Below are 107,783 nucleotides of genomic sequence, written 5' to 3'. Positions count from 1 at the left end.
GAAGTGCACAGTGGCCTTTGGCTGCGCCTGGCTCGGCCTTGGCGCCGGCGTTGCGCTGGCGCAGGATGAGGAGCCGAAGCGCGGCGGCACGCTGGTCGTACACATGGCCAGCGAACAGCGCACGCTGAACCCGGCGCTGCGCGCCTCGACCGGGGTGTACGAAATCAGCGGCAAGATCATCGAGCCGCTGATCGACCGCAGCTATGACGGCTATGTGCCGGTGCTGGCGACGGAATGGTCCTCGACCGAGGATGGCAAGCAGATCACGGTGAAGCTGCGCGAAGGCGTCAACTGGCATGACGGCGAAGCGTTTCAATGCGATGACGTGGCCTTTACCGCGATGAACATGTGGAAGGAATTGCTGAACTATTCCTCCTCGCTTCAGGCCAACCTCGAGTCGGTCGACTGCCCCGATCCGCATACAGCGGTGTTCAACTATTCCAAACCCATGCCGCTGGAGCTGTTCGTCGCGGCGATGCCCGATCTGGGTCACCCGGTGCCCAAGCATCTTTTCGAGGGCACGGACATCCTCAAGAACGAGTTCAACACCGCGCCGGTCGGCACCGGCCCGTTCAAGTTCGTCGAATACGAGCGGGGACAATATGTCATGGCCGAGCGGAACGACGACTACTGGCGCGGCGAGGAATATCCCTATCTCGACCGGATCGTCTGGCGGTTCATCCGTGACAAGTCCGCGGCGGGCGCGGCGCTCGAAGCCGGTGAAATCCACGAATCCGGCTTTATCGGTATCTCGATGGCCGATGTGGAGCGGCTGTCGAACGATGATCGTTTCGACGTCGGTACCAAGGGCTATGAAAACAACGTCGCCCACTCCACCATCGAGTTCAATCACCGCAACCCGATCCTGGCCGACGTGAACGTCCGCCGGGCGATCTATCACGGCCTCGACATCGACTTTGCGATCGAGAACATCATGCGCGGCTTTGCCAAGCCGGGCCGGGGGCCGGTGCCGTCGACGGGCGGCGAGAATTACACCGACGACGTGCCGACCTATCCCTACGACGTGGAGAAGGCCAAGCAGATGCTGGACGAGGCCGGTTATCCCGTGAAAGAGGATGGCTTCCGCTTCAAGCTGCGCCATCGTCCGGCGCCGTGGGGGGAATACACGCAGCTCTGGGGTGAGTACTTTGCCCAGGCGATGAAGGAGCTGGATATCGACGTCGAGCTGCTGAACAACGACGCGCCCGGCTTCCTCAACGGCGTCTACCGTGACCACGACTTCGACACGGCGAATGGCTGGCACCAGTTCCGGTCCGACCCGGCCGTCTCGACCATGGTGTGGCTGCGTTCCGGTCTGCCCGAGGGCAGCCCCTGGACCAACCAGTTCGGCTGGAAGGATGAGACTGTCGATACGCTGATCGACGACGCGGCATCGGAACTGGACCCGGAAAAGCGGGCCGAGTTGTATCACGAGATCCAGCGCCGTGCGATGGAAGAGCTGCCGGTGATCTTTGCCATCGAGCATCCGTTCATCTCGGTCACGAACAAGAAGCTGCAGAACCACCACAACACGCCGCGCTGGAATTCCAGCAGCTGGTATGACCTCTGGATCAAAGAGTAACCATCCAGACCCGGGGCAGGGCCATCAGTGGCCCGCCCCAATTTGCCTCTGTTTCTCCGGTCATATCGAACCCGAACCGCGGCGCCCTGCGCGGCGGTGCTCAGGAAAGCTCTGCTATGTCCTTGCCAATCCCTCCGATCCTTTCTTACGCGCTGAGGCGTCTGATACAGGCCGTGCCGGTGATCATCCTGATCATGATCGGCACCTTTCTGCTATTGAAGCTTGCCCCCGGAGATACGGTCGATGCGCTGGTCGGTGACATGGGCGGGGCCGACGCCGCCTTCATCGAGCGTCTGAGGGCCGAGTACGGTCTGGACCAGCCGGTCTGGGTGCAGCTCTGGCGCTACATGGCCAAGCTCGCGAGTTTCGATTTCGGATGGTCCTTCGTTTATGAACAGCCCGTCTCGACCGTCCTGATGGACCGGCTTGGCGTGACTCTGCTGCTGATGGCCACGTCCTTGGGTGTCGCCTTCATCGTGGGTATCACTTTGGGCGCGATCGCCGCGCGACGCGCCTATTCTGCGACCGACAATCTGATCTCGACGCTCGGGCTGATCTTCTACGCGACCCCCAGCTTCTTCCTGTCGCTCATGATGATCCTGCTGTTCTCGGTCAAGCTTGGCTGGCTGCCGGTGGGCGGCATCAAGACGATCACCGGGTTCTACACCGGCTGGGATCATGTCGTGGACGTGGCGCGCCACCTCGTCATGCCGACCCTCGCACTGTCGCTCATCTACCTGTCCTTCTACCTGCGGCTGATGCGCGCCTCGGTCCTGGAAGTGGCCGATCTGGACTACGTGCGCACCGCAAAGGCCAAAGGCGCGGGCGAAACCCGGCTGATGGTCCACCACATCATGCGCAACGCGCTTCTTCCGGTGGTGACGCTGCTGGGCCTGCAATTCTCGACCGTTCTCGGCGGGTCGGTCGTCGTCGAGACGATCTTCTCGTTGCCGGGCCTCGGGCAGCTCGCGTACCAGTCGGTGATCCAGCGCGACATGAACACGCTGATGGGGATCATCTTCCTGTGTTCGATCATCGTGGTCGTGGTGAACTTTGCCACCGACCTTCTCTATGCCCGTCTCGATAGCAGGATCCAGTTGAAATGAGCCTTGCCGCAACCGAACTCCCGCCCCCCGAGCCGTCCCGCGCCGTGGTCCTCTGGCGCCGGTTCCGTCGCAACCGCGCCGCCTTGCTGGGTCTGATCCTCTTTGCTGTCGTCGTCGCCATGGCGCTGCTGGCCGGGGTGATCGAACCCGACGATCCTCTGGCCCGCGCCGGTGCGCCGCTGACCCCGCCCTTCGTGGATGCGGCGGTGCCCCTCGGCACCGACCAGCTTGGCCGCGACATCCTGGCCATGCTGTTCTACGGCGCACGCATCTCGCTTCTGGTCGGCGTCGTGGCGACGCTGATCTCCATTGCCATCGGCATCCTGATCGGCGCCCTGTCGGGCTACTTCGGTGGCTGGGTCGATGACGTTCTGATGCGGATCACCGAGGCGTTCCAGACGGTCCCCAGCTTCGTGCTGCTGCTGACGCTGGTGGCGATCCTGGGTTCAAAGATCGAATGGATCGCGCTGGCCATCGGCATCGTGAGCTGGACCGCTCCCGCACGCATGGTCCGGGCCGAGTTCATGGCCCTGCGCGACCGGGAGTTCGTCGATGCGGCGCGCAATCTGGGCGTCTCGCACACGGCGATGATCTTCAAGGAGATCATGCCGAACGCGATCCCGCCCATCGTGGTCTACGCCTCTGTGGTCATGGCGCTGTCGATCCTCCTGGAAAGTGCCTTGGCCTTCCTCGCGCTCGGCGATCCCAACTACGCAAGCTGGGGCAACATGATCGGGCAGGGGCGGGCGGTTCTGCGCAGCGCCTGGTACTGCGCGGCCATCCCCGGCATCGCCATCATCCTGACCGTCTTGTCCTTCTCTCTGCTGGGCGAGGGGCTCAACGACGCACTGAACCCGAGGCAGAAGAAATGACGGACTCCGTACCCGCCCTGAAGATCGAGGATCTGCGCATCGCCCTGCCCAAAGGCTCCGACCGGCCCTATGCGCTCGACGGGCTGAGCCTCGAGGTGAAGCGGGGAGAGGTGGTCTGCCTGGTCGGCGAAAGCGGCTCTGGCAAGTCGCTCACAGCGGGCGCGATCATGCGTCTGCTGCCCGAACCGCACGTCCATGTCGCCGGCGGTGCGATCTCGGTCCAGGGGCAGGACATGCTGTCCAAAACCGAGGCCGAGATGCGCAAGATCCGCGGAGATCTGGTGTCCATGATCTTCCAGGAGCCCATGACAGCGCTCAATCCGCAGAAGACCGTGGGCTGGCAGATGGACGAGGTCCTGCGCCTGCACACGGACCTGTCGCGCAAGGCGCGGCGGGCGCGCGTGCTCGAACTGCTGGGGCGGGTGCATATCCCCGACCCGGAGTCGGCCTACAGTGCCTATCCGCATCAGGTGTCCGGCGGCCAGCGCCAGCGCGTGATGATCGCCATGGCGCTCTCGCTTTCACCGGGCCTCATCATCGCGGACGAACCGACCACCGCGCTGGACGTGACCACGCAGTTGCAGATCCTGAAACTGATCCGCGAATTGCAGGACGAAGAGGGCGCCGGCGTCCTTTTTATCACGCACGATTTCGGTGTGGTGGCCCAGATCGCCGATCATGTGGTTGTCCTTCAACAGGGCGAGATGGTCGAGTCCGGCCCGGCCAGCCAGGTGCTGAATGCGCCGAGCCATCCCTATACCAAAGCCCTGATCGGCTCGGTCCCGGCGCTGATCCCGCCGCCGCCGAAATCCTTCGAGGGTGCGCCGGTGGTGCTGAAGGGAACGCACCTGAAAAAGACCTTTGCCGCGCGCGGCGGGTTCTTCAGCGGCAAGCGCCGCTCGGTGACGGCTGTCAACGACCTGACCTTCGAGTTGCGCAAGGGCGAAACCCTTGGCGTGGTGGGGGAAAGCGGGTCGGGCAAAACGACGGTCTCGCGCATCGTGACCCGCCTGCTCGAGGCGGACTCCGGCGCCGTCGAACTGGACGGCACCGATCTGCTGGCCTGCACCCCGCGCGAGATGCGGGCGATGCGCAAGCACGTGCAGATGGTTTTCCAGGACCCCATGGCCTCGCTCAACCCGCGCAAGCGTGTGGTCGACCTGATCGCGCAGGGTCCCATCGTGCACGGCGCCGATCCCGCCAAAGCCCGCGCCGAGGCACGCGACCTGCTGGAACTGGTGGAGTTGTCGCCCGCCGCGGCCACGCGCTTTCCGCACGAGTTTTCGGGCGGGCAGCGGCAGCGCATCGGCATTGCCCGCGCCCTCGCGCTGCGCCCGAAGGTGATCGTCGCGGACGAGCCGGTTTCGGCGCTGGACGTCAGCGTGCAGGCGCAGGTGCTGCGCCTGCTGGCCGATCTGCGCGACCAGATGGATCTGTCTCTGCTGTTCGTCACGCATGACCTGCGGGTGGCGGCACAGCTCTGCGACCGGATCATCGTCATGCAGCGCGGCGAGATCGTCGAAGCGGGCGAGACCGCCGCCGTCTTCGCCGATCCGCAGCACGAATATACGCGCAACCTTCTGTCTTCCATTCCGGGGCGGGACTGGACGCCGCCCCGCATCGAAACAAACGCCGCCTGAGGTAACTTGTATGACTGTCGAGATCACAGACATTCGAAAATCGCTGATCGGGGAAGGCACTCCGATCCCCGGGCCCTTCGGTCCGCGGGGTCTGATCTACGCCGACTACGTCGCGTCCGGGCGTTCGCTCACCTTCATCGAGGATGCGATCCGGACCCATGTAATGCCGTTCTACGGCAACACCCACACCGAAACGTCCTTTACCGGGCGCCGCACCACCCAGCTGCGCGAGATGGCCCGCGCCGCAGTGCGCCGCGCGGTGGAGGCCGATGATGGTCACGCGGTGATCTTCACCGGGTCGGGCGCGACGGCGGCGGCGGACAAGCTGGTGCGCGCCTTGTTGCTGCGCGGACTAGACAAGCGGTCAGTCGTCTTTGTCGGCCCCTACGAGCACCATTCCAACGATCTGCCGTGGCGCGAATCCGGGGCCAGCATCGAGCGTATCCCGTTGAACACGGACGGCGCGATTTGCCTGGAAACGCTGGAAGCGCGGCTCGCGGCCTACCCGGACGCCCCCCTGAAGATCGGAGCCTTCGCCGCGGCTTCGAACGTCACCGGCGTGGTCAGCGACCTGCGCGGCATCGCGCGGCTGATGCATGCGCAGGGCGGCTGGTGCGTGGCCGATTTCGCCGCCGCCGGTCCCTACATGCAGATTTCGCTGGCCGAAAGCGCCCCCGGTGCGGCGGACCGGATCGACGCGGCCTTTGTGTCCCCGCACAAGTATGCGGGCGGGCCCGGCGCCTCGGGATTGCTGATTGCGGACCGGACCTTTCTCGACACCGGACGGCCGACAGTGACAGGCGGCGGGACCGTGTCCTACGTTACCGAAAACCACCATGAATACGTCACGAACCCCGAACGGCGCGAAGAAGGCGGGACACCCGCGATTATCGAGAACATACGCGCGGGCATGGTTCTTGCGCTCAAGCGCACGGTCGGCGAGGACAAGGTCGAGGAACGCGAACTGGCCATGACAGAGCGGATGGAATGCGCCCTGCGCGCCATTCCGGGGTTGGAACTGCTGGGGCCTGTCGGCGCTGCACGGGTGGGGATCTTCTCCTTCAACCTGCGGGTCGGCGGGCGGATGCTGCATCACAACTACGTCGTCGCCTTGCTTAACGATCTGTTCGGCATCCAGGCGCGCGGCGGGTGTTCCTGTGCGGGGCCTTATGGCCACCATCTCCTGGGCATCGACCGCGAGACCACGGAACGCCACGAACGCGAAGTGCAGCTTGGCTATTCCGCCTTCCGCCCCGGCTGGGCCCGGCTGGGGGTGAACTGGTTCTTCGAAGAGGCGGACGTGGATCGCATCGCGCGGGCGGTTGAATTCGTGGCGCGGCACGGGCTGGCGCTGCTGCCACTGTACAGGCTGGACCTGAAGGATGGTGTCTGGCGCGCCCGTGCCGGCGTTGCCGATACGCCGCCCGCACGGTTTTCGGACCTGTGGGACGGCGATGCGGCCCCGACCGGCGAGGCCCCCGATTTCGAGGTCGCGATGGCAGAGGCCAAGGCGCTCCTGTCAAAGGTTCCCACCGATCCGGAGCAGCTTCAGATGACAGCGGAACAAGAGGAGCTGCGCTGGTTCTGGTTGCCGCATGAGGTTGCGCGCCCGGTCGAGATGGAGCAGGCATGATGCGCGACGACGCCGCTTCGCATCGACATCCAACGGTGCAGTTTCCGCCCTCTCTCTGGGCGCAGACGGCGCCGCCTCGGGACGTCGCTCCTGCCGCGACCGGGACGATCGAGACCGACATCGCCATCATCGGTGCCGGGTTCACCGGCCTGTCGGCCGCCATCGAGGCGGCGCGGCGCGGTCACTCCGTCACCGTGCTAGAGGCGCAAGCCGTGGGTTGGGGTGCCTCGGGGCGCAACAACGGGCAGGTGATCCCGGTCCTGACGGCGGCAGAGCCGGACGCCTGGGTCGCACGATACGGCGATGCCGGGAAACGCGTGGTCGATCTGATCGGCAATTCTGCCGATACCCTGTTTGATCTCGTCCGAGAGTTCGGGATCGACGCCGAAGCAGAACAGACCGGGTGGTTCCAGCCGGCGCACAGCCCGGGTCGTGTGGCGCTGTCACGTAAGCGGGTCGAGGCCTGGCAACGCTACGGCTTTCCCGCGCAGCTGATGTCTGCAGAAGACTCCGCCGGGATGCTGGGGAGCGATTTCTGGTATGGCGGCATGTTCAATCCCACGGGCGGACACATCAATCCGCTGGCACTTGCGCGCGGCATGGCCCGCGCCGCCGAAGGCCTGGGCGTGACCATCCACGAGACCAGCCCGGTCGACAGTTACCGGCGCGAGGGCGCGGCCTGGGTGCTGCGCACCGACCGTGCGACGGTCAAGGCGCGGGCGATGATCCTGGCCACGAATGCCTACACCGGCGAGGTGAAACCGCGCCTTGCCCCGCGTATCGCGCGCTCGCTCATTCCGGTGCTGAGCTGGCAGATGTCCACCGAGCCGCTGGGAGACAACCTGCGCGGCCGTATTCTGCCGGGGCGGCAGGCCGTGTCCGACACGCGTGGCGATCTGCGGTTCTTCCGCTACGACGCGCGCAACCGGCTCATCACCGGCGGCGCGGTGATCGGACCGCACGACGTGGCGGGCCGGGTGCAGCGCAAGGCCGCGCGCAGCCTGGCCGAGGCCTTCCCCGAGCTGGGCACTCCGACAATGACCCACGTCTGGTCGGGCTACATCGGCATGAACTGGGACCGCTTCCCTCGCGTGCACCAGATCGGACCGGACGGCTGGGCCTGGGCCGCCTGCAACGGGCGGGGTGTCGCCTTCGGCACCGCCATGGGCCGAGAGCTGGCCCGCGCCGTAACCGGTACCGATCCGCGCGAACTGGCGCTTCCGGCGACCGATCCGCAACCCTTTCCGATACAGGGCGTGTTGCGTCACATCGCGCCGGCCTACCTTGCCTGGCTCAAGCGCAAGGATCTGAGCGAACCGAAATCATAGGACCAGAGGCAATGACTGACACAACCGACACATCCACCGCTCCGGACAGCACCTCGGCGACGGGCGTTCACGACATTCCGATCCTCCTGCGTCGACGGATCGAGGCGATGATCCTGAAGCACGTGCTGGACGTCATCACCGAACGCTCGGGCCGCAAGGAGGCCGAGGCGGTGATCGGAGAGACATGCTCGCGCTCCGCCATCGAGCAGGGCAAGCAACTGGCCGAGCAACTGGGCCACGCCCCCGACCTGACGGATTTCGCCGCGATCCAGCCGAACTGGACGCGCGAAGACGCGCTGCGGATCGACACGCTGGAAGCCACCGAGGAAAAGCTCGACTTCAACGTCACGCGCTGCCGCTATTCCGAGATGTACAAGGAAATGGGTCTCGGCGACATCGGCCACCTGCTGTCCTGCAACCGGGACGGCGATTTCTGCATCGGCTACAACCCGCAGATCGAACTGACCCGCACCCAGACCATCATGAAGGGCGCAAGCCACTGCGATTTCCGTTTCCGCATGAAGAAAGAGGACAGCTGAACCATGGCCATCGAGAACTGGGTCGGCAAGGAACTGGAAACCCTCACCGCCTTTCGCCGTGACCTGCACCAGAACCCCGAACTGCTCTACGACACCGTCCGCACCGCCGCCACCGTCGCCGAGGCCCTGCGCGCCGCCGGTGTCGACGAGGTGGTCGAAGGCATCGGTCGTACGGGCGTCGTGGGGGTGATCCACGGCCAGAGCAACAAGAGTGGCCGCATGATCGGGCTGCGCGCCGACATGGATGCGCTGCCGATCAACGAGGCCACAGGCAAGCCATGGGCTTCGAAGGTGCCCGGCAAGATGCACGCCTGCGGCCATGACGGCCATACCACGATGCTCTTGGGCGCGGCGAAACACCTGGCCCAAAGCCGCGCCTTCGACGGCACGGTGATCGTGATCTTCCAGCCGGCCGAGGAAGGCGGGGCAGGCGCCAGGGCAATGATCGAAGACGGTCTGTTCACCCGCTGGCCATGCAACGAGGTCTACGGGATGCACAACCGGCCAGGAATGCCGGTGGGCGAATTCACGATTGCGCCCGGCCCGATCATGGGCTCGGTCGACGAGGTCCGCATCACCATCGAAGGGCGCGGCGGTCACGCTGCCAAGCCGAACGAGACCATCGACCCTCTGCCGGTCGCGGCAACGATCATCCAGTCGGTGCAGACCATCGCCTCGCGCACAATCGACCCGATGGACAACGCCGTGGTGTCCCTGTGCACCATGCAGGCCGGAAACGCCTTCAACGTCATCCCGCAGACGGCAGAAATCACCGGCACGGTGCGCGCCTTGCGCGAGGAGGTCCGCGATCAGGTCGAGGCCCGGCTGAAGAGCTTGGTCGAGAATATCGCGTCGGGTTTCGGTGCGACCGGAAAGGTCGACTATATCCGCCACTACCCCGTGACAGTGAACCATGAGCGCGAAACGGACCTGGCCGCACAGGCAGCGCAGGAAGTGGCTGGTGTGGACCGCGTCGATCTCGAAATGGCGCCGGTGTTGGGCGGCGAGGATTTCTCTTTCATGCTGAACGAGGTTCCCGGTGCGATGATCAACATTGGCAACGGTCCCTCGGCGGGACTGCATCATCCGGAATACGATTTCGACGATGACGTGATCGGCTGGGGATGCTCGTACTGGACGACGCTGGTGCGTCAGCGTCTCCCGGCGGCTTGACGGCAGACGGGCTCGCAGTTGGGAAATCCAATTGCAGGCTACGCATGGGAGTTTCGCTGCATGCGCTTGGCCACGACATGAGACAAGACCCTGCGAGCCGGTGACATACTGACCGGTGACCCGACTCAGGATTGCCGGAAGCCGGATTTTTCCGGCTGGTTCACGATGCCGGGCGTTTTATCTGCGCGGCATCGAAGCCTCGGCCGGTCCGCATGAGGAACCTGCCGGGGCCAAATCTATCAAGCTCTTAACGGACGTTCCCGGATCGCCAACTACGATGGCCCCCAGCTCCAAGCCAGCTGCGAAGAGGGTCGCGTTCCTATGCGGCTCGAAGGCGGCAAAGCCGTCAACCGTGGGACCAATGACGCGGTCCGCGCGGTAGCGGGCCGTTCCGTTTAGGTGTTGACGGCGGAGAGGTGCAGGACAGGCAGGATTTCCGCGGCCAGAAGCAGGGCGAGGGGGGCGCGGTTAAACGATGCGCGCTTGGGGCGCGTTAAATTGCGCCTCCCAGAATAATCGATTATTCGTAGATTGATGAACTTTTGATGTTTACATGGGTTATCCTGACCTCATATGACTTCCGCTCAGGAGGACAGCCCATGGCCCATCCCGCAAACCAACCGTATCCTGCCGCCAAGCAGACGATTGCCGCCCGGATCGAGGCGCGGGTGCGTCAGGACATCCTGCACGGTCGGCTTGCACCCGGAGAAAAGCTGAATCTCGACCGTCTGCGCGATCAGCATGGCGTCGGGCTGTCGCCGCTGCGCGAGGCGATGAATCGGCTGGTCGCCACCGGACTGGTCGAGGCAGAGGCCATGAAGGGCTACACGGTTACCCCGATCTCCGTGGCGAATCTGGACGAGGTCGCCGCGCTGAGGATCGAGCTGGAGCCCTATGCCCTGCGCCGCGCCATCGCCAATGGCGGGCTGGAATGGGAAGGCGAGGTCATGGGCGCGCTGCACCGGCTCAACCGCACGCTGCGCGTGCCGGGGGATGCGGCGAGCCTTACGGCTTGGGAAGCCGCCAACAACGCTTTTCACGAGGCGCTGATCGCCCGCTGCGACATGCCGCTGCTGATGAAGATGTATCACCAGCTTGTCGCGCTGAACGACCGTTACCGGCTGATCTACCTCAAGGCCACGGCGATCCAGCGCGAAGTCATAGACGAGCACACCGCTATCGCACAGGCCGCTGTGGAGCGCCGCGCGGATGAAGCCTGCGCGCTGCTCACAGGACATATCACCCGCTCTACCGACAACCTGCGCCGGCTGATCGTGGCCTCCTTGCCGGAGACCCCGCAATGAATGCGCTGAACGGCATCGGCCTTGGGCACTTCACGTTTCTCGACCTTTCGCCGGTCGATCTGGTGCGGCTGGCGCGGCAGGCGGGCTTCGGCTTTGTAGGCCTTCGGTTCCACCCTGTTGCCACCGGACAATTGAACTGGCTGCCCGACGCGGCGGGCCTGCGCGAGCTGGCCCGCGTCATGGAAGGCGAAGGGATCGGCCTTTACGACATCGAAACCGTAGTGATCGACGCGGGGTTCGACGCCGAGGCGCTGATCCCCGCGCTGGATGCGGCGGCGCAACTGGGTGGGCAGCGAGTCAACACCTGCGCCGATGTCTTCCCCGCACTGGCAGAACGATTTGCGCGTGTCTGCGCGCTGGCGGGGGAACGCGGCCTGTCGGTGGACATCGAGTGCATGAAGTGGCGCGGCGTGAACCGACCCGGCGCCTGTCTCGGCCTGATCAAGGCAAGCGGGGCCACCAACGCCGGTTATCTCGTGGACACGTTGCACCATGCGCGCTGCGGCGGCACGACCGACGATCTGCGGCAGATCGCGCCCCGCCTGCTGCGCTCTGTCCAGATCTGCGACGCGCCCTTGCCCGTGCCCGAAACCACCGACGCGCTGCTGGCCGAGGCCCGTGGCGGGCGGCTGCTGCCCGGCGAGGGTGCGCTGCCTCTGGCAGAGTCCCTGCGCGCGCTGCCAGACGACGCGGTGATCTCGGTCGAGCTGCCCAATGCCTCAGACGAACGCGATCCGCTGACCCGCGCCCGTGCCATCCACGCCGCCACGACGGCCCTTCTGAAAGAACTGTGAAATGCCTGACATCCTGATCCTCAACGGCCCGAACCTGAACCTGCTGGGCAAACGCCAGCCCGAGATCTACGGGCGCGAGACGCTCGATGACGTGGCGCGCCTGTGCCAAGAGGCCTGCGCCGAGGGCTTCAACACCCGGCTGGAACAGTCCAACCACGAAGGCGACATCATCGACTGGATTCACCAAGCCCGCGAGACGACCTGCGGCATCGTGATCAATCCCGGCGCCTTCACTCATACGTCGATTGCCATTCTCGACGCGCTCAACACCTATGAGCCGCCGGTGATCGAGGTCCACATCAGCCAGGTCCACAAGCGCGAGGCCTTCCGCCATCATTCCTATGTGTCGCACCGGGCCGACGGTGTGATCGCGGGCCTTGGCCTGGAAGGCTACGTCGCCGGCATCCGCCGCATCTGCCAGCTTGCAGGAACCCGCTGAGATGAACACCAAGATTGCCGTTGTCGGCGCGGGCTTGATCGGCCGACGCCATGCCGCAGCGGTGCGGGCGGCAGAAAACGTCGAGCTCGCCTGCATCGTTGATCCGGCCCCTGATGCGCAGGCCTATGCCGCCAGTCTCGGCGTGCCCTGTTTGCCCGATCTTGGGTCGCTTTTTGCCTCGGAGAGCGCGGAGGGTGTCATTCTCTCTACACCCAACACCATGCATGCGGACGGTGCGCTGGCCTGCATCTCCGCGGGCTTGCCTGTTCTTATCGAGAAGCCCCTGACCACCGACCTCGCCTCCGCCCGCGTTGTGGTAGAGACCGCTGAGAACGCCGGAGTCGCCATTGCCACCGGCCATCACCGTCGCCACAACCCCCTGATCGCGCGGGCGAAGGCGCTGGTGGACGACGGAGTGCTGGGACAGATCGCCAGCGTCCATGGCACTACCTGGTTCATGAAGCCTGAAGAGTATTTCGAGGTCGACTGGCGGCGGCGCAAGGGGGCAGGGCCGGTCTACCTCAATCTCATCCATGACATCGACCTGCTGCAACATTTCTGCGGTCCGGTCGCTTCGGTCCATGCGGCGGAGTCGAATGTGATCCGCAGGAACGAAGTCGAGGAGACTGCCGTGATCCTGCTGCGCTTTGCCAGCGGACTTCTCGGAACAGTCAATGTCTGTGACAGCGCCGTTGCGCCGTGGAGCTGGGAGCTGACCGCCCGCGAGAACCCTGCCTATCCAGCAACTGCCGAGGATTGTTACTGGATCGGCGGCACCGAAGGCTCGCTCTCGCTGCCGAACCTGACGCTCTGGCAGAACCCGGGCAAGCGCTCGTGGTGGGAGCCCATCTCCGGTTCTAAGTTGCTCTTCGACTTTTCTGACCCGTTGATCCTTCAGGCCGAGCAATTCGGCCGCGTGATCCGGGGCGAAGAAGCGCCCCTCGTTTCTGGCCGCGACGGGTTCGCCGCATTGGCGGTGATCGAGGCGGTAAAGCTGTCCGCCGCAACCGGCCAAACTGTGGAGGTAGACCGATGACCATTCTTTCCGGCGTATCTGAGGTCACGCCAGCCGTGCAGGACGTCATGGCCCGGACCACCGATCCGCGCCTGCGCGAGATCATGACCTCGCTGATCACCCATCTGCACGGTTTCATCCGTGACGTCCGGCTGACCGAGGCCGAGTTCCAGCAGGCGACGAAGATCCTCAACACCATGGGGCAGCAGTCGAACGACAAGCACAACGAGTTCGTTCTGATGGCGGGGTCGCTCGGGGTGTCTTCGCTGGTCTGCCTGCTCAACAACGGCGACAATGGCACCACCGAAACGACGCAATCGCTGCTGGGGCCGTTCTGGCGGCTGAACCATCCGCTGACCGAAAACGGCGGCTCGATCCTCCGGTCGGAGACGCCGGGGCCGCGTCTGGACGGTTGCTTCCGCTTTGTCGACAAGGAGGGCCAGCCAATCAAAGGGCTTGAGGTGGACATCTGGCACGCCTCGCCCGTGGGGCTCTACGAGAACCAGGACGACAGCCAGGCAGAGTACAACTTGCGCGGCAAGTTCCTGACCGGCGCGGACGGCGTGGTGCGGTTTCGCTCGGTTCGGCCCGTGGGCTACCCGATCCCGACCACCACCACCGTGGGCCGGCTGCTGGAGGCGCAGAACCGTCACCCGTACCGTCCGGCGCATGTGCATGTGCTGGCGCATAAGCCGGGGCTGAAGACGTTGATCTCGCAGATTTACGTCGATGACACCGACTACCTGCACACGGATGTGCAGTTCGGCGTGACCCGTGCGCTGGTGGGCGAGCTGACCGCCCATGACGAACATCATCCCGTCGACGGCGACGTGGGCCAGTGGTTCAGTCTCGATCATACGCTGGTGCTGGAGCCCGGCGAATCCAAGCTTCCCATTCCTCCGATCAAGTGAGTTCCCATGCTGAGTGACACCGAACGCCAGGCCGCTGCCGATGCGATCCTGAAGGCAGAGCAGACCCGCGAAGTCTGCGTGCAGCCTTCGACACAATGGCCCGGCATGACGCTGGAGGACGCCTACGATGTGCAGCGCCGCTGGGCCGAAGCGCGGATTGCCGCCGGGGCGAAGATCGTCGGTCGCAAGATCGGCCTGACCTCCCGCGCGATGCAGCAGGCGTCCAAGATGACGGAACCGGACTACGGTGTGATCCTAGATGACGCGCTCTATCGGGACGGGGCGCGGATCAGCGCGGGGACCTTCATCAAGCCGCGGCTCGAGGTCGAGCTGGCCTTTGTCATGGGTGCGGACCTGGAAGGCGCGGGGTGCCAGGTGCACGATGTGCTGCGTGCCACGGAATACGTGACCCCGGCGCTGGAGATCATCGACTACCGCACGGAGGTGCCGCGCCAGATCGTCGACACTATCGCCGACAATGCCGCCTATGGCGCGATCGTGCTGGGCGGACGCCCCGTGCGGCCCTTCGACGTCGATCTGCGCTGGCTCGGCGCGACCCTCTCGCAGAACGGCAACATCGAGGAAACCGGCCTGTCGGCGGGGGTCATGGGGCATCCGGCCGCGGGGCTGGCATGGCTGGTGAGCAAGCTCGCGCCGCTCGGCAGCGGTCTGAAGAAGGGCGACATCGTGCTGGGCGGGTCCTTCACCCGGCCCGTGGACATCCGCTCCGGCGATGTGATCTTTGCCGATTACGGGCCTCTGGGCGCGATCGGAGTGTCCTTCGAATGATGCCGGCCAACAGCTTCAAATCCCGGCTGAAGGCTGGGGAGGTGCAGATCGGCCTTTGGTCTTCTCTGGCCGATCCCACGGTGTCCGAGATCCTCGCCGGGTGCGGGTATGACTGGATGATGCTCGATCTCGAGCATTCGACGGCCAGCCCGGCGGATGCGCTGGCCTGGCTGCGGACGCTGGCGGCTTACCCCGTCAGCCCAGTGGTACGCCCTGGCTGGAACAACCCGGTGGAGATCAAGAAACTCCTGGACGCGGGCGCGCAGACCCTTCTGATCCCCTATGTCCAGAATGCCGAGGAAGCGCGGCAGGCCGTGGCTGCAATCACCTATCCGCCCGAAGGCATTCGCGGCGTGTCCGGCATCACCCGAGCGACGCGGTTCGGCGCGGTACAGGGCTACGCCCAACGGGCCAACGAAGAGCTGTGCCTTCTGGTGCAGGTGGAAACCCGTACGGCGCTGGACAATCTCGAAGAGATCGCCACCACGCCCGGTGTCGACGGCGTTTTCCTCGGACCGGCAGACATCGCCGCCAGCTTTGGCCATGTGGGCCAGCCCTCGCATCCGGAGGTCAAGGCCGCCATCCTCGACGCCATGGCCCGGCTCAAGGTGCTCGGTGTGCCTTCTGGCATCCTGTCGCTGGATCAGGCTTTTCTGCAGGAGGCCAGGGGCGCGGGCGCGGCCTTTGTCGCCGTCGACGTGGACAGCGGCATGCTGCGGCGCGCGGCCTGCGCCCGCCGAGCGGAATGGGCATGACCTCTCTGCGCATCGCTTTCAATCTGAACAACCGCGCCGTGGTGCAACTGCACGACGGCGTCTTTACCGGCCCTGCCGCAGAGGTGGCGCGTCATATCGCCGAGGCGCTTGGCGACGTGACCCTGAAGGGATACCCCGACGCGCGCAGCATCTTGCAAGACATCGGCAGCGGCTGGGACATGGCCTTCCTCGCTGCCGATCCGAAACGTGCCCACTTGATGCGTTTCAGCACACCATACCTGCAGGTCCGTGCAACCCTGCTCCTCCGCGCAGACAATCCCGCAAGAACCTTTGCGGAGTTCGTTGCGACGGGGCAATCGATCCTTTCGGTGGCGGGTGCAGCCTACCACGGGAATCTTACGCGCCTCGTTCCCGAAAGCTGCCTGATCGCCGCAGAAAGCGCCGCAGACGCGAGACAACGCTTTGCCGATGGCGACGCTCCGGCACTCGCGGGGCTGCGCGCAACTTTTGCCGACAGACCTTTCCCGGAAACCCGGATGCTCCAGGACGATTTCGCCATAATCTCTCAGGCGGTGGCGCTCGCCCCGGAAGCGGCCCCCCTGTTGGACACTGTCGAGATCGCCATTCACAAGGCGCGCTTGTCCTGAGACCTGCCGTAAAGTGCACTATCCCGAATGCTCTTGGGACCCAACGTCACCTTGAGAAGATCCGCGCCACCACGGCGTGAAAAGCTTGATCAAAACCGCGTCCTTGCCATCACACTCCGCTTAGGGTCACCAAATGCTGCGGCGGGGGACATGGGGACCTGAACACTCGGCCGTGCGGAGCGTATTGCTGGCCGTCGGCGACTGCGAGCAGCATTGGTCAGCTTGCGAAAGTCCGCAGTACTGACAGACAGGGTTTTCTCCGTGCGTGTTCGAAGCGCCGCTTGATGCACGCAAGATGGACCCGAGCTCTGGCGCAGTATTGCGCTAGTCGCCTTCGAAGCCGAAGGTGCGGCCATGGCAACAGAAACAGACTTCTCCTTTGCTGCGCTGACCGGTCCGGCGAGACGGCACATCCGGGTGTTTCAGGTCCACCAGTTTCTTGATCGTTTTGCGATGGGTCTGACGGTTGCCGTCGTTGCACTGGCGTTGTCCGATCGGGGCATGGACCTCTTCCAGATCTCGCTCCTGTTTGGCGTCTACTCACTGACGACCATGGCGATGGAACTTCCGTTCGGCGGACTGGCCGACAACGTTGGACGCAAGCCGGTCTTCCTGGCCGCAGTCGTCGCCAGCCTGGTCTCTCTGGCACTCTTTCTCTCGACGCGCGATTTCTACGTTCTCGCGCTCTCATTTGCCTTCATCGGTTTCGGGCGAGCCCTGCGGTCGGGCACGCTCGACGCATGGTTCGTTGAGACCTTCCGAGCCGCTGCGCCGAACGTGGACGTTCAGCCCGCTCTCGCAAAAGCGCAGTGGGCGAATGCCATGGGCCTGGCGGTGGGAGCTGTCTTGGGGGGCGTGCTGCCCGATCTCTTTGGGCCGGTGGCAGAGAGTCTGGGTTTCAGCGTTTACGACGTCTCTTACGCCGCGAGCTTTGCCGTGATGCTTGGGGTGTTCACCTACACCTTGCTTGTCATCATGGAGGATCCGCGCCCGTTGAACCCTCAAGCCCTGAAACAGGGGTTTGCAACTGTACCGCAGGTGATCGGGGACGCAGGTCGTCTTGCCCTCAGACATCCGGCGTTGTCGGTGCTGTTGGCGGCTCTGGCGTTTTTCCTGATGGCGACCAACCCGGTCGAAGTGATCTGGCCGACCCATGCAAAACCGATGCTGGAGGAAGGTTATGCGAACACGGTCATCGGTGTCCTGACCGCCACCTATTTCTTTTCAATCGCATTCGGCGCGTCTCTGTCTCCGTACATCAGTCGGATTTTCAGACGACGGCACGCGATCACCCTTGCCGCGGCTTTCGCCTGCATGGCGGGCGTTCAGGTCGCGTTTGCCCTTCAGGACGGCATCGCGGGCTTTGCGACGGTTTTCATCCTGTATTCGGTTCTCCTTGGCGTATCCGAGACGCCCGCCAGCAGTATTCTTCATCGATGCGTAGAAGACCGCCAGCGATCCACGATGCTGTCTCTGAGGTCGCTGATACAGCAACTCGGAGCAGCTCTGGGTCTGGTCTTGGTGGGAGCGGTCGCCGAGGCCTACTCCACACCTGCGGCCTGGATCGTCGGCGCCGCGTTTCTTGTCGTTGCCGTGATCCTGCTCGGCATCCTCGCCAAACGGCTCGCCGCAGAGATTGAATAGCGATCATTTGAGCGACATGCATCGTCGGTAAGAAGTGGGCTTGCAGCGGACTCGCGGCGGTGCTGCAAGGGCAGGTGGAAGGTCACAGCGATCTCCGCATTGATCTGACCGAGGAAGTGCTTGGCTCCGTTGGGCAGCACTTCGGCGATGGAGGCCGCGTTTTGGCCGCGCTGCGCCGGCAGGTGGCGGGATGTGCAGCGCGCTCGGACTGGGACTGGCCGGTGACAGAGGCGATGAAGATGCCCTATCCGCTATAGGGCATGGGAGAAATGGAGGCGCGGCGATCCGTCGGGTGCCGCGTGGCGCACCGCCGCGACGCCGAATACATCGGCCAGCAGAGCCTCGTTGAGCACCTCGTGTGGACGGCCCATTGCCACCAGTCGGCCCCGGCTGAGCACCCCGATCCGGTCACAGGCCGCGGCCTGGTTGAGGTCGTGGAGCGCTATGACCCGGGTGATTGGCAGGGCCTGGACAAGAGCCATGAGTGAGAGTTGATGGCGTATGTCGAGATGGTTCGTGGGCTCGTCCAGCAGCAGCAGGTCCGGCGTCTGCGCCAGTGCGCGGGCGATATGGACGCGCTGACGTTCGCCGCCCGAGAGGGTGTGCCAGAGACGTTCGGCAAAGGCGGCCATTTCCACGGCTCTCAAGGCATCATCGACGGCAGCCTCATCTTCGCTCCCCCAGCCTCGCAGCGGCGAAAGATAGGGCGTGCGCCCCAGGTTCACCGCTTCCCGGACGGTCAGGCGGTCCGTCGTCTCGGCCTGCTGTTCGACGAAGGCGATGCGCCGGGCGCGCAAGCGGGCAGGCATCCGCCCTATCTCCTCGTTTTCCGCCAGGACGCGGCCCGTTGTGGGACGCCGAAGTCCCGCGAGGCAACGCATGAGCGTGGATTTTCCAGAGCCGTTAGGGCCGATGAAACCGACAAGTTCCCCGGGCTCTACGCAAACCGAGATGTCCTCAAGCAGGGGCGTGCGGTGCACGCGGGTCGACATGCGCTGCACCTCGATCCTCATCGCCGCGCTCCCCGGATGAGGATCAGCGCAAAGGCCGGAGCGCCGACCAGCGCGGTCACCACACCGATGGGCAGGACCTGCCCCGGGACGATGATGCGGCTGATGACGTCTGCCGCGACAAGGAACACCGCACCCGCCAGCGCCGAGGCGGGGACCAGCCGGTCGTGGCGTGTGCCGACGAGAAAGCGCATGGCATGCGGCACGACAAGGCCAACGAAGCCGATCGCGCCCACTTTGGAAACGAGCACCCCAACCATGATGGCGGTGACGGTGATGAGACTGCCGCGCAAGGCCGGCACGTTGATCCCGATGGATGCGGCTCCGTCCGCACCGAACGTAAAAGCATCAAGCCCACGCCGGTGCCAAAGACATAGCGCGACACCCCCGAGGGAGACGGCCGTGCAGGCCCCGACGTCATCCCAGCGGATGCCCGACAGATTGCCCATGAGCCAGAACATGATGCCGCGCGCCTGCTCGGCATTGGCGGAACGGGCGATGGTGAAGGCGGTCAGAGCGTTGAACATCTGCGAGCCGGCGATCCCGGCGAGGATGATTGCGGCCGCCGCCTGGGTCCCGCGCCCGCCACCCGCGCTTCCGTTCACTGCGTGGGCCAAAGCCACGACGCATCCGAAGGCAACAAGCGCTCCGGACAACGCACCGAGCGACATCGAGATTGCCCCGCCTCCGATGCCCGCGACCGACACGAGGACCGCCCCCGTCGAGGCACCTGCAGACAAGCCCATGAGGTAGGGATCGGCTAGCGGATTGCGCAGCAGCGCCTGAAGAACGACCCCGGTCAGGGCGAGGCCAGCCCCGCAGCAGGCGGCCACGATCGCCCGCGGGAGGCGGTAACTCCAGATGATGCCCGCCTCGATCCCGTCGACCGGATAGCCCGCGCCCCACAGATGGTTGGCCAGCGTCCGGCACACCACGGCAAAGGGCAGACTGGTCTCGCCGATTGCCGTACCTGCAAGGATGGTGGCCCCAAGCAGAAGAGGCGCGAGCCAGAGCCCGTGCCGTACCGTGATGCGCGCGGGTGTGGCCGCCATGGTCATTCGAAGGACATCTTCGAAAGGGCTTCGGAGAGCGTTTCCAGCCCGTAGATCGACCGCATCGTCGCGCTCATGGCGTGCGCATCCATCTGCACGATCCGGTCCTCGCGTACGGCCGTCATCTGGCTTGCGACAGGATCGGTGCGCAGGAACTCCAGCTTCTTCTCGATGTCGTCGGCGGGAAAGCGACGGCGGTCCATGTAGGCGATGACGATCACGTCCGGGTCGGCCCGGGCGATGCTCTCCCATCCCACTGTCGGCCATTCCTCGTCGGAGGCGATGACATTCTCGATCCCCAGCTTGGACATCATGTAACCCGGCGCCCCGAGGCGTCCGGCGACATAGGGATCCATTTCGACGTCGGCGGAGGAGAACCAGAACACGGCCGACAGGTTCTCGGGCAGGTCTAGGCCTTCCGCACGGGCAATGGCGCGTTCTTCGGTCGCCTGAAGGTCCGAGACAAGGGTTGCGCCCGCGGTGCGCACGTCGAATATCTCCGCCAGCTCCCGAATGCCCTTGTAGATCGAGGCCGTCTCAAAGGCGCCGACGCGTGTGCCATCGCCTCCGGTGGAATTGTCCTTGGTGTCGCAATCGGCGGGCAGGATGTAGGTCGGGATTCCGATGTCGTGGAACATCTCCCGTGTGCCGACGTTGCCGCTCTCGCCCACATGCCATTCGTATTGCACGGCGACCAGCCCGGGCTTCTTCGCGACCACGCTCTCGAAGCTGGGGTCGTTGTCGGCCAGCCGCTCGATCGCCTCGTTGACCTCCGCGAACTCCGGCAAGACAGGGTTGAACCAGACCGAGGTGCCCGAGACCTTCGGCGCGAGGCCGAGCGAATAGAGGATCTCTGTCGCGGACTGCCCTATCGTCACCACGGTGTCCGGTGCGGCGTCGAACGACACATCGAGCCCGCAGTTTGTCAGTGTCAGGGGGTAGTTCGTTTGCTGCGCGTTCAGCGCCGTCGCGGCGCTGGCCAACAGCGCGGCCGTCATCAAGGTCTGTCTCATCCGATCCGTCCCGTCAGAGAGGACCATCAGGGGAAAGACGCGAAACGGAATGCGACCCGGCGGCCACGTCATGTTTCCCGCCTCGGCACACCCCGTCCGGTCGTGGTTTCGTTCATGTCGGCAGGTCTCCTGACTGACGGGTCACAGCGCCTCTCGCCTTCCCGGGACGAACCCAGTGGCGCATCGAGAGGCACTCACCGCCTACAGTTGCGGGGGCAGTTCCGTTTGCCGGCCGAAGCCGGAACGGATTCCCTTTCAATTCCCGAAGGAAACCGACGCCGCAATCTCTGGCATAGTTCCCGATGCACGGCAAGTGCGGGGCGGCACGAACGCAATCGCCGAAGCCGAGGATGGCGAGTGCGTCTGAAAGGCGAAATTAGGCTCGGAGCGGATCTGCGGCGGTGCGGCAAGGGCAGGCCAAAGGTCACCTCTGGCGCGCCGTCGCTGCAGGCCCATTCCGGCAGTTCACGCGATCCGCCATTGCCGCCATCGCTTTCGCCGCTGCTGCCATCTAGTGGCTATGAGATGCCGTAACGGGGCCTGTCTCGCGACCCGCCCATTATCGTTGCAAGATCGAGGGCAAGCTGGCGCCATTCCCGTATCGGATCCACATGGAGGACTGCGGGATGAAGCTGTGAATTGGGCTGGATGTGTCGCTTGAGAAGACCGCAATTTGCGTGATCAGCGAGCATGGGAAGATCGTGAGGGAGGCGGAGGTGTCCAGCGAGCCCGAGGCGCTGTTGCTCTGGATCGGCGATCAGGACGGGGAAGCTGCGGCTATCGGGCTCGGAGCTGGCCCCCTGTCGCAATGGCTGCATCGCGGGTTGTCCGCGGCTGAACTCCCTGTCGTGCTGATGGAAACCCGGCAGGTGAAAGGCGCCTTGAAGGCCATGCCGATCAAGACGGACCGCCGGGATGCCGAAGGGATCGCACGCCTGCCGCACCTCGGCTGGTTCCGACCGGTTCACTGCAAATCAGTCTCCGCACAAGAGGTTCGCGCTGTGCTCACCGCTCGCAAGGCGGTGCAGCAAGGGTTCATCACGCTTGAAATGTCCCTGCGCGGGCTACTGCGGAACTTTGGCTTCAAGGTTGGCACTATATCCCGTGGCCTATTCGAACATCGTATACGCGAACTGGCGGCAGGTAATCCGATGCTGGTAGCGGCAACCGAACCCATGCTTCGCGCGCGGGCAGCGCTGCGACGAGAACTGGCAGGCCTTGAACGCCATGTCCGCCAACCTGCCCATGACGATCCGGTCTGTCTGCGCCTAATGTCGATGCCCGGGACTGGCGTGGTCGCGGCAAGAGATCCGTTGTGCTGGACGTCAAGGATGCAGATGACCTCGCAACGCTGCGCGCGCTGCAGGAGACCGCGGACGTCTTTGTCGAGAATTTCCGAGACGAGACCCTGGCGAAGATGGGGCTCGCGCCGGACCAGCTGCGGCAAAGCCATCCCGCGCTTGTCGTCGCCTCCTGCAAGGGCTTTCTGAAGGGTCGCTACGAACACCGCGCAGCCATGGACGAGGTGGTGCAGATGATGACCGGTATGGCGTACCTGACCGGGCCAAAGCGGCGTCCGTTGCGCATCGGGTCTTCTGCCAATGACATCATGGGCGGGCTGTTTGCCGCCTACGGCGTGCTCGGCGCGCTGATCCAGCGCGGCAAGACCGGGCAGGGGGCTGCGGTCCGTTCGGGCCTGTTCGAGAACTGCCTTCTGCTGGTGGCCCAGCACATGGTGCAGTTCGACATCGAAGGCGAGGAAAGCCCGCCGATGCCCGAGCGGGTGTTCTCCTGGCCGATCTACGACCTGTTCGAAACGGCGGACGGGCGGCAGATATTCGTGGGCGCGGCGACGGACGGGCAGTGGGAGAAACTGTGCATCGGGCTCGGGCTGGAGCACTTGCTCGCGGATGACCGTCTGAAGACCCGCCCCGACCAGATCAGAGCGCGTGACTGGACCCTGCCGCAGATTGCGGCGGTGATCGTTGCACGGCCCTTCGACGAGATGGTGCAGGTGATGGAGGCCAACGACCTGCTGTTCGCCCCGGTTTCCCGTCCTGCCGAGATGTATGACGATCCGCATGTGAACAGGCCCGGCGGGCTCTTCACCTCCGAGTACCGGGGCAAGAAGGCATTGCCGCTGCGCCGGGTGATCTCGAAGCGAAGGGCGTTCAGGTGCACGTTGCCACCGAGGCGGAAAACAAGGCGATGGAAGCGGTCATGCGTCCCGCCTTCGACGCGAAGTTCAACCGTGACGACCCGGACAGCCAACAGCTCCTCCAGCTGATCGGCCAGCTGTCGAGCGGCAGCTGATGTCTCCTGTTGAGCGGGGAGGGGCGCATGACGCCTCTCGCTCCTTCCCCTTCCGCGTGGCAGCGGCTCTGTCGCGCGCTTGCGCTGCGCTGTCGATCCTCCTGATCCTCGGCACCTTTGGGCTGACCGTCGTCGCGGTCTTCATGCGCTACGTCCTGCACAGCCCGCTTCTTTGGTCCGACGAGGTGACCGGCTGGATGTTGGTGGCGATGATTTCCTGCGGGGTGGCGGAAGCCTACCGGCGGGGCGATCACATCGCCATCGACCTGCTGACCGACCGCCTGCGCGGCCCGTCCCGCGCGGTACAACGGGTGTTTGCCGGCCTCGCCTTTCTGGTGCTGGCCGTCGTCCTGTTCCTGTCCACGTGGGAAGCGGTGGAATTCTCCCGCATGGTCGGCAGCTACACCACCGGACACCTCGAAATCCCGGGCTGGATCCCCCAGGCGCCGCTGATGCTTGCGGCGGCGATGCTGGTCCTCGTCGCGCTCACGCGCATCCTCGACACCCTCGCTGGGCGGAGCCAATGACCATCCTTTTAGTCTTCGGCGGGCTGATCCTGCTGCTCCTGACCGGAATGCCGATCTTTGCCGCGCTGGGGCTGACGGCCACGGCGATCCTGCTGATCTTCGAGGGCCATATCGGCCCGATCTCCGACACCGTCATGGCGCACCTGTCCAAACCTGTGCTGATGACCATCCCGCTCTTCGCCTTCATGGCGCAGATCATGATCAAACCGAAGGTCATCGACGATCTCTACGTCATGGCAAACACGGTGATCGGCCACATCCGGGGCGGCCTCGGGGTGGCGACGGTGGTGTCCTGCACGATCTTCGCCGCGATTTCCGGATCGTCAGTGGCCACGGCCCTGTCGATCGGTTCCAGCGCCATCCCGCAAATGAAGCGCTATGGCTATCCGGAACGCGAGGCGCGGGGGGGTGATCGCCGCGGGTGTAACCCTGGGCATTCTCATTCCCCCTTCGGCCCCGATGATCCTCTATGCCATCGTCTCGGACGCTTCCATCGGCGCGCTGTTCCTCGCCGGTATCCTGCCCGGCTTGATGCTGGCGATCATGTTCTCTATCTACTGCATGTGGAACGGCGGCACACGCGAACATACATCCTGGTCGGGATGGGGCGCCGTGATGCTGGCGCTGCGCAAGTCGATCTGGGCCGTGCTGACCCCGCCGATCATCATGGGCGGCATATACGCGGGTGTCTTCACCGCTTCCGAAGCCGCCGCCGCCGGGTGCCTCTACGCACTACTCGTTGCGGCGCTGGCCTATCGCACCCTCACACCACGCATGATCTGGGACTGCGCTTATGCCACGATGCGGACCTCGATGATGGTCTCCATGATCATCGTGGGGGCGGCGATGTTCGGCCATGCCATCAGCATCATCCGCCTGCCGGTCGGCGTGACGGAGGCTGTTGCCGCGCTCGGTCTGTCTCTGCTGGCCTCCTTCCTCGTGGTCATGGCGCTGATCTTCTTAATGGGTATGTTCTTTGAATCCATCGCGATCATTCTGATCACCACGCCAATCCTGCTGCCGACCATACACGCGCTGGACATCGACCTCGTCTGGTACGGCGTATTGCTGATGATCAACCTCGAACTGGCGATGATCACGCCTCCCGTCGGTTTGAACCTGTTCGTCATCAAGGGGATCACCGACGCGCCCCGGGTGCCACAGCCGCCGACCGGACTCGCGACGGATCTGCGGGCTTGCCGGACAGCACTGGCGAAGCCGCCCCGCGTCACCGGTTGTCTGGGCTGATTGGGCGGGCGGGCAGATGCCAGAGATCAGCTTGTCGGCCGTCGAGCGCCATCGCGCAAGAGGTTACGCGCCCATCCCCGCCTCGGAATCGGACGCCACACGCCCAAAGAAGGCGGGTCCGCAAATGCCTACTGGTCGAACTCCAGGTGAATCTTTTCCGAGACTTCGGAGCCCTCGGTAAAGCGGTCGATGCCGTAGCCCGAGATGTCGACCTTTGAGGCCTCGCCCCGCACCAGCGCGGCGAGGCATTCGCCGACAGCCGGAGCAATCTGAAACCCGCCGCCGCTGCCTCCGAATGCGTGGAACAGGCCCGGAGTGGTGGTGCTGGCGCCAATCACTGGGAGCATGTCGGGCAGATAACCCTCGACCCCGGACCACACGCGGATAATCTCTGCCCGCGCCAGCATGGGGATGCATTCGACCAGCGTGCGCATCCCTCGTAGTGTCTTGGCTGGCGGCACGTAGGTGAACTCGCCCGAAGGCAGAGAACGGGTGCGCGGGTAGCCCGAGAAGATGATGTTGCCGCGCGGGATCTGACGCACGATGACATCGCCCTCTACCATATGCACCGACGGGTGCAGTCGGTGCGGCAGGGGCTCGGTGACGAATTGCGGCGGGCCGGCGCTGAACATCGGCACGGGCTCTCCGGCCTGCTGGGCGAGCTTGCCGGCCCAGGCTCCCGCGGCGTTGACGAGCCTTGGCGCTTCGAAACACCTGCCATCCGCGCTGGTGACCGCGAACCCCGTAGCGGTGCTGTCAAAGCCCGCAACCTCGCAGCCCTCGATCACCGTGCCGCCCACCCGGGCCAGCGCCCGGGTCACGGGCGGCGTGCTGAGACGGGGATTGGCCACAGCGCTGCGCGGACTGAACGCGGCAAGGCGGATGTGGCGCGACAGGAAGCCGAACCGGGCGTGTAGGGTATCTCCCTCAAGCAGCAGCGACTCGACCCCGAACCGCGTCGCGGTCTCTACGTCCTTGCGCAGCTGGATCTCGCCGCGTTGGCCGTGGGCGAAATAGAGATGCCCGGTGCGCTCGATCTCGCAACCCTCGCCGGTGAGGGAGCCGTAAGCCTCCCAAAGCTGCTGTGCGCGGATCGAAAGCGGGTACTGGCGTGCGGATCGTCCGTGCAGCCGCAGGTTTCCGAAATTTGTGGCGGAGGCCTGCGCCCCGATCTGACCCTTCTCGAGCAGCGTGACACTCAGTCCCGCGCGCGCGAGGAAGAGCCCGGTGAAGGCGCCGAAGAGGCCGCCGCCAATCACGATCACGTCGCTTTTCAGGCGCAGGTTCATGCGTCTTCCCCCCGCGCGTTGGGGTCGAAGACCAGCGGGATGGGGCGGACCGGAGCCTGCGCGCGCAGCCGGCCGGGCGGGGCATTTGTAGCGGCCGCCACGATCTCGCCAAGGGCCTGTCCGCAGAACCGGCCCTGGCAGCGGCCCATCCCGCAGCGGGTCACGGATTTCACCCGGTTCACCTCGGTCGGGCAGGAGGGCTCGTTCAGGGCGGCTCGGATCTCGCCGGCGGTGACCCGTTCACACCGGCAGACCAGGACGTCATCGGCAAGCGCGGCGGCTTGCTCGGCAGGCCAGCGGAAGGCGCCTGTCATCGCGCGCTGGAATGCCTGCTGCGCGGCCATTCGGCGCCTGTCGCGCCTCATCACGACGCTCCGGACCGGATGGCCGAGACTTTCCAGAAGGCTCTGCGCCGCAAGGCTCCCGGCGGCATCCGCCGCTTCGGCGCCACCGGTACGGGCGCTGTCCCCCGCCAGCCAGAGCCGCTCGCCCGCGCGGCCCGCCGCGTCGGTGCAGGGGAACCATTGCCGGAAGTCCGGATCGAATGAGAAGGTTGCGCCGGCCAGCTCGGCGAGTTGGGTCTCTGCGCGCAGCCCGTGGCCCAGGGCTACTGCGTCCGCCTCGGCGGTCACGGCCCGGCCGCGGGCGGTCGTGTAGCGCAGCCGCGTGACGCGGGTGTCGCCCTCGATCGCCTCCAGCCGCACGCCCGAACGCATGGTGACACCGCCTCGCCACAGCTCGGCGATCAGGGAAAGCCCTTGCAGCGCATTGCGCGGCGCGTGGCGCAGCATGGCCGGGAAAGCCCGGGCCTTCCCCGCGATAGGCGTCGTGTCGAGAACGGTAAGATCGCGGTGCCCAAGCCGAAGGTACTGCGCTGCCGCGAGGTAGAGCAGCGGCGACGAGCCTGCGAAGATCACCTTCCGCCCGATGAAGCTGGCATGCCGTTTCAGCGCCACCTGTGCCCCACCGAGGGTGAAGACACCCGGCAGGGTCCAGCCGGGCAGGGGCATCAGCCGGTCGGTCGCGCCAACCGCGATGACGAGGTGGCTATAGGTAATACTGTCGAAACCGTCCGGGCCAAGCAGCTCCAGCCGGTTGTCATGGCAGGCCCATGCCAAAGTGCCGGTTCGGAAATCGCAATGCTGCAGCACCGCATCCTCGGCCTCTTCGCGGCGCGCGATGGTCTCGGCCGACTTTCCGAAGAGCGCGGCGCGGTGGCGCGAGGTCAGGGGCGACAGGCGGCGGGTGCCCTGCCCGCCGGGGTGGGCGCTTTCCTCCAGAACGATGGGCCGCAGACCGACCTCGACGAGCCGCCGCGCTGCCGCGAGCCCTGCCGGCCCGGCGCCGACGATGACGATCTTCGTCTCCGCCTGCATGTCAGTCGGCCTCTTCGTATGGGCGCGAGCGCAGGCGCAGGCCATCGCGGGCGACCGTCATGCAGCCGCGCAGGCGCCGGCCTTGATCGTCCCACATGGTGCATTCCTGGCAGCTGCCCATCAGGCAAAACCCGGCGCGGGCGCCCCCGTCGAATTCGTTGACGCCGCACTGCGGCTGCGCAGCCAGCACCGCAGCCAGCACGGTGTCGTCGAGCCGCGCGGTGATCTCGGCACCGTCGAATTCGAAACGCAGCGGACGCGGCGCGTCGGCGTCGATGGGATGAAGGAGCGAGTCCGCCATGAGTATTACCATGCAATATGTGCTATGGCAATATGAGAGGCCACAACTGGTCCGGCGTCAAGCCTCAACGTTTCCGGCCCTGCGTATCGGGCGGATTCTTCAAGACGGCTGGCTCGCCTAAGGATTGCTTGCCCTCTCCGCGGCCCAGATCGTCAGGAGAAGGAGATCGACCTCCCGGCCGCGAGGATCATCGCGGCGAAGGACGCTTCGAGCTGTTCCGGCGTGTAACGAAGGGTCGAGACCGCAAGCGAGACCGAGCCGATCACTTGGCCCTGAGCGCCGAGGATCGGTGCCGCGATCGAAGCATCGGCGTGGTAGACCTCTTCGAACGCGCAGGCATAGCCCTTCAGACGCGTCTCTTCGATGATCTCCTTGAGCCTGTCGACGTCCGTCACGGTGTTCCGGGTGTGAGCGCGTATGTCCGAGGCATCAAGAATCGCCGCCACCTTTTCGGGCGGCAGCCGTGAGAGCATCGCGCGCCCCGGTGCCATGCAATAGGCGGGCAAACGGGTGCCGATGGTCACATCCGTGTGAAGCACGTGACGGCTGAGAAAGCGCGAGATGAAGACGATCTCAGTCCCGTCCAGAACGGTAAGGTTCACCGTCTCCTCGGTTTCCTTGCTGAGGTATTGCAGGACCGGCATCGCCCGGTCCACGAGACGTGACGTGCGGGTGAAATGATGGGCCAGATCCAGCGTCTTGACCGAAAGCTGAAACTGCCGCGTGCGCGTGTCCTTCTCGAGATACCCCAGCGATTCCAGAGTGTGCGCAAAGCGTTGCGCCCCGCTGAGGTCAAGGCCGGTCTGTTCGGCAATGTCGGAGAGCGTCATCTGCGGATGCTGGCCGTCAAAGGCTTCGAGCACGCGAAAGGCCTTGGCAACCGACTGCACCATGAGGGGGTCTGCCCGCTTCGCCGGCTTCTTGTTTTGTTCTGACACCATCTTGTCCTTCGATCCCGCCTTGGTCGCATGCAGACACCCTGAGAATGCACCGCACTGTCTTCGGTAACACAGACAGGAATTTCAACCGAGAGCGACAAGACGATTGACAAACATGCCTGCTGTCATTTTTATCCAATAGTAACTATCACAATGCAATGGATGCTATGGACAACTTCATTCTTACCGAAAAAATCGCCAACGTTCTGACAATCACGTTGAACCGTCCCGAGAAGATGAATGCGTGGAACACGTCCATGCGTGACATGCTCATCGACGCCTTCGTGGCTGCAGAAGCGGATGACGAGGTGCGTGCCATCATCCTGACAGGGGCTGGCGACCGGGCGTTCGGCGCGGGGCAGGATCTGGGCGAGAGCAAGACCTTCGACGCAGACCGGGCCGAAAGCTGGATGGGCGAATGGAAGAAGCTCTATGCCTGCCTGCGCGACAGCTCCAAACCCATCGTCGCGGCGCTCAATGGCGTGGCGGCGGGCTCGGCCTTCCAGGTGGCGCTGCTGTGTGACCTTCGTGTCGCCCACCCCGGCGTGCGCATGGGCCAGCCAGAAATCCTGTCCGGCATCCCGACCGTCACGGGCAACTGGGTCATGCGGGACATGATCGGCATTGCCCGCACCATCGACCTGACCTTCACCGGCCGCATGCTCGACGCGAAGGAAGCCTATGACTGGGGCCTGATCAGCCGCCTTGTGGACCAGGACCAGGTGATGTCCGCGTCGATGGAGCTGGCAAAGGATCTTGCATCCAAGCCCCCCGTGGCGATGCGTCTGAACCGTCAGCGCGTCAAGGAAGTGACCCAAGCGGGCTACGAAGACGCCATGCAGGCCGGTATCCGCATCCAGCTGGAGGCTTATTCCACCGGCGAGCCTCAGCGGATGATGGAAGAGTTCTTCGCCAAGCGCGCAAAGGCCTGATCGGCCTCAAGAAAAACTCATCCGAAGACGACGGTTTCCGCCCTGCGGGCGGGCGCCGCCACACAAACAATAAAGCAAAAACCAAACCAACATCCCAACAGAGGTACACACCATGACCAAGAACGACAGATCGCGCCTGAGCCGTCGCAGCATGCTGGCCATCGGCACTGCCGCGCTGGCAGCCCCGATGCTGGGCCGCCGTGCCAATGCCCAGACCGCGTCACTGACCGTGGCCGATCCGGGCGGTCCGTTCAGTGCGGGCTTCAGCAAGGCCTTCTACGAGCCCTTCACCGCCGAGACCGGCATTGAGATCGTTTCCGTGGCGCGAGACGCGGAACCCACGGCGCAGTTCAAGTCCATCGTCGAGACCGGCAGCTACATCTGGGACGTTTGCACCCTGACCCTGTCGGCCCGGCTGATCCTTGAACAGGAAGACCTGCTCGACGACATCCAGCTCGACCCGGCGCTGGCCGAGACCATGATGCCGGGATCGGTGCATTCGAACTTCCTCGGCACCGATGTCTACGCGACGATCTCGGCGTTCAACACCGACAGGATGGAAGCCGGTCCGTCCAACTGGGCCGAGTTCTGGGATACGGAAACCTTCGCCGGGCGCCGCGCGCTGCGCCGCAATCCCATCGACACTCTGGAGCAGGCGCTGATGGCCGACGGTGTCGCGCCCGAGGATCTTTACCCGCTCGACGTGGACCGCGCCTTTGCCAAGCTTGACGAGATCAAGGACCACATCGACGTATGGTGGACCGGCGGTGCGCAATCTTCGCAGCTTCTGCAGAGTGGCGAGGTCGACATGGTGGCCGGCTGGAACGCCCGCCTGCAATCGGCCATCGACGCCGGGGCGCCGGCTGAACTGGTCTGGAACCAAGGTCTTTACTCGATCGAGGGCTGGGGCCTTCCCAAGGGCGGCCCGAACGTCGATGCCGCACGGCAGTTCCTCGCCTTCTGCGCCCGGCCCGAGCAGCAGGCGCTGTTCACCGATGATCTGTCCTATGGCCCGACCAACCTCGCGGCTTACGACCACATCTCGGAAGAGCGCGCGCCCGTTCTGACCACCGCACCGGCCAACCTGGACAAGATGGTGCTGGCGGATGAAAGCTGGTGGGAAGAGAACCGTGCCGAGATGACCGAACGGTTCAATCTCTGGCTCCTGATGTAATCACCCTTCTGCCAGCTGCCCCCTGCGGGTGCGGCTGGCAGGCTCTCTCTGCCCCCCGCGATCACTCCAGAGACGGCCGTTGCGCGCGGTCGCCGGGCGAAGCCCGTCGCCGCCACACGACCGGTGCCCGGCCCACTCCGACAGAGGCAATTCCTTCATGAACATCTCCACCGCTCCTGCCGCCAAAATCCGCATCGATGGGCTGTCAAAGAAATACGGCACGTTCACCGCTCTCGAACCCACGACGCTGGACGTCCAGCGCGGTGAGTTCCTCACGCTGCTGGGGCCGTCGGGGTCGGGCAAGACCACGCTGCTGCAGATGGTGTCGGGGCTGACTCCGGCCACATCGGGGCGGCTTTCGATTGACGGCGAGAACTGGACCAACCGTCCGGTTCACGAGCGCGGCATGGGGCTGGTGTTCCAGCACTACGCGCTTTTCCCGCACATGACCGTCGAGGATAACGTCGCGTTCCCGCTCAAGATGCGCAACCTGCCTGCCGCACAGATCCGGACGTCCGTGGCCGAGACGCTGGAAAAGGTGCAGCTCGACAAGTTCGCGCACCGTTTCCCGCGCGAGCTTTCGGGCGGGCAGCAACAGCGGGTGGCCCTTGCGCGCTGCTTTGTCTTCCGCCCCGAGATCATCCTGATGGACGAGCCGCTCGGCGCACTCGACAAGGCCCTGCGCGAGACCATGCAACTGGAGATCCGGCGCTTGCACAGGGAATTCGGCACCACGCTGATCTACGTCACCCATGACCAGGAAGAGGCGCTGGTGATGTCCGACCGCATCTGCGTGATGAACCATGCCAAGGTCGAGCAGCTGGGTACCCCCAGCGAGATCTACTCGGATCCTGAGACCATCTTCGCCGCCACATTCATCGGTCATTCGAACCTGCTGGAAGGCACGCTCGCGGGCACCGACGCACAGGGCAACACGCTGGTCAAGACCGCTGCGGGAACCTTTGCGGGGCGCATGGGCGCGCGCGATGTCAATGCCGGAATACACGCGCTGATCGTGCGGCCCGAGCGGGTATCGCTCGGCGCGGCCACCGGCCCCGGCATGAACGAGCTGCGCGCCACGTTGCGCGACGTGGTCTACATCGGTTCGGACAACCGGCTGATGCTGGTGTTGCCGGACGGCACGGAATTCACGCTGCGGCGCGACCCGGGCGTCGCCATAGGCGCCGATGTCGGCCAAGAGATCACCGTACATTGGCCCATCGAGGCCGGCCGGGTGGTGTCATGAGCAGTCTGGCCTCTGATATCTTCGCCCGTGGCAGCGCCCTCTCGCGGCTGAGGGTCGGCCCGATGTGGCTTGCCGCGCCCGCGCTGGCTTTCGTGGCCGTCTTCCTTCTGCTGCCCATGCTGCGCCTCATCGGCCTGAGCTTCACAGGCGGTGAGACCGGCGGCGCGACGCTTGAGCACTACCAGCACCTCGCCGACACCCCGGTCTACATGCGCATTCTGTGGATCACCTTCCGGATCTCGATGCTCACGGCCTTCTTCTCGGTGCTGCTGGGCTACCCGGTCGCCGCGTGGCTGGCCCGGCTTCCTGACAAGAGCCGCAACAAGTGGCTGTTCCTGGTGCTGTTGCCGTTCTGGACCTCGTACCTGGTCAAGACATTCGCATGGATGATCATGCTGGGTGACCGCGGCCTCTTCAATTCGATCCTGACCGGCTCGGGAGTGACCGAAAGCTCTCTGGATCTCATGTACAACGAGTTCGGCGTGCTGGTCGGCATGGTCCACGCAATGATGCCGCTGGCCATCCTGACCATGGTGCCGGTAATGACCGGCATCGACCAGCGCCTGCCGCTGGCCGCCGGCAGCCTCGGCGCGAAACGTTCTCAGCGGTTCTGGCTGATCGAATTTCCGCTGGCCTTGCCCGGGGTTGCCGCCGGGGGGCTCCTGACCTTCATCACGTCGCTCGGCTTCTTCATCGTACCGGCCTATCTTGGCGGCCGGAGCCAGACGATGCTGGCTCAGATCATCATCATGCAGGTGCAGGAGTTGGTGAACTGGGCCTTTGCCGCGGTGCTTTCGGTGATGCTGGTGGCGGCCGCCCTCGTGGCGATCTGGATCTACGACCAGTTCTTCGGGCTTTCGTCGCTGACGCAGGCCAGCTCCGAGGGAACCAAGGGCTCGAAGAAGGGCGTGCGGTGGCTGCGCCGTGCGGGCCAGGGAGTGCTGAACGGGCTTGCCTGGATCTGTTCGCCCTTCAACCATCTGGGTGATCGCGGCGACGAGGCCCCGAGGCCGCTGCGTGGCGTCTATCTCGGGGTGCTGTTCCTGTTCCTGCTGGCGCCCGCGATCATCGTGCTGCCGCTGGCCTTCACGGGCGAACAGACGCTGGCCTTCCCGCCGCCGTCCTATTCCACCCGCTGGTTCTCCGAGTATTTCGGTTCGCAGATCTGGATCTCGGCCACCCTGCGCAGCTTCGGCGTGGCCTTCGCCACCGCCATCCTGGCCACCCTTCTGGGCGGTACGGCCGCGCTGGCGCTGGCGCGTTCGGACAGCAAGTTCGGCAAGACGGTCTTCGGCCTGATGCTCGCACCGATGATCGTGCCGCGCATCGTCATCGCGGTGGGCCTGTTCTACCTGATGGCCCAGATCGGGCTCGTGGCCTCCAACATCGGACTGATCATCGGTCACACGCTGCTCGCGATCCCCTTCACCTTCATTGCCATCGGCGCGGTGCTCAAGGGCTACGACTGGCGGCTTGACCAGGCGGCGGCCACGCTGGGGGCTGGGCGGATCAAGGTCCTCAGACTGATCACGCTGCCGCTTCTGCGGGGTGGCATCATTTCGGCGGCGCTCTTCGCCTTCGTCACCAGCTTTGACGAGCTTACCATCGCGCTGTTCATCTCGGGCGGTCTGAAATCGACCCTGCCCAAGCAGATGTGGGACGACATGTACCTTCAGCTCAACCCGACGCTGGCCGCCGTGTCCGTCGTGGTGCTGGTCATCGTCACGCTGATCCTGCTTGTGGCCCAACGCGTCCAGAAGTCCTGAAGACACCCTGTACGCCGCGCCGCCTAAACCGTGGCGCGGCTCTCTGTTCCATTTCGAGGAAACACATGAACATCCAAGGCTTGGCAAAGTCCTTCATCCAACAGGCCGACAGGACCCCCGATCGCGTCTTTGCCCGTACTACCGAAGGCACCGAAATCAGCTTCCGGCAACTTTCAGATGCCGCCGACGCAATGATCGCCTGGCTTGCCGACCATGGCGTGCGCCCCGGTGACACGGTGGCCGTGATGACACGCAACAGTCCCGCCTCCCTTGCTCTCATCCATGGGCTTCTGCGCGCGGGCATGGTCTGGGTGCCGGTGAACCCGGCGCTCGTCGGCGACGGGCTGGTGCATGCCATTCGCCTGGTGGACGCCGCCATCGCGGTCTGCGATCCGGAGCTCGAGGCCACGCTAGCCGCCTGCGAGGCGCAGCCGCGCGAAGGCATTCTCGTGCTGCACAGTCGCGAACTTCCACGCACCCCCGCCGTCCGGCCCCGATATGAGGTGGCGGGGCCCATGGGCATTGCGGCGATCATGTTCACCTCCGGCACCACCGGGCCTGCCAAGGGCGTGCTCGTCACTCAGACCATGCTCGAGATCGCCGCGCGCGGTGTGGAGGAGGTGGGCAACCTGCAGGACGGCGACAATCTCTTCATGTGGGAACCGTTCTATCATGTCGGCGGCGCGCAGGTCCTGGTTCTGCCGATCCTGCGCAATGTCACCCTCACCATCGCCGAGAAATTCTCGGCCAGCCAGTTCTGGCAGCAGGTGTCTACTGCGCGCTGCACCCACATCCACCATCTCGGCGGTATCCCGCAGATCCTGCTCAAGCAGCCGCCCTTCGAGCTTGACCGCAGCCATGGCGTGCGCGTCGCATGGGGCGGCGGCTGCCCTGCCTCCGCATGGCGCGATTTCGAGGACCGTTTCGGCATCACCATCAAGGAGTGTTACGGCCAAACCGAGGCTTCGTCGATCAGCTGCGCCAATGTCGAAGGGGTCGTGGGGGCCATCGGTCGACCGCTGCCTTGGTTCGACATTCAGGTGAAGGATGACACAGGCCGCATCCTCGGACCGGGAGAGGGACGTGGCGAACTGGTCATCACCTCGACCATCGAGGGCGCAATCTTCGCAGGCTACCACAAGGCACCCGAGGCCACCGCCAAGGCGTTGCAGCCAGACGGGTTCCACACCGGTGACACCGGCTCTTGGGGCGAGGACGGTATGCTGCGGTTCCATGGCAGGGTGGGCGACAGCGTGCGCTGCATGGGCGAGAACGTCTCGGCACACGAAGTCGAAAGCGTTGCCAACCGGCACCCGCAGATCGAGGAATCCGCCATGGTCGGTGTGCCCGCCGAAATCGGCGAATATGACATCCAGCTTTTCGTGCGGCCAACCCCCGGTACCAAACCGGATGCCGAGGAGATCAGCCGCTGGTTGAGCGACAAGCTCGCCCCCTACCAGCAGCCGCGCTTCATCGCCTTCATCGACGAGTTCCCCAAGACGCCAAGCCAGCGGATCCGCAAGCATCTCTTGCCGAAGTCGCCCGAACGCTGGGAACGCAAGAACACCAGAAAGGCCCACACCGTATGACGACCGACGTTCTCATCACCGGCACCGGAATGTTCGCCGGCCGCATCGCTCTCGACATCGCGGCCACCGCAAAAGAGCCTGTCTCGGTGGTCATCGCCGGGCGCAACGTCGACCGGCTGCAATGGCTGCAGACCGCGGGCAATGCCCGGGCCGCCATGTTCGGCACGCCTGCCAGCTTCAGGGCGCACCGGGTCGACCTGCTTGAGGAGGGCGCGTCCGAGGCGCTCCTGTCGGAACTCAAGCCTCGCATCGTGGTGCAGGCGGCGTCGATCCAGACCTCCTCGGTGATCTCGGACAAGGGGTCGCGCTGGACAGAGCTGGTCGCCGAAGGCGGGCTCAGCGCCACCGCCGTCTTCCAGGCGCTGATGTCCGCGCGCATGGCGGCAGCGATCAGCAAGCTGTGCCCGGCGACACCGCTGATCAACTGCTCCTTCCCGGACGTGGTCAACGGCTTGATCACGTCTATGGGCCATGACGTGCTGTGCGGGACCGGCAATGTCGCGATCCTGTCGAACGTCTTCCGTGGCGCCAGCGCGCGTCCGGCGGGCACGCTTAGGGTGCTGTCACATTACCAGTGCCTCAAACCCTGGCGCCAGCCAGCGGCAGAGCGCACCGGCCCCGCGCCGCGCATTTTCGCCGATGACCGCGAGATCATCGACCCCTTCGCGACCTTCTCCGAGTGCAAGCTGACGCCGGAACCCGCCATCGAGATCTCGGGGGCCAGCGGCGTCACGTTGATCCTGGCCCTTGCAGCCGGAGCCGCCTGGACCGGGCATGTTCCGGGGCCGAATGGCCTGCCGGGTGGCTATCCCGTGAAACTGTCACAGACCGGGGTGCTGAGCCTTGATCTGCCCGGCAGTGTCACCGAGGCCGAAGCCATCGCCTGGAACGACGCGTTCGAACATGCGGGCGGGCTTACCGTCTCGGGCGGTCGGGCGACATATAACGGGCGGCTCGCCGAGTTGCTGCACGCCGAAGGATTTGCTTACGCGGACGGCTTCGACGTCGCGGACCTCGAAGATGTCTGCACGGACATGCTCGCGCTGCGGGACAGGCTGATGTCCGAACCGGCCTGAGGCCGCGCCTATGAAGCTAGACTATCGGCTGACGGGGGAAGTGATCGACCCGCGCGGTTCGGTGGCTGCTGCGCCGCAGCGTGCTTGAGGCCGCTCCCGATGGCACCGGCGCCTGTGGCCGTGATGCGTGCCCGGTCAGCGGGTCAGCAGGGTGCCGAGACCTTTTTCGGTGGCCTTCGTCATTGCAAGCCTTGCGACCGCCAGGTCGGCCAGCGGCATGCCGGGGAACAGGAACATCAGGCGCTGCGCATCGTCCACGCGGCCGGGATGCGTTCCGGTCAGGAGTGCGGCGAGGTCGCCATCGTAGCGGCCTTGATGCGCCAGAGCCGGATTGCCGCCGTTGCGTTCGAGCGCGGCAATATCGTCGGTGAAAAATCCGTCCAGATGGTCCGTGAGGCCATCGCGATGCCATGCCCGGCCAAGGTCGACCCCGATTGCCAGCGCTCCGGGTGGCAACACCTGCGGGCGTACGATGGGCGGGATGCTGTCGATGCTGGGCAGGCAACTAGCCACCACGTCGCTCGCGGCGGCGAGCGCCTCGGGGTCCTGCATGACCTCGGCTTCGAACCCCATTCCGCGCGCCCGCTGGGCAAGTGCCTCTGCTGAGTCGGTGCTGCGTGAAAACGCGCGGACCCTGCGCAGCGCGGGGAGCACGTCCGCCAGCGCCGCAAGGTTGCTGTGCGCCTGCACGCCGCACCCCAACACTCCGAGGTTGGACGCGCCCGGCTTGGCCAGCGCCTCGGCCGCGAGGGCTGACAGTGCAGCGGTGCGGTGTGTCGTGATCCAGCTGCCGTCCATGATCGCCACGGCGCGGCCAGTGACGGCATCGTTCACGATGATCTGCGCACTGATGGCAGGAAGGTCGCGCCGCGCGTTGTCGGCCGAGTACCCGATCCACTTGGTCACGCCCAGACCAAGCCCGTCATCCGCATCGGACATCGACATGAAGAAGCGGCCCTCATCCAGCTGCACCCGCGTCTTCATGCCGCCGCCACGGACGGGTCCGGACCGTTGCCGGATCGCTGCGGCAATGGCGCCGCGCAGTGCGGCGGGAGAGAGGTTCAGGCTCTCGATGTCGGCCGAGGACAGGTAAAGAAGACCGTCCCCGCGCGCCTGCGCGGACCGATCCGATGTGGTCCCTGAGGTTTCACTGTCAGGCATTGGCGGTCTCCATCCCAATCACGACGCGGGCACGCCGTCAGCCGATCCGTTTCACACGAACGTCCGGCGCCAGTCGTTGTGACGAAGATACGGCAGTGGCTCAAGTGTCCCGACTGTCTGCGCAGGGTGACTTGGCCCAGCCCTTGCAGGAGAGGACGCCGGGGGCCCGGCGTCCCGGATGTTTATTCAGGCCGGATCCGACAGGGTTGCACAGGCAGCCGCGATGCGGGCCATTGCGGTCTTCAGCGTTTCGGTGTCGGTGGCGTAGGACACGCGGAAATGCCCCGGCAGGCCGAAGGCGGTTCCCGGCACGACGGCAACATCCGCCGTTTCCATCAGCCAGGCGCAAAACGCGCGGTCGGTGTCCAGCCGCGTTCCGTCCGGCGTCTGGCGCCCCATCACACCACCGCATTCGGCGAAGGCATAAAAGGCGCCTTCGGGACTGCGACAGGCAAGGCCGGGGATGGCATTCAGCGCGTCGACCACAAGATCGCGGCGGGCGCGGAAGGCTTCGGCCCTTTCCGCCAGGAAATCCTGCGGCCCCTCCAGCGCGGCGATGGTCGCCGCCTGGCTGATCGTGTTCGCGGCCGAGGTCGACTGGCTCTGGATCACCGTCATGGCCTTGATCAGCGGCACGGGACCACCGGCATAGCCAAGGCGCCAGCCGGTCATCGCATAGGCCTTGGAGACGCCGTTTATGGTCAGTGTACGCTCTTTCAGCCTAGGCTCGATGGCCACGGGGGTGACATGGCGAAAACCGTCGTAGACGATGTGCTCGTACATATCGTCGACCATCAGCCAGACATGCGGTTCCTCCAGCAGCACATCCAGGAGCGGGCGCAGGTGTTCGGCCGCATAGGCCGCACCCGACGGGTTGGAGGGCGAGTTCAGCATCAGCCAGCGGGTGCGCGGCGTGATCGCCTCGCGCAGCTGCGTGGCGCTCAGTCGGAATCCCTGCTCGGCGGCACAGGGCACCAGCACCGGAATGCCACCGCAAAGCTCGACGATATCGGAATAGGTGACCCAGTAGGGGGTGGGGATGATGACTTCGTCGCCGGGATTCAGCGACGCCATCATGGCGTTGTAGATCACCTGCTTTGCGCCGGTACACGCGATGATTTCGGAAGGAGCGTAGGTCAGACCGTTCTCGCGAGCGAACTTGGCTGCAATCGCGGTCCTGAGCGCGGCGGTGCCGGTCAGCGCGGTATACTTGGTCTCCCCGCGCTGCATCGCGTCCCAGGCGGCCTGCTTGATGTGGTCGGGCGTGTCGAAATCAGGCTCGCCCGCCCCGAGACTGATGATGTCGCGACCCGAGGCGCGCAGCTCTGCAGCACGCGCCCCGATCGCGAGGATTTCGGACACGCCGAGCGACTCGATGCGCTCGGCGGGCCGGAAGTCTGATGCGACTGCGGTGTTCATGGTCAGTCGATATTGAAGACCACGCCCTGCGCCAGCGGCAACTCGCGCGAGTAGTTGATCGTGTTGGTGGCACGGCGCATGTAGGCGCGCCATGCGTCCGAACCGCTTTCGCGGCCGCCGCCGGTCTCCTTCTCTCCGCCGAAAGCGCCTCCGATCTCGGCGCCCGAAGTGCCGATGTTGACGTTGGCAATGCCGCAGTCAGATCCGCGTGCCGAAAGGAAGGTTTCCATCTCGCGCAAGTCCGTGGTGAAGATCGAAGAGGACAGCCCGCCGCCGACATCGTTGTGCAGCTCTAGCACCTCGTCGAAGTCGCTGTACTTCATCACGTACAGGATCGGGGCGAAGGTCTCCCGCAGCATCGGGCCTTCCTGCTTCGGCATCTCGACCAGCGCGGGCTTGACGTAATAGGCCGTCTCCAGACCGACCTCCTGGCGCTCGCCGCCGTGGACAGTGCCGCCCAGCCCGGCCGCTTCCTTCAGCGCCTCACCCATGGAGTCGAAGGCCGTCTTGTCGATCAGCGGGCCGACCAGCGCCTCGGTCTCCAGCGGATTGCCCACCGAAACGGAGGTGTAGGCCTTCTTCAGCGCGGGCACGATCTGATCATAGATGCTGTCATGCACGAAAAGCCGGCGCATTGTGGTGCAGCGCTGGCCCGCCGTGCCCATCGCGCCGAAGGCGATGGCGCGCAGGGCCATGTCCAGATCGGCAGAGGGGCAGACGATACCCGCGTTGTTGCCGCCGAGTTCGAGGATGCACTTGCCGAAGCGCGCCGCGACCTTGGGGCCGACGATCCGGCCCATGCGGGTGGACCCGGTGGCCGAGATCAGCGCGACCTTCGGGCTGTCCACCAGCGCCTCGCCAACGGCGGGGCCGCCGACCAGCACCTGGCTGAGGCCGTCGGGCGCGTCGTCACCGAAACGCGCCAGCGCGCGCTCGAACACCGCCTGGCAGGCCAGCGCGGTCAGCGGGGTCTTTTCGGACGGCTTCCAGATCACCGGATCGCCGCAGACCAGAGCGAGAGCCGCGTTCCAGCACCACGGCGCGCAGGGGAAGTTGAAGGCCGTGATGATGCCGACCACGCCAAGCGGATGCCAGGTTTCCATCATCCGGTGGCCCGGACGCTCGGTGGCGATGGTCAGGCCGTAAAGCTGGCGCGAGAGGCCGACCGCGAAGTCGCAGATGTCGATCATCTCCTGCACTTCGCCAAGGCCTTCGGACGGGGATTTGCCCGCCTCGATGGAGACCATGCGGCCCAGGTCTTCTTTCGCCTTGCGCAGCTCTTCGGCAAAGAGGCGCACCAGCTCACCGCGGCGCGGGGCAGGGACAAGCCGCCAGGTGCGGAAGGCGTCGTTTGCCTTGGCGATGGCGGCCTCGGTGTCGGCGACGGAATGCTCGGCAAGGCTGGCGACAGGCTCGCCGGTCACGGGAGAGATGACGGACATACCGCCCGCGACGGCAAGATCGGCGGTCGCGCCGCAGGCTGCCATCGTGTCGGCGGTGGTCTGCTTGAGAGGGGTGCTCATGAGAGGGTTCCTTGATTGGTCGGTCGTCTTTTCGGTGTGCGGGGTGTGGGCCTTCGGGCGGTCGTGCCGCTGCCCGGGTCAGGCCGTCTGGTGGCTCCGGCTCAGCTCGATACGGGCCTCGGCGAGCGATCGTGCCTCGGTCTCGGCATAGCGGAAGAACAGGTCATGCACGGGCGCGCCGAGGTCTTCCTCGAAGCGCGCACGGTTAGGGTTGGCGACGAAGGCCTGAGCGGCGCTGTCGCCGAGATTGGACTGGAAGATCCCGGCGGCCGAAACCGGCAGGAAATCCTCGTAGACAATGGGGTCGGCACGCAGACAGCCTTGCGCGATCAGCGCATCCAAACCGCAGGACGGATCCTTGCAGGGCTGGCCCGTTGCCGAGTAGCGGAAGTACCCCAGCCCGTCCTTGCGCAGCGTTTCCAGATCGTCCGGGAAGGCCGAGAACACTTCGGCCAGAGTGGCGCGGTAAGCGTCGGCGTTCGACCCGTCGGCGGCCGGGGTGATGAGGCTGCGCGTCTCGGCCAGCAGGCGGTCATAGAGGGCCTGGCCGCTCGGGGTCAGCGCGATGCCGCGCTGCTCGATCTCGCCGAAGCGGGCGGTGTGGTGGTCAGTCGTGGTACCGGCCTCGCCGCTATGATCAGCGGGGAAGTTCACCGGCTCTTCGAGCGCCTTGAACGAGGTCTGGCGCAGAAGGATCGGCACGTTGCGGGTCGGCGGACCCTCCACAACGGCTTTGGGCGAGATGCCCCGATCCGGCATCATCTCCTGCACGCGGTCGATGTCGAGCGTGCGCGGAGTGAGGTGATTGATGTGCGGACCCTTGAAGGCCACCACGTCGGCCACCAGCCGGTGCGCATCGTGCAGGCGGCGGTAAAGCGCGTGGGGAACGTTCGCCTTGGCATGCCAGCGGAAGGTCTCGACCGCCTCGGCCACGAAACGCTCGGCGTCGGCCTCGGAAAGACCGCCATCGGCTTCGGCCTTGTCGATCAGTTCGAGACAGCCCGGCGTAAAGATTTCGCGGCGGTCCAGTACCTCGGCGGCGGCGTCGCGCAGGTCGGCGTCGTCCAGCAGGTCGAGCCGGAGCAGCGAGGTGAAAACGCGGAACGGGTTGCGGCGCAGCGCAGCGTCGTCGAGAGGGCGGAATGCGGTGGAATGCACCGGCACGCCGGCCACGGACAGGTCATAGTAGCCCACCGGGTGCATGCCCATGACCGCAAAGAGACGGCGCATGGTGAACAGCTCGCGCGGGGTGCCGAGGCGGATCGCGCCATGGCGTTCCTCGTCGATACGCTCGAGCTCGCCCAGGCCTTCAAGACGCTCCCTTTCGGCCGGGCTGGCCGAGAGCACTTCGGCGTTCACGTCATGCACCAGCTCCATGAGCGTGCCGTAGGCCGGCACCTCTTCGCGGTACATGACGGACATGGCGCGGGAGAAGAGCGCGCGGATTTTATCGGGGTTTGCATGTTCGGCTGCCATAGGGCCGCTCCGTTCGTATTCATGATCTTTGGGCATTGTAGACCAAGGGGTGTCGCGGTTCCGAATGACCATTCCAGATAACCTCATTCCGAAAACACATGGCGTCCCAGTCTTGCCTCCAAATAGGAGCATGGTGACGCCAAAGACGTGATCTTCGGGTGCAGCCAAGAGCGGAGCAGTCGAACGATCCGGCAACGCTGATACCGGCCTGACATGCGGATGCTGCTGTCCTTCGAACGCGCTGCCCTGAACGCCATTTCACGCGTTCAGGCGAAGAGCTTGACCTGCCGCAGAGCGCTATTATCCAAAAGTACTTCGATCTCGAGACGCAGAACGACAAACCTCTGGCTGGACGCGCGCGCACGTGTGATCACCAGACAGTCCGAGCCCCGTTTCCTCGCAGAAGTGGAGGCATCGCTGGACATGGCGACCTGCACAAAGGGTCACGTCATCTCAGGGAGCCAAGGCGAGCGCCTCCTCGCGATCATCGCTCCGCTGGCCTTTGCCGCAAGCCATCCGGAGTGGTCCGGCGTGCCCCGCCTCCGCCAGCGCCGCGATGCAGGTCGACTGTGTGTCCTGCAACGTTTGCCAGATCAGCGAGTGAACTGTCGATTCCTGCTCCGACCAACGGGCCGAACAATGCCCTACGCGGCCTTTGCATCCGGCTGGACTGTGATAGAGACTTCGGGTCCGTCACCCAGAAGGCTCTGCTGTCCCATGAACACGCGCAACGCTCCACCGCAGGACGAGGTCGACACACGGCTCTACGTGGCGTTGGTCGAACGCACGATGCGGGTCATGGCGGCCTTCGACGGCGGGCTCGGCTCAAGGACCATCGCCGACATTGCCAAGCAGATCGACCTGGGGCGCAGCGCCGTGCAGCGGATCGTCTACACACTTGAGCAGCTCGGATACCTTGAAAGGGAGGAAGACCAGCGCCACTATCGACTGACGCTCAAGATCCTGGACCTGTCCGGAGGGCTGACCAGACCCGGAAACCTGATGCGGCTGGTCCAGCCCGTCCTGCAAGACCTGGCCGACGAGACAGGCGAAACCGCAAGCTGGGTCAAACTCGAAGGCGACGAGATCGTCATCCAGCAGACCGTGCGCAGCAGGCACCTCGGCCATGTGAGCTTTGCCCCCGGGCAGCGGTTCGCCGCGTTGCCTTCTTCGTCGGGACAGGCGATCCTTGCACACGGCGACCCTAAGTTCGCGGAGAGCCTGCTGGCTGCGGCCAGTCCTGCGCTGCGCAAGCGGATCGCCTTTGCCGACGCGGCAGAAATGGCTGCGCGCTTCGCGGAAGTCCGGTCGCAGGGCTTTGCCACCACCTCCAAGGAAGAAGACCTGTTCAGCGTCTCGATCTCGGCGCCGGTTCTGTCGTCATCCGGGGTGGTTCTGGGGGCGCTCAACGTCTCTGCGCTGGAGAGCAGGATTCCTCATACAGCCATCTCGGAACGTCTGGGGGCGCCGATCCGTGCGGCGGTGGTGCGGGTCGCAAGGATCCTCGAACACCAGGCAGAGACCGGGCTTAACGGCCTCTGAAAAGGTCCGCGTCGAGCGTCTGAACCAGCTCGTTCAAGGCCGGGACGATCTCTGACAGCAGCTTTTCCGGCCCGGTGCGCGCGCGCAGGACCGAAACGTTGATGGCAGCCACGACCTGGTTCTGCAGATCGCGCACCGGCACCGAGAGCGACATGGAACCGATGTCCATGTCTTTCTCGGTCAGCGCGTAACCTCGGGCGGCTTCGCTGCGGACAAGGTCGACGTAGTTGTCGGCATCGAGGTCTCCGAGCCGTGCCCGCACGGAAGGGCCGGCGTCCTCGAACATGCCGACCACGATCTCGCGTCGCATGTCCGCCAGGAACAGGTGTCCCGACGAAGAGGTCAGCGCATCGAAGCGGGCACCGATGGGCAGCACCACGGCCGCGCGGTGCGGGCTGGGTGCCGAACTCAGCACGACGACCTGCCCGGCGTCGTATTCCAGCCAGGACACGGTTTCACCGAAGGTCTCTGCAAGCCTGACCATGGACGGAAAGGCCCGTTCGATGGCCGCGTGAGACGTCAGGATACTGCGGGCAAAGAGCAATGCCCGGTTCGAGAGCCGGTATTCCAGCGTCCGTGCATCCCGCCGCAGGTAGCCCAGCGTCTCCAGTGTGTAGACGAAGCGCTGCGCGGCGCTGCGCCCAAGCCCAGTCTTGGCCGCGATCCGGGTCATAGACATCGCCGGCTCGGTTTCGTCGAAGGCTTCCATCACGGCCATCGCCTTGCGCACGGAGCCGACGAAGAGGCGTGTATCGACCGTGCTGGGCTCTTCCTTGGTCTCCGGCTGCTCCATGTCGGTCTCCCTCCGGTGGTGAGCTTTTCACGGGCGGACAGCCCACGCGATGGCGTGTGTGCCGGGAAAAACCGTTCGCGACAAGGGACCCGGTGCTCTACCGCCCCTTGAAGACCGGTGCGCGCTTGGCAGTGAAGGCGGCGACGCCTTCGACGTAGTCATCGCTGGCCTCCGCCTCGCGGGTGAGGGCGGCGATCTCGTCTGCCAGCCCCTCGGGCAACTGTGTGGCAAGGCGATTGAAGACCGTGCGCGCCGCCGCCACGGTCAGGGGCGACTTGTCCGCTATCCTGGCCGCAAGCGACAGTGCCGCCGCCAGCGGATCGTCCGCGACGTCCCCCCAGGCAAGACCCGTCGCCACCGCCTCCGCCGCGTCGAGCGATGCGGCGGTATAGATCATGTAGCGTGCGGCCTGTGGTCCCACGAGGGCCGCCAGACGCGCAGTGCTGTCGGCCGGATAGACCAGCCCCAGCCGCGCCGGCGGAACCGAGAAAACGGCGCGCCGCCCCACCAGCCGGAAATCGGCGCGCAACGCCAAGGTCATGCCGCCGCCCACGCAGGGTCCGTCGATGGCGGCGATGATCGGCACCGGCACATCGGACAGCGTGGCGTAGCAGCGCATGATCGTGTTCCAGTAACGGTCCCGCGTCACCGGATCCTTGCTGGCCTCCGCGAAGGCACCGATGTCGTCACCGGCGCAGAAGGCGCCGGGAACGCCGGTCAGCACGATCGTCCGCACCTCCCGGTCGTCGCCGAGTTCGCCCAAGCCACGCGCCAGCGCATCCCAGGCAGCCTCGTTCAGCGCGTTCCGCTTTTCGGGGCGATTGATGGTGATCACCCCGATGCCGGGTGCGGGGCGCGAGACGGTGATGATCTGGGTCATGGGTGCGTCCTTTCGCGGCGGCTCAGGCGGATTTGCGGCCCGGTTTGTAGCCGGTCGCGTCAAGATCCCAGGCGCCCTCGGTGCCGCGCGACAGTTCCTTCTTGCGGATGCGCTGGGTCGGGGTCTTGGGGAACTCTTCGATCACCGCAACATAGCGCGGGACCTGATAGTAGGGCATGCGCGTCTCGCAGAAGGTCACAAGCTCCATCGGATCGAACGCAGCGCCATCGACCAGTTTCACGAAGATCTTGAGCTCGTCTTCGCCGAGCTCGCTGGGCACGCCGACCAGGGCGCTTTCGGCAACCGCGGCGTGCTTGTTCACCACCTGCTCGACCTCCCAGGCCGAGATGTTGATGCCGCGGCGGCGCAGCATCTCCTTCTTCCGTCCGGCGTAGAAGATGTAGCCGTCCTCATCCATCCGCCCAAGATCGCCGGTCAGCAGCCAGCCGTCGCGCACGGTGTCCCGGGTGGTCTGCTCATTGCGGAAATAGCCGAGGAAGCCGAGCCCCTTCTGCGTGCCGCGGGCCACGATCTCGCCGGTTTCGCCGCGGGGCAGTTCGTTGCCCTCATCGTCGGCGATCATGATGTCGAAAAGCGACAGCGGACGCCCGCATGAACCGACGCGGCCGTCCTTGTTCAGCGTCACGAAGGTGATCAGCTCCGAAAGACCATAACCCTCGCGCAGCTCGACGCCAAAGCGATCCTCGACGTCCCTCCAGATCTCGGGCGGGCAGCCGCCGCCCCAGGCGATGCGCACATTGTGGTCGCGGTCGCGCTCGGAAGGTTTCTGCTTGAGGAGCAGCGGCAACACACCGCCGAGGTAATGGATGTGCGTGACGCCATGCCGGCGCACGTCGTCCCAGAAGCCCGAGGCGCTGAAGCGTTCCACCATGGCCAGGGTCACGCCGCCGATGACTGCCGAAATAATCACCGCGACGCCTGCGCCATGGTGAAGCGCTTCCCACAGCAGGAAGACGTCGCCCTGCTTTGCGTCGGTGATGTTCAGCACGGCCATCGGGCCACCGCGGAGGGTCCGGTCGGATTTCAGAACTCCCTTCGGCGCGCCGGTGGTCCCCGAACTGGGGGTCAGGGCGAGCACGTCGTCAGGGCCGAAGACAGCGTCCGGTTCCGCGTCGGAGGCGGCCGCGACCTGCGCCTCGTAGCTGTCTGGCGCCGGGGTCTGCTGGCCGCGCCAGAACATCGCGGGGCGGGGCGCGGTTTCGAAAGCGGCATCGAGCGCCTCTGCATAGGCTGTGTCCGCGATCAGCGCCGCCATATCGTAGGAGGTGAAGTAATGCTCGAGAGAGTCGCCCTTGGCGTGGATATTCACCGGGACGCGCACCAGGCCCGCCTTCATCGTCGCGAAAATGGCGATGATGTGGTCGGGGTGGCTGGGCAGCATCAGCCCCACGCGGTCGCCGGGTGCAAGCCCCGATGCGAGCAGCGCGTTTGCCACCTTGTTCGCGGCGCGGTTGATATCCGCGATCGTGTAGACGTCATCCTTGAACTTCAGAAAGATGCGATCCGGGTCGGTTGCGGCGCGCTGCGCCAGCAGGTCTTTGAACAGGACATCGTCGACCGGGTCCATCTCTACGCTTTGGGACATTGGAACTTTTTCCTCGGAGAAATTTTCCGGGCGGTGGGCCCGGCAGGGGGCGTCCTGACCGCAGCATCGGTGCAGTCAGGGCGCGCGTCGTTTGGGGTCACCGCCCCGCAAGGGCAGTGACCGATTGCAGATCAGTCGAAATCGACCGCGAGCACGCGCTCGGACCAGGTATCCACCTCGGCCTCGTAGATTTTGCCGGCGTCCTCGGGTTCATCCGTCGAGGGCACGATGCCGCGCTCGCCCATCTGGGTGACGAAGGCCTCGCTGCTCACCGTCTCCTGCAGTGCGGAGCGAAGCGCGGACATCGTCGCCTCGTCGATGTCCGACGGGGCCAGCAGGCCGTAGACAGAGGCCACGTTGAAGCTGTCGAGGCCCGCGTCAGTTGCGCTCGGCACGTCGGGAAGCATGTCGATGCGCTCCGGCATCGCGACGACCATCGGTTTGATCGCCCCGGCCTCGAGCTGCGGCAGAGCGGTGGAGACGGTTGCGACCATCAGCGACACCCGGCCCGCGACCAGATCGACCATCGCCGGGGCACCGCCGGTGTAGGGGATGTGCTCAAGCTCGATACCCGCGGCATCGGCGAACACAATCGCGCCCAGATGTTCGGTAGAGCCGATGCCGGAAGAGGCATAGGTCAGCGGAAGCTCTTCCGCCTTTGCGTATTCGATCAGCTCTTCGATCGTGTCGGCGGGGATGTTGTTCGCGGACACCAGCATCAGCGGCACGCGGCCCACGGCGCCCACCGGGGCGAAATCGTCCTTGAGCACATAGCCGGCGGTGTCGGGGTTGAGCGCGCTGGTGATGGCGTTGCTTGTCACCGAGGTCATCAACAACGTGTAGCCGTCGGCCTCAGCGTTGGCGACATACTGGTTGCCGATGCTGGCCGAGGCGCCGGGCCGGTTCTCGACGACAAAGTTCTCGCCCATCAACTTGCCCATCTCGGCGGCGGTGACGCGGCCGACGTAATCGACGGTTCCGCCGGCGTTGTAAGGCACGACGACGCGCACGGGCTGGGTCGGAAATTCCTGCGCCAGCGCAGGCGTGGCAAGAGCAACAGAGGCGGCGAGCACCCGAAGGACAGAATTGATCATGATGTTTCCCTGTATTGCATAGCAATTGTTGTAATTGTTTTTAAACGATGCGACCATCGTTCCATCTTGTCAAGCGCCGGTTCCCCAGCGCAGGACAAAAGCACCCAGCCACCCAAGAGCCGGGGCAGAAACCAAAAATAACAACCTAAACAGAGAGGTAGTCCAAAGATGACCGCCATTAGCCATCGCCTTGCGTCTTCGGACGTGCTCGCCGGAATCGGGATCGTTGCCCTGAGTCTGGGATTCGGAATCGGGGCGATATCCTACGACATCGGCAGTCTCGCCCGGATGCAGGCGGGTTTTTTCCCGCTCGTCCTGGGGGTGATCGGAACGATGCTCGGCGTCGCGCTGATCATCATGGGGCTTGCCCGGCAGGGCGAGATTCCGCGCCCGCCTGCGCTCCGGCCGTTGCTGTTCATTTCAGCGGCCTTCATCGCCTTCAGCCTGACCATCGACCGGCTGGGCCTTATCCCGGCGATCATGATCTGCGGCACTATCGCCGCAAAGGCCACCCCCTCGACCACTTGGCGCGAGGCACTGATGCTGTCGACCGGGCTTGCCGTCGCCATCTGGCTGCTCTTCATCGTGCTGTTGTCCATGCCGATCCGCGTCTGGGCAGGCTTCTGATCTATGGATATTCTCGCCAACCTGATCGGCGGTTTCGCCAGTGCGCTGTCTCCGGAAAACCTGCTTTTCTGCTTCATAGGTGTGACCGTGGGCACCTTCGTCGGTGTGCTGCCAGGCATCGGATCCATGATCGGCATCTCGATCCTGTTGCCGATGACCTTCTACCTGTCACCCGAGGCCGCGCTGGTTATGCTCGCCGGCATCTATTACGGCGGAGAATATGGCGGGTCGATCTCGTCGATCCTCATCAATCTGCCGGGCTCGGCCTCGAGTGCGGTGACCAGTATCGAGGGCTACCAGATGACGCGGCAGGGCAGGGCGCCTGTGGCGCTCTTCATCACTGCCATCGCATCCTTTCTGGGCGGCACCATCGGTATCGTGCTGCTGACGGCGTTCTCGCCGATTCTCGCGGATCTGTCGCTGCGCTTCGGTCCGGCCGATTACTTTTCGATCATGGTGCTTGGCCTGCTGGCATCGACCACGATGACCCAGGGCGCGGTGCTCAAAAGCTGTGCTTCGGTGGTCCTTGGGGTGATGTTCGGCACCATCGGCACCGACATCAACACCGGCGTGCAACGCTTCACCTTCGGCACGATGGAGCTGTTCGACGGCATCAGCATCATCATCATCGCAATGGGTGTGTTCGGCATCGCGGAGATCCTGGCCACGGTGATGAGTGGCGATCACATGTCGGTAAAGGCCAACGTGCGCCTGCGAGACATGCTGCCCACGCGGGATGACCGTAGGCGCAGTGCCATGCCGATCCTGCGCGGAGGGCTGCTCGGTTCGCTGCTGGGCGCACTGCCTGCCACCGGGCCGACCATCGCCTCCTTCCTGGCCTACACCCTTGAGAAGCGTGTGAGCCGACGGCCCGAGGCCTTTGGCACGGGAATCATCGAAGGTGTCACCGCGCCGGAGGCGGCCAACAGCGCCGCGGCGCAGACCGCTTTCGTCCCCACGCTGACACTGGGCATTCCGGGCAGTGCAACGATGGCGCTGATCCTCGGTGCCCTGCTGATCCATGGCATCCCCGCGGGGCCGCGGTTGATCACCGACCATGGAGACATGTTCTGGGCGTTGGTGGCGAGTTTCTGGATCGGCAACGTGCTTCTGCTGGTCCTGAACATACCCTTGGTAGGGATCTGGATCCGGTTCCTGTCGATACCCTATCGCTTGCTCTATCCGGGAATCATCTGCCTGATCTGCGTCGGCGTCTACAGCGTCAAGCTGACCAGTCTCGACATCCTGATCGTACTGGGCATCGGGCTTCTGGGCTACGCAATGCGCTTGGTGAACATGAGCGGAGCCCCATTGTTGATGGGCTTCATTCTGGGGCCGATGCTGGAAGAGAACATGCGCCGCGCCCTGTTGATGTCCCGGGGGGACCTGACCATCTTCGTCACCGAGCCGATCAGTGCCACCGTATTGGGCGCGACGGCGCTATTGATGCTGTGGTCGGGCGTCCGGGCGTTCCGGCAACGCCGCGTTTGAAGCATCCGGGCGAAGGGGGCGCTGCCGCTCCTCTTCGCCCGGGTACGCGATCGTTGCGGAAAGGGATTCGCGGTGATCTGGCTTTAGCCTGTCTCGTTAGCCGCATTCATCGCTTGACGGGAAAACACCCGATCAGGCTACTTCAACCGCCCGGGGCCCGAAGCGGTGGCAGCCTAACCAAGGCAGAAAACCACTTAGAAGACGACTGGAAATTGATCAGACCAACCGAGCCACCGCTACCAACCATAGCGGAACTTGGCTATCTCGATGCTGCTCGGCGACAAGGTTGGCTGGTTGTTCAGTTTTCGGTGACAACCCCAAATTTCCAGAAGCAACCCAGGCCCAACATCGACTTGAACGCGCCCTTCAGGTCACGCCAGCACGCAGCAGCACGCTCACGGCGCTGTCGAAATGTTCGGACATGGCGGCCTCGGCGCGGCTGGCATCCTGCGCCATGATCGCGGTTGCGATCCGTTCATGGCATTTGATGTTGTCGCGGCGGTTCTGGTGCGTTGCACGCGAACGCCATCCGATGGCCCAGGTCTGTCGCGTGATGATCCAGAAACTGTCGACGAGCATGGAATAGAGATGATTGCCAGAGGCCTTTGCAATCAGAGAATGAAAACGGATGTCCAGTTCCATGAGGTCCGTATGCCCCCCCTCGAGGGCGGCAAACATGCGGGTGGTGATGTCCAGCAGCTCTGTCGCCTCGGCGTCGCTGCGACGCATCGCAGCCAGGCCAACGGTGCGCATCTCCAGCGTCCTGCGCACATCCAGCACCTGCTGAATGCTCAATCCCCGGCTATAGGTCGCGTGGTCGAGAACGAGGCTCAGGGCCGAGGCATCGGGCAAGGCCACCCGCGCCTTGCGCGAGCCGCCGATATTGAGAATCCGCAGCGTGGCCAGTCCGCGCAGCGCTTCACGCGTCACGGGTCGGGACACGCCCAGATGTTCGGCAAGAGCGGCCTCTGACGGCAAAGCGTCGCCGGGGCGCAGGCCCTGCGCGCGGATCAGGTCGCGAATGCGCTTCATGGCCATTTCGGCCAGCCCGGGCTCGCCGGATATGGGATTTGTCATGCGGTGCCTCCCTTCGGCGTTGGTTGCGGTGATTCCCGCCAGTGAAGGGCGAAATCTGGTTTCTAAGTGGATTCTGCAACCGTATTGTCTGACAATCCATCGGAAATTGTCACCAAATGTAGCCACCTTCCAACTCGACAGATAGGCATTGCCGTGACGAACGCTACCGGCCTGACCGGACGCGCAGGGAGGACATCTGACGTGAAGATCACCGCCATTCGTACCTATCGTGCGGAGGAATTCGCCAACGTGCTTTGGGTCCACGTGGAAACCGATGCCGGGATTACCGGGCTTGGCGAAACCTTCTACGGGGCCGAAGCCTGCGAGGCGCACATCCACAACACGCTTGCCGTGCGGCTGTTGGGGCAGAACCCTATGAACATCGAGGCGCTGCACAAGGAAATGGTCAGCCTGCCCAACGCGCAGGCCAGTACGGGCGTCGAATATCGCGCCGCCTCGGCCGTCGACATCGCGCTGTGGGACATCTTTGGCAAGGTGGCAGGGCAGCCGGTGCATGTGATGCTCGGCGGACAGTCGTGGGACAAGATCCGCGTCTACAACACCTGCGCGGGCACCCGCTATGTGCGCACCAACAAGATCAAGCCGGTCGACACATGGAACCGGGACGAGGGCCAGTACGAGGACCTCGACGCCTTCATGACCGATGCGGGGGCGCTGGCCGAGGACCTGCTGGACAAGGGCATCACCGCGATGAAGATCTGGCCCTTCGATCCGCCCGCGATCGAGAACAAGGGCATGTTCATCACCGCGGACCAGATGAAGACGGCGGTGAAGCCCTTCGAGCAGATCCGCAAGGCTGTTGGCGACCGGATGGAGATCATGGTCGAGCTGCATTGCCTGTGGAACCTGCCCGTGGCCAAGGACATCGCGCGCGTGCTGGAGGACTACCAACCGCGCTGGTACGAGGACCCAATCCGCATGAACAACGCGCAGGCGCTGGCGGAATTCGCGGCCTCGACCTCGGTCTGGACCTGCGCGTCGGAAACGCTGGGCTCGCGCTTTGCCTACAAGGAGTTCCTCGACCGGGACGCTGCGCATGTGGTCATGGCGGACCTGTGCTGGACCGGGGGCCTGACCGAGGGGCGCAAGATCGCAGCCATGGCCGACACCTACCACCGCCCCTTTGCGCCGCATGACTGCATCGGCCCCGTGGGCTTTGCTGCCGCGATCCACATGTCCTTCAGCCAGCCCAACACGCTCATCCAGGAATCGGTTCGCGCCTTCTACAACGGCTGGTATCGCGAGCTGGTGACCGAGGTGCCGCGCATCGAGGGGGGCTACGTCTACCCGATGGACGGCCCCGGCCTGGGCACCGAGCTGCGCCCGGAATTCTTTGACCGCGGCGATCTGACAACACGCATTTCGGAGGTTTCATGAGCCATCCCCTGTTCGATCTGACCGGCAAGACCGCCCTCATCACCGGCTCTTCGCGTGGTCTGGGCCGGGCCTTTGCCGAAGGCCTCGCGCAAGCCGGGGCGCGCATTGTCCTGAATGGCGTCAACCAAGAACGGCTTGAGGCCGCCGCGCAGGAGATGCGCGACGAGGGCTACGACGTGCTGACAGCGGCCTTCGACGTGGCGGACGAGGCGGCGATCGTCGCGGCCTTCGAGACGCTGGATGCGGAGGGCATCGACGTCGACATCCTCGTCAACAACGCCGGCATCCAGTTCCGCAAGCCGATGCTGGAACTCGAGACCGCCGATTGGCGCCGCGTCCTCGACATCAATCTGACCGCTGCCTTCGTCGTCGGGCGCGAGGCCGCGAAACGCATGGCCAAGCGGGGCAGGGGCAAGGTGATCAACATCGGCTCGCTCACCTCGGAACTGGCCCGCGCGAAGGTGGCGCCCTACACGGTCGCCAAGGGCGGCATCAAGATGCTGACCAAGGCGATGGCGGCGGAGTGGGGCGAATTGGGCATCCAGTCCAACGCCATCGGACCGGGCTACATGGTCACTGACATGAACGAGGCGCTGCTGTCGAACCCCGACTTCGACGCCTGGGTCAAGGGACGCACCCCGATGCGCCGCTGGGGCCTGCCCGAGGAACTGGCGGGCACCTGCATCTACCTCGCCTCGGATGCGTCGAACTACGTGTCTGGCCAGATCATCTATGCCGATGGCGGCATGATTTCGGTGCTGTGACCATGATGAAAATCGTTTTTTACGGGGCCAACGCCGCGACGTTTGAACCCGGCCTGTCGGCGCAACTCGACATGCCGCACGAGATCACCGTGATTTCCGACGCGGTCGACGGCGCGGGTGAGGCAGAGGCGCTTGCCGGTGCCGACGTGGTCGTCGGTGTGCATTACAACGGCAAAGGCGTGCAGGCCGCCCGGCTGTTCCAACTGCCCGCCGCGGGCTACGACAAGGTCGACATGGACGCGCTGCCCGATGGCTGTGCTGTCTGTAACGCCTTTGGCCACGAAAATGCCATCGCGGAATACGTGATGACGGCGCTCCTGTCGCGGCATGTGCCGCTGGACGATGCGGACACACGGCTGCGGCGCGGCGACTGGCACTATTGGGCGGGCGGCCCGGACGGGCTGCGCACCGAACTGGGCCAGCAGAGCATCGGCATCGTCGGGCATGGCCATATCGGCAAGGCGGTCAAGGATCGCGCGCTGGCCTTCGGCATGACGGTGCATGTGGCGAACCGCTCGCCCGTAGCGGACAGCCGCGTGACGGCGCATAGTCTGGATAGCCTTGCAGAGATGATGGGGCAGGTCGACTTCGTCCTGAACACCCTGCCGCTGACCGACGCCACGGCCAGTCTGATCGGCACGACTGAACTGGCCGCGATGCGGGACGGTGCGGTCATCATGAATGTCGGGCGCGGGCCGGTGATCGACGAGGATGCGCTGTTCGCGGCCGTCAAGGACGGTCGTCTGGGTGCGATCCTCGACACCTGGTACGTCTACCCATCGGCAGAGACCCCAAACCCGATGCCGTCGAAACACCCGTTCCACACCCTGCCCAACGTGACGATCACGCCGCATATGTCCGGTTGGACCACCGGCACCATCGCGCGCCGCACCGCCACCGTGGCGGAGAACGTCAACCGGCTGGCGCGGGGCGAGAACCTGATCAACGTGATCAAGGCGCCGAAACCATGAAGGCGGTGGTCATTCATGCAGAGCGGGATCTGCGCGTCGAGTCCATGGCGCCCGCCCCGCAGCCCGGCGCGGGCGAGGTGCAGGTGCGCGTGGCGAACGGCGGGATTTGCGGATCCGACCTGCATTACTACCTGCATGGCGGCTTCGGCGCGATCCGCGTCCGCGAGCCTATGGCCCTTGGGCACGAAGTATCCGGTGTGATCTCTGCGCTGGGGGAAGGCGTCGAGGGGCTGGCCATCGGAGAGAAGGTGGCCGTGAACCCGTCTCGCCCCTGCACCCGGTGCGACTACTGCCTGCGCGGCCAGCCGAACCAGTGCCTCGACATGCGCTTCAACGGCTCGGCCATGCGAATGCCGCATGAACAGGGTCTCTTCCGCGAGGCGCTAACCCTGCCTGCGACGCTGGTGGAAAGATTCGCGCCCGAGGCGGACCTCGCCTTTGCGGCCATGACCGAGCCGCTGGCCGTCTGCCTGCACGCGGTGCGGCAAGCCGGGTCGCTGGTTGGCAAGACGGTTCTGGTATCGGGCTCCGGCCCCATCGGTTGCCTGACGATGGCCGCCGCACGGCTGGCCGGGGCGACGCGGATCATCGCGACCGACATTTCCGACACGCCGCTTGGGGTGGCCCGGGCCATGGGCGCAGATGAGACGATCAACCTTGTCACCACGCCGGACGGGCTGCAGCCGCTTCAGCGGGACAAGGGCCAGATCGACGTCGGATTTGAATGTTCTGGCGCGCCGCAGGCGCTTGGCGGGCTTTTGACCGCGACTAGCGCCGGCGGCACGGTGGTCCTGGTCGGCATGGGCGGCGAAGCCCCCCTGCCGCTGCAACTGACGGTCGCCAAGGAACTGACCCTGCGCGGCGCATTCCGCTTTCACGAGGAATTCGCCACCGCCGCCCGCTTCATTTCCGAGGGACGCATCGACCTCGCCCCGCTCTTGACCGGCGTCCACGACGCCGATGACGCCGTCGCGGCCTTTGACCTGGCCGCGGACAAGTCCCGCGCCATGAAGGTGCAAATTCGTTTCTCGGGCGCCTGACGCGCCCGGATCAACCCAGAGGGAGGAGACCCCAATGACGTTCAAGACACTTCTCACCAGTGCGCTGGCCCTTGGCCTTGCGACCATGGCCGCCAATGCGCAGGATTACAGCTTCCGCTTCCAGTCCTCGGACCCGGCGGGCAACCCGAACTTCGAGTTCCAGCAAGGCTGGACCGAAACGCTCAAGGAGATGAGCGATGGCAACGTCGTCGTCGAGTTGCTGCCCGTGGGCTCCATCGTCGACTACAAGGAAACCCAGGACGCGGTTGGCGCCGGCATCATTGACGGCCACATCACCGACACCTCCTATTTTGCGGGCAAGGACCCGGCCTTTGGCCTGATCGCCAACCCGGTTGGCGCCTGGTCCGACCCGGCCGAGATGATCGACTTTGTCGAGAACGGCGGTGGCGCAGAGCTGATGAACGAGCTGCTGAACCCCTACGGCCTCGAATTCATCGGCGTGTCGACACCCGGGCTTGAGGCCTTCGTGTCCAAGGTGCCGCTGGATGGCGTGGCCGACCTTGAGGGTCTGAAGGTACGCAACCCCGAAGGTCTGATCGCCAATGTCTTCCGCGCAGCGGGTGCCGCGCCGGTGAACCTGCCCGCGTCCGAGGTCTATACCTCGCTCGACAAGGGCGTGATCGACGCGGCGGACTATTCCGTCTTTTCGGTCAACCAGGAGGTTGGCATGAACGATGTGGCGACGCACCCGGTCTATCCCGGTTTCCACTCCCTGCCGCTGGTCGAGGTGTCGATGAACAAGGCCAAGTGGGATGCGCTGCCCGAAGACGTGCAGGAGACGTTCCGGGCGTCGATCAAGGAATTCCAGCAGACCCAGGTCAACGCCCTGAAAGAGCGTGACCTTGCCGCGATCGAGGCGGCCAAGGCCTCGGGCGATGTGACGATCCACGACTGGCCCGCCGAAGAGCGCGCCAAGTTCCGCGGCATCGCGCGCGGCGAATGGGAAAAGGTCGCAAGCCAGTCCGAGATGGCGCAGAAGGTCTATGACAGCCTGAACGCTTACCTGGAATCCAAAGGCCTGATCCAGTGAACCGGATCGGGGCGGGCGGCACTGCCCGCCCCGTGAACTCGGAGGGGGGAAAGATATGAGCGATCTGTCCAGGCGCGCGGCACCCGAAGCGGGCCGCCTCGGGCGCATCATCGACAAAGGCGGTTACCTGTTCGCGGCGGGCATCGTGCTGGCCGCGGCCATCCTGCTGCTCGAGGTCTTCCTGCGCTACGTGTTCAACAGCCCGACGCTGTGGGCGCATGAGACCACGACGTTCCTTTGCGGTCTGGCCTTCCTCTATGGCGGGCTGTTTTGTGTCGCACGCAACAGCCACATCCGCGTGGTTCTGATCTATGACGCCATTGGTCCGCGCGCCAAGCGGTGGTTGAACGTCGCCATTTCCATCCTGTCGCTGATCGCCTCGGGCTTTTTCGCCTTTGCCTGCTGGATCATGGTCTCCAAGGCCTTCTGGACGCCAACCGGCGCGTTCCGCATGGAAACCTCCGGCTCTGCCTGGAACCCGCCGACACCGGCACTGGTCAAGGGGTTCCTGCTGCTCATGCTCATCGCCATGGCGGTCCAGTTCCTCATCCTTGCCTTTCACTACCTGCGCGCGCCTGTCGATGGCGCCCCGGAGACCGACGCATGAGTGCCCTTCTCGATTTCGCCGCCATCGGCATCGGGCCGCTGACCCTGTGGATGTTCGGCCTGATGATCGCGCTGCTCCTGACGGGCATGCCGCTCGCCTTTGTCACGCTGCTGGTCGCGCTGGTCTTTGCCCTCCTGGGGTATGGCACCATGGCGGTGCCGATCATCACCTCGCGGATCTACACCTTTGTCGAGAGTTTCGTCTTTGTCTCGGTGCCCATGTTCGTGCTCATGGCCGCGCTGCTGGACCGATCCGGCATCGCGCGGGACCTGTTCGACGCGATGAAGCTGATCGGCGGCCGGTTGCGCGGCGGGGTGGCGGTTCAGACGATCTTTGTCGCAGTGGTACTGGCCGCGATGTCCGGGATCATCGGTGGCGAAATCGTCCTGCTGGGCATGATCGCGCTGCCTCAGATGCTGCGGCAGGGCTATGACCGCAAGCTCGCCATCGGCGTGGTCTGCGCGGGCGGCTCGTTGGGCACGATGGTGCCGCCGTCCATCGTGCTGATCATCTACGGTCTGACGGCCAATGTTTCGATCGGGGACCTCTTCACCGCGGCCTTCATCCCCGGCTTCATGCTGGCGATGTTCTACGTGATCTATATTCTCGTGCTGTCCTACAGCAGACCGAACATCGCGCCGCCGCCCGATCCCGTGCCGATCCCGAGTGCGGAAAAGATCAAGCTGCTCAAAGGGCTGATCCTGCCGCTGCTGGTCGTCTTCTTCGTGCTGGGCTCGATCTATGCCGGGATTGCGTCCGTGACCGAAGCCTCCGCCGTGGGCGTCGGTGGCGTGCTGCTGTCGACCGTCCTGCGGGGCGAGTTCTCGTTTGCCATGCTGCGCGACAGCGCGATGCAAACGCTGGCCACCGTCGGCATGATCGTCTGGATCGGGATCGGGGCGACCGCGCTCGTGGGGGTCTACAACCTGATGGGGGGGATCCGCTTCATCTCGGAGCTGATGACAGGTATTTCCGACAATCCGACGGTCATCGTGCTGGTGATGATGGCGATCCTCTTCGTGCTGGGGGCCTTCCTCGACTGGGTGGGGATCGCGCTTCTGACGATGCCGATCTTCGTGCCGATCATCAAGACGCTCGGCCTAGATCCGGTGTGGTTCGGCGTGCTCTTCGCCATGAACATGCAGGTCAGCTTCCTGTCGCCGCCCTTCGGCCCGGCGGCCTTCTACCTGAAGTCGGTCGCGCCGCCAGACATATCGCTGGGCGAGATCTTTCGGTCGTTGCTGCCCTTCATCGCGCTGCAAGTCCTGGCGGTTGGCCTGCTGGTCGCCTTCCCGGGGATCACCGGACGCTGACAGTTGCTTGGCCCCCTGAAACTGGAAGACAAACGGGACACAGACCACCGTCGATGGCACGCGAAATGTATTACGCGACTGAAGGTTCGTTCGATCTGATTGTCCAGCCGCTGTTTGCCGCCCGTGCCAATGCGGCCGGGCGGCGCGACCTGTCGAAATCGAGGCGGCCCAATCCTTGGTCGGACTCCACAGTGTGACGATGGATGATAGCGCCGTGCGTCTCGGGCGATCCCGCATGGCTTTGACGCCAAACGGGGTTGCGCAAGGATGCGCAACAAACAGCCTGTCACGGCGCTTGCACCGCAAAGGACTGCGCGATGCAATGAACGTGGGCGAGATCTGCGCGGTGGGGCGGCTGGATGGGCAAGGCTGGTCGGTGCGGATGTCTTCGGGGCACAGATTGAGCTTGGGGGTCCGTACTGTCACTACCTCGACGCGGTCGGCACCTTGATCTGGGCACCGCTTGGGGTTGGCCACATATTCGCACCGACTGGCAGGAGCGCGATCCGCTCCGTTCCCACCAGCGCCCTGCAAGATAGTGCTGCCGTAACGGATGCAGCGTCGACGGCCGTCGAGGTCCTGACCAAAGATCGTCTCCATCTGCTCGATAAGGTCGACCTCATAGGGGCCCGACATCGGCAACCGGAAGGGAATGTTCTCGTGCAACCCGGGGAGCGATGCTTCTTGTAGGTCACCCTGCCGGCATTCCCCCCTCGAGCCCGTCAAATGCGTACCAAGTCGCCGGGAACTTGCATTTCCGCAACGTTCCGCGCCGCGCCTCCGGATAAACTCTTCTCAACGCGCAGACATACCGAGAAGGAATGAGAAAATGCTTACGAGAAGAGCCGCATTGATGGGCGCAGCCGGGGTTGCCTCGCTTCCGATCCTGGCCAAGGCTGCGCATGCAGAGACTGTGGCGGCCCCGCTTGCGGCCCCTGCGGACCTGTCGAGCCTCACCCGCATCAAGCGCAAGCTGATCGCGCCGCCCTTCGTGCACGACCACGAACAGGTTGCGCCCGGCGCACCCCGCATCGTCGAATTCGAGATGAAGATCGCCGAAAAGGAGATCGAGGTCGACGACGGGGCCTATCTGCAGGGCATGACCTTTGACGGGTCGATCCCCGGTCCGATGATGGTGGTGCACGAAGGGGACTACGTCGAGCTGACCCTGATCAACCCCGAAGACAACATGCTGCCGCACAACATCGATTTCCATGCCGCGACAGGGGCTTTGGGTGGTGGCGCGCTGACTCATGTGAACCCGGGCGAAAAGACCATCCTGCGGTTCAAGGCGACGCGTCCGGGTACCTTTGTCTATCACTGCGCACCGGGCGGCCCCATGATCCCGTGGCACGTCGCTTCGGGCATGGCGGGGACGATCATGGTGCTGCCGCGTGACGGGCTGAAAGACCACGAGGGAAACCCGGTCAGCTACGACCGCGTCTACTATATCGGCGAGAACGAGTTCTACCTTCCGAAGGACGAGAACGGCGACTACAAGCGCTTTGCCGATGTTGGCGAAAGCTATGCCGACACGCTTGAGGTGATGAACGGGCTGATCCCTACCCACGTTGTCTTCAACGGCAAGGTCGGCGCGCTGACCGGCGACAACGCGATGACCGCCAATGTCGGTGAGCGGGTGCTGTTCGTCCACAGCCAGGCCAACCGCGACACCCGTCCGCACCTGATCGGCGGGCACGGCGACCTGGTTTGGGAGCACGGCAAGTTCAACAACGTCCCCGACCGCGACATGGAAACCTGGTTCATCCGGGGCGGTTCGGCGGGCGCGGCGCTGTATACCTTCCTGCAACCGGGGGTCTATGCCTACGTGAACCACAACCTGATCGAGGCGGTGAACCTTGGCGCAACCGCACATGTGAAGGTCGAGGGCGACTGGAACAACGACCTGATGGAACAGGTCCTTGCCCCAAGTGATCTGAACGCGATCTGATGCAGCCACAAAGGAAAGACAGGGGGCGGTCGCAGGATGTGACCGCCTCTTTCATTTGAGCGGAGGAACCGATGAAAATCGTTGTTGCAATGGCGGCGGTCGGCGTCGCGTTCGTTTTGGGTATCGCGGCGCGACAGCCGGCAGATCGGCCCTTCGATCCGCCGGAAATGGTGCACGTGGCGACAGGTGAGATCGCGTTTCGCCCGTTGGAAAACTTCTCTCGGTCTGGAAAGACGCGTACGCCGCGGCCGGTGCCGATGACCGTGCAGGGCTTTGACATCATGAAATACCAGGTGACCGGGGCGCAATACGCCGCCTGTGTGGCAGACGAGGCATGTGACCGGGTCCGCACCGTTTCGCCTGACGCCCCGCAGACCGGGGTCAGCTGGCAGGACGCCACCGCCTTTGCCCGCTGGTATGCCAAGCGGACCGGTGCGGACTGGCGGTTGCCCTCCGACGTCGAATGGCAACTGGCTGCAGCGGAACGCTACGGCGACAGCGGACCGGATTACGCGGTTGCCGATCCGGGCGTGCAGATGCTGGCGAGCTATGAAAACGGCGCGACCCTGCGTCGGGATGCCGACCCGAAACTGTATGCCTCCGGTGAGTTCGGGCTGAACTCCAATGGTTTGGCGGATGTGTCAGGCAATGTCTGGGAATGGACGGATGGCTGTATGCAGAGCGGCGAATTGGCGGTGGATGGCACGGTGGCCGAGACGGAACCCTATTGCGGTGTGCGCATCGCCGGAGGCGTGCACCGCGCTGCAGTGATCGATTTTGTCCGCGATGCCAGTGTCGGCGGCTGCGCCGTGGGGCTGCCGCCGGATCACCTTGGCTTCAGGCTGGTGCGTGGGAAATGACCCCCGCTTACGACGCCTGACTGTAGCGGATGCCATCCGGGACATGCGCATCAAAGCCGCTGGCGATGATCCGCGTCAGCGCACGGCCTTCGGGCGCGATGGTCAGCGCATCCTCCGTCACCTCCACCAGATCGCCGAACCGCCCGCTCAACAGCGCGATCTCTGCATCCAGCGTTGCGGCCTGTCCGCCAAAGGCGTCCCGCAGCGCCGCGCGGTCCAGCCGGAACTCGCACATCAGCATCTCGATCGCGCGGGCGCGCAGCAGGTCGTCCGCGGTCATCATGTGGCCGCGCACACCGGCCAGCTGACCGGCCTCGATCCGCTGGACATAGGCGGCGGTGGCGGGTGCGTTCTGGACGTAGCCTGTGGGCAAACGAGAGATCGACGAAGCGCCAAGACCGATCAGCGTCGGGCAAGTATCGTCGACATAGCCTTGGAAATTGCGCCGCAGATGCCCGGTGGCAGCGGCGCGGGCGAGCCCATCACCGGGGCCGGCGAAATGGTCGATCCCGATGGCGGTCATCCCGGCGCCGGTGAACCGTGCAGCGGCAAGCGTCGCCAGCGCGTGACGCGCCTCTTCGGCCGGCAGGGCGTCTTCGGGGATCAGCTTTTGCCGCTTGGACACCCAAGGCACATGCGCATAGCCGAACAGTGCAACGCGCTCGGGGGCAAGCTCCAGCACCTTGGACACGGTATCATCTAGCCGTTCAGCAGTCTGGTGCGGCAGTCCGTAGACGAGGTCGGCGTTCAGGGAGCGAATACCCGCCGCGCGCAGGTCGTCAACGCAGGCCTGCGTGATGTCAAAGGGTTGTTCGCGCCCAATGGCGGCCTGCACCAAAGGGTCGAAGTCTTGAATGCCGATGCTGGCGCGGTTCATGCCCTCGGCAGCCAGTGCAACGATCTTGGGGCGGTCGACCATGGTCGGGTCGATCTCGACCGAGAATTCGCAATCCTCGGAAGGGGGGATCACCGCCCGGACCGCCTGCGCCAGACGGTGGATCATCTCGGGCGGCAGGATCGTCGGCGTGCCGCCACCCCAATGCATCCGCCCCATGCGCAGGCCCTTGGGCAGGATGTCCCTGAGCAGCGCCAGTTCCTGTTCCAGCGCGCCGAGGTAGCTTTCCACCGGGGACAGGGTCTTCGTCCCCTGCGTGCGGCAGGCACAAAACCAGCACAGGCGTTCGCAGAACGGGATGTGCAGGTAGACGGACACCGGCTGGGCCGGGTCCAGCGCCGCCAGCGCGCGGGTTTGCTCGGCGGAGCCTACGCCGGGCGCAAAGACCGGCGCTGTGGGATATGAGGTGTAGCGGGGCACCCGGCTGTCGAACAGGCCAAGGGATCTGAGGCGGTCTAGGTGTTTCATGCGGCCGATATGCGCCTTTTCCGGCGGCGCGACTTTGCGCAGGATCAAGCTTCAGACCGGAAAGGGCGAAACGCCGATCACGAGCTCGTGCAAGTGGAGCATGGCCATCCACACCGACAGGCCGATCGCGCTGCGGACCAGCACGCGGCGCAGGTTGGCGCGTCGCCACGACGGGCAGGTCAACGGTTTCAGCGACAGGAGCGCCGTGTGCGCGAAGATATCCGGTCCAGCCGCGCGCCGCGCCTTTGCATCGAAGGCCGGGATGGCGGCCAGTGCCATGGCGGCAAAGCTGCCGAACAGGATGACATGGGCAAGATCCCCGTTCGGATACAGGTGCGCCCCGGCCCACACCGCCAGCGCAAGGAACAGCGGATGGCGCGAGACGGCGGCAAAGCCGGGCTGCGCGGGATCGAATGTCTTGCCCCCGCCAAGGGTAAAGGGCTGCGCCGCACCGATACCGCAAGCGACAAGCACCAGAGCCACAGGCATCGCGAGGTTCGGAACCCAGCGCGTCCATGGCATTTGCGGCCAAAGCTCCACATAGGGGGCGCGCCCGGCGGCAGCGATCACCCAGACCAGCAAGGCCAGCGAGATCACGCCATAGGCAGCGAAATAGACCCGGCGTCCCACCGCGCCGATCAGCCTCTCTCGCAGGCCGCCGAGGCGCGGCACGAAATGGCTGGCCGCAAAAAGCGCGAGCGCAAGGGTGTATTCGGCCCAGCCGGTCATGCCTCGTCCGCCTCCTTCATCAGTCGCATGATGTGACAGGCAAAGGCGTAGGTCGCCGGGGCACCGATCACCAGACCCCCGGCGGCAGACTGCCACGGCGTCAGCACGGGCCAGCCCAGCCAGGACCCGATCAGCGAGGCAAAGAACAGGTTCACCCCCATCGCCCCCGCGCCGAACGGATAGAGCCCGGCCAGCAGTTTCCATCCGGGTTTCATCGGCGGCTGACCAGCATCTGCACGGCGACCAGCGCCAGTATCAGGGCGACCGATCCGACGAAGAACCAGAATTCGGCCACATCTGTCTGCGGCTGCGGGATGGGCCGGTCGAAAGCGGCCAGCGCAGGGGCGGGGATCAGGGTGGCAAGGATCAAAAGACGTTTCACGTCAGCTCTCCATGGTCAGGGTCTGGTAGATGTCAGGCAGGGCGCGGGGCAGGCGCTGCGGATCGGGCAGCAGGGTGAATCCGGCGCGACCAAAGATGCGGGCGAACCAGTCCTGTCCGTCCTGATCGACGATCACGCCATGCACCGACTGCCCCATCGCGCGGGCCTCGCGGACGGCCATGCGGCTGTCCTCGATACCGTGCGGGCCTTCGTAGTGGTCGAGGTCATTAGGTTTGCCATCGGTCAGCACCAGCAGCAGCCGGCGGGTCGCACCCTCATCTGCCAGTTGCGCCGAGACATGCCGGATCGCGGCCCCTAGCCGGGTGTAGTGCCCGGGGCGAAAGCCGCCGATGCGGGTGGTGACAGCCTGTGACATCGGTTCGGCAAATTTCTTGGCCCGGTGCAGGAAGACGCGGTCGCGTTTCAGCGACGAGAACCCCCAGATCCCCAGCCGGTCGCCCGCCGTGTCGATGCCACAGGACAGCGCGGCCAGCGCCTCGCGCGCGGTTTCGATCACCGATGTATCGCCGAGCGCTGCCTCGGTCGACCGCGAGCAATCCATCAGGATCGCAACGCTCAGGTCACGCGCCGTCGGGCGACCCGATTGCCAGACTCGGTCGCTGCCCTGCTGCCCGCAGGCCATGTCGGTCTGCGACGTCACCACCGCATCGAGGTCCAGATCGTCGCCGTCCAGCTGCCGGGGCAGGATCACGCGGCGGGGATGCAGGGGCGCAAACTGGCGACGCACGCGGGCGACGAGCCGCGGATCGGGGGCGTAGTCGGTGCGGGGCTTGGCCTCGGCCTCCAGCACGCGGGTGTGGTCGGGCATGTAGGCGCCGGTGCGGCGATTCCATTCAGGATAGGTGAACTTGCCCGCAAGCCGTTCGTGATCGGCATCCTGCGGCGACAGGTCCAGCGACAGGCGCAGGCGGGTGGCGGCGCGTTTGATGTTCTGCGACAGGGTCAGGTGATCCTGATCCTCTGCGGCCTTGGCGGCATTGTCCTGATCGTCGTCATCGACCATGCGGTTGATGTTCAGGCTTTCGGCCCAGGACATGATCGACTCGAACCTGTGGACGATGAAGCTGTCGTTGCGGTTGGCCTGATCGCGGTCTTCTCGGCGCGCCTCCTTGCGGGTGGGCAGGACCATCGCAGGGGCAGGGGACTCGTCACTCGCGGCGGCGGGCTGGTCGCTGCGGGTGCGGGGCCGCAGGCGCGGCCAGATCGGCAGGGCAGCAAAGGTCCGGTAGCCGCGCGGGGCAGGGCAGTCCAGGCATTCACGCTGGAACGCGTGGCCACAGAGCTGGTCCAGCAGCATCCGCTCGATCCCGGCTTCGCAGCGCGGCAGGCCGGTGCGATGGCGGTTCAGGGTGATGTGGGTACAGAATGCGGCATGCGGCAGCCGGAGGCCCGGACAGGCGACATAGGCGCGGTCAGACGCCTGCGCCAGCGCGTCGATCTCGGCCCGGTCGGCGGCGAGCGGGTCGGCCTGCGCATCGGGCAGGTCGACACAGGCGGCCAGCGCTGTCAGCCACAGATAGCACGCCCGGTTCAGATCGCGCGTGGGAAAGGTGTCGATCACCGGCGGCAGGCGCAGGCGGTCGCCGTCGAAATCCGCCGCGTGCAGCTTTTCACGCGGGGTTCCGATGCGCCGCAGCCGGTCGGGGCGATGGTCGGATGTGGTCAGCGGGGCCGGGGTGATCTCCACCCCCGCCGCGCCGCCAAGCGCCCGGAACAGCGCCAGCACCGAGGGACGCATGGCCTCGAACGTCACCGCACGCGTGTCATCCCCTGCAACGGCCCCCCAGCGCGACGCCATGTCGTGCCAGAGGTTGCCGACGGTCTCTTCGGGCTCCATCAGGTCGAGGACGTGGATCATGGCGTCACCCGTAGATCACGGCGGCCAGATCGCGCAGCGCCTGCTGCACATCCGGCTCGTCGGAAAGCGGTTCGATGATGGCGGCCTCGATGGCGCGATCCACCGCCATGCCGCGCGCAATCATCGTGGCCGCATAGATCAGCAGGCGGGTCGAGACACCTTCCTCCAGATCCATGCCCGACAGCGCGCGGATCTTGCCCGCCAGCCGAACCAGGGCGCCGGCGCGCGCCTCATCCAATCCGCTTTCACGCATGACCACGGGGGTTTCGACCTCGGGTGTCGGGAAATCGAAGCCGATGGAGACAAACCGCTGCCGCGTCGACGGCTTCAGCTTTTTCAGCACGGTCTGATAGCCGGGGTTGTAGCTGGCCACCAACATGAAGGGCTTGGGCGCCTGCAGCTCCTCACCTGTGCGGTCGATGACCAGACGGCGCCGGTCATCGGTCAGTGGGTGCAGGACCACGGTCACGTCCTTGCGCGCCTCGACCATCTCGTCGAGATAGCAGATGCCACCCTCGCGCACGGCGCGGGTCAGCGGGCCGTCGACCCAGACGGTTTCGCCGCCTTTCAGCAGATAGCGCCCGATCAGGTCCGCCGCCGACAGGTCGTCATGGCAGGCGACGGTGTGCAACGGCAGGCCAAGGCGCGCGGCCATGTGTTCGACAAAGCGTGTCTTGCCGCAGCCTGTCGGCCCCTTCAGAAGAAGGGGCAGGCAGTTTTCATAGGCCGTCTGGAACACCGCGCATTCATCGGATTGCGCATGGTAGAACGGCAGGTCGGTATGGATCAGGTCTTTCATGGCTCATTCTCCGGGTACGGCGACGGGGCCGGGTTTCACCACCTCGCGGCGCACCACGAGCATCGAGTAGATGAACAGCAGGGCACCAAGCACTACGGCGATGCCCGAGCCGAAGCGCATCAGGTAGAACAGGCCCAGCTGATCCTGTACGTCCATGTAGTAGTCGCCGACAATGCGCTGCATGTGGGTCTGGATTGTGCCGGCAAAGGTCAGCGTGAAGGTCATGAAGGCCATGCCGCCGGTCATCAGCCAGAAGCTCGCCATGTTCAGCACCTGATTATACGGGTCCCGCTTCCGCAGGATCGGCATCGCATAGGTGAACATCGCCAGGTTCAGCGCCACGTAAGCGCCGTAGAAGGCGAGGTGCCCGTGGGCGGCGGTGATCTGCGTGCCGTGGGTGTAGAAGTTCACCCCGTGCAGCGTGTGCAAAAAGCCCCAGACGCCCGCCCCGAAGAAGGCGACGGTGGAGGACCCCAGCGACCACAGCAGCGCGGCCTTGTTCGGGTGGTTCTTGCGGCCCTTCCAGACCATGACGAAGGCAAAGGACATCATGGCAAAGAACGGGACCACCTCGAAGGTCGAGAAGATCGAGCCGATCCACTGCCAGTAACCCGGCGTGCCGATCCAGTAGAAGTGGTGTCCGGTGCCGAGGATGCCCGAGAAGAGCGCGGTGGCGACAATGATGTAGAGCCATTTCTCGATCACCTCGCGGTCGACACCCGTCAGCTTCAGCATCAGGAAGCCGAGGATCGCAGCCATGACCAGCTCCCAGGTGGCCTCGACCCAGAGGTGCACGACCATCCACCAGTACATCTTGTCGAGCGACAGGTTGTCGGGGTTGATGAAGGCAAAGACCCAGAGCAGGCACAGCAGCCAGAGGCCCATCATCAGGATGTTGGTGATTGCCGTCTTGCGCCCGGCAAGGAAGGTCAGCGACACGTTCACGAGGAAGATCACCGCAGCCACGAGGATTCCGAACTTGACCCAAAGTGGCTGTTCTAGGAATTCGCGTCCGCCGTGAATGCCGACGATATACGACCCCACCGCGCCCAGCGTGCCGACCACGAGGATCGCAAGCTGGATATAGGCGAGCTTGACCGAGAATATCTCGCGCTCGCTCTCCTCGGGGACGAGGTAGTAGGCTGCGCCGAAGAAGCCCAGGAGGAGCCAGACGATCAGCGCGTTGGTGTGGATCATGCGCACTATGTTGAAGGGCAAGACCTCGGACAGCGTGTTGGGCGAGACGTAGATCCAGCCCAGCAGCAGCCCGCCCAGCACCTGGATGCCGAACAGCGCCATCGCCGCGAGGAAATAGGCGTAAGCCACCTTTTGCGATTGGTATTTCATGTTTTTTCTCCTTTCCCTCGATCAGCCCGCGTCGTTCGGCGGCCAGTTCTGGGTGTCGGTCTGATCGGCCCAGCGGAGGAATTCGGCGAGCCCGCGCATCTCCTCTTCGGTGATCTCGAAATGCGGCATCTGGCGACGGCCCTCGATTCCGGAGGGCTGCGCCTGCATCCAGCCGTCCAGCATCTCGTAGGCGCCCTCGGGGTCGTCGGCGACGCCCCAGCGGGTCATCACATTGCCGACCTCGGGGGCGAAATAGGCCCCTTCGCCGTGCAGCGTGTGGCAGTTGATGCAGGAGTTGCGCTCCCACACATGTTTGCCAAGGACGACCTCGTCGGTCAGGGGCATCCCGGCAGTGGCTTTGTCCACGATGTGCAGGTGGCTTTGCGCCGTGAGGGCCACGAACACGACGACGAAGAATATGGATCCCCCGTAGAACACGTTCCTTGCCCGCGATTTTGTTAGGAATTCAGACATGTCGCGGTCCTGTCGAATTGTTTCGGATGACCGCTGTGTATCGGGGACTGTCCCACCGCTTGTTGTGCAAACGCAAAGAAGCTGGCGAAAGGTACGGGCAACATGTGGCTATGAAAGGACAGCCCATGTCGCAGCCTGATTTCGACGACCCGGAACTACCTCTGGCGGAGCTGTTTTCCGCATGGCCGGATATGGCCGGGGTTTTCATGGACCGGCGGATGCTGTGCCCCGGCTGCCTGATCGCGCCGTTTCACGCCATTACGGATGCGTGTCTGGAATACGATCTGGACGAGGACGCGTTCCGGGCGGAATTGCGGGCTCGCCTGGCCAAGCCGTAGCCGTCACGCCTCGCTCAGCACCACCAGGGCATGAGGATCCGTGACCACGATATGCTTGCGGGTCGATTCCACGATGCCCTCTTTCTGCCATGCCGACAGCAGCCGGCTGACCGTGTGCAGGGTGGTGCCGGTCATGTCCGAGATGTTCTGACGGGTCACGGGAAAGGCGATCTCGATCCCCTTGTCCGTCTTGCGGCCGCTTTGATGGACCATGCGGAGCAGCGCGCAGGCGACGCGCTTTTCCACCGCCTGCGTCGCCATTTCCGTCAGGGTTTCCTGAATCTGGCCAAGGCGCTGACCGAGGGTCTTGTAGCTTTCTGTGGCAAAGCCGGGATAGCGGCTGGTGAAGTCATCCCACACGCGCACCGGCCAGGATAGTGCAATCGACTCGGCCGCGGCGATGGCGCTGGCGGGGTAGGTGTCGCGCTGCAAGGCGGGCGCAATGCCGAACAACTGCCCCGGCGAAATGTGCAAGACGATGATCTGGTCCCCCCCCGGGGTCGTGCGGACAACCCTCAGGTAGCCGTCCAGCAGCAGGTAAAACCGGTCGGCGTCATGCCCCTCGCCAAAGATCGTCGTGCCTTCGACGTAGCGGCGCGACACTGCCTGATCGAGGATCTCGCGGATCTGCGCGCGGTCCAGCAGCGAAAAGGGCGGCAGGCCGGTCAACAGGCTTTCGTCGAGTTTCGGCAAGGTTTCACATCCGGAGTTTGTGCAAGGGCAACGTTCCGACTGCCTGTCTACGGCAAATCAGGGGCAGACGAAACAAACGGAAACGCAGAAAGGATGCTCCGATGTTCAAATCCATGATGATGACCGCCGCCCTTGCCCTGACCGCCACCTTGGCCAGCGCCGAAACCCACGAGATCAAGATGCTGAACAAGGGTGAGGCTGGCGTGATGGTCTTCGAGCCCGCCTTCGTGAAGGCCGCACCGGGCGATGTGATCCACTTCCTTCCCGCCGACAAGGGCCACAACGTCGAGAGCATCGACGGTATGCTTCCCGATGGCGTCGACGGCTTCAAGACCAAGTTCAACGAAGAGTTCGAGCTGACGGTGGACGCGCAGGGTGTCTATGGCGTCAAATGCACGCCGCACTATGCCATGGGCATGGTCGCTGTGATCCAGGTCGGCGACGCCGCAAACCTCGACGAGGCAACCGCCGTCAAACACAAGGGCAAGGCCACGAGCCGCATGGCCGATCTCATCGCACAGGTCGAGTGACGTCCTGTCCCTTCGTCAAATGATCGATACGGGCGCGGCCAAAGGCGCCGCCCGATTGCCCTCGGGAGAGTTCACGATGACCGACCGCGAGACATACAAGGGCCCGGCGCTCTTTTCCTATGGCTTCAGACCGTTTTTCCTATCGGCTGCGCTCTTCGCGATGCTCGCTATTCCCATGTGGTGGCTGGTCTGGCGCGGCGACCTCGCACTTGCCAGCCGGTTAAACCCGGTGGACTGGCACATTCACGAGATGATCTTTGGCTATGGCGCTGCCGTTGTCGCGGGCTTCCTGTTTACCGCCGTGCCCAACTGGACCGGCCGCCTGCCGACACGCGGCGGACCTCTGGTGGTGCTGCTGTCGTTTTGGATTGCGGGACGCGTTGCCGTGGCAGGGCTTACGGGGCAGGGGCCATTCGTGGTGGCGCTGATCGATCAGCTTTTCCTTCTGGCGGTGACCGTGATGATCGCGCGGGAAATCGTCGCCGGCCGGAACTGGCGCAACCTCAAGGTGCTGGTCCCCGTGACGATGCTCTGGCTGGCCAACATCCTGTTCCACGCCGAGGCCGCGATGCAGGGAACGGCGGATCACGGTCGCCGGCTCGGGATCGCGCTGCTGGTCTTCCTCGTCATGTTGATCGGGGGACGCATCGTGCCGAGCTTTACCCGCAACTGGCTTGTTCAGCGCGGCGAGACTCGGTTGCCGGGGGGTTTCTCCCGCTTCGATGCGCTGTGCCTGGCGGCTGGCGCTGCAGGGCTGATTGCCTGGGTGGTCGCCCCATATACCATGATCTGTGCCGCACTCGGGACGACAGCCGCCGTGCTGCATCTCGTGCGGGTCGCACGCTGGCGGGGCGCAGGCACGTGGCCATCGCCGCTCCTGCTGATGCTGCACGTTGCCTACCTGATGGTGCCGCTGGGATTTGCCGCCGTGGCCCTGGCCGGACTTGGCCTCGTTGCGCCGGCAAGCGGGGCGCATGTGCTGGGCATCGGTGCGGTCGGCGGCATGACTGTGGCGGTGATGATGCGTGCGACGATGGGGCATACCGGTCGGCCACTGGAGGCTGGCAGGGTCCTGATGGGGGCCTTCGTTCTAATGATCGCGGCAGCTGCGGCGCGTGTGGCCGGCCCGGCACCACTCTTCGCGGGATTGGACGGCATCGACCTCTCCGCATTTCTATGGACCTGCGCCTTCGCACTCCTTGTGGCGCGTATCGGCCCCTGGCTTCTCCGCCCGAAGGCGGGCCGCAAGGTGTCCCGTGCCGCAGCCAGGGTTAGGATTCATGACCAGTAGATGACGGGCGTGGCGCGAGCGATTGCTGAGAGAAAGACCTTTGGGAAGCGGTCATGGCGGGTCGCCACCCGCCGTCAGTCCTTAAGTTTGACAAAGATGATTTTGACCGCTCCTGCGCAGGGCATTGCAAAGCAATGTCCCGAGACGGGTATTTGGTTGGGTGTTCTGCGTTGCTTGCGGCCCGGGACGCAGGCGCGTATCGCGTTGTCTTTCAAAGCGTCTCGGAACCAGTCGGCGTCATGGCCACGATCCCCGAACTCGGACTGATCGAACTAGGGCGGGCGCGGATTTCCAAGATGTACTGTTCAATGTCGCTGGGCCGCTGAGTAGCTCGCCAGACGCAGGGCTCTGAGCCCCAGTTCGGTTCGCAGGGTTTGGGCTGGCCGGGAATGCGCACAAGGCCAAAGGATTTCCTTTGCCCTGCGGATTGCCCCTTCGCACGGTCCCACGAGGGGTTGTAAGACAGCGGCATGGAAACCTGGCGCTTCGAAACGGTTGAACGGGATGGCGACACGGTGGGCGACGTCGCCTACCGCCGCATCCGCTCCCACATTATTCACGGCAAACTTCTGCCCGGCGAGAAGCTGAAACTCGACCGGATGAAGGAGATCTACGGTGCCTCGGTGACGACGCTGCGCGAGATACTCAACCGGCTGGCGGTCGAGGAGCTGGTGACCGCCGAAGGCCAGCGTGGGTTCAGGGTGAGCGCGGTCAGCGCCGGAGAGCTGCGGGAACTGGCGGTCTTGCGCGGTTTGCTGGAAAGCCATGCGCTGCGCGCCGCCATCGCGCAGGGGGATATCGAGTGGGAGGCCTCGGTTGTGGCCGCGCACTACAAGCTGTCCGTGGCCGAGCGCGCCCTGATCGCAGGCGACCCCGCGGTGGTGGACCGCTGGGTGGCCTGTGACTGGGGTTTTCATAACGCGACCATCGCCGCCTGCGATCAACCGATCCTGCTGCGCAGCTATGCTTCTATATTTGACCGCTTCGCCCGCTATCATCAGCTGGCTCTGGACTTTCGGGGGCAAGGCGTAGTCGAGGATCACGTCCGTCTGCGCGATCTGGTGATCGGGCGCGATGCCGATGCAGCGGTTGCGCTGCTGACCCGTCACATCGACAGCGGCGTGGCGCACCTGCTGGCCTCGGGGCGTTTTACGTGACCGTCAGATTTCTGCATCGTCGGGTCGTGCGGGCTGTCGGCGGTCGGTAAAGGCCGCCTTGTTTGAGACCGCCCAGTTGTTTCGGGCCTCGCCATGACAAGCGAACCCCTGGAGGCTTGCCGATCTTGCTGCGTCGTGCCGAGCGTTTCGCGCCGCACCTGATCGCGGAGGAAAGCGGCACATATTCGACCTGGACACTTGTTACCGCCGTTCGTTGGTGTCCGCTGGGTGTCTAGGCGGATGCCTTGATAATCAGCCCAAGGCGGCAACCCACCTGCTCCCGGCCTTATCCGCGCGACGAGTTGCGAAGGTTCTCTTATCAACCTCACACGACAAACCCTGCGTGCGTCGATCGGGCAGGTGTGCGGGCCTTCGGTTTCTCGGATCTTTTGCAGCCATTCACCCTGATCCGGATAATTGACATACAGTATGGCAGGTGCTTCAAGTCCAACAAAGGAGCATGCACAGATGGATGAGGCAGAAGAGTTCGACCTTGTGGTAATCGGGGCGGGTGCCGCGGGTCTTGCCGCCAGCGCGACGGCTGCGCTTGCCGGGTTGCGGGTCGTGCTGCTGGAAGCTTCCGACCGGGTCGGGGGCACATGTGCGATCTCTGCCGGCTGTGCCTGGTTGCCCAACACGGTGCTTTCCAGAGAGGACGATCCGGACGCTGCAAGACGGTACCTCGATCACGTGGTGGGCAACGAGTCGCGTGCCGAGATGCGAGAGGCCTTTCTCGCGCGCGCGCCCGAGATGGTCGCGGAGCTGCAGAATGCAGGCGCGATCGATCTCGCACCCTTTGCGCACCATCCTGACTACCATACGGATCTCCCCGGCGCCGTGACCCGGGGCAGGGCGCTTGGGGCGCAGCCCTTCGACGGGCGCAAACTTGGATCCGCCTTCAGATTGGTGAAGCCGCCCTTGCCGGAGTTCACGATCATGGGCGGAATGATGGTCGACCGGACCGACATCGGGCACTTGCTGCGCACCACGCGGAGTTTGGCCAGTTTCCGCCACGCGGCGGGGCTGATGCTTCGCCACGGGCGAGACCGGCTGACCGGGCCGCGCGGGCGGCGTCTTGTCATGGGCAACGCGCTGGTCGGGCGCCTGCTTGCCTTTCTCATCGACCACGGGGTCGAGATCCGCACCGGATGCCGCGTCGACCGCATCGTGGTCTCGGACGGGCGGGCGACGGGCGTTGCCATCGGGAAACAACAGATCGCGGCGCACTGCGGCATCGTCGTCTGCACTGGCGGCTTCTCGCATCACGCCCGGCTGAGGCAGGACCTGTTTCCGGACCCGCTGGCCGAGCAATCTGTGGTGCCTGACACCAATACCGGCGGTGGCCTGGACCTGCTGCTTGGCGCCGGTGGCCAGCTTGAACGCGGTTATTCGAACGCGGCCTTCTGGGCTCCGGCATCGGCTCGGACGCGGCCCGACGGAAGTAAGGCCGTCTTTCCGCACCTTCTGCTGGACCGGGCCAAGCCCGGTATCATCGCGGTGGATGCGTCAGGACGGCGCTTTGTCGATGAATCGACCTCGTACCACCGGTTTGTCGAGGGCATGTACCGGGCCGGCGCGATCCCTTGTCACCTGGTGTGCAACGCGGCGTTCATCCGTCAGTACGGTCTGGGCGTGATCCGCCCGATGACCCGGCGCCTCGGTCCTTGGGTGGCCGAGGGCTACCTTGCCGAGGGGCGCGACATCAAAGCCATCGCCACTGCCATAGGCGCCGATCCTGCAGTGCTGGCAGACAGCTTCGCGCGAAACGACCGCTATGCAGCGGAGGGGCGGGACCCGGAATTCAACCGCGGCTCAACGGCCTATTCCCGCAACCTCGGCGATCCGGACCACATCGGGCCGAACCCCTGTCTCGGGCCGATGGGGGAGGGGCCCTATTATGCCGTCCGCCTGCACCCTGCGGACATCGGCACTGCCATGGGCATCGTCACCGATACCGAAGCCCGGGTTCTGGATGCCGCTGGTGCCCCCATCCCCGGCCTCTACGCCGCCGGGGCCGACATGGCGTCGGTCATGGGCGGCAGTTACCCCGGTCCGGGCATCACCATCGGTCCCGCGCTCACATTCGGCCATGTCGCGGCGCGACATGCCGCCACTTCGAAGGAGACCTGAACATGACCCTGCCCGGAACCGCCTTTCTGGCCCTTTGGCATGACATCGACCCCGCGTCGCAAACGGAATACATGGAGTGGCACACGCGCGAACACATGCCCGAGCGCCTCTCGATCCCGGGCTTTCTGGTCGGCAAGCGGCTGATCGACCAGAGCCGACAGCGGTATCGGTACGGCACCATCTACACTGCTGAGTCGGTCGAGGTCTTCCGCTCGCCCGCCTATCTGGAGCGTCTCAACAATCCGACCGAATGGTCCGGCCGGGTGCAGCCTGCGTTCCGCAACTTCCTCAGGGTCGCCTGCGACCGGCTGGCGTCGTCCGGCGTTGGCGACGGCGGCGCGATGGCCACGATCCGGCTGACTCTTGCCGAGGGCGGAAACGCCGCGCTGAAGGATGGGGCGCAGGGACTGTGCGATGACCTGCTGGCGGTGACCGGCGCCGCCTGCGTGCATGTCGGGGCCGCGCGCAACGAGGTCTCGGACATCCGCACACGCGAAACCGAGATGCGGCCCGGCATGGCCGAGAAAGGCTTTGACGTGGTGGTTCTCATTGAAGGCAGCGGCAAGCCCGAGCTCGAGGCCTCGCTGCCCGAATTCCACCGCGTGATTGGCAACAGCGGCCTGAGCCTGAGCGACCCGCAGACCATCGTCTATCACCTCGCTTATGCGCTTTCCGCCGCAGACATGGCTGCCGGGCAATGAAAGCGGTCGTCAAGCAGGCGCCGCGCGATGGCTGCATGGCGGTTGTGGACAGGGACATCCCTGCCCGTGGTCCGGGTGAGGTGCTGATCCGCATCACCGCCGCCGGGATCTGCGGGACAGACGTCGCGATCTGGAGGTGGCACGAGGCGGTGGTGGGCCAGTACGCCCCGGACTTCCCGGTGGTCATCGGCCATGAATTCGCCGGGGTGGTCGTCGAAGCGCCCGAGGGCAGCAGTTTGGCGCCGGGCGCGGTCGTCGGCGTCAACCCGCAGGTCGGCTGCGGGACCTGCCGGTATTGCGGTCTTGGGCGCCCGACCCTATGCGACCGCCGGCGCATGATGGGCGGTCACATCGACGGCGGCTGGACCGAGATGATCTGCGTGCCGGCCGCGCAGGTCTTTGCCCTGCCGCAGGGTGTCGACCCTGCCGTCGCCCCGCTGCTGGAGCCGCTTGCCGTCGCGGTCCACGCCGTGATGGAGCAGGTGCCGCTGCGTGCCGGTGATGCTGCGCTGATCATCGGCGCCGGACCCATCGGCCTGCTCTGCGGCATCCTCGCGCTGGAGGCGGGGGCCTCCAGGGTGGTGATCACCGGCGTCGCCGATGATGCCGGTCGTCTCGAGCTGGCCCGTGAACTGGGGATGGAGGCTGTCGATGTCGATGTGGATGATCCCGCCGCAGCACTTGGTCCCGAGGGCGCCGACGTGGTCTACGAAACCAGCGGCAACGCGGCCGTGGCGCAAAGCCTGCTGAAGCTGGTGCGCAAGGCCGGGCGGATCGCTCTGATCGGCCTTTGCCATGGCCCCGCAACCTTCGTCACCACGCCCGCCGTGCTGAAAGAGGTGCAGTTGACCGGCTCGCGGGCCTACAACGATCCGACCTGGCGGCTGCTGATGAAGTTGCTTCCGCAGGTCGCGCCGAAAGTCCTTCGCCTGGTAACCCACCGCTTTCCGTTGGACCGCTTCGAGGACGCGTTGAAGGCCGTGGCCGCGCGCGAAGGAGTCAAAATACTGCTGGAACCCTGACAGGGCCGGTGTGAGGGCTCACCCGGGCAGGTTCCAACCCCGCGCGGTGTCGCCATAGGCCGCGCAGCCCGTCTCGGTGATGGCAACGGTGTCTTCGAGCTTGATGAACCCCAGCCGGGGGTGTTGCCATGTCGTCTCGACGGACAGCACCATCCCGGCCTCCAGCGGGCGGTCCCGGTGGGGCGCGGGGTAGGGGATCGGCCCGTCGTCCATCAGACGGGGCGCCTCGTGGGTGATCAGCCCGACACCGTGCACCACGAAGGAGAATGAGCCTTCGCGCGGACGGGCCAGAAGATCGGCAACCGCGTCGAACGGCGTCCGGCCGGCCACGCCAGCCCGCAACGGCACCCGTGCGGCCTGCTGCACCGCTTCGATCGCGGCGAGGGCGTCTTCCAGTTCTGCCGACGGAGCGGAAAGGGTGCCCATGCGGCACAGGTCGCCGAGGTAGCCCTGAACATTACCGCCCGAGTCGAGCGACAGTATGTCCTGAGCTTCCAGAACCTGGGTGGACGGCGCCCGGTTGAGGCTTTGACCGGCGGTGATCAGGCAATATTCCCAGGTGAGGCCTCGTGCGATTTCTTCGCGGCGCAGTATCGCGACGGCGTCGTTCTTCGTCATGCCGGGGCGCAATTGCTCAAAGGTGGCCTGCATGGCGTCCACGACCCCCTCGGATGCGGCGCGCAGCAGGTCCAGCTCCCAAGGCTGCTTCACGGCGCGCAATTCTTCGAGGATCGTGACCGCGTCCACAGTTTGTGTCGCCGGCAGTCCTGTGCGCAGACACGCCCATGCGTCGGCAGGCAGGAATCCGGTTTCCACCGCCAATGCGCCCGGCGTCAGCCCCCGCTCCGCAAGCCCCCCGAGCGCGAGGTGCATGGCATCCACCGAGCCGCGCGACTTCGCCACGACCTCCGGCACCCAGAAACGGTTCAGTTCTTCCTCGAACCGCTCGTTGGCATTGGCGACGTAAAAGGCGAGGTCGGGCCTACCGGCGGGGTAGACCAGCAGGGGAAGGTAACGGCTGAGCCCGATGGCATCCATCGCTTCGAACATGAAGAAGCTGTAGTTGCCCAGCAGATACTGGATGTTGTGCTTGGACGAGGCGATCAGCACGTCGACCCCAGCGTCCTGCATCAGCCGGTCGAGGCGGGCTGTGTCGAAGGGCGGCAGGGGGCGCTCGGTCATGGCTGGCGCTTTGCGTCGAGGTCCGCCATCGCGCGCCGCGACTCGGCGAGGCAAAGCTCTGCCCAGGCGGCGTGGCCCATGTCGGCAATCCGGCGGTGGCTGGGAATCTCGACGCTCACGACCAGGTCGGCGGGGAGCGCGCCCACGATCCCCGCAAGGTCCGCGCCGCCCTCACCGGGCAGCAGCCGCTCTTGCCGAGCGGTGAAGAGGAGCTCTTCGACGGACTCGGCGGGCCGCGCGGGGCAGTCGCAGATCTGGAGGTAGCTCAACCGCGAGGCGGGAATTCCTCGCAGATCGTCCAGCGTGGTGGCGGACCGGGCCACGTGGATGGTGTCGATCAGCACCTCGCCGTTCGGCTGTTCGGCGGCGGTCACGACCCGCAGGGCCGCGGCGGCGCTGTTCAGCGGCGCCCAAGGCGTGAATTCGAGGTTGATGGATAGGCCGAAGGGCCGCGCCGCCTCGCACAGGGCGGCGAAGGTATCGGTCAGGCGTCCCTCGTCCTTGTCGAGGCCCGCCGCGATCACGGTCCGGGCCTTCAGCCGTCCGGCGGTCTCCAGCATCGGCACCCAGTGGTCCACGCGGGTTTCACCGTCGATGCAGGCGATCTCGATGTCGTGGATGGACACGCCCGTATCGGCGATGGCCCGCTCCGTTTCGCGCAGCATCGCCGCGTTCTTCCACAGCGGAAACGCCTGCCCGCCGGGCAGCGCGGGCATCAAACGGACTCCGGCGGACTGGTAACCAGACCTGGCTGCAAGGGTGATGGTCTCGGGCGGGGACAGTTCCAGCGTGAGGTAGGAGAGGCAGTACGAACGGGTCACTGACGGGTCTTTCTTCTTGGATATCGACGGGTCTGCAAGACTATTGACATACTGTATGTCAGTTGCCAAGTATCGGCGACAGCCAGCTGCCATGCGCCGGTGTCACATCCGGCAGGCGCGGCAGAAAAATCAGGGAGGAGAAAAGATGAACGCCTTGCTTTGCAGGATTTCCATGACCGCGGCGGCGGTGAGCATCGGCCTTGGCGCCGGTGCCGCCATGGCGCAGGACACGATCACAATGCGCATCGCCCACAACATGCCGCAGACGCACAGCTATTCACTGTGGCTCGACAAGTTCGAAGAGGTGCTGGAGGAAGAATTCCCGGGCCGCTTCGACATCAAGGTCTTTCCCGCTGCCCAGCTCGGTACTGAAACCGAGTACCTCGAGGCGATGCAGCTGGGCACCCTGGACGGAGCTATCATGGGACGTCACGGCCAGATCGACCCGCGGCTCGACGTGCTGAACCTGCCGATGATCTACCGCGACGACGCGCATGTCGACGCGGTGCTCCACTCGGACAGCGCGGTCGAGGCGCAGCTCAGCGACATCCTCTACGAAAAGGGCTTCAAGGTGCTGGCGTGGGGCGAGCTTGGCTTCCGCTACATCACCACGAACGGCACCGAGGTTCGCTCTGCCGCCGACCTGCAAGGGCTCGACATCCGCGTTCCCAACGTCCAGCCATGGCTGACCGCCTTCAAGGCCTGGGGCGCGAACCCGACGCCGCTGCCCTTCGAAGAGGTCTATTCGGCGCTTCAGCAGGGTGTGGTGAGCGCTCAGGAGAACCCGCCGGAGAACATCTGGACGTCGAAGTTCCACGAGGTCCAGTCCACCATGAGCCTGACCGGCCACGCCAACATCCCGACGGAATTCGTGCTGTCGCGATCGTTCTGGGAAAGTCTGCCCGATGACGTGAAGGACACCGTTGTCGAGGCTGCCAAGGCCGGAAGCCTGATCCAGGTCGCCGCCGCCCGCGAGGCCAATGCCGCGCTGGTCGACAAGATCGAGGAGTCGGGCGTCACCATCGTCCGAGACATCGACAAGGAGTCGTTCCGCGCCGGTGCCGAGGAATCCTATGCCGCCTCCGAAGACACCATCGGTCGCGACCTCATCGACGCCGTTCTAGAGGCCAAGTGACGTGGCTTTGATAAACCAAGTCCTGCGCTGGTTTATCGGCATCCTCATCGTCGCGCTGGTGATCAGCGTGGCGATGGGCGTGTTCTGGCGCTACGGCCTCGGCAACTCGCTGTACTGGGCCACCGAGGTGCCGAACGTCATTCTTGTCTGGATCGTGTTCATCGGCTCGGTCGTGGCCTATTACGAACGACGCCACATCGCATTTACCGCGCTGGTCGACGCTCTGCCCGAACGGCTGCGGTGGAGCTTCCGCATCGTGGCGGAACTGGTCGTCCTCGCCTTCCTGGGCGCGTTGACCGTGTACGGCTACCAGATCGTGTCGAGCGCGATGAACAGCCTTTCGGACGCGCTGAAGATCCCGCGCGGCTACTTCTACATCTGCATGCCGCTGTCCGCCCTGCTCATGGCGGTGTGCAGCGTGGAAAACCTCTTCCGGCTGCTGCGCAGACCGGGTGAAGGAGCACCAACATGATCCTGACGATCTTCGTCGCCTTCTTCGTGCTCCTGTTGATCGGAGTGCCCGTTGCCATGGCAATCGGCGCAGCGGCGATGGGGGCCTTCTGGCTGGACGGCACCTTTCCGATGGCGCAGGTCCCCCACAAAATGGTCAACGGCGTCTATTCGTTTCCGCTGGTCGCGGTGCCACTGTTCATCCTGGCGGGTGCACTTGCGGGAGAAACCTCGATTGCCGCACGGCTGGTGCGGCTCGCCACAGCTCTGGTCGGGCACATCCGTGGCGGGCTGGGGCACGTCAACGTCGCCTCCTCGATGTTCTTCGGCGGCGTGTCTGGCTCTGCCGTGGCCGATACCGCAGCTGTGGGCAGCCTGATGATCCCGGCGATGGAGAAGCAGGGTTACAGCCGCGAGGACGCAGGCGCCATCACCATCACCTCGTCGACCATCGGCATCCTGATCCCGCCGTCGATCCCGATGGTCCTCTACGGCGTGACCGTGGGCACGTCTGTCGGCGCACTGTTTCTGGCCGGGTTGGTTCCGGGCATCCTCGTCGGTCTTTTACTCATGGTCGCGGTCTACGTCATGGCCAAGCGCAAGGGCTGGCCCCAGGCAGAACGGCGCGCACCCGCATCCGAACTCTGGGCCGCTTTCAAGGACGCGATCCTGGCGCTGCTTCTTCCGGTATTCCTGCTGGGAGCCATCGTCACCGGACTGACCACCGCCACCGAAGCCGGCGTGATCGGGGTCGTCTACGCACTGTTCCTGGCGGGCGTCGTCTATCGCGAATTCAGCTTTCGCCAGCTCGGCACCATTGTCGTCGAAGCGGCGGTCAACACCGCAATCCCGCTCTTCGTGGTCGCGACCACCTCGGTCGTCGCCTGGGTCGTGGCCATCGAGCAGTTCCCGGACTCGCTCGTCGGCTTCTTCAACGGTCTCGACGCCAGCCCGTGGGTGGTGCTGATCCTGATCAACCTGTTCCTGGTGGTGATCGGGATGTTCGTCGACCTTGTCCCTGCGCTGATCCTCTTTGCCCCGATCCTGTTGCCCGTGGCCGTGGCCCAGGGCGTGGACCCGGTGCAGTTCGGCGCGATCATGGTGGTGAACCTCGGCGTCGGGCTGGTGACACCGCCTGTCGGAAACTGCTTGTATGTCGGGGCCGCGGTGGCGAAGGTGCCTGTGGGCCGGCTCGTTCGCGCCTCTCTGCCCTTCCTGCTTATCAACTTCCTGACGTTGCTGCTGGTGACCTTCGTGCCGTGGATCAGCCTCTTCCTGCCGTCGCTGTTCTACTGAGGTTGTCATGAAGGCACTCGTGTACAAGGGCAAATCCCGGATGGAGTGGGAGGATGTACCGACGCCGGAGCCGGGCGGAGGCATGGTCCTTCTCAAGGTCGCAGCCTGCGGCATCTGCGGGTCGGACATGCACGGCTATCACGGACACGATCCCCGCCGCGTGCCACCGATGATCATGGGCCACGAGGCCGCGGGCGTGGTCGAAGGCGGAGCGCTCGACGGCCAGCGGGTGGCCCTGAATCCCTTCCTGAACTGCGGAACCTGCGAACGTTGCCTGTCCGGCGCCCCGCAGCTCTGCGAGGCGCAGCGCAACATCGGCTTGCCGCCGCACGCGGGCGCCTTCGCCGAGGGCGTGCTGGTGCCCGAGCGCAACCTCGTCCCTATTCCTGATGATATGCCCTTTGACGTTGCTGCCCTGGCAGAGCCTCTGGCCGTTTCGGTGCATGCGGTCCGTCTGGGGATGCGTGCACTGGCAGAACCGCTGTCCACCGCGCGGCTGGTCGTGCTGGGCGGCGGGGCAATCGGCCTGACGACGGCACTGGTGCTGATCGCCGAAGGCGCCCGGAACGTGACGCTGGTCGAGACCTCCGCCGCGCGGCGGGCCACGGCAGAGGCGGCCTCCGCCCGGATCTGCGCCGTCGCGCCCGAGGAGGCGTCCGTGCCTGGTGACGCCGACATGCTCTTCGACGCTGTGGGTGCCGCGGCCACGCGCACACTGGCCTTTTCCCTGGCACGGCGAGGCGGGGTGATCGTCCACAGTGGCCTTCTGCCCGGCAGCGAAGGTGTGGATGTGCGGGCGCTGACCCTGCGCGAACTGTCCTTCCTGGGCGCCTACTGCTACACGATGGCGGACTTCCAGCAGGCCATTGCCCTGCTGCGTGCCAGGGCTCTCGGCGATCTGACCTGGGTCGAGCGACGCCCCATGTCATGCGGCAGCCGCGCCTTCGCCGACATCGACGCGGGCACCCTAGCTGCCGCGAAAATTATCCTGACCGTGTGAAAGGAAACCACATGATCCACAAGACCGTAAAAGGCATCCGCATTCCGGCCCTGGGCCTGGGCACCTTTGAGCTGACCGGCGACTCAGGCGTCGCGGCCATCCGCACCGCCATCGAACACGGCTATCGTCACATTGACACCGCGGCCCGCTACGGCAACGAGGCAGAGGTCGGCCAGGCCATTCGCGAGTCCGGCGTGCCGCGGGATGAACTGTTCGTCACCACAAAGGTCTGGTTCGACAAGCTGGCGCCCGATCAGATCCGACAGAGCGTCGCAGATAGCCTCGATCGGCTGCAGATGGATGCGGTCGACCTGCTGCTGGTGCACTGGCCGACGCGCGAGGTGCCTCTGGCCGATACGCTCGCCACTTTTGCCGAGATGCGCGACAGCGGCAGGACCCGCAGCATCGGGGTCAGTAACTTCACGATCCCGCTGCTGGCCGAGGCGGTCGACACCTGCGGCGCCGACCTTGTGGTGAACCAGGTCGAGTATCACCCGTATCTTGCACAGGACAAACTGCTGGCCGATGCGCGCAGCCGCGACATGCTGCTGACGGCCTACCAGCCCATCGCCCGCGGCGAAGTCTTCCAGGATCCGACGATCACCCGTATTGGCGAGGCACACGGCAAGTCTGCCGCCCAGGTGACCCTGCGCTGGCTGGTGCAGCAGGACAACGTGGCGGCCATCCCGCGCTCGTCCCGGCCCGAGAACATCCGCGCGAACCTGGACATCTTCGACTTCGAGCTGAGCGATGCGGAAATGGCCGAGATCGCGGCGCTGGACCGGCAGGACCGCAAGAGCGATTTCGACTGGGCCCCGGATTGGGACAGGCCCTGAGCCTGTCCCGTTTCGGACGGCGCCTCAGTAGGTGCCGCGCCCGCCCGAGGCATCGTAAGCCACGCCGGTGGTGAAGGAATTCTCCGGGCTGGCGACGAAGGCGACAAGTGCGGCCAGTTCCTCGATCTGCAAAAGGCGACCCATAGGGATCTTGGCCTTGCTCGCCGTCACATGCTCGGGTGTCATCTGCTGAAGGAGATCGGTCTCGACCATCACCGGGGCCACGGCATTGACCAGGATCCCGGTTCGGATCAGTTCCTTGGCCAGCGACTTGGTCAGCCCGATGACACCGGCCTTGGCCGACGCATAGGCGGCGATCCCGGGCACGCCCTCCTTGCCAGCGATCGAGGCGATGTTGACGATCCGACCATAGCTTTGGGCCTTCATCTGCGGGATCACTGCACGGCAGCACAGGAAGACAGCGGTGAGGTCGATGTCGATCACCCGTTTCCAGTCGGCCAGGTCGTAGTGCTCGACATCGGCGACGGGACCATTGATGCCCGCGTTGTTCACGAAGACGTCGATCCGTCCGAAGCGCGACAAGACGTCGGCCGTCGCGGCCTCGACCGAGGCCGGATCGGTGACGTCCACCTTCATCTCTGCGGCCGGGGCATCGGATTGGCCCGGCGCGACATCGGCCAGGTCCCAGACGACGACTTGCGCGCCCTCTTGTGTCAGCCTGCGGGCGATGCCCAGCCCGATGCCGCGCGCCCCGCCGGTTACGATGGCGACCTGATCCTCGAAACGTCTCATGTGCGGCTCCGGTAGAATGCGATGGTGTCGGAAAGGCCCTGCTTCAGGGTCATGGGCTGCCACTCGGGGAAGAGCCGGGCCAGCGCGGGTTCCGCCTTGGGTCCGTCGATGGGCATGGGCGGGCCGGCCGCGTCGATCCGGGCCCCGGGCGCCAGTTCGTTGATTGTCCGGGCGATGGCAGCCGTGTCGGTCTCCCGGCCCAGCAGGGTGACGGCATTGGCGCCCTCCGGTGGAGCCTCGACCGCGGACAGGAAGATCCGCGCGACGTCGTCGGCATGGATCATGTCGATGGGACCCGTGAACGGGATGGTATAGGCCTCGCCCCGCGCGGCGGCTTCACAGGCGAGGGTCGCCCCTGCCGAAATCCCCACGTCGCGACCGGGCCCGTAGACCACGTAGGGGCGAAAGCCGGTCGAGCTGATGCCGTCTTCGGCGTGGAAGGCGCGTGCACTGTGTTCTGCCCCCAACTTGAAGGCACCGTAAAGCGTCGTCGGACGCGGCTCGGCGCCGCCGTCCGGTCCGAAGACCCCCATGCTCGACATGTAGGCGACGTTGCGGATGCCATGGGTGCGGGCGGCGAGGAAGGCGTTCAGGGTGCCGATCAGGTTGACCTCGGCGCCTAGAACCGGATGGTCCCGGCAGGCGGGCGTCAGCACGCCCGCAAGGTGGACGAGGCCGTCGCACCCCTGCGCCGCCGCGGCCACCGGCTCCGTCCGGACGATGTCGCCGACGTGCCAGTCGATCCGGTCCGCCAGATCGCGTCCGGCGATTTCCGCCACCTTCCCGCGATTTTCATGCATGTCGAACACGACCGGATCGTGCCCGGCCTCCGCCAGCCTGCGGATGATCCACGCCCCGATGAAACCGCCGCCTCCCGTTACCAGCACCCTCATGCCTGTCTCCTAGCCAATCTCTCATCCTCGTATTAACTGGTATACAGTATGTCAATTGTCCATATATTGGACCTGCCCGAGCCATCGGGTACAGTCGGCGGGATCGGGCAGAAAAAGGCATCGGGGCATGGCACTGAAAGCGAACAAGAACGTCAATCCGATGAAGAAGAGCCCCATCAACCGCCCGCAATCGCTGGCGGCGACGGTGGCCGAACGCCTGAAGGAGGCGATCCTGCGCCGCGAAATCGCGCTGGGTGAGCCGCTGTCCGAGGAGAAGATCGCCGTCGCGATGGATGTCAGCCGCACGCCTGTCCGCGAAGCGCTGACCATCTTGCAGATGCAGGGGCTGATCAACATACTGCCGCGCCGGGGCAGCATCGTCTTCAAGCCCGACGCAGAGGAGCTTCGCGCGCTGGTCGACTACCGCCTGCACCTCGAGCGTCTGGTCAGCCGCCTTGCGCTGGAGCGCGCTCCGGAGGCCACCCTGCAGGGGCTTCGCGAGGCGATCTCGATGATGGACACCGCCCGGGCGGCCGACGACTCCCTCGCCTATGCCGAGGCCGACACTACATTTCACAACACCTTCTTCGAGAACGCCGGCAACCCGTTCTTCTGCGAGGCCTTCGACATCGCTTCGGGCCGTCTTGCCGCGTTGCGCGTGCATCTGTCGGCACAGCTCAGCCTGCATCGGCACACGACCTACTCGGAACACCTCATGATCGCCGACGCGGTCGAGGCACGCGACGCGGACGCGCTGCAGGACCTGCTGACCCGGCATATCGCGGCGATGGAGCCGAACTATTCCGGCGCACTTCAACTGCTGGACGACGGGGTCTGATCCCGGCGACCATCCGGCAGACCATCGAAGCAAGGCCCGACAAAGCTGGCCAGCAGGGCCTCAAACCGGGCCCAGCCGTCAGGTCTCTTCGGGACTCAGTCGTCCTCGCCGATCATCTCGATCAGGATGCGGACGGCGTGCACGTACCCTTTGGCGCCAAGCCCTGCCAATACTGCAGTCGCGACGCCCGACACCAGCGAGTTGTGATACATCGGTTCGCGCTTGTGGATGTTCGAAATGTGGTACTCGATCAACGGTTTGCCGAACATCTTCAGCGCGTCCATGATCGCCATCGAGTAGAAGGTGAAGGCGGCCGGGTTGATGATCATCCCCGCGCTCCTGTCCGTGGCCTCGTGAATCCAGTCGATCATCGTCTCTTCGGAGTTGGTCTGCCGGAACTCGAGCGGCCGTTCCCCCACGGCCTCTCGGCAAAGCGCCTCGACCTCGGCCAGCGTGGTGTAGCCGTAGATCTCCGGCTCGCGGACGCCCAGCCGGTTCAGGTTCGGGCCGTTCAGGATATAGATCGGCTTTGACATCGCATGAGTTTCCTCGTTGGCACGAAGGACCCGGACGCCGAAAGGCGTGCCGGGTCTCTGATCCTAGGTGTGGTCGATGGGCGCGGTTTCAGAGGCCGTTGATGCGGTCCAGCATCCCCTCGGGCCAGTCTGCCGAGAGGTCCGACTCGAGGTACTTCTTCTGCGCATGGCTGCGGAAAGCGTCAAGGTCGGGCTCGTAGATCTTCAGCCCCTCGCCCTCGAAGAACGCGGCCAGCTCGTCCTCACGGGCAAGGTGCTGCTCGGTGCTCCAGGCAATCGCCTCGTCCGCGGCGGCCTGGAAGGCTGTGCGCTGCTCTTCAGTCATTTCGTCCCAGACGCGGCTGGAGATGACCAGCAGGTCGAAGGCCACCAGATGCGACGTCAGCACGATCTGGTCGGTCACCTCGTAGAACTTCATGTTCTCGACGTTCGGGAAGGGGTTGTCCTGTCCGTCGATCGCGCCGCTCTGAAGGCCGGTATAGACCTCCGAATACGCCATCGGGGTCGGATTGGCGCCAAGCGCCTCGCCCAGGAACTGCCATGCGTCACCGCCCGGCATCCGCAGTTTGACACCGGACATGTCTTCGGGCGTACGGATTTCCTTGTCGCCGCGAAGGTTCACCTGACGTGTGCCGAAGTAGGTCGGACCGAGGATGTGGATGCCCAGCTGATCCTCGGCCATCGCCACCATCTCTTCACCCGCCTCGCTGGCAAAGAAGGTGCTGAGATGCTCGGCATCGCGGAACAGGTAAGCGGCGGTCAGGATCGAGAACGCGGGGATCTGCTTGGCGATGTCCTGCGGCGCAACGTTGCTCATGTCGAGGTTGCCGCGCTGAATGGCGACAAGCTCCGTGCCCTGCGCGAACAGCGTTCCGCCGTAGTACAGTTGGAGGTCGAAGCTATCCGCCACCGCGGACTTCAGTTTTTCCATCATCTCCGCGCGAATGTCGTTCTGTGTGAACACCGCCGAGAAGGTGAGTTCCCTTGCGTCCTGCGCTGCGGCGGCAAGAGGGAAAAGGGCCATGGCCGCAGCGGCGAAACCACAGACGAACCGACGATTGAGATTTAGCATTTTTCCTCCCATAATGTCCTACGAAAATAGAATCGTAGGGTGTTTTGGAAGATATATCAGGAATCACCCCCATGCAAACTCGCATCGACCCGTGTGGCGGGCGATGGGGCAGGGGCGCCGTATTCCGGCGCCGCTGTATTTTGAGTCCGAGGGTCTCGTTATCCCGTGATCCGGCGCAGCCATTCGGCCATCCGGCGGAGGCTGGATTCCGTGTCCGGGCAATATTCCATGGCGCGAAGATAGCCGTGGATCAGCCCCTCTCCCCGGTCGACCTCGACATCGACGCCTGCCGCCGTCAGCGCCTCGGCATAGGCCAGCCCGCTGTCGCGCAGAGGGTCGTTCTGTGCCACAGCGATGAAGGCAGGAGGCAGGCCCGCATGACTATCGGCCGCCAGAGGCGTTGCGCGCGGATCGCCGTGCAAGGTTGCCTCGTCCGGACAGTAGAGCACGTGGGTCGCCGCCATGCCCGCGACCTTCAGGAGGGGCCCCTCGGCGTTCTCGGCGTAAGAGGGGCGGGACTGGTCGAAGTCGCAGGCCGGATAGATCAGAAGCTGGGCGCAGATCGGGACGCCTTCGTCACGGCAGGCCAGCGCCGCGGCAGCGGCAAGGTTGCCGCCCGCGCTGTCGCCTCCGATGGCGATGCGCGCCGGGTCGATCCCCAGGGAGTTTACTTCCGCATGGGCCCATCGCGCCACGGACAGCACCTGCAGGTAGGCCGCCGGAAAGGGATGCTCCGGCGCCAGGGCGTAATCGACCGAGATCACGGTCTGCCGGTTCCAAGCTGCAAGCCGCGCGGTGATGTCCCAATGGGTTTCCGGGCTGCCCTGCATCCACGCCCCGCCGTGCATGTAGATCAGCGCAGGCTGCGTGCCGCCGCTGTCATGACGAAAGACCCGCACCCGCACCGGACCGCCGTCGCTGTCAATCCAGTGTTCGTCATCGGTCTCGACCTCGCGGGGTGTCAGCAGGCGCATGTCGCGCGCGATGCTTTCGAAGTGCGTACGCCGCTCGGCGGGGGTCGCCCGCGGTGCGAGCGTGGCCCATTTGCTGTCCCATACGTCGAGAAATCGGAAAATACCCGGGTTGATCGTGCGTGCCTCCTCCTTGGGTCTTGGCATGTCGAACTCGGCGGAAAGTCCGGGCTTCATCACGAGTCCCAGGATCATGTCGCCGACATGGCGGCACAGCATGCGCTGGCCACGCTCGGTAAAGAGGTCATTGCCGAAGATCCGAGAAAAGGTCGCGCGGTTGGCGATGTTGAAGATGGACAAAGCCGAGATGTGCCAGTGCAGCTCGAGCGCCGTCAGCCCGCGCCGGAACAGGCCGGCGTCGCAGCCGCGTTGGTAGATGTCCTCGAGCAGCAGGATCACCGAACTGTTCTGCCCGGCCAGGATCTCGGACGAATCCATATGCGCGGCGCCGTGGATGTTCTCGATCATCACCAGTCGCACGAAGTCCGGGTCCTGGCGGTGGTGGTCGAAGGTGAACTCCGCAAGCTGACGCAGCGCCGTCATGGGATGTACGGCGCGCAGGTCGAGGGCGGCCTCGTCGTCGCGCATCCGCGCATAGGCGTCCTCGAGTACGGCGCGGTAGAGCCCCTCCTTGTCGCCGAAGTAGTAGTAGATCATCCGCTTCGACGTCTTCGTGCTGGCCGAGATCTCATCGACCCGCGCGCCCGACAGGCCCTGCCGGGCAAAGACGGTGCGCGCGACCTGCAGGATGTTGCGGCGCACGGCATCGGGATCCTGTTTCCAGCCACCGCGTTGCGTTTCGCCCGGGCGCGGTTGGGAAGGTGCATCCCCCATGGTGCCGTCTCTCCTTCGATCCTTGGCCAACGCCCCCGTGTACCGCAAGGCAAGGCGCGCGGAAATGCCCGTGGATCTCGCATCGCCGCACCCATTTTTAACGATCCGGTACAAACTGTTGACATAATTAACCGCCACGAACATTCTCACGTCAAGCGGTCAGAGAACCCGCCATGGACAGGAGGAGTTTCGTGACGTTTGCCGCTCCCTTGAAGGCCGGCCCGGTTGTCGGTCGCGGGCGTTCAATCGCCCGGATGAGCCGCGGGATCGGCCCGTTTCGGTCACCGCGCGCGATCACGGCAGCGGTCGGGTTGCGGTTTGCCCACGTCGTGGTCGATGCGGACGAGAGCGATGTTCCGGCGGGTGCCTTGGACAGTCTCGGGGCAGAGGGCCTTGAATGGCTGGACGTGACCCGTCCGTACAAGCGCTCCGTCCCGCCCGGCTTCGGTATGGCGCTTTGCCAGGCCGCGCGGGTCCAAGACCATTCGCAAAGACAGAAGCCCGACACCGACCGGATGCGGGAGGCATTCGGTTCGTTCGGTTAGGGGCGTCCTGACGTCCACGAAGCGCAACTGGGAGGAGCGTAGGATCATGAGGAACTTCAAGGTGGCAAGGCTGGCAGCCTTGATGGCTGCCGGAACCGGCGCCGGGACCGCGCTGGCGCAGGACGCGCGCGAGTTCCAGGCCGCGCTGGATGTCGACACCATCGCCCAGGAGGCGGACCTGGTGACCTTCTTCGAGGAACAGGGGCTGAAGGTCTACAAACCCGACAGGGAGGCCTTCCGCAACCACATGCTTGGGGTGTTCAGGAACTCCAAGTATTCCGCGGACTGGCCCGAGGGGCTGCCCGAGAAGATCAACGGCCTCTGAGGCCAGACAACGGGGCGACGGCCGTTTCAGCCGGACCCGACACCTTTCACCACCGGGGGCAGGATGGACCGTCTGCGAAAACCAATCGGATGGCTCGGTGCGCGAGCCGAGAACTTTCTCGCGCTGATCCTGGGCGCACTCTTCGTCAGCTTCCTGGTCCAGATCGTGTTCCGCTACCTGCTGAACCTCCCGCTGGGCTGGACGGTGGAGTTCGTATCGATCGCGTGGCTGTGGGGCATCCTGTTCGGATACGCCTTTGTCGTGCGCGAATCCGAGGTGATCCGGCTGGACATCCTCTACAACCTTTTGCCGCGCGGCGGACGGCGGGCGATGGATGTCGTGACCGGGGCCATCTGCGCGGGCATCTTCATCTGGACGCTGCCTTACGTATGGGACTACGTCACCTTCATGGCGATCGAGAAGACCGCCTACATGAAGATCCCCTTCGACTGGGTCTTCGCGATCTACATGCCCTTCGCGCTCTCCGTGATCCTGCGCTGTTTCATCAGCATCTGGCGCGGCATTTCCGGTTCCGGGCCGGCGTTCGACACAACCCAATCGGCCGGAACCCACGATTATGACTGATCCGTTTCTCGTCTCGATCCTGCTGATCGCCTTCCTGGCGTTCGGCGGCCTGTCGATGGGCCTGTCCATGATCTGCGGGTCCTCCGTCTACCTGATCATGAAAGGGTTCGACCCCTCCATCGCCTCAGAGACGCTCCTGCAGGGGCTGTTCAACAGCTACACGCTGCTGGCGATCCCGCTGTTCATCCTCGCGGCCGACATAATGAACATCGGCTCTCTGGCGGACCGGCTGCTGCAGTTTTCGCAGGCGCTCGTCGGGCGGTTCAAGGGCGGCCTGGGACACGTCAACGTGGTGTCCTCGCTGATCTTCTCAGGTATGTCGGGCTCTGCCGTCGCGGATGCGGTCGGCATGGGCAAGATCATCATCAACATGATGACGAAGGACGGCAAGTACACCCCGTCCTACGCCGCTGCGATCACCGCTGCCTCGGCCACGATCGGGCCGATCATCCCCCCGTCGATCCCCATGGTACTCTATGCGCTCGTCTCCGACCAATCGGTTGGCTACCTCTTTGCCGCCGGCATGGCGCCGGGTCTACTGATGGGCGTGGTGCTGATGGTGATGAACGCCGTCATCGCCCATCGCCGCAACTTCTCCGTCGACGAGGTGGTGTCGCTGCGCGACATGCCCGGTGTCACCTTCCGCGCCATTCCCGCGCTGCTTTTGCCGGTCATCCTGTTGGGCGGGATCTACGGCGGCGTGATGACCCCGACAGAGGCCGCCGCCGTGGCTGCCTTTTACGCTCTCACGATCTCGGTCGTGGTCTATCGCTCGGTCAGACTGGGGCAATTCTACGAGACGCTGCTGGCTTCGGCCCGTTCGACGGCGACCGTCGGCATCCTCATCGCAGGGGCGCTGACCTTCCAGTACGTCGTCACCCGCGAGAACGTGCCGGACTCGCTCGCAGCCTTCCTGGGCCAGTACGAGCTGTCCCGCGTCGGGTTCCTGCTGGCCATCAACGCGCTGTTCCTCGTTCTGGGCTGCATCCTGGAATCCGGGGCGATCCTGCTGATCATCGTGCCGATCTTCATCCCGACGGCCCAGTCGCTTGGGATCGACCTCGTGCACTTCGGCGTCATTTGCGTGGTCAACGCCATGCTGGGGCTGATCACGCCGCCCTACGGGCTGCTGCTGTTCATCGTGTCCACGATCACCAAGCAGCCACTGGCCCGGATCGTCCGGGACCTGCTGCCCTTCCTCTTCGCCCTGGTCGTGGCCCTGATGATCATCACATTCGTGCCCGACTTCGTGCTCTGGTTGCCCCGGATGCTGGGCTACAAGGGATGACGCGCATGACACAACCAAAGGTCGAATGCGTCCAGAAAGTCGCCGCCCAACTGGGAGAGACCCCGCTCTGGGACGCGCGTCGCAACTGCCTGTGGTGGATCGACATCGAGCAGCCGACGCTCTGGCGTCTGGACCCCGCCAGCGGCGAAGCTATGGCGCAGGAACAGCCCGGCACCTACTTCGGCTCGCTATCACTGACACGGTCCGACGGTCTCCTGGCCGCGCGTGACCTCGACTTGGTGCTGATCGACCCGGAAAGCGGCGAGGCCAGTTTCTTCGCCACCATCCCCGGCGAGCAGATACCCGCCACACGGCTGAACGATGGCCGGGTCGATACCCGCGGACGCCTGTGGATCGGAACGATGGACAATGGTCTGAGCCAAGGGCTGGGCGCACTCTACCGGGTCGATCCGGACGGCACCGTCACGCGGATGCTGGACGACGTGATCGTGTCGAACGGTATCGCCTTCGATCCGGACGGACGGCACATGTACTTCACCGACACCCGCCGCTACATCACTTGGCGCCTCGCACTTGACGAGGCAGGGGAGACCATCGTCGGGCGCGAAGTCTTCGCCGACTATTCCGCCTCCGGCGACCGGCCGGACGGTGCCTGCGTCGATGCCGATGGCTGCCTCTGGCAGGCCTTCTTTGCCGGTGGCCGGGTCGTTCGCTACGCCCCTGACGGAAGGATCGACCGCGAAATCGCGCTGCCGGTAACCAACCCGACCTGCCTGTGTTTCGGGGGCTCCGATTTCCGCACGCTCTACGTCACCTCGGCCTTCAAGTTCCTGTCGCCCGATCAACTGGACGCCGAGCCGCTGGCTGGCAGCGTCTTCGCAATCGAAGGCGCGGGGCAGGGGGTGCCGGAGAACCGCTTTGCACTTTGACGATCACCAAGGGAGGACATGATGATCCATAAAAGACTCAGGACTTTCGCCTCAGCCGCGCTTGCGGTGGCGATGCTCACGGGGGCCGCGCAGGCTCAGGACAAGATCGAGTTGATCTTTTCCGACGTGAACCCGCAGCAGGCGCCGCGCAACGTGGCCCTCGTCGACATCTTCGCCAAGGAGATCGGCGAAGAGTTCGACTTCAAGCCATACTATGGCGCGACCCTGATGAAGCAGGGCACCGAGCTGACGGGCATTCAGCGCGGCAACATCCAGATGGCCAGTCTGCCGCCCTCCGACCTTGCCCAGCAGGCGCCAGAGTTCGACATCCTTGGCGCAGCCTATGTGATCCGCGACCAGGCGCACCTCAAGGCGGTCTTTGACTCGGAGGTCGGCGAACAGCTGCGCCAGATCGCCCGGGAAAAGCTGGGCGTCGAGATCCTGACCCCACTCTACTACGGCACCCGCCAGGTCAACTTGCGCGGCGACAAGGAGATCAACACCCCCGCCGACATGTCCGGCGTGAAACTGCGGATGCCCGGCGGCGAAAGCTGGCAATTCCTCGGCAAGTCGCTGGGGGCGAACCCGGTTCCGGTCCCCTACGCCGAGCTTTACACCGCGCTGCAGTCTGGCGTGGTCGACGGTCAGGACAATCCGTTGCCCAACGACAAGGAGATGAAATTCTACGAGGTCACCGACCAGATCGTGCTGACCGGCCACAATGTCGGGATCGGCCTCATCCTCGTCTCGTCGCAGGTCTTCGACGCCCTGACTCCCGAACAGCAGGAGCGGATGCGCGCGGCGGCGAAAAAGGCCGTCGCATGGTCGGACGAACAGTACCTGAACCAGGAAGCCGAGCTGATCGAATTCTTCGAAGGTGAAGGGCTCAAGGTGTACACGCCCGATGTCGCGGCGTTCCAGTCCCACGCGCAGGAGCAGTACCTGAACTCTCCACTGTCGAAGTCCTGGCCCGAGGGCATGCTGGACGCGATCAACGGTCTCTGACCGCCATGCCTGTTGCCACACCCGTAGCCGTTCCTTGGCTGCGGTTGCGGATCGCGGCATCCCGCCGCTCAACTTCCTTACCCCATCATGCAAGGACATATCCAATGTGCCCTCCGAATTGCCTTCACGCGGTCTGTGAAAAGGCCACGCGCCGCGGTCTCCTGAAATCCGGCTTCACGCTTGGAATCGCTGCAATGGCAGGGGCCGGCTCCCTTGCCGGCGGCGCCCGTCCTGCGTCTGCGGCGACAGATACCGGTCCCCTCAGTTTCAGCAAGATCACCGACATGAGCCATACGCTCTACGAAGGGTTTCCGACCTTCTCCGGCGAACGGTGGTTCGAAATGGAACGTCCCGTCACCTGGGAAAAGGATCGGGTCAACCTCAACCGCTGGACGCTGATGGAGCACACCGGCACCCACATCGACGCGCCGCTCCATTTCTCCGAAGACGGCAACAGCGTAGACCTGATCCCCGTCGCAGACCTGCTCTGCCCGCTTGCGATCATCGACATCCGCGCCAAGGCCGCCGCGGATGCCGACGCCTACCTGACCCCCGACGACATCGCGGCGTGGGAAGCACAACATGGTGAAATCCCCGAAGGCGCGTGTGTTGCCATGAACTCTGGCTGGGCAGCCCATCTCAAGACAGAGAAATACACGGGCCTCGACGCCGAGGGTAAGAACCACACACCCGGCTTCCACCACGAAGCCGCCCGCTTCCTGATCGAGGAGCGCTCGGTCAGGGGGATCGCGGTGGACACGCTGTCGCTGGACCGCGGCCTCGCTTCAGGTGAGTTCCCCGTCCACTACGACTGGCTGGGCTCCGGGCGATGGGGTGTCGAGTGTCTTGCGTCGATGGACGAGATCGCGCCCTCCGGGGCGTACGTGTTCGTCGGAGCGCCCAAGGTCGCAGGCGGGTCGGGCGGGCCCTCCCGGATCGTGGCGCTCCACTGATTCGATCAGTTATGGACCGCTTCAGAGCGGCTAGACCATTCTGCGGGTGTGCGGAGCGAGCGGTTGTTCCCTGTCGGAGTCCAATTGTCAGGTTGATGGCACCGGCATCGGGGCTCTCTTAAAAGCAAAACGGCGGACCCTTTCGGATCCGCCGTTTTTTAGGGTCACGCTTTCGCGTGTTGGAACTCAGGCCGCTTTCTTCGTGGCCGAGCTCGCCTTTTCCGCGAGACGTTCGGCGTTCTCGGTCGCTTTTTCGGCAATCGCGTTGCCTTCTTCGGACGTCAGTTCGGCAACTGCGGAGCCGGTTTTCTGGCTCTCTTCGCCAAAGGACTGCATGGCGCGTCCGGCAAGTTCAATCTGCTGCTGCATCAAGGTGCTGTAGGCTTGCGCGTAATGCGCCGGTTCGTCCCGAACCTGTGCTGCGTCGCGGAAGTTCGACAGGGCCTCGTTAGCCGTCTCGGACGTGATCTTGATGGAGCGGTGGCCAGCATCGACCATGATCGAGGTGAAACGCTCGTTCATGTTTGCCCATGTCTTGAAAAAATCCTGGTAGTTCTTCGGATCGAACATGCTCTGGATTTCGTTCGATGCGGATTTCTGGTTCTGCTTTGCCATGTCAGGGCTCCTTTCGGGAGTGTTTAGCGTGTCTCTTTGCGTTGAGACACATGTAATGCTGCGGCGCAGCATTACAAGGCGCACCAGTTAAGAGAATCCGGTCTCCGGAGTGCTTTCCGGAACGGAAACGGTAGGTCGGTCTCTCGGAAGTACGGAAGTTTGCGACAGAATCCGCGACAACCCCTCTAAGTAAAATCGTCGACGACGCCGGGGAGGTGGGACAGGAACGCCTCTGTCACGTTCGCGAACTTGTCCCGCTTGGGGACGATGGCCGAGAAATCCTGCGTGATCGCCGGAGAAAACGGCACGATCCGCGTTCCCGCTACGACAGAGGTCCGCGCAGAGATCGTGTTCATCAGCGCGATGCCCAGCCCCTCGGCCACGAAAGAGGCGCAGGAGGATGCGTGCAGCACCTCGCCCACGATCCGCATCTGGATGTTGGCGCGTTCGAAGACGCTGTTGATCTGCGGCCTGATGGCGCCGCTTCGGCCCAGCACGAAAATCCGTTCTCCATCCAGATCGACCTCTCGGATCACCGCCTTGGCGGCGAGCGGGTGGTCCGCAGGCACCACGCAATCCGTGCCGATGGTCACACGGTGGGCCACGGTGACGTCCTGCACCGAAGCGGCGAGGGTGCAGAGACCGAAATCATGCTCACCCCGGGACACCTGTTCGGCGATCGCGTGAGAGGTATCCGTGTGCAGGCTTACGGTCAGATCCGGCAGGTCTGCGGTCACCCGGGCCACCAGCCGCGCCATGAATCCGCTCGACAGGAAGGGCGGGGCGGCGATCCTGTAAGGGTCTGACGGGAAACGACGAATGCGCCGCGCCGCCGCCTCCACATGGTCAAGGCCGAGAAATACCCGCTCCACCTCCGAGACCAGCCGCAGCGCAGCGGTCGTGGCGCGCAGCCTTGGGCCGGATCGCTCGAAGAGCTGCAATTCGAGGGTGGCCTCGAGATCCGCGATCAGGCGGCTTATCGCGGGTTGACTGATCGACATCCGTTCCGCCGCGCCGGTCATGGTCCGGCTCTCCATGAGGTGACGGAAGGCTTCGATCTGACGGAGGGTCACATGTACCACGGTGGGGCGTCTCCGGCCGAGTATAACATCAGTGTATGATAAGATCACTAGTTTGTATTGGACATTATCACAACGGATTGTCAGCCTTTGCAACACCCTGCATCCCTGCGGGGTCACGAAAAACACGTTCCGACAGTGGAGAAGATATGATGAACCGAATGATGGGCGCGCTTGCCGCCTGCGCCGTCGCGGCTGGCCTCGCCGGAACCGCCGATGCCGAAACCCTTCGCCTGTCCAGCCAGGGCAACCCCCCGCACCCGTGGCTCGACGCCGCCGAAACGCTGAAGGCCGAGGTGGAGGCCGCCACCGACGGGCGGATCGAGATCGAGATCTTCCCGGGCGCGACGCTTGGCCGGGATGCCACCGCGCTGGACGAAATGCGCCTCGGCACAATCGACCTGCTGATCGGCGGCACGCAGGAGGCGACCCCCTTCTTCCCCGAGTTCCAGCTCTTCAGCATCAGCTACCTGTTCCCCAGCATCGAGGTCTTCCGCAAGGCGATGGATCCGGAAGGGCCGGTCGTCGGCTACTTCGACCGGGTCTATCAGGACTCGGGCAACGGGCTGGTGCTGCTGGGCCTCACCGGCGGGGGCATCCGCAACCTGTCCAACAACGCGAAGGAGGTCGCCTCCATCGACGATCTGGCCGGCATGAAAATGCGGGTCCCGGGCTCGCGATTGGACGCCGTGATGTGGGAGGCCAGTGGCGCGCAGCCGATCTCTCTGCCCTTCACCGAGCTTTACACCGCCCTCCAGACCGGCGTGGCCAATGCCTTCGAAAGCTCCATCAGCGCCTATGTCGGCAACAAGCTCTACGAAGTGGCGCCCTATCACTCCACGACGCAGCACCAGTTCATGGTGAGCCACATCACCATCAGCCAGATCGCTTGGGATCGCCTTTCGGACGAAGACAAGTCGATCTTCCGAGCCGCCGCAGCCAAGGCCGCCGTGGTCGGGATCGACAAGGGTATCGAGTATGACAGCTCGCTTCTCCAGCCGCTGGTCGACTCCGGTCAGGTCATCCTCTCGGAGGTCGACAAGGCGCCCTTCATCGAGGTTGTCCGCCCGCTGCACGACGAGGTCGCCGAGCAGATCGGGGCCTCCGAAGTTCTCGACGCAATCCGCAACATCGACTGATGGATGCGATCCGGGCGACGGTTTCCTCCCCGCCGCCCGGTGCATCTTCGCCGAAGGGACCGGCCATGCTCACCAAACTGAACTCCGGGATCGAACGCCTGTGCTACGTCGCGGGCGGCACGTTCTTCCTGATCTTCATCCTCTGCGTTCTGTTCCAGATCCTCTCGCGCAACCTGCTGCCGGGCAGCTACGTCTGGACCGATGAGGTCGCGATGTTCTGCTTCGTCTGGAGCGTGTTCCTCGGCGCCGCCGTGGGGTTCCGGAAGGGCGTCCACTACGTCGTGGAAATCCTGCCCGCCCACTTCGAACGCTCCAATCTCGCGCTTGCCCTCCTCGCCCTCGTACTGTGCCTCCCGGTCATATGGGTGCTCATGGTCAACGGCTGGAGCTATGCAGACATGAGCTGGCGCCGCTATTCCTTCTCGCTGGGTTTCCCGATGTTCTACCAGAACGTCGTGATCGCCGTGGCCGGAGCCGCCATGATGCTGTTCGCCATCGAGCTGATCATCCGGACCGCCACCCGGCTGTTCTCTTCCGACCGCTAGGGCCTGACCGACATGATCCCCATCATCACCCTTATCGCCGGCTTCCTGTTCCTGATCCTGCTTCGGGTTCCGATTGCCTTCGCCATCGCGCTGGCCTCGCTTGTCACCGTCCTACAACTCGGTCTGCCGGCGAGTTCGGTGGTCAACCAGATGCTGTCGAACATCAATTCCTTCGCGCTTCTCGCGGTGCCCTTCTTCCTGCTGCTCGGGCGGCTGATGAACGACAGCGGCATCACCGACCGGCTGATGACCTTCGCGCAGTCGATGGTCGGCCACATCAAGGGCGGGCTGGGCCACATCAACGTGCTCGTCAGCATGATGTTCGCCTCGATGTCGGGCTCGGCCGCCGCCGATACCGCCAGCGTCGGCGCCATCATGATCCCGGCCATGAAGAAGGCGGGCTACCCGGCCCCCTTCGCCGTGGCGCTGACCGCCACCTCGTCGACGCTGGGGGTGATCATCCCGCCCTCGATCCTCTTCGTGATCTACGGCGCCTTCGGCAACGTCTCCATCGCGGGCCTCTTCATGGCGGGCATCCTGCCCGGCATCCTGATCGCCTTTGGTCAGATGGGATACACCTACTACGTCGCCTCGCGGCACGGGGTGGTGAACACCGTGCGGATCCCGTGGAAGGAGCGAGGAGACACCGCCAAGCGCGCGGCCCCTGCGCTGCTTATCCCGCTGATCATCCTTGGCGGCATCACCAGTGGCATGTTCACCGCCACCGAAGCCTCGGCCATCGCCGCGCTCGTCGGCCTGGTGCTGGCCGTCGCGATCTACCGCACGGTGAATCCGCGCGCGCTCTTCGGAATCCTCTGCGAAACGGTCGTGGCCTACTCGCTGCCGATGTTCGCCGTGGCCGCTGCCGGCATCATGGGCTGGCTGATCTCCTACCTCGGGGTTGCACGTGAAATCGCCGAGTTCATCTCGTCCGTTTCGCAGAAGGACTGGGGCGTGCTGATCATGCTGATGATCTTCAGCCTGATCGTCGGCACCGTGCTCAGCCCGATGACCGCGGTGATCATCTTCCTGCCAATCATCAAGGAACTGGGGCTGGTCGCGCAGATCCCCGACATCCACCTCGCCCTCGTGGTCTGCCTGTCGCTGGCCATTGGCCTGACCACGCCGCCCTACGGCATCTGCCTGCTCATCGCCGCACAGATCGGCGAGGTCGACATGCCCCGGGCCTTCCGCGCCGTGCTGCCGATCGTGCTGATAACCGTCGGGATCATCCTGCTGGTGATCTTCCTTCCGTCGGTCTTCATGTTCCTGCCGAAGACCTTCTTCCCGGAAGCCTTTCCAACAAACTGAAAACCAAGACGGCTTCCGGGCCGGAGGAGACACTATGAAAGCAACTGTTGTCGGGGGCGGCCCCGTCGGCCTGACCTATTGCGCGCTGCTGAAGCAGGCGGGGCATGACGTGCGGCTCTGGTCGCAAAGCCGGAGTGGGTCCGGGGTGGAGCATTTCACCGGAGAGATCGAGGGCGACCACCGGATCGAGCAGGTTGCCGGAGCCGAAGAGGCCGCCGCCTTCGCCGAGGTTCTGGTGATGGCCCGCTGCGCGCAGGGCAATCGGGCGGCGCTGGATGCGCTGGTGCCGCACCTTCGCCCCGAGCAGGTGGTGATCTTCAGCGCGGAACTGTCCTATGCCTCGGTCTACCTGCGCGGGGCCATTGCCGCTCAGGGCCGCTCTGTCCGCACCGTTTCGTGGTCGACGACCGTGCCCACGGCGCAGCGCAACGACGGCGGTATCCGCGTAGGCACACTGCGCGACACGGTCGACATGGCCAGCGCGGGGTTCGAGGACGCCGAAGAGGCCACTGCGCTCTGCGTCACACTCTTCGGCCCCCGCTTCCGGTATGTGGGGGATGTCCTGCGTATCGGTCTGAGCAACCTCAACCCGCAGATCCACCTCGCCAATGCCATCGCGAACCTCACTCGCATCGAGCGCGGCGAGTCCTGGGAGAACTACGAGTGCATCACCCCCGCCGTGGGACGGTTGATCGAGGACCTCGACACGGAACGGCTGGCGCTGGCGGAAAGCTACGGGTTCGAGGTCCGCAGCGTGCATGACCACTACCTGATGACCTTCCCCGGCCTGACCCCGGGCACCGTCTCCGAGATGGCCGGGCAGGTCTTTCGGCGCGCCCCCGGAACGCTGGGCCCCCGAAGCCTCGACACGCGCTACATCTGGGAGGACGTGCCTTTCGGGCTTGTGCCGCTTTGCGCACTTGCCCGGGCGAAGGGCGCCCCGATGGAGTTGCATGAGGCCGGGATCAGGCTGCTGTCGGGCTACCTCGGCGCGGACTTCCGCGCGAAGAACGACATGCTTTCGGAGGTGCTCGAGGCCCTCTGACAGCGCCTTGATCTGAAGACAGGTGTCAAAGCCCTGGCCCGTGGCAGCACTGCCGCGGGCCTTTTCTTCGTTCCAAGAGGAGGGCAGGGGCGAAGAGTTACGGGCCTTTCCTGTCGAGGCGCAGGACATCGGCTGGCCCGAGCCCCGTGTCCCCATAGCGGCTCCCCTGTGGCGGACCGTCCTCCGGAAACGCGACGATCCCGCCCCGGACGCAAGGACCGGGACGGGATCTGCCTTCGTTCGGAACCTGCGTTCCCTAGTACAGCAGGTTCGGAAGCCAGAGCGCGAGCTCCGGCACGGAGATCATCAGCCCGATCATGACCATCAGGGCCACGATGAAGGGGGCGACCCCGATGAACACGTCCTGCAATTCACCCCGTCCGCGGATCCCGTGGACCACGTAGCACAGCATGCCGATGGGCGGCGTCAGCACCGAGGTTTCGGCGACCAGCACCATCATGACCCCGAACCAGATCGCATCGTAGCCCAGTCCCACGACGATGGGCGTCACGATCGGGATGGTCAGCACGATCATCGCGAGGGTGTCCATGAACATCCCCAGCACGAGGTAGACGCAGAGGATGACCAGCAGGGTGGCAAGCGGGCTCCAGTCCAGTCCGCTGACGAAGGTGTTGACCGACGAGACCAGCCCGGTCGCCCCGATCACGAAGTTCAGCAGAAAGGCCAGCAGGGTGATGAGGATCATCATCGACGAGGTGCGAATGGTGCCGATGAAGACCTCGACCAGCATGGGCCAGCTCAGTTCGCGGTACATGGCCGCCAGCCCGAGGGCCGCGATCACGCCGATGGATGCGGCTTCGGTCGGGGTGGCCCATCCGGCGTAGATCGAACCGATCACCACGAGGAACAGGCCCAGCGGCGGCGCGAGGTCCGGGATGCTACGCCACAGCCGCTCGCGCGACATGGGCGCCTTCTGGCCGCCCCATGACGGCACGATCAGACACAGGGTCAGGATCGTCACCACGAAGATCAGCGCAAGCAGGATGCCCGGCACCAGCCCGGCGACGAACAGGCGCGGAACGGAGGTGTCGGTCAGGAAGCCGTAGATGATCATGTTGATGGAGGGCGGGATCAGGATGCCCAGCGTCCCGCCCGCGGCAAGGCTGCCGAGAAAGAGCCGCTCGTTGTAGCCGTGCCGATCCACCTGCGGCATCGCCGTCGTGCCGATGGTGGCGGCCGTGGCCACACTGGACCCGGAGGTGGCCGCGAAGAGCGCGCTGGCGCCGATGTTGGCGTGCATCAGCCCGCCGGGCAGCCAGCCGATCCAAGCGGAGACGCCGCGATACATGCGGTCCGCCATCTGCGAGCGCAGCATGATCTCGCCCATCATGATGAACATGGGGATGGCGATCAGAACGAAGTCGATGCTGTGCGACCACGCGATCTCTCCGAAGGCGCGCTGCAGCGGGAAAGAGGACAGGGCCAGATCGAGGGCAACCGCCAGCAGCCCCAGCACGGCGGCAATCGGCAGGCCCAAGGCGATCAGCAGGAAGAGGAGAAAGAGTGCCAGTTGCATGTCACATCCTTTTCAGCGCGCTCTCGGAGGCGCCCAGCCGCGCGGCCAGCGCGTAATCCCGCCGCAGCATCGCCACCACGAGGTCGAACAGAAGCACCAGGAGGCAGATCAGGAAGAAGATCAGGCCCATCAACCAGAGCGACTGCGGGATCCAGAGCGGCGTGTTCAGCGGCGTGCTGGCCCGTGCGCCAAGGCGCAGGGACTCCAGCAGCGTTCCGGTCGCATGGCGGACGAGGATCCCGATGATCCCGGCAAAGGCGCCCATGGCGACCACATCCAGAACCCGCTGCATCTTCATGGGCAGCCGGAGGTAGACGAGGTCCACCCGGATGTGGGCGCGCATGAACAACGCCTGCGCAAAGCCCCAGGCCATGGCAATGCCGAAGGCGTAGCCCGCCAGTTCGTCGACCCCGATGATGCTGTGACCCAAAAGCCGTCGGGCCAGAACCTCGAAGGTCATGAGGGCAGCGGACCCCAAGAGAAGGACTCCGCTGCCGATTGCCGCGATCCGAGCGAGCCGTGCAAGCTTGTCGGAAGGCAGGGAAGACGGGGAGCCGCTCACTGCGCGGCTTCGAGCTCGATGTCGACAACCGCGCCGACCGTCTCGTTCCAGCGTTGTACGCAGTCTGCACCGCAGGCGGCGGTGAACTCTGCCATAACGTGCTCCGCGACAAGGATTTTGAGCGTCTCGCGGTCGGCATCGCTCAGGTCCACGAGGGTCATGTCGGCCTTGGTCAGGTTGCGCGGCGCGGTCGATTCGGGAACACAGCGATCATCGCCGACCGAGCACCAGATGCCCTGATCGGTGGCGATGCGGGCCATCTCCCAGCCCACGGGCTCCAGCTTGGTCTCGATCTCTTGCTCAAGGAACGCGCGTACCTCGGGGTCGAGCCCGTCCCACCTGTCGGCATTGGCAACGATGAAGTTCACGCCCCAGCCGAGGGTGATGGGGAAGAGGTGCGTCGCGACGTCGTTCCACTTGGCATTGTTGCCAGAGTTGCTGCCGGTGATCGCGCAGTCGATGACGCCCCGCTGCATCGCCGGGACAACCTCGCTGAAGGACATGGTGACAGGGGTGCCGCCGGCGGCGGCAATCAGGGCCGAGGTGGTGGTCGAGAAGACCCGGATCTTCTTGCCGGCCAGATCGTCCAGTCCGGAAACCTCGGTCGCGCACCACAGCACCTGCGCGCCGGTCGGCCAGAAACCAAGCGGCACAACGCCGAACTGATCGCGATACCGCTCTTCCAGCACCGGACGGTACGCTGCGATCACCTTCTGAAGCGTATCGAGATCCTGCGTCAGACCGGCAAGGTCGATAGCGTCGTTCTCGGGAAGCTCTCCCGAAATCAGCGTCGTGCTGCCGGCCACGATGTCCGCCACGCCGGACCCCGCGAGGCGCATCAGTTCGGGGCCCTTGGCGCCGAGGTCGGTCATGCTGACGGCATTCGCCGTGATCTTCTTGCCGCTGTCGGCGGGTACGGTTTCCTTCCAGAACGGCTCCAGCACGTTTGTCCAGTTCGGCGAGTTCACCGGCGAGCCGATGACGGAAAGCTCTGTTTCCGGCAGATCCTGAGCCGAGGCCGCGAAAGGCAGGATAAGGCAAAGGGCTGCGCCGCAAAGATATTTTGAGATTGTCATTGTCGATTTTCTCCGCTGTCGGGTTTTTCGTTTTCGTTTTCGTTTTCGGGTTCTTCTTTGCACCCCTTGTCACCGGGGTTTTCAAATTCGCCCCGGGGCGAGGCCGGGCGTCCGCCGCCCATGCCCGCCACGGGGCGGGACACTCAGACGGTGGCCTGCTTCATTTTCCCATGGGAAAGACCCCTGTCAGGGGCGGCGATGTTCAGGCGGATCATGTCGCGCAAGAGCTGGACGATCGCCATGGAACTTTCGCCTTCCGCACCGTCGACGATGAACCGCGACGTGCAGTAGCGCATTTCCCAGCCGCCGGCGTCCAGGCAGGCCCGCAAAATGCGCTTTTCCAGTTCCGGATCCTGAAGCAGCTCCTTGTCCTTGAGCAGGAAACCCAGCATCGCGGCGATGCCGTAAGCCCCCCAGTTCGAGATCGACGCTGGCAGGAAGATATCCGTTGCGGTGACGGTGATCGCACCGCCCGGCTTGTCGGTCTGCGTTTCGCGCCCGTAGGGATGGAAATCCTGCATGAAGGCGTGAATCCGGCCAAAGCCGATCTCATTGCCGTTGTCGCCGATGCCGATGCTCAGGACCCCGCGCTCTGTCGCCTTGTCGAAAAGCGGGGCGACGTTCACGCAGTTTTTCGGCGCGACGCCGGTCGAATAATGCACGATGCCGCTTTCGTTCGGGCCAAGCCGTTCGATCGAGATGATCGCCTTGGCCTGCGTCCGCTCCAGCAGCTCATCGGCCCATGCGTCGATCTCGCTCTGGTCTTCGGGGGCGGTCACCATCGCGGCGCCCATCCGGCGGGTGGTGGCAAGCTCGTAGTCCCGGATCATGATGCCCGCGGCATTGGACGAGGCGATCACCGGCGGCGCATGGCAGACTTCGGAAACGTAGACCGGCACCGCCTTGAGGCCCCAGTAGAGGGCGCGGGCCAGCGCCACGGCTCCCGGCGGTCCGTCGCTTTCGCCGTTGGGGACTTCGGGAGCGTAGCCGGCACCGGTGACGATCAGCACGACATCGCCTTCGCCGACATGCTCGACAAGGGCCTCGGCGGCCCGGGCACTGATGGGCCGACCACCGCCCTCGCGCCGCGCCTCTTCGTAGATCGGAGCAATGATGTTGTGATTCATGCCGCGGTTCCGCATCTCCACGGTCACCAACCGATCAACGTATTCTCCCATGATATCAGCCATATAAGACCGACCTCCTTCCAGTTTTGATTTCCGGAAGCCTAGGCAGGAGGGCAGGGCGCTGGCGAATCGAATTAGGGCATGAGCCATAACAAATCATTATGGGGTTGCTCTCCTCCTGCAGTTTTGTTCTGACTTATCCATGGACTGCATGCCGCCACAGGAGCGCCCGTGCACTATCTGAACCACCGGCAGATACTGGCATTCCGGGCCGTCATGATCGGCGGCGGCATGACTGCGGCCGGACGGATCCTGCACATCAGCCAGCCTGCGGTGACCCGTCTCGTGCGCGATCTGGAACAGGATCTCGACCTCGTGCTGTTCAACCGCAAATGGTCCGGCGTGCAGCCCACCGCCGAGGCCATCGAGCTTTTCCGCGAAGTCGAGAAATATGTGGGCTCGCTCGAGCGGGTGCGCGACAGTGCCGACCAGCTGAAGAAGAAGCAGGGCCAAAAGCTGCGGATCGCGGCCATGTCCACGCTGTCCGTCGGGGCGCTGCCCGAGGCGATCCGTCGCTTCCGCGAGAGCTATTCGGATACGAAATTCTTCATCCACTCCGACAACTCCGTGCATATTCTGGACGCCCTCCAGAGGGACGAGTTCTCGCTTGGCCTCTGCCGGGTGCCGCCGGAACGCTCGGACCTCGAACATCTTGAAATGCCCGTGTCTTCAGCCGTTTGCCTGCTGCCGAAGACCAATCCCCTCGCCAAACGCGACGCGATCAGGGTCGAGGATCTGGACGGCGAACCCTTCATCTCTCTGGGGGTCAGCAGCCTGCTGCGGATGCAGATCGAGGCGGTCATGGAACGCGCAGGTGTGCGCCCGGGCGCCACGATCCAGACGCTCTATTCCAACACGGTTTCAAGCTATGTGTCGTCGGGTCTGGGCATATCGGTAACCGATGTCTTCTCGATCATGCGCGCGGATCTGTCCAACGTAGCCGTAAGGCCCTTTACCCCCGACATTCCCTTCCGGTTCTCCGCCGTCTTCCCGCGCTTTGATCGCCCGCCACAGGCCGACGCGTTCGCGACCATGTTTCACGCGGTCATCGATGAGCAGGTGAAGGGCGTCTCGGATCTGTTCAAGGGCGCGTATGCGTCCTGACCCTAAACTCGATCGCGCCGCATACCCCTTGGCAACCGATTCAAACGACTGGCAGACCAAGCCCGATAGGTGAACAGAAACGTTTGCGACACTACCTGTTTTTTCCCGTCGCTTCGCGCACCGCGCGCTCGATGGTACCGCCTAGAATGCCCAGTCCGTCGGCATGATGGGCAGGCAGTTGCGGAGCTACGATCTCGCAGGTGCCGCGGTTGCCCAAGAAATGAGCATAGACGACATTTTTTAACCTGCTGTTTAGCAGCTTCAGCTTCGTCCGCGCCCACGACGATTGACGCCACGGCGCAGCATCACGGCACCGGGCCCATGGTAATTGGCTATGGTACCCCTTGGGTTTCACGGAAGAAGGGATTGTCGGCGTTCTTGAGGCTACAGATATTTCCGTCAGGATCGGTAAATGAGCCAGTGGTTCCCCAGCTATGATGCTTCGTTTCAACGTTGATCGCTTGTGCCTCCAACATGCTCGCCACAGCGGCGACGTCAGGGACGTTGAACCGTAATATCGTCGGGTTCTCGGATCGAGCCTTCCGTCGGCCTTAGGCAGTGCCTCCTCCCTCAATCATGAGGTATCCGGCTCCGAAACGAAGGCAGCAGAGCCGTTCTTTCTCGTACCACAACGGTAGGCCGAGCGTTTCACGATAAAAGGCGACGCATTCCTCGAACTTCTCGGTGAAGAGGATGATCCCGTAGCATTCCACGTGATCCGCAAGGGTTTCTTGCTTCGTAGCCAGACCCATACTTCTGAGAGCCCCCTTTTAGAAGTCAATTCATTTCCGTGGCAAACCGTATCTGTACCGCTCCCCAACCTCGGGCTGCAGGAATCTGGATTTTCCCGGCTCTTTCACGATGGCGGGTCGGTAACGCCATCGGTACAATGCATGGAAATCGGGACGTTGTGTACGATCGCGCTGTGGGGTCGGTTTTCGTTGTAGTGTCTACGCCAATCTTCCAGCTTTTCCCGGGCGTCGGCAAGGCTCATGAATCAACGCGCGTTCAGGCAATCGGACCGGAGCTTGCTGTTGAAGGTGAGGAGGGATCAGCAAACAGTCCGGTGGACTGTTTGTCCCGACGCAAGATGAACCCGTTCTCGGTCGGCTGTCCGGGCCGCGAGAAGTTTAGGTGACGCCTTTGGCTTAGGCCCAGAGGTCGAGGTCCTGAGACACAAATTCGTTGCCGTTGTCGAAACGACTGCTCTTCGGGTCGCCAACCTTGGCGCAGACCTTCTCGAGCGTCTGAACGAAGTCCTCGCCCCGGTAGGTGAAGCGGGGATCTGCCGCCGGACACAACCTGAAATGGGTATCCACAATCGTCAGAATGCGGAGCTTCTTGCTCATGGCGAGTTGATCATGCACAAAGTCCATCGCCCTAACATCTTTCGGACCGACGGCTTCCTGAGGATCTTCCCGAAGCTTCGCTTTCACCCGACGCTTCGGGTGCTTGTTGTGCAGCTGAAGGTCTAACGCGTAGTAAATCCCCCGGGTCGTCTTCATGTCGATCACCAATCGCTCGCGTCGCAGCAGGGCATCCACGCGGCCATAGCCTTACCGTAGGCGTGTCAAGAAAATCTCCTTGATCCGCCTCTCGACGGCAGCCTGATGCGTCCGCCGGGACTTGTAGTGGTAGCTGGACGTGTCGAAGCAGATGGCCCCACAGGTTCTCCGGATCGACACGCCCCAGTCGACGCACCACATCCCGGCCACGATCTCTCGCAGAGACGGGCAGGCTTCAGAGTTTTTGCCGAATGACGTCCTGCAACATTTTGAACCGCGCCGGGTTTGCCGGAGGCTGATTTGTCTTAGTTACGCGGCCATGCCTGATGTTTCCCGAGCAGCGTAGAAGTTTGCCTCGGCCTCTGCGGGCGGAATGTTCCCGATGGGTTCGAGAAGGCGGCGATTGTTG

General features: G+C 64.6%; 103 protein-coding genes, 4 pseudogenes and 1 riboswitch. Of the genes and pseudogenes, 67 read left to right on the top strand and 40 right to left on the bottom strand.

Features of this window, described 5'->3' with window-relative positions; genetic code table 11:
- The 17 genes from ACU0DV_RS19525 to ACU0DV_RS19445 all read left to right on the top strand — a co-directional run.
- On the top strand, window positions 1-1,582 hold a 1,582-nt coding region (locus ACU0DV_RS19525), incomplete at its 5' end, for an ABC transporter substrate-binding protein (protein WP_446273565.1).
- 116 nt (window positions 1,583-1,698) lie between these two features.
- Window positions 1,699-2,688, top strand: a complete 990-nt coding sequence (locus tag ACU0DV_RS19520; protein ID WP_370312697.1) for an ABC transporter permease — start codon at window positions 1,699-1,701, stop codon at window positions 2,686-2,688.
- Entirely contained in the window at window positions 2,685-3,560 is an 876-nt protein-coding gene (locus ACU0DV_RS19515; protein WP_100931345.1) for an ABC transporter permease, read from the top strand. Before ACU0DV_RS19520 ends, ACU0DV_RS19515 begins: the two co-directional genes overlap by 4 nt.
- The gene (locus tag ACU0DV_RS19510; protein WP_446269915.1) at window positions 3,557-5,200 is read left to right on the top strand and encodes an ABC transporter ATP-binding protein; all 1,644 of its coding nucleotides are present in this window, start codon (window positions 3,557-3,559) and stop codon (window positions 5,198-5,200) included. Before ACU0DV_RS19515 ends, ACU0DV_RS19510 begins: the two co-directional genes overlap by 4 nt.
- A gap of 10 nt (window positions 5,201-5,210) precedes the next feature.
- On the top strand, window positions 5,211-6,833 hold the full coding sequence (locus ACU0DV_RS19505; protein ID WP_446269914.1) for an aminotransferase class V-fold PLP-dependent enzyme: 1,623 nt from the start codon (window positions 5,211-5,213) through the stop codon (window positions 6,831-6,833).
- Window positions 6,830-8,161: an NAD(P)/FAD-dependent oxidoreductase gene (locus ACU0DV_RS19500; protein ID WP_446269913.1), complete on the top strand. Its 1,332-nt coding sequence runs from the start codon at window positions 6,830-6,832 to the stop codon at window positions 8,159-8,161. The genes ACU0DV_RS19505 and ACU0DV_RS19500 overlap by 4 nt, the downstream gene beginning before the upstream one ends.
- An 11-nt stretch (window positions 8,162-8,172) precedes the next feature.
- Entirely contained in the window at window positions 8,173-8,700 is a 528-nt protein-coding gene (locus ACU0DV_RS19495) for an L-2-amino-thiazoline-4-carboxylic acid hydrolase (RefSeq protein WP_370312694.1), read from the top strand.
- A 3-nt stretch (window positions 8,701-8,703) separates the two neighbouring features.
- On the top strand, window positions 8,704-9,873 hold the full coding sequence (locus ACU0DV_RS19490; protein ID WP_100931341.1) for a M20 aminoacylase family protein: 1,170 nt from the start codon (window positions 8,704-8,706) through the stop codon (window positions 9,871-9,873).
- A gap of 599 nt (window positions 9,874-10,472) precedes the next feature.
- Window positions 10,473-11,177 carry a GntR family transcriptional regulator gene (locus tag ACU0DV_RS19485; RefSeq protein WP_283983932.1) on the top strand — a complete coding sequence of 235 codons (705 nt, stop codon included), beginning with the start codon at window positions 10,473-10,475 and terminating at the stop codon, window positions 11,175-11,177.
- Window positions 11,174-11,971, top strand: a complete 798-nt coding sequence (locus ACU0DV_RS19480) for a sugar phosphate isomerase/epimerase family protein (RefSeq protein ID WP_446269912.1) — start codon at window positions 11,174-11,176, stop codon at window positions 11,969-11,971. Before ACU0DV_RS19485 ends, ACU0DV_RS19480 begins: the two co-directional genes overlap by 4 nt.
- Window position 11,972: 1 nt before the next feature.
- Window positions 11,973-12,410: a type II 3-dehydroquinate dehydratase gene (aroQ, locus tag ACU0DV_RS19475; protein WP_100931338.1), complete on the top strand. Its 438-nt coding sequence runs from the start codon at window positions 11,973-11,975 to the stop codon at window positions 12,408-12,410.
- A gap of 1 nt (window position 12,411) precedes the next feature.
- Entirely contained in the window at window positions 12,412-13,446 is a 1,035-nt protein-coding gene (locus ACU0DV_RS19470; protein ID WP_446269911.1) for a Gfo/Idh/MocA family protein, read from the top strand.
- Window positions 13,443-14,336 carry a dioxygenase family protein gene (locus ACU0DV_RS19465; RefSeq protein WP_446269910.1) on the top strand — a complete coding sequence of 298 codons (894 nt, stop codon included), beginning with the start codon at window positions 13,443-13,445 and terminating at the stop codon, window positions 14,334-14,336. The genes ACU0DV_RS19470 and ACU0DV_RS19465 overlap by 4 nt, the downstream gene beginning before the upstream one ends.
- A 6-nt stretch (window positions 14,337-14,342) precedes the next feature.
- Window positions 14,343-15,125, top strand: coding sequence for a 2-oxo-hept-4-ene-1,7-dioate hydratase (gene hpaH, locus ACU0DV_RS19460; protein ID WP_446269909.1), 783 nt, complete (start codon window positions 14,343-14,345; stop codon window positions 15,123-15,125).
- On the top strand, window positions 15,122-15,880 hold the full coding sequence (locus ACU0DV_RS19455) for an HpcH/HpaI aldolase family protein (RefSeq protein ID WP_446269908.1): 759 nt from the start codon (window positions 15,122-15,124) through the stop codon (window positions 15,878-15,880). The genes hpaH and ACU0DV_RS19455 overlap by 4 nt, the downstream gene beginning before the upstream one ends.
- Window positions 15,877-16,488: a transporter substrate-binding domain-containing protein gene (locus ACU0DV_RS19450; RefSeq protein ID WP_446269907.1), complete on the top strand. Its 612-nt coding sequence runs from the start codon at window positions 15,877-15,879 to the stop codon at window positions 16,486-16,488. The genes ACU0DV_RS19455 and ACU0DV_RS19450 overlap by 4 nt, the downstream gene beginning before the upstream one ends.
- A gap of 354 nt (window positions 16,489-16,842) precedes the next feature.
- Window positions 16,843-18,132 (top strand): MFS transporter, encoded by a 1,290-nt coding sequence (locus ACU0DV_RS19445; RefSeq protein ID WP_446269906.1) that lies wholly within the window; start codon window positions 16,843-16,845, stop codon window positions 18,130-18,132.
- A gap of 251 nt (window positions 18,133-18,383) precedes the next feature.
- Here ACU0DV_RS19445 and ACU0DV_RS19440 read toward each other — a convergent pair whose 3' ends face one another.
- Genes ACU0DV_RS19440 through ACU0DV_RS19430 form a run of 3 tightly spaced genes read right to left on the bottom strand, consistent with a single transcriptional unit; the run spans window position 18,384 to window position 21,207 of the window.
- Window positions 18,384-19,145 carry an ABC transporter ATP-binding protein gene (locus tag ACU0DV_RS19440; protein ID WP_446269905.1) on the bottom strand — a complete coding sequence of 254 codons (762 nt, stop codon included), beginning with the start codon at window positions 19,143-19,145 and terminating at the stop codon, window positions 18,384-18,386.
- Complete coding sequence (locus ACU0DV_RS19435; protein WP_100931329.1) at window positions 19,142-20,200, bottom strand: FecCD family ABC transporter permease; 1,059 nt, start codon at window positions 20,198-20,200, stop codon at window positions 19,142-19,144. The genes ACU0DV_RS19440 and ACU0DV_RS19435 overlap by 4 nt, the downstream gene beginning before the upstream one ends.
- On the bottom strand, window positions 20,197-21,207 hold the full coding sequence (locus ACU0DV_RS19430) for an ABC transporter substrate-binding protein (protein WP_446269904.1): 1,011 nt from the start codon (window positions 21,205-21,207) through the stop codon (window positions 20,197-20,199). The genes ACU0DV_RS19435 and ACU0DV_RS19430 overlap by 4 nt, the downstream gene beginning before the upstream one ends.
- A 102-nt stretch (window positions 21,208-21,309) precedes the next feature.
- Window positions 21,310-21,499, bottom strand: a riboswitch (cobalamin riboswitch).
- 346 nt (window positions 21,500-21,845) lie between these two features.
- On the opposite strand from ACU0DV_RS19430, the pseudogene ACU0DV_RS19425 reads away from it, so the two are divergent.
- From ACU0DV_RS19425 to ACU0DV_RS19405, 5 genes and pseudogenes are all read left to right on the top strand, one after another.
- A pseudogene (locus ACU0DV_RS19425) lies at window positions 21,846-22,511 on the top strand (IS110 family transposase); the annotation flags it as partial.
- 11 nt (window positions 22,512-22,522) lie between these two features.
- Complete coding sequence (locus ACU0DV_RS19420) at window positions 22,523-23,494, top strand: CaiB/BaiF CoA transferase family protein (protein ID WP_446269903.1); 972 nt, start codon at window positions 22,523-22,525, stop codon at window positions 23,492-23,494.
- Between the two features lie 25 nt (window positions 23,495-23,519).
- Window positions 23,520-24,047 (top strand): TRAP transporter small permease, encoded by a 528-nt coding sequence (locus ACU0DV_RS19415; RefSeq protein ID WP_446269902.1) that lies wholly within the window; start codon window positions 23,520-23,522, stop codon window positions 24,045-24,047.
- Window positions 24,044-24,391, top strand: a pseudogene (locus ACU0DV_RS19410) (TRAP transporter large permease subunit); the annotation flags it as partial. The gene ACU0DV_RS19415 and the pseudogene ACU0DV_RS19410, both read left to right, overlap by 4 nt.
- Window positions 24,392-24,425: 34 nt before the next feature.
- Entirely contained in the window at window positions 24,426-25,295 is an 870-nt protein-coding gene (locus ACU0DV_RS19405) for a TRAP transporter large permease (RefSeq protein WP_446269901.1), read from the top strand.
- A 128-nt stretch (window positions 25,296-25,423) separates the two neighbouring features.
- Here ACU0DV_RS19405 and ACU0DV_RS19400 read toward each other — a convergent pair whose 3' ends face one another.
- The 4 genes from ACU0DV_RS19400 to ACU0DV_RS19385 all read right to left on the bottom strand — a co-directional run bounded on the left by ACU0DV_RS19400 (window position 25,424) and on the right by ACU0DV_RS19385 (window position 29,202).
- Entirely contained in the window at window positions 25,424-26,584 is a 1,161-nt protein-coding gene (locus ACU0DV_RS19400) for an NAD(P)/FAD-dependent oxidoreductase (RefSeq protein ID WP_446269900.1), read from the bottom strand.
- Window positions 26,581-27,960 (bottom strand): FAD/NAD(P)-dependent oxidoreductase, encoded by a 1,380-nt coding sequence (locus ACU0DV_RS19395; protein WP_446269899.1) that lies wholly within the window; start codon window positions 27,958-27,960, stop codon window positions 26,581-26,583. The genes ACU0DV_RS19400 and ACU0DV_RS19395 overlap by 4 nt, the downstream gene beginning before the upstream one ends.
- A gap of 1 nt (window position 27,961) precedes the next feature.
- Window positions 27,962-28,261 carry a (2Fe-2S)-binding protein gene (locus ACU0DV_RS19390; protein WP_446269898.1) on the bottom strand — a complete coding sequence of 100 codons (300 nt, stop codon included), beginning with the start codon at window positions 28,259-28,261 and terminating at the stop codon, window positions 27,962-27,964.
- A gap of 152 nt (window positions 28,262-28,413) precedes the next feature.
- The gene (locus ACU0DV_RS19385; protein ID WP_446273564.1) at window positions 28,414-29,202 is read right to left on the bottom strand and encodes an IclR family transcriptional regulator; all 789 of its coding nucleotides are present in this window, start codon (window positions 29,200-29,202) and stop codon (window positions 28,414-28,416) included.
- Between the two features lie 155 nt (window positions 29,203-29,357).
- On the opposite strand from ACU0DV_RS19385, the gene ACU0DV_RS19380 reads away from it, so the two are divergent.
- The 6 genes from ACU0DV_RS19380 to ACU0DV_RS19355 all read left to right on the top strand — a co-directional run bounded on the left by ACU0DV_RS19380 (window position 29,358) and on the right by ACU0DV_RS19355 (window position 36,982).
- Entirely contained in the window at window positions 29,358-30,131 is a 774-nt protein-coding gene (locus tag ACU0DV_RS19380) for an enoyl-CoA hydratase/isomerase family protein (protein ID WP_446269897.1), read from the top strand.
- A gap of 112 nt (window positions 30,132-30,243) precedes the next feature.
- Window positions 30,244-31,305 carry an ABC transporter substrate-binding protein gene (locus ACU0DV_RS19375; RefSeq protein WP_446269896.1) on the top strand — a complete coding sequence of 354 codons (1,062 nt, stop codon included), beginning with the start codon at window positions 30,244-30,246 and terminating at the stop codon, window positions 31,303-31,305.
- Window positions 31,306-31,462: 157 nt separating this feature from the next.
- Window positions 31,463-32,551: an ABC transporter ATP-binding protein gene (locus ACU0DV_RS19370; protein ID WP_100931318.1), complete on the top strand. Its 1,089-nt coding sequence runs from the start codon at window positions 31,463-31,465 to the stop codon at window positions 32,549-32,551.
- Window positions 32,548-34,317 (top strand): ABC transporter permease subunit, encoded by a 1,770-nt coding sequence (locus ACU0DV_RS19365; protein ID WP_446269895.1) that lies wholly within the window; start codon window positions 32,548-32,550, stop codon window positions 34,315-34,317. The genes ACU0DV_RS19370 and ACU0DV_RS19365 overlap by 4 nt, the downstream gene beginning before the upstream one ends.
- A 65-nt stretch (window positions 34,318-34,382) precedes the next feature.
- Window positions 34,383-35,906 carry a class I adenylate-forming enzyme family protein gene (locus ACU0DV_RS19360; protein ID WP_446269894.1) on the top strand — a complete coding sequence of 508 codons (1,524 nt, stop codon included), beginning with the start codon at window positions 34,383-34,385 and terminating at the stop codon, window positions 35,904-35,906.
- Window positions 35,903-36,982, top strand: a complete 1,080-nt coding sequence (locus ACU0DV_RS19355; RefSeq protein ID WP_446269893.1) for a hypothetical protein — start codon at window positions 35,903-35,905, stop codon at window positions 36,980-36,982. Before ACU0DV_RS19360 ends, ACU0DV_RS19355 begins: the two co-directional genes overlap by 4 nt.
- Before the next feature lie 135 nt (window positions 36,983-37,117).
- Here ACU0DV_RS19355 and ACU0DV_RS19350 read toward each other — a convergent pair whose 3' ends face one another.
- The 4 genes from ACU0DV_RS19350 to hglS all read right to left on the bottom strand — a co-directional run bounded on the left by ACU0DV_RS19350 (window position 37,118) and on the right by hglS (window position 42,561).
- Window positions 37,118-38,143: a hypothetical protein gene (locus tag ACU0DV_RS19350; protein ID WP_446269892.1), complete on the bottom strand. Its 1,026-nt coding sequence runs from the start codon at window positions 38,141-38,143 to the stop codon at window positions 37,118-37,120.
- A 186-nt stretch (window positions 38,144-38,329) separates the two neighbouring features.
- A complete protein-coding gene (locus ACU0DV_RS19345; RefSeq protein ID WP_446269891.1) occupies window positions 38,330-39,562 on the bottom strand; it encodes a pyridoxal phosphate-dependent aminotransferase in 1,233 nt (410 codons plus the stop codon).
- A gap of 2 nt (window positions 39,563-39,564) precedes the next feature.
- Complete coding sequence (gene amaB / locus ACU0DV_RS19340; protein WP_446269890.1) at window positions 39,565-41,085, bottom strand: L-piperidine-6-carboxylate dehydrogenase; 1,521 nt, start codon at window positions 41,083-41,085, stop codon at window positions 39,565-39,567.
- Window positions 41,086-41,163: 78 nt separating this feature from the next.
- Window positions 41,164-42,561: a 2-oxoadipate dioxygenase/decarboxylase HglS gene (gene hglS, locus ACU0DV_RS19335; RefSeq protein WP_446269889.1), complete on the bottom strand. Its 1,398-nt coding sequence runs from the start codon at window positions 42,559-42,561 to the stop codon at window positions 41,164-41,166.
- Between the two features lie 717 nt (window positions 42,562-43,278).
- Between hglS and ACU0DV_RS19330 the strand changes: the two genes are divergently transcribed.
- The gene (locus ACU0DV_RS19330; RefSeq protein WP_446269888.1) at window positions 43,279-44,103 is read left to right on the top strand and encodes an IclR family transcriptional regulator; all 825 of its coding nucleotides are present in this window, start codon (window positions 43,279-43,281) and stop codon (window positions 44,101-44,103) included.
- Here ACU0DV_RS19330 and ACU0DV_RS19325 read toward each other — a convergent pair.
- From ACU0DV_RS19325 to ACU0DV_RS19310, 4 genes are all read right to left on the bottom strand, one after another.
- Window positions 44,090-44,896 carry an IclR family transcriptional regulator gene (locus tag ACU0DV_RS19325; RefSeq protein ID WP_446269887.1) on the bottom strand — a complete coding sequence of 269 codons (807 nt, stop codon included), beginning with the start codon at window positions 44,894-44,896 and terminating at the stop codon, window positions 44,090-44,092. The genes ACU0DV_RS19330 and ACU0DV_RS19325 overlap by 14 nt on opposite strands.
- A 97-nt stretch (window positions 44,897-44,993) precedes the next feature.
- On the bottom strand, window positions 44,994-45,776 hold the full coding sequence (locus ACU0DV_RS19320) for an enoyl-CoA hydratase/isomerase family protein (protein WP_446269886.1): 783 nt from the start codon (window positions 45,774-45,776) through the stop codon (window positions 44,994-44,996).
- A gap of 22 nt (window positions 45,777-45,798) precedes the next feature.
- Window positions 45,799-47,382: an AMP-binding protein gene (locus ACU0DV_RS19315; RefSeq protein WP_446269885.1), complete on the bottom strand. Its 1,584-nt coding sequence runs from the start codon at window positions 47,380-47,382 to the stop codon at window positions 45,799-45,801.
- A 131-nt stretch (window positions 47,383-47,513) separates the two neighbouring features.
- Window positions 47,514-48,476, bottom strand: a complete 963-nt coding sequence (locus ACU0DV_RS19310; protein WP_446269884.1) for a Bug family tripartite tricarboxylate transporter substrate binding protein — start codon at window positions 48,474-48,476, stop codon at window positions 47,514-47,516.
- Window positions 48,477-48,644: 168 nt separating this feature from the next.
- Between ACU0DV_RS19310 and ACU0DV_RS19305 the strand changes: the two genes are divergently transcribed.
- Both ACU0DV_RS19305 and ACU0DV_RS19300 read left to right on the top strand, forming a co-directional pair.
- Window positions 48,645-49,103 carry a tripartite tricarboxylate transporter TctB family protein gene (locus ACU0DV_RS19305; RefSeq protein WP_446269883.1) on the top strand — a complete coding sequence of 153 codons (459 nt, stop codon included), beginning with the start codon at window positions 48,645-48,647 and terminating at the stop codon, window positions 49,101-49,103.
- A gap of 3 nt (window positions 49,104-49,106) precedes the next feature.
- The gene (locus ACU0DV_RS19300) at window positions 49,107-50,594 is read left to right on the top strand and encodes a tripartite tricarboxylate transporter permease (protein ID WP_446269882.1); all 1,488 of its coding nucleotides are present in this window, start codon (window positions 49,107-49,109) and stop codon (window positions 50,592-50,594) included.
- A 366-nt stretch (window positions 50,595-50,960) separates the two neighbouring features.
- On the opposite strand, the gene ACU0DV_RS19295 is transcribed toward ACU0DV_RS19300, so the two are convergent.
- Complete coding sequence (locus ACU0DV_RS19295; RefSeq protein ID WP_446269881.1) at window positions 50,961-51,626, bottom strand: FadR/GntR family transcriptional regulator; 666 nt, start codon at window positions 51,624-51,626, stop codon at window positions 50,961-50,963.
- 246 nt (window positions 51,627-51,872) lie between these two features.
- On the opposite strand from ACU0DV_RS19295, the gene ACU0DV_RS19290 reads away from it, so the two are divergent.
- The 11 genes from ACU0DV_RS19290 to ACU0DV_RS19240 all read left to right on the top strand — a co-directional run bounded on the left by ACU0DV_RS19290 (window position 51,873) and on the right by ACU0DV_RS19240 (window position 61,626).
- Window positions 51,873-53,069 carry a mandelate racemase/muconate lactonizing enzyme family protein gene (locus ACU0DV_RS19290; protein ID WP_446269880.1) on the top strand — a complete coding sequence of 399 codons (1,197 nt, stop codon included), beginning with the start codon at window positions 51,873-51,875 and terminating at the stop codon, window positions 53,067-53,069.
- Window positions 53,066-53,833 (top strand): SDR family oxidoreductase, encoded by a 768-nt coding sequence (locus ACU0DV_RS19285; protein WP_283983885.1) that lies wholly within the window; start codon window positions 53,066-53,068, stop codon window positions 53,831-53,833. Before ACU0DV_RS19290 ends, ACU0DV_RS19285 begins: the two co-directional genes overlap by 4 nt.
- 2 nt (window positions 53,834-53,835) lie before the next feature.
- Window positions 53,836-54,804 (top strand): 2-hydroxyacid dehydrogenase, encoded by a 969-nt coding sequence (locus tag ACU0DV_RS19280; protein ID WP_446273563.1) that lies wholly within the window; start codon window positions 53,836-53,838, stop codon window positions 54,802-54,804.
- A complete protein-coding gene (locus ACU0DV_RS19275; RefSeq protein ID WP_446269878.1) occupies window positions 54,801-55,844 on the top strand; it encodes an L-idonate 5-dehydrogenase in 1,044 nt (347 codons plus the stop codon). The genes ACU0DV_RS19280 and ACU0DV_RS19275 overlap by 4 nt, the downstream gene beginning before the upstream one ends.
- Window positions 55,845-55,878: 34 nt before the next feature.
- Window positions 55,879-56,895, top strand: a complete 1,017-nt coding sequence (locus tag ACU0DV_RS19270) for a TRAP transporter substrate-binding protein (protein WP_446269877.1) — start codon at window positions 55,879-55,881, stop codon at window positions 56,893-56,895.
- A gap of 55 nt (window positions 56,896-56,950) precedes the next feature.
- Window positions 56,951-57,502: a TRAP transporter small permease subunit gene (locus ACU0DV_RS19265; RefSeq protein ID WP_283983882.1), complete on the top strand. Its 552-nt coding sequence runs from the start codon at window positions 56,951-56,953 to the stop codon at window positions 57,500-57,502.
- Complete coding sequence (locus ACU0DV_RS19260; RefSeq protein WP_446269876.1) at window positions 57,499-58,815, top strand: TRAP transporter large permease; 1,317 nt, start codon at window positions 57,499-57,501, stop codon at window positions 58,813-58,815. Before ACU0DV_RS19265 ends, ACU0DV_RS19260 begins: the two co-directional genes overlap by 4 nt.
- A 53-nt stretch (window positions 58,816-58,868) precedes the next feature.
- Window positions 58,869-59,012, top strand: coding sequence for a hypothetical protein (locus ACU0DV_RS19255; protein WP_372530268.1), 144 nt, complete (start codon window positions 58,869-58,871; stop codon window positions 59,010-59,012).
- A gap of 2 nt (window positions 59,013-59,014) precedes the next feature.
- Window positions 59,015-59,266: an FAD:protein FMN transferase gene (locus tag ACU0DV_RS19250; protein ID WP_446273566.1), complete on the top strand. Its 252-nt coding sequence runs from the start codon at window positions 59,015-59,017 to the stop codon at window positions 59,264-59,266.
- A gap of 378 nt (window positions 59,267-59,644) precedes the next feature.
- Window positions 59,645-60,766: a copper-containing nitrite reductase gene (gene nirK / locus ACU0DV_RS19245; protein ID WP_446269875.1), complete on the top strand. Its 1,122-nt coding sequence runs from the start codon at window positions 59,645-59,647 to the stop codon at window positions 60,764-60,766.
- Between the two features lie 71 nt (window positions 60,767-60,837).
- Complete coding sequence (locus tag ACU0DV_RS19240) at window positions 60,838-61,626, top strand: formylglycine-generating enzyme family protein (RefSeq protein WP_446269874.1); 789 nt, start codon at window positions 60,838-60,840, stop codon at window positions 61,624-61,626.
- A 7-nt stretch (window positions 61,627-61,633) separates the two neighbouring features.
- Here the strand turns inward: ACU0DV_RS19240 and hemN are convergent, their stop codons facing one another.
- The 8 genes from hemN to ACU0DV_RS19200 are packed head-to-tail and all read right to left on the bottom strand — an operon-like array spanning window position 61,634 to window position 68,599.
- The gene (hemN, locus tag ACU0DV_RS19235; protein WP_446269873.1) at window positions 61,634-62,989 is read right to left on the bottom strand and encodes an oxygen-independent coproporphyrinogen III oxidase; all 1,356 of its coding nucleotides are present in this window, start codon (window positions 62,987-62,989) and stop codon (window positions 61,634-61,636) included.
- Between the two features lie 51 nt (window positions 62,990-63,040).
- Window positions 63,041-63,718, bottom strand: coding sequence for an NnrU family protein (locus tag ACU0DV_RS19230; protein WP_446269872.1), 678 nt, complete (start codon window positions 63,716-63,718; stop codon window positions 63,041-63,043).
- Complete coding sequence (locus tag ACU0DV_RS19225; RefSeq protein ID WP_100931298.1) at window positions 63,715-63,933, bottom strand: NnrT protein; 219 nt, start codon at window positions 63,931-63,933, stop codon at window positions 63,715-63,717. Before ACU0DV_RS19225 ends, ACU0DV_RS19230 begins: the two co-directional genes overlap by 4 nt.
- Window positions 63,930-64,100, bottom strand: coding sequence for a hypothetical protein (locus ACU0DV_RS19220; protein WP_446269871.1), 171 nt, complete (start codon window positions 64,098-64,100; stop codon window positions 63,930-63,932). Before ACU0DV_RS19220 ends, ACU0DV_RS19225 begins: the two co-directional genes overlap by 4 nt.
- A 1-nt stretch (window position 64,101) precedes the next feature.
- Window positions 64,102-65,979: a VWA domain-containing protein gene (locus ACU0DV_RS19215; protein ID WP_446269870.1), complete on the bottom strand. Its 1,878-nt coding sequence runs from the start codon at window positions 65,977-65,979 to the stop codon at window positions 64,102-64,104.
- Between the two features lie 4 nt (window positions 65,980-65,983).
- Window positions 65,984-66,778 (bottom strand): AAA family ATPase, encoded by a 795-nt coding sequence (locus ACU0DV_RS19210; RefSeq protein ID WP_446269869.1) that lies wholly within the window; start codon window positions 66,776-66,778, stop codon window positions 65,984-65,986.
- Between the two features lie 3 nt (window positions 66,779-66,781).
- The gene (locus ACU0DV_RS19205; protein WP_446269868.1) at window positions 66,782-68,125 is read right to left on the bottom strand and encodes a cbb3-type cytochrome c oxidase subunit I; all 1,344 of its coding nucleotides are present in this window, start codon (window positions 68,123-68,125) and stop codon (window positions 66,782-66,784) included.
- A gap of 21 nt (window positions 68,126-68,146) precedes the next feature.
- On the bottom strand, window positions 68,147-68,599 hold the full coding sequence (locus ACU0DV_RS19200; RefSeq protein WP_100931294.1) for a c-type cytochrome: 453 nt from the start codon (window positions 68,597-68,599) through the stop codon (window positions 68,147-68,149).
- A gap of 125 nt (window positions 68,600-68,724) precedes the next feature.
- Here ACU0DV_RS19200 and ACU0DV_RS19195 point away from each other — a divergent pair, with 125 nt between their 5' ends.
- Window positions 68,725-68,937, top strand: a complete 213-nt coding sequence (locus ACU0DV_RS19195) for a DUF1858 domain-containing protein (protein WP_446269867.1) — start codon at window positions 68,725-68,727, stop codon at window positions 68,935-68,937.
- Window positions 68,938-68,940: 3 nt separating this feature from the next.
- On the opposite strand, the gene ACU0DV_RS19190 is transcribed toward ACU0DV_RS19195, so the two are convergent.
- Window positions 68,941-69,630 (bottom strand): Crp/Fnr family transcriptional regulator, encoded by a 690-nt coding sequence (locus tag ACU0DV_RS19190; protein ID WP_100931292.1) that lies wholly within the window; start codon window positions 69,628-69,630, stop codon window positions 68,941-68,943.
- 101 nt (window positions 69,631-69,731) lie between these two features.
- Between ACU0DV_RS19190 and ACU0DV_RS19185 the strand changes: the two genes are divergently transcribed.
- Both ACU0DV_RS19185 and ACU0DV_RS19180 read left to right on the top strand, forming a co-directional pair.
- Window positions 69,732-70,160, top strand: a complete 429-nt coding sequence (locus ACU0DV_RS19185) for a pseudoazurin (RefSeq protein WP_446269866.1) — start codon at window positions 69,732-69,734, stop codon at window positions 70,158-70,160.
- A gap of 76 nt (window positions 70,161-70,236) precedes the next feature.
- Window positions 70,237-71,451 (top strand): NnrS family protein, encoded by a 1,215-nt coding sequence (locus ACU0DV_RS19180; RefSeq protein ID WP_446269865.1) that lies wholly within the window; start codon window positions 70,237-70,239, stop codon window positions 71,449-71,451.
- Here ACU0DV_RS19180 and ACU0DV_RS19175 read toward each other — a convergent pair.
- Window positions 71,439-71,702, bottom strand: a pseudogene (locus ACU0DV_RS19175) (IS5/IS1182 family transposase); the annotation flags it as partial. The gene ACU0DV_RS19180 and the pseudogene ACU0DV_RS19175 overlap by 13 nt on opposite strands.
- A gap of 219 nt (window positions 71,703-71,921) precedes the next feature.
- On the opposite strand from ACU0DV_RS19175, the gene ACU0DV_RS19170 reads away from it, so the two are divergent.
- The 4 genes from ACU0DV_RS19170 (at window position 71,922) to ACU0DV_RS19155 (ending at window position 76,461) form a co-directional block, all read left to right on the top strand.
- Window positions 71,922-72,608: a GntR family transcriptional regulator gene (locus ACU0DV_RS19170; protein ID WP_370313584.1), complete on the top strand. Its 687-nt coding sequence runs from the start codon at window positions 71,922-71,924 to the stop codon at window positions 72,606-72,608.
- Between the two features lie 468 nt (window positions 72,609-73,076).
- Window positions 73,077-74,738, top strand: a complete 1,662-nt coding sequence (locus tag ACU0DV_RS19165; RefSeq protein ID WP_446269864.1) for an FAD-dependent oxidoreductase — start codon at window positions 73,077-73,079, stop codon at window positions 74,736-74,738.
- A gap of 2 nt (window positions 74,739-74,740) precedes the next feature.
- Window positions 74,741-75,439 carry a hypothetical protein gene (locus ACU0DV_RS19160; protein ID WP_446269863.1) on the top strand — a complete coding sequence of 233 codons (699 nt, stop codon included), beginning with the start codon at window positions 74,741-74,743 and terminating at the stop codon, window positions 75,437-75,439.
- Window positions 75,436-76,461, top strand: a complete 1,026-nt coding sequence (locus ACU0DV_RS19155; RefSeq protein ID WP_446269862.1) for a zinc-dependent alcohol dehydrogenase — start codon at window positions 75,436-75,438, stop codon at window positions 76,459-76,461. The genes ACU0DV_RS19160 and ACU0DV_RS19155 overlap by 4 nt, the downstream gene beginning before the upstream one ends.
- 18 nt (window positions 76,462-76,479) lie before the next feature.
- Here ACU0DV_RS19155 and ACU0DV_RS19150 read toward each other — a convergent pair whose 3' ends face one another.
- Entirely contained in the window at window positions 76,480-77,643 is a 1,164-nt protein-coding gene (locus tag ACU0DV_RS19150) for a M24 family metallopeptidase (protein ID WP_446269861.1), read from the bottom strand.
- Window positions 77,640-78,464 carry a sugar phosphate isomerase/epimerase family protein gene (locus tag ACU0DV_RS19145; protein ID WP_446269860.1) on the bottom strand — a complete coding sequence of 275 codons (825 nt, stop codon included), beginning with the start codon at window positions 78,462-78,464 and terminating at the stop codon, window positions 77,640-77,642. The genes ACU0DV_RS19150 and ACU0DV_RS19145 overlap by 4 nt, the downstream gene beginning before the upstream one ends.
- 145 nt (window positions 78,465-78,609) lie before the next feature.
- Between ACU0DV_RS19145 and ACU0DV_RS19140 the strand changes: the two genes are divergently transcribed.
- The 5 genes from ACU0DV_RS19140 to ACU0DV_RS19120 are packed head-to-tail and all read left to right on the top strand — an operon-like array spanning window position 78,610 to window position 83,181.
- Window positions 78,610-79,599, top strand: coding sequence for a TRAP transporter substrate-binding protein (locus ACU0DV_RS19140; protein WP_157815098.1), 990 nt, complete (start codon window positions 78,610-78,612; stop codon window positions 79,597-79,599).
- Window position 79,600: 1 nt separating this feature from the next.
- Complete coding sequence (locus ACU0DV_RS19135; protein ID WP_100931283.1) at window positions 79,601-80,071, top strand: TRAP transporter small permease; 471 nt, start codon at window positions 79,601-79,603, stop codon at window positions 80,069-80,071.
- Window positions 80,068-81,345, top strand: a complete 1,278-nt coding sequence (locus ACU0DV_RS19130) for a TRAP transporter large permease (protein ID WP_100931282.1) — start codon at window positions 80,068-80,070, stop codon at window positions 81,343-81,345. The genes ACU0DV_RS19135 and ACU0DV_RS19130 overlap by 4 nt, the downstream gene beginning before the upstream one ends.
- 7 nt (window positions 81,346-81,352) lie before the next feature.
- A complete protein-coding gene (locus tag ACU0DV_RS19125; protein WP_446269858.1) occupies window positions 81,353-82,345 on the top strand; it encodes a zinc-dependent alcohol dehydrogenase in 993 nt (330 codons plus the stop codon).
- Window positions 82,346-82,356: 11 nt separating this feature from the next.
- Window positions 82,357-83,181 (top strand): aldo/keto reductase, encoded by an 825-nt coding sequence (locus ACU0DV_RS19120; RefSeq protein ID WP_446269857.1) that lies wholly within the window; start codon window positions 82,357-82,359, stop codon window positions 83,179-83,181.
- 24 nt (window positions 83,182-83,205) lie between these two features.
- On the opposite strand, the gene ACU0DV_RS19115 is transcribed toward ACU0DV_RS19120, so the two are convergent.
- Both ACU0DV_RS19115 and ACU0DV_RS19110 read right to left on the bottom strand, forming a co-directional pair.
- Window positions 83,206-83,934 (bottom strand): SDR family NAD(P)-dependent oxidoreductase, encoded by a 729-nt coding sequence (locus tag ACU0DV_RS19115; protein WP_446269856.1) that lies wholly within the window; start codon window positions 83,932-83,934, stop codon window positions 83,206-83,208.
- The gene (locus tag ACU0DV_RS19110; RefSeq protein ID WP_446269855.1) at window positions 83,931-84,827 is read right to left on the bottom strand and encodes an NAD-dependent epimerase/dehydratase family protein; all 897 of its coding nucleotides are present in this window, start codon (window positions 84,825-84,827) and stop codon (window positions 83,931-83,933) included. Before ACU0DV_RS19110 ends, ACU0DV_RS19115 begins: the two co-directional genes overlap by 4 nt.
- Before the next feature lie 127 nt (window positions 84,828-84,954).
- On the opposite strand from ACU0DV_RS19110, the gene ACU0DV_RS19105 reads away from it, so the two are divergent.
- A complete protein-coding gene (locus ACU0DV_RS19105; RefSeq protein WP_446269854.1) occupies window positions 84,955-85,665 on the top strand; it encodes a GntR family transcriptional regulator in 711 nt (236 codons plus the stop codon).
- A gap of 95 nt (window positions 85,666-85,760) precedes the next feature.
- On the opposite strand, the gene ACU0DV_RS19100 is transcribed toward ACU0DV_RS19105, so the two are convergent.
- The 3 genes from ACU0DV_RS19100 to ACU0DV_RS19090 all read right to left on the bottom strand — a co-directional run bounded on the left by ACU0DV_RS19100 (window position 85,761) and on the right by ACU0DV_RS19090 (window position 89,078).
- The gene (locus ACU0DV_RS19100) at window positions 85,761-86,201 is read right to left on the bottom strand and encodes a type II 3-dehydroquinate dehydratase (RefSeq protein ID WP_446269853.1); all 441 of its coding nucleotides are present in this window, start codon (window positions 86,199-86,201) and stop codon (window positions 85,761-85,763) included.
- A gap of 88 nt (window positions 86,202-86,289) precedes the next feature.
- Window positions 86,290-87,273: a sialic acid TRAP transporter substrate-binding protein SiaP gene (locus ACU0DV_RS19095; protein ID WP_446269852.1), complete on the bottom strand. Its 984-nt coding sequence runs from the start codon at window positions 87,271-87,273 to the stop codon at window positions 86,290-86,292.
- 158 nt (window positions 87,274-87,431) lie between these two features.
- Window positions 87,432-89,078: an alpha/beta hydrolase fold domain-containing protein gene (locus ACU0DV_RS19090; RefSeq protein ID WP_446269851.1), complete on the bottom strand. Its 1,647-nt coding sequence runs from the start codon at window positions 89,076-89,078 to the stop codon at window positions 87,432-87,434.
- A gap of 191 nt (window positions 89,079-89,269) precedes the next feature.
- Here ACU0DV_RS19090 and ACU0DV_RS19085 point away from each other — a divergent pair, with 191 nt between their 5' ends.
- The 7 genes from ACU0DV_RS19085 (at window position 89,270) to ACU0DV_RS19055 (ending at window position 94,669) form a co-directional block, all read left to right on the top strand.
- Window positions 89,270-89,623 carry a hypothetical protein gene (locus ACU0DV_RS19085; RefSeq protein ID WP_446269850.1) on the top strand — a complete coding sequence of 118 codons (354 nt, stop codon included), beginning with the start codon at window positions 89,270-89,272 and terminating at the stop codon, window positions 89,621-89,623.
- 46 nt (window positions 89,624-89,669) lie between these two features.
- Complete coding sequence (locus tag ACU0DV_RS19080; protein ID WP_446269849.1) at window positions 89,670-89,948, top strand: hypothetical protein; 279 nt, start codon at window positions 89,670-89,672, stop codon at window positions 89,946-89,948.
- Between the two features lie 63 nt (window positions 89,949-90,011).
- On the top strand, window positions 90,012-90,533 hold the full coding sequence (locus ACU0DV_RS19075; protein ID WP_446269848.1) for a TRAP transporter small permease: 522 nt from the start codon (window positions 90,012-90,014) through the stop codon (window positions 90,531-90,533).
- On the top strand, window positions 90,526-91,821 hold the full coding sequence (locus tag ACU0DV_RS19070; RefSeq protein WP_283983843.1) for a TRAP transporter large permease: 1,296 nt from the start codon (window positions 90,526-90,528) through the stop codon (window positions 91,819-91,821). The genes ACU0DV_RS19075 and ACU0DV_RS19070 overlap by 8 nt, the downstream gene beginning before the upstream one ends.
- Before the next feature lie 5 nt (window positions 91,822-91,826).
- On the top strand, window positions 91,827-92,711 hold the full coding sequence (locus ACU0DV_RS19065; RefSeq protein ID WP_446269847.1) for an SMP-30/gluconolactonase/LRE family protein: 885 nt from the start codon (window positions 91,827-91,829) through the stop codon (window positions 92,709-92,711).
- 21 nt (window positions 92,712-92,732) lie between these two features.
- A complete protein-coding gene (locus tag ACU0DV_RS19060; RefSeq protein WP_446269846.1) occupies window positions 92,733-93,716 on the top strand; it encodes a sialic acid TRAP transporter substrate-binding protein SiaP in 984 nt (327 codons plus the stop codon).
- A 284-nt stretch (window positions 93,717-94,000) separates the two neighbouring features.
- Window positions 94,001-94,669, top strand: a complete 669-nt coding sequence (locus ACU0DV_RS19055) for a cyclase family protein (protein WP_446269845.1) — start codon at window positions 94,001-94,003, stop codon at window positions 94,667-94,669.
- 186 nt (window positions 94,670-94,855) lie between these two features.
- Here ACU0DV_RS19055 and ACU0DV_RS19050 read toward each other — a convergent pair whose 3' ends face one another.
- A complete protein-coding gene (locus ACU0DV_RS19050) occupies window positions 94,856-95,284 on the bottom strand; it encodes a phasin family protein (RefSeq protein WP_446269844.1) in 429 nt (142 codons plus the stop codon).
- A gap of 185 nt (window positions 95,285-95,469) precedes the next feature.
- Window positions 95,470-96,366, bottom strand: coding sequence for a LysR substrate-binding domain-containing protein (locus ACU0DV_RS19045; protein WP_446269843.1), 897 nt, complete (start codon window positions 96,364-96,366; stop codon window positions 95,470-95,472).
- 149 nt (window positions 96,367-96,515) lie between these two features.
- Here ACU0DV_RS19045 and ACU0DV_RS19040 point away from each other — a divergent pair, with 149 nt between their 5' ends.
- From ACU0DV_RS19040 to ACU0DV_RS19025, 4 genes are all read left to right on the top strand, one after another.
- Window positions 96,516-97,502 carry a TRAP transporter substrate-binding protein gene (locus tag ACU0DV_RS19040; protein ID WP_446269842.1) on the top strand — a complete coding sequence of 329 codons (987 nt, stop codon included), beginning with the start codon at window positions 96,516-96,518 and terminating at the stop codon, window positions 97,500-97,502.
- A gap of 65 nt (window positions 97,503-97,567) precedes the next feature.
- Window positions 97,568-98,047, top strand: coding sequence for a TRAP transporter small permease (locus ACU0DV_RS19035; protein WP_100931265.1), 480 nt, complete (start codon window positions 97,568-97,570; stop codon window positions 98,045-98,047).
- A 12-nt stretch (window positions 98,048-98,059) separates the two neighbouring features.
- The gene (locus tag ACU0DV_RS19030) at window positions 98,060-99,358 is read left to right on the top strand and encodes a TRAP transporter large permease (protein WP_283983836.1); all 1,299 of its coding nucleotides are present in this window, start codon (window positions 98,060-98,062) and stop codon (window positions 99,356-99,358) included.
- Between the two features lie 34 nt (window positions 99,359-99,392).
- The gene (locus tag ACU0DV_RS19025) at window positions 99,393-100,403 is read left to right on the top strand and encodes an NAD/NADP octopine/nopaline dehydrogenase family protein (protein ID WP_446269841.1); all 1,011 of its coding nucleotides are present in this window, start codon (window positions 99,393-99,395) and stop codon (window positions 100,401-100,403) included.
- Window positions 100,404-100,659: 256 nt separating this feature from the next.
- Here the strand turns inward: ACU0DV_RS19025 and ACU0DV_RS19020 are convergent, their stop codons facing one another.
- The 4 genes from ACU0DV_RS19020 to ACU0DV_RS19005 all read right to left on the bottom strand — a co-directional run bounded on the left by ACU0DV_RS19020 (window position 100,660) and on the right by ACU0DV_RS19005 (window position 104,768).
- Window positions 100,660-101,940 carry a TRAP transporter large permease gene (locus ACU0DV_RS19020; RefSeq protein WP_446269840.1) on the bottom strand — a complete coding sequence of 427 codons (1,281 nt, stop codon included), beginning with the start codon at window positions 101,938-101,940 and terminating at the stop codon, window positions 100,660-100,662.
- A 1-nt stretch (window position 101,941) separates the two neighbouring features.
- Window positions 101,942-102,418 (bottom strand): TRAP transporter small permease subunit, encoded by a 477-nt coding sequence (locus ACU0DV_RS19015; RefSeq protein ID WP_157815093.1) that lies wholly within the window; start codon window positions 102,416-102,418, stop codon window positions 101,942-101,944.
- An 80-nt stretch (window positions 102,419-102,498) separates the two neighbouring features.
- Window positions 102,499-103,578: a TRAP transporter substrate-binding protein gene (locus ACU0DV_RS19010; RefSeq protein ID WP_446269839.1), complete on the bottom strand. Its 1,080-nt coding sequence runs from the start codon at window positions 103,576-103,578 to the stop codon at window positions 102,499-102,501.
- Window positions 103,579-103,721: 143 nt separating this feature from the next.
- The gene (locus ACU0DV_RS19005; protein WP_446273562.1) at window positions 103,722-104,768 is read right to left on the bottom strand and encodes a glutamate cyclase domain-containing protein; all 1,047 of its coding nucleotides are present in this window, start codon (window positions 104,766-104,768) and stop codon (window positions 103,722-103,724) included.
- A 168-nt stretch (window positions 104,769-104,936) separates the two neighbouring features.
- On the opposite strand from ACU0DV_RS19005, the gene ACU0DV_RS19000 reads away from it, so the two are divergent.
- On the top strand, window positions 104,937-105,869 hold the full coding sequence (locus tag ACU0DV_RS19000; RefSeq protein ID WP_446269838.1) for a LysR family transcriptional regulator: 933 nt from the start codon (window positions 104,937-104,939) through the stop codon (window positions 105,867-105,869).
- An 856-nt stretch (window positions 105,870-106,725) separates the two neighbouring features.
- Here ACU0DV_RS19000 and ACU0DV_RS18995 read toward each other — a convergent pair.
- Window positions 106,726-107,645: pseudogene (locus ACU0DV_RS18995) on the bottom strand (integrase core domain-containing protein); the annotation flags it as partial.
- Between the last annotated feature and the right edge of the window lie 138 nt (window positions 107,646-107,783).

This window comes from Sagittula sp. (genome assembly GCF_052825245.1).
This window is presented reverse-complemented; position numbering and strand designations above follow the sequence as displayed.

Coding starts and splice junctions, on each gene's coding strand:
- ACU0DV_RS19040 (WP_446269842.1), top strand. CDS start 96,516: ATGAACCGAATGATGGGCGCGCTTGCCGCCTGCGCCGTCGCGGCTGGC.
- ACU0DV_RS19215 (WP_446269870.1), bottom strand. CDS start 65,979: ATGATCCACGTCCTCGACCTGATGGAGCCCGAAGAGACCGTCGGCAAC.
- ACU0DV_RS19025 (WP_446269841.1), top strand. CDS start 99,393: ATGAAAGCAACTGTTGTCGGGGGCGGCCCCGTCGGCCTGACCTATTGC.
- ACU0DV_RS19060 (WP_446269846.1), top strand. CDS start 92,733: ATGATCCATAAAAGACTCAGGACTTTCGCCTCAGCCGCGCTTGCGGTG.
- ACU0DV_RS19100 (WP_446269853.1), bottom strand. CDS start 86,201: ATGTCAAAGCCGATCTATATCCTGAACGGCCCGAACCTGAACCGGCTG.
- ACU0DV_RS19370 (WP_100931318.1), top strand. CDS start 31,463: ATGAACATCTCCACCGCTCCTGCCGCCAAAATCCGCATCGATGGGCTG.
- ACU0DV_RS19430 (WP_446269904.1), bottom strand. CDS start 21,207: ATGAGACAGACCTTGATGACGGCCGCGCTGTTGGCCAGCGCCGCGACG.
- ACU0DV_RS19415 (WP_446269902.1), top strand. CDS start 23,520: ATGTCTCCTGTTGAGCGGGGAGGGGCGCATGACGCCTCTCGCTCCTTC.
- ACU0DV_RS19055 (WP_446269845.1), top strand. CDS start 94,001: ATGAGCCATACGCTCTACGAAGGGTTTCCGACCTTCTCCGGCGAACGG.
- ACU0DV_RS19360 (WP_446269894.1), top strand. CDS start 34,383: ATGAACATCCAAGGCTTGGCAAAGTCCTTCATCCAACAGGCCGACAGG.
- ACU0DV_RS19230 (WP_446269872.1), bottom strand. CDS start 63,718: ATGACCGGCTGGGCCGAATACACCCTTGCGCTCGCGCTTTTTGCGGCC.
- ACU0DV_RS19375 (WP_446269896.1), top strand. CDS start 30,244: ATGACCAAGAACGACAGATCGCGCCTGAGCCGTCGCAGCATGCTGGCC.
- ACU0DV_RS19445 (WP_446269906.1), top strand. CDS start 16,843: ATGGCAACAGAAACAGACTTCTCCTTTGCTGCGCTGACCGGTCCGGCG.
- ACU0DV_RS19225 (WP_100931298.1), bottom strand. CDS start 63,933: ATGAAACCCGGATGGAAACTGCTGGCCGGGCTCTATCCGTTCGGCGCG.
- ACU0DV_RS19310 (WP_446269884.1), bottom strand. CDS start 48,476: ATGATCAATTCTGTCCTTCGGGTGCTCGCCGCCTCTGTTGCTCTTGCC.
- ACU0DV_RS19260 (WP_446269876.1), top strand. CDS start 57,499: ATGAGTGCCCTTCTCGATTTCGCCGCCATCGGCATCGGGCCGCTGACC.
- ACU0DV_RS19285 (WP_283983885.1), top strand. CDS start 53,066: ATGAGCCATCCCCTGTTCGATCTGACCGGCAAGACCGCCCTCATCACC.
- ACU0DV_RS19210 (WP_446269869.1), bottom strand. CDS start 66,778: ATGAAAGACCTGATCCATACCGACCTGCCGTTCTACCATGCGCAATCC.
- ACU0DV_RS19180 (WP_446269865.1), top strand. CDS start 70,237: ATGACCGACCGCGAGACATACAAGGGCCCGGCGCTCTTTTCCTATGGC.
- ACU0DV_RS19330 (WP_446269888.1), top strand. CDS start 43,279: ATGAACACGCGCAACGCTCCACCGCAGGACGAGGTCGACACACGGCTC.
- ACU0DV_RS19265 (WP_283983882.1), top strand. CDS start 56,951: ATGAGCGATCTGTCCAGGCGCGCGGCACCCGAAGCGGGCCGCCTCGGG.
- ACU0DV_RS19405 (WP_446269901.1), top strand. CDS start 24,426: ATGGCTATCCGGAACGCGAGGCGCGGGGGGGTGATCGCCGCGGGTGTA.
- ACU0DV_RS19390 (WP_446269898.1), bottom strand. CDS start 28,261: ATGGCGGACTCGCTCCTTCATCCCATCGACGCCGACGCGCCGCGTCCG.
- amaB (WP_446269890.1), bottom strand. CDS start 41,085: ATGAGCACCCCTCTCAAGCAGACCACCGCCGACACGATGGCAGCCTGC.
- ACU0DV_RS19195 (WP_446269867.1), top strand. CDS start 68,725: ATGTCGCAGCCTGATTTCGACGACCCGGAACTACCTCTGGCGGAGCTG.
- ACU0DV_RS19110 (WP_446269855.1), bottom strand. CDS start 84,827: ATGAGGGTGCTGGTAACGGGAGGCGGCGGTTTCATCGGGGCGTGGATC.
- ACU0DV_RS19035 (WP_100931265.1), top strand. CDS start 97,568: ATGCTCACCAAACTGAACTCCGGGATCGAACGCCTGTGCTACGTCGCG.
- ACU0DV_RS19455 (WP_446269908.1), top strand. CDS start 15,122: ATGATGCCGGCCAACAGCTTCAAATCCCGGCTGAAGGCTGGGGAGGTG.
- ACU0DV_RS19165 (WP_446269864.1), top strand. CDS start 73,077: ATGGATGAGGCAGAAGAGTTCGACCTTGTGGTAATCGGGGCGGGTGCC.
- ACU0DV_RS19140 (WP_157815098.1), top strand. CDS start 78,610: ATGAACGCCTTGCTTTGCAGGATTTCCATGACCGCGGCGGCGGTGAGC.
- ACU0DV_RS19065 (WP_446269847.1), top strand. CDS start 91,827: ATGACACAACCAAAGGTCGAATGCGTCCAGAAAGTCGCCGCCCAACTG.
- ACU0DV_RS19520 (WP_370312697.1), top strand. CDS start 1,699: ATGTCCTTGCCAATCCCTCCGATCCTTTCTTACGCGCTGAGGCGTCTG.
- ACU0DV_RS19280 (WP_446273563.1), top strand. CDS start 53,836: ATGATGAAAATCGTTTTTTACGGGGCCAACGCCGCGACGTTTGAACCC.
- hpaH (WP_446269909.1), top strand. CDS start 14,343: ATGCTGAGTGACACCGAACGCCAGGCCGCTGCCGATGCGATCCTGAAG.
- ACU0DV_RS19495 (WP_370312694.1), top strand. CDS start 8,173: ATGACTGACACAACCGACACATCCACCGCTCCGGACAGCACCTCGGCG.
- ACU0DV_RS19080 (WP_446269849.1), top strand. CDS start 89,670: ATGAGGAACTTCAAGGTGGCAAGGCTGGCAGCCTTGATGGCTGCCGGA.
- ACU0DV_RS19400 (WP_446269900.1), bottom strand. CDS start 26,584: ATGAACCTGCGCCTGAAAAGCGACGTGATCGTGATTGGCGGCGGCCTC.
- ACU0DV_RS19515 (WP_100931345.1), top strand. CDS start 2,685: ATGAGCCTTGCCGCAACCGAACTCCCGCCCCCCGAGCCGTCCCGCGCC.
- ACU0DV_RS19125 (WP_446269858.1), top strand. CDS start 81,353: ATGAAGGCACTCGTGTACAAGGGCAAATCCCGGATGGAGTGGGAGGAT.
- ACU0DV_RS19050 (WP_446269844.1), bottom strand. CDS start 95,284: ATGGCAAAGCAGAACCAGAAATCCGCATCGAACGAAATCCAGAGCATG.
- ACU0DV_RS19450 (WP_446269907.1), top strand. CDS start 15,877: ATGACCTCTCTGCGCATCGCTTTCAATCTGAACAACCGCGCCGTGGTG.
- ACU0DV_RS19345 (WP_446269891.1), bottom strand. CDS start 39,562: ATGAACACCGCAGTCGCATCAGACTTCCGGCCCGCCGAGCGCATCGAG.
- ACU0DV_RS19115 (WP_446269856.1), bottom strand. CDS start 83,934: ATGAGACGTTTCGAGGATCAGGTCGCCATCGTAACCGGCGGGGCGCGC.
- ACU0DV_RS19380 (WP_446269897.1), top strand. CDS start 29,358: ATGGATGCTATGGACAACTTCATTCTTACCGAAAAAATCGCCAACGTT.
- hglS (WP_446269889.1), bottom strand. CDS start 42,561: ATGGCAGCCGAACATGCAAACCCCGATAAAATCCGCGCGCTCTTCTCC.
- ACU0DV_RS19395 (WP_446269899.1), bottom strand. CDS start 27,960: ATGCAGGCGGAGACGAAGATCGTCATCGTCGGCGCCGGGCCGGCAGGG.
- ACU0DV_RS19090 (WP_446269851.1), bottom strand. CDS start 89,078: ATGGGGGATGCACCTTCCCAACCGCGCCCGGGCGAAACGCAACGCGGT.
- ACU0DV_RS19005 (WP_446273562.1), bottom strand. CDS start 104,768: ATGGCTGATATCATGGGAGAATACGTTGATCGGTTGGTGACCGTGGAG.
- ACU0DV_RS19490 (WP_100931341.1), top strand. CDS start 8,704: ATGGCCATCGAGAACTGGGTCGGCAAGGAACTGGAAACCCTCACCGCC.
- ACU0DV_RS19350 (WP_446269892.1), bottom strand. CDS start 38,143: ATGCCTGACAGTGAAACCTCAGGGACCACATCGGATCGGTCCGCGCAG.
- ACU0DV_RS19355 (WP_446269893.1), top strand. CDS start 35,903: ATGACGACCGACGTTCTCATCACCGGCACCGGAATGTTCGCCGGCCGC.
- ACU0DV_RS19270 (WP_446269877.1), top strand. CDS start 55,879: ATGACGTTCAAGACACTTCTCACCAGTGCGCTGGCCCTTGGCCTTGCG.
- ACU0DV_RS19150 (WP_446269861.1), bottom strand. CDS start 77,643: ATGACCGAGCGCCCCCTGCCGCCCTTCGACACAGCCCGCCTCGACCGG.
- ACU0DV_RS19510 (WP_446269915.1), top strand. CDS start 3,557: ATGACGGACTCCGTACCCGCCCTGAAGATCGAGGATCTGCGCATCGCC.
- ACU0DV_RS19130 (WP_100931282.1), top strand. CDS start 80,068: ATGATCCTGACGATCTTCGTCGCCTTCTTCGTGCTCCTGTTGATCGGA.
- ACU0DV_RS19160 (WP_446269863.1), top strand. CDS start 74,741: ATGACCCTGCCCGGAACCGCCTTTCTGGCCCTTTGGCATGACATCGAC.
- ACU0DV_RS19250 (WP_446273566.1), top strand. CDS start 59,015: ATGGATGATAGCGCCGTGCGTCTCGGGCGATCCCGCATGGCTTTGACG.
- ACU0DV_RS19120 (WP_446269857.1), top strand. CDS start 82,357: ATGATCCACAAGACCGTAAAAGGCATCCGCATTCCGGCCCTGGGCCTG.
- nirK (WP_446269875.1), top strand. CDS start 59,645: ATGCTTACGAGAAGAGCCGCATTGATGGGCGCAGCCGGGGTTGCCTCG.
- ACU0DV_RS19500 (WP_446269913.1), top strand. CDS start 6,830: ATGATGCGCGACGACGCCGCTTCGCATCGACATCCAACGGTGCAGTTT.
- ACU0DV_RS19485 (WP_283983932.1), top strand. CDS start 10,473: ATGGCCCATCCCGCAAACCAACCGTATCCTGCCGCCAAGCAGACGATT.
- ACU0DV_RS19295 (WP_446269881.1), bottom strand. CDS start 51,626: ATGAAGCGCATTCGCGACCTGATCCGCGCGCAGGGCCTGCGCCCCGGC.
- ACU0DV_RS19010 (WP_446269839.1), bottom strand. CDS start 103,578: ATGACAATCTCAAAATATCTTTGCGGCGCAGCCCTTTGCCTTATCCTG.
- ACU0DV_RS19365 (WP_446269895.1), top strand. CDS start 32,548: ATGAGCAGTCTGGCCTCTGATATCTTCGCCCGTGGCAGCGCCCTCTCG.
- ACU0DV_RS19030 (WP_283983836.1), top strand. CDS start 98,060: ATGATCCCCATCATCACCCTTATCGCCGGCTTCCTGTTCCTGATCCTG.
- ACU0DV_RS19255 (WP_372530268.1), top strand. CDS start 58,869: ATGGCACGCGAAATGTATTACGCGACTGAAGGTTCGTTCGATCTGATT.
- aroQ (WP_100931338.1), top strand. CDS start 11,973: ATGCCTGACATCCTGATCCTCAACGGCCCGAACCTGAACCTGCTGGGC.
- ACU0DV_RS19205 (WP_446269868.1), bottom strand. CDS start 68,125: ATGAAATACCAATCGCAAAAGGTGGCTTACGCCTATTTCCTCGCGGCG.
- ACU0DV_RS19465 (WP_446269910.1), top strand. CDS start 13,443: ATGACCATTCTTTCCGGCGTATCTGAGGTCACGCCAGCCGTGCAGGAC.
- ACU0DV_RS19155 (WP_446269862.1), top strand. CDS start 75,436: ATGAAAGCGGTCGTCAAGCAGGCGCCGCGCGATGGCTGCATGGCGGTT.
- ACU0DV_RS19440 (WP_446269905.1), bottom strand. CDS start 19,145: ATGAGGATCGAGGTGCAGCGCATGTCGACCCGCGTGCACCGCACGCCC.
- ACU0DV_RS19020 (WP_446269840.1), bottom strand. CDS start 101,940: ATGCAACTGGCACTCTTTCTCCTCTTCCTGCTGATCGCCTTGGGCCTG.
- ACU0DV_RS19480 (WP_446269912.1), top strand. CDS start 11,174: ATGAATGCGCTGAACGGCATCGGCCTTGGGCACTTCACGTTTCTCGAC.
- hemN (WP_446269873.1), bottom strand. CDS start 62,989: ATGAAACACCTAGACCGCCTCAGATCCCTTGGCCTGTTCGACAGCCGG.
- ACU0DV_RS19075 (WP_446269848.1), top strand. CDS start 90,012: ATGGACCGTCTGCGAAAACCAATCGGATGGCTCGGTGCGCGAGCCGAG.
- ACU0DV_RS19300 (WP_446269882.1), top strand. CDS start 49,107: ATGGATATTCTCGCCAACCTGATCGGCGGTTTCGCCAGTGCGCTGTCT.
- ACU0DV_RS19505 (WP_446269914.1), top strand. CDS start 5,211: ATGACTGTCGAGATCACAGACATTCGAAAATCGCTGATCGGGGAAGGC.
- ACU0DV_RS19315 (WP_446269885.1), bottom strand. CDS start 47,382: ATGTCCCAAAGCGTAGAGATGGACCCGGTCGACGATGTCCTGTTCAAA.
- ACU0DV_RS19185 (WP_446269866.1), top strand. CDS start 69,732: ATGTTCAAATCCATGATGATGACCGCCGCCCTTGCCCTGACCGCCACC.
- ACU0DV_RS19470 (WP_446269911.1), top strand. CDS start 12,412: ATGAACACCAAGATTGCCGTTGTCGGCGCGGGCTTGATCGGCCGACGC.
- ACU0DV_RS19385 (WP_446273564.1), bottom strand. CDS start 29,202: ATGGTGTCAGAACAAAACAAGAAGCCGGCGAAGCGGGCAGACCCCCTC.
- ACU0DV_RS19305 (WP_446269883.1), top strand. CDS start 48,645: ATGACCGCCATTAGCCATCGCCTTGCGTCTTCGGACGTGCTCGCCGGA.
- ACU0DV_RS19200 (WP_100931294.1), bottom strand. CDS start 68,599: ATGTCTGAATTCCTAACAAAATCGCGGGCAAGGAACGTGTTCTACGGG.
- ACU0DV_RS19095 (WP_446269852.1), bottom strand. CDS start 87,273: ATGCTAAATCTCAATCGTCGGTTCGTCTGTGGTTTCGCCGCTGCGGCC.
- ACU0DV_RS19275 (WP_446269878.1), top strand. CDS start 54,801: ATGAAGGCGGTGGTCATTCATGCAGAGCGGGATCTGCGCGTCGAGTCC.
- ACU0DV_RS19435 (WP_100931329.1), bottom strand. CDS start 20,200: ATGACCATGGCGGCCACACCCGCGCGCATCACGGTACGGCACGGGCTC.
- ACU0DV_RS19240 (WP_446269874.1), top strand. CDS start 60,838: ATGAAAATCGTTGTTGCAATGGCGGCGGTCGGCGTCGCGTTCGTTTTG.
- ACU0DV_RS19325 (WP_446269887.1), bottom strand. CDS start 44,896: ATGGAGCAGCCGGAGACCAAGGAAGAGCCCAGCACGGTCGATACACGC.
- ACU0DV_RS19170 (WP_370313584.1), top strand. CDS start 71,922: ATGGAAACCTGGCGCTTCGAAACGGTTGAACGGGATGGCGACACGGTG.
- ACU0DV_RS19320 (WP_446269886.1), bottom strand. CDS start 45,776: ATGACCCAGATCATCACCGTCTCGCGCCCCGCACCCGGCATCGGGGTG.
- ACU0DV_RS19105 (WP_446269854.1), top strand. CDS start 84,955: ATGGCACTGAAAGCGAACAAGAACGTCAATCCGATGAAGAAGAGCCCC.
- ACU0DV_RS19070 (WP_283983843.1), top strand. CDS start 90,526: ATGACTGATCCGTTTCTCGTCTCGATCCTGCTGATCGCCTTCCTGGCG.